The 112,780-nt window shown below is 64.1% G+C and carries 106 protein-coding genes (1 of these 106 cut by a window edge); 37 read left to right on the top strand and 69 right to left on the bottom strand.

Features of this window, described 5'->3' with window-relative positions; all coding sequences use genetic code 11:
* From lpxB to rpsB, 14 genes are all read right to left on the bottom strand, one after another.
* Positions 1 to 383, bottom strand: the 5' end (the start) of a protein-coding gene (gene lpxB, locus P5705_RS00530; RefSeq protein ID WP_277458968.1) for a lipid-A-disaccharide synthase. The gene continues 745 nt to the left of window position 1, outside the view; only the first 383 of its 1,128 coding nucleotides appear in the window; its start codon is at positions 381 to 383; the stop codon falls past the left edge of the window.
* A gap of 1 nt (position 384) precedes the next feature.
* Entirely contained in the window at positions 385 to 1,161 is a 777-nt protein-coding gene (gene lpxA, locus P5705_RS00525) for an acyl-ACP--UDP-N-acetylglucosamine O-acyltransferase (protein WP_240063838.1), read from the bottom strand.
* A complete protein-coding gene (gene fabZ, locus P5705_RS00520; RefSeq protein ID WP_011535269.1) occupies positions 1,158 to 1,598 on the bottom strand; it encodes a 3-hydroxyacyl-ACP dehydratase FabZ in 441 nt (146 codons plus the stop codon). Before fabZ ends, lpxA begins: the two co-directional genes overlap by 4 nt.
* Positions 1,599 to 1,712: 114 nt before the next feature.
* Positions 1,713 to 2,768 (bottom strand): UDP-3-O-(3-hydroxymyristoyl)glucosamine N-acyltransferase, encoded by a 1,056-nt coding sequence (lpxD, locus tag P5705_RS00515; protein ID WP_277458962.1) that lies wholly within the window; start codon positions 2,766 to 2,768, stop codon positions 1,713 to 1,715.
* A gap of 1 nt (position 2,769) precedes the next feature.
* On the bottom strand, positions 2,770 to 3,273 hold the full coding sequence (locus P5705_RS00510) for an OmpH family outer membrane protein (protein WP_011535271.1): 504 nt from the start codon (positions 3,271 to 3,273) through the stop codon (positions 2,770 to 2,772).
* Between the two features lie 44 nt (positions 3,274 to 3,317).
* Positions 3,318 to 5,666 carry an outer membrane protein assembly factor BamA gene (gene bamA / locus P5705_RS00505; RefSeq protein ID WP_277458961.1) on the bottom strand — a complete coding sequence of 783 codons (2,349 nt, stop codon included), beginning with the start codon at positions 5,664 to 5,666 and terminating at the stop codon, positions 3,318 to 3,320.
* 75 nt (positions 5,667 to 5,741) lie between these two features.
* The gene (gene rseP / locus P5705_RS00500; RefSeq protein ID WP_277458960.1) at positions 5,742 to 7,094 is read right to left on the bottom strand and encodes a sigma E protease regulator RseP; all 1,353 of its coding nucleotides are present in this window, start codon (positions 7,092 to 7,094) and stop codon (positions 5,742 to 5,744) included.
* Positions 7,095 to 7,137: 43 nt separating this feature from the next.
* Positions 7,138 to 8,328: a 1-deoxy-D-xylulose-5-phosphate reductoisomerase gene (ispC, locus tag P5705_RS00495; protein ID WP_277458959.1), complete on the bottom strand. Its 1,191-nt coding sequence runs from the start codon at positions 8,326 to 8,328 to the stop codon at positions 7,138 to 7,140.
* Positions 8,325 to 9,140 (bottom strand): phosphatidate cytidylyltransferase, encoded by an 816-nt coding sequence (locus tag P5705_RS00490; RefSeq protein ID WP_011535275.1) that lies wholly within the window; start codon positions 9,138 to 9,140, stop codon positions 8,325 to 8,327. The genes ispC and P5705_RS00490 overlap by 4 nt, the downstream gene beginning before the upstream one ends.
* On the bottom strand, positions 9,140 to 9,895 hold the full coding sequence (gene uppS, locus P5705_RS00485) for a polyprenyl diphosphate synthase (protein ID WP_277458955.1): 756 nt from the start codon (positions 9,893 to 9,895) through the stop codon (positions 9,140 to 9,142). Before uppS ends, P5705_RS00490 begins: the two co-directional genes overlap by 1 nt.
* A gap of 16 nt (positions 9,896 to 9,911) precedes the next feature.
* The gene (gene frr / locus P5705_RS00480; RefSeq protein ID WP_110738398.1) at positions 9,912 to 10,469 is read right to left on the bottom strand and encodes a ribosome recycling factor; all 558 of its coding nucleotides are present in this window, start codon (positions 10,467 to 10,469) and stop codon (positions 9,912 to 9,914) included.
* A complete protein-coding gene (gene pyrH / locus P5705_RS00475; RefSeq protein WP_028690676.1) occupies positions 10,466 to 11,209 on the bottom strand; it encodes a UMP kinase in 744 nt (247 codons plus the stop codon). The genes frr and pyrH overlap by 4 nt, the downstream gene beginning before the upstream one ends.
* Before the next feature lie 177 nt (positions 11,210 to 11,386).
* The gene (gene tsf / locus P5705_RS00470) at positions 11,387 to 12,250 is read right to left on the bottom strand and encodes a translation elongation factor Ts (RefSeq protein WP_277458951.1); all 864 of its coding nucleotides are present in this window, start codon (positions 12,248 to 12,250) and stop codon (positions 11,387 to 11,389) included.
* A gap of 184 nt (positions 12,251 to 12,434) precedes the next feature.
* Entirely contained in the window at positions 12,435 to 13,172 is a 738-nt protein-coding gene (gene rpsB, locus P5705_RS00465; protein WP_060512637.1) for a 30S ribosomal protein S2, read from the bottom strand.
* 347 nt (positions 13,173 to 13,519) lie between these two features.
* On the opposite strand from rpsB, the gene map reads away from it, so the two are divergent.
* From map to P5705_RS00445, 4 genes are all read left to right on the top strand, one after another.
* Positions 13,520 to 14,302, top strand: a complete 783-nt coding sequence (map, locus tag P5705_RS00460) for a type I methionyl aminopeptidase (RefSeq protein WP_277458948.1) — start codon at positions 13,520 to 13,522, stop codon at positions 14,300 to 14,302.
* A 26-nt stretch (positions 14,303 to 14,328) separates the two neighbouring features.
* A complete protein-coding gene (locus P5705_RS00455; protein ID WP_277458947.1) occupies positions 14,329 to 17,031 on the top strand; it encodes a [protein-PII] uridylyltransferase in 2,703 nt (900 codons plus the stop codon).
* A gap of 21 nt (positions 17,032 to 17,052) precedes the next feature.
* Complete coding sequence (gene dapC, locus P5705_RS00450; RefSeq protein ID WP_277458946.1) at positions 17,053 to 18,246, top strand: succinyldiaminopimelate transaminase; 1,194 nt, start codon at positions 17,053 to 17,055, stop codon at positions 18,244 to 18,246.
* A 120-nt stretch (positions 18,247 to 18,366) separates the two neighbouring features.
* On the top strand, positions 18,367 to 19,113 hold the full coding sequence (locus P5705_RS00445) for a peptidase M12 (RefSeq protein WP_277458944.1): 747 nt from the start codon (positions 18,367 to 18,369) through the stop codon (positions 19,111 to 19,113).
* On the opposite strand, the gene P5705_RS00440 is transcribed toward P5705_RS00445, so the two are convergent.
* A complete protein-coding gene (locus P5705_RS00440; protein WP_277458942.1) occupies positions 19,110 to 20,756 on the bottom strand; it encodes a Na+/H+ antiporter in 1,647 nt (548 codons plus the stop codon). The two genes, P5705_RS00445 and P5705_RS00440, sit on opposite strands and share 4 nt — an antisense overlap.
* Positions 20,757 to 21,025: 269 nt before the next feature.
* Here P5705_RS00440 and P5705_RS00435 point away from each other — a divergent pair, with 269 nt between their 5' ends.
* The 4 genes from P5705_RS00435 to P5705_RS00420 all read left to right on the top strand — a co-directional run bounded on the left by P5705_RS00435 (position 21,026) and on the right by P5705_RS00420 (position 24,141).
* A complete protein-coding gene (locus tag P5705_RS00435; RefSeq protein WP_277458940.1) occupies positions 21,026 to 21,373 on the top strand; it encodes an ArsC family reductase in 348 nt (115 codons plus the stop codon).
* 42 nt (positions 21,374 to 21,415) lie between these two features.
* Positions 21,416 to 22,450 carry a 2,3,4,5-tetrahydropyridine-2,6-dicarboxylate N-succinyltransferase gene (gene dapD / locus P5705_RS00430; protein ID WP_277458938.1) on the top strand — a complete coding sequence of 345 codons (1,035 nt, stop codon included), beginning with the start codon at positions 21,416 to 21,418 and terminating at the stop codon, positions 22,448 to 22,450.
* 78 nt (positions 22,451 to 22,528) lie between these two features.
* A complete protein-coding gene (locus tag P5705_RS00425) occupies positions 22,529 to 23,734 on the top strand; it encodes a cysteine desulfurase (protein ID WP_277458937.1) in 1,206 nt (401 codons plus the stop codon).
* Entirely contained in the window at positions 23,731 to 24,141 is a 411-nt protein-coding gene (locus P5705_RS00420) for a SufE family protein (RefSeq protein ID WP_277458935.1), read from the top strand. Before P5705_RS00425 ends, P5705_RS00420 begins: the two co-directional genes overlap by 4 nt.
* 100 nt (positions 24,142 to 24,241) lie before the next feature.
* Here the strand turns inward: P5705_RS00420 and tcdA are convergent, their stop codons facing one another.
* Positions 24,242 to 25,051 carry a tRNA cyclic N6-threonylcarbamoyladenosine(37) synthase TcdA gene (gene tcdA, locus P5705_RS00415; RefSeq protein ID WP_277458932.1) on the bottom strand — a complete coding sequence of 270 codons (810 nt, stop codon included), beginning with the start codon at positions 25,049 to 25,051 and terminating at the stop codon, positions 24,242 to 24,244.
* Between the two features lie 242 nt (positions 25,052 to 25,293).
* Here tcdA and P5705_RS00410 point away from each other — a divergent pair, with 242 nt between their 5' ends.
* From P5705_RS00410 to P5705_RS00395, 4 genes are all read left to right on the top strand, one after another.
* Positions 25,294 to 27,885 carry a glycosyltransferase gene (locus P5705_RS00410; protein ID WP_277458930.1) on the top strand — a complete coding sequence of 864 codons (2,592 nt, stop codon included), beginning with the start codon at positions 25,294 to 25,296 and terminating at the stop codon, positions 27,883 to 27,885.
* Positions 27,886 to 28,067: 182 nt separating this feature from the next.
* Positions 28,068 to 29,219, top strand: a complete 1,152-nt coding sequence (dapE, locus tag P5705_RS00405; protein ID WP_277458927.1) for a succinyl-diaminopimelate desuccinylase — start codon at positions 28,068 to 28,070, stop codon at positions 29,217 to 29,219.
* Positions 29,219 to 30,031, top strand: a complete 813-nt coding sequence (locus tag P5705_RS00400) for a putative RNA methyltransferase (protein ID WP_277458926.1) — start codon at positions 29,219 to 29,221, stop codon at positions 30,029 to 30,031. Before dapE ends, P5705_RS00400 begins: the two co-directional genes overlap by 1 nt.
* A 17-nt stretch (positions 30,032 to 30,048) precedes the next feature.
* A complete protein-coding gene (locus P5705_RS00395; protein ID WP_277458924.1) occupies positions 30,049 to 30,426 on the top strand; it encodes a hypothetical protein in 378 nt (125 codons plus the stop codon).
* 64 nt (positions 30,427 to 30,490) lie between these two features.
* Here P5705_RS00395 and P5705_RS00390 read toward each other — a convergent pair whose 3' ends face one another.
* The gene (locus P5705_RS00390) at positions 30,491 to 30,700 is read right to left on the bottom strand and encodes a cold-shock protein (protein ID WP_011535295.1); all 210 of its coding nucleotides are present in this window, start codon (positions 30,698 to 30,700) and stop codon (positions 30,491 to 30,493) included.
* A gap of 228 nt (positions 30,701 to 30,928) precedes the next feature.
* Between P5705_RS00390 and plsB the strand changes: the two genes are divergently transcribed.
* From plsB to P5705_RS00375, 3 genes are all read left to right on the top strand, one after another.
* Positions 30,929 to 33,418 (top strand): glycerol-3-phosphate 1-O-acyltransferase PlsB, encoded by a 2,490-nt coding sequence (gene plsB / locus P5705_RS00385; RefSeq protein ID WP_277458917.1) that lies wholly within the window; start codon positions 30,929 to 30,931, stop codon positions 33,416 to 33,418.
* Between the two features lie 122 nt (positions 33,419 to 33,540).
* On the top strand, positions 33,541 to 33,939 hold the full coding sequence (locus P5705_RS00380) for a YbaY family lipoprotein (RefSeq protein WP_277458915.1): 399 nt from the start codon (positions 33,541 to 33,543) through the stop codon (positions 33,937 to 33,939).
* A gap of 32 nt (positions 33,940 to 33,971) precedes the next feature.
* On the top strand, positions 33,972 to 34,658 hold the full coding sequence (locus P5705_RS00375) for a DUF4197 domain-containing protein (RefSeq protein ID WP_277458914.1): 687 nt from the start codon (positions 33,972 to 33,974) through the stop codon (positions 34,656 to 34,658).
* Between the two features lie 45 nt (positions 34,659 to 34,703).
* Here the strand turns inward: P5705_RS00375 and P5705_RS00370 are convergent, their stop codons facing one another.
* Together P5705_RS00370 and P5705_RS00365 are read right to left on the bottom strand one after the other, a co-directional pair.
* Positions 34,704 to 37,769 carry an efflux RND transporter permease subunit gene (locus tag P5705_RS00370; protein WP_277458913.1) on the bottom strand — a complete coding sequence of 1,022 codons (3,066 nt, stop codon included), beginning with the start codon at positions 37,767 to 37,769 and terminating at the stop codon, positions 34,704 to 34,706.
* A 6-nt stretch (positions 37,770 to 37,775) separates the two neighbouring features.
* Entirely contained in the window at positions 37,776 to 38,873 is a 1,098-nt protein-coding gene (locus tag P5705_RS00365; RefSeq protein WP_277458911.1) for an efflux RND transporter periplasmic adaptor subunit, read from the bottom strand.
* A gap of 170 nt (positions 38,874 to 39,043) precedes the next feature.
* Between P5705_RS00365 and P5705_RS00360 the strand changes: the two genes are divergently transcribed.
* The gene (locus tag P5705_RS00360; RefSeq protein WP_277458909.1) at positions 39,044 to 39,685 is read left to right on the top strand and encodes a TetR/AcrR family transcriptional regulator; all 642 of its coding nucleotides are present in this window, start codon (positions 39,044 to 39,046) and stop codon (positions 39,683 to 39,685) included.
* 855 nt (positions 39,686 to 40,540) lie between these two features.
* Here P5705_RS00360 and recJ read toward each other — a convergent pair.
* Together recJ and P5705_RS00350 are read right to left on the bottom strand one after the other, a co-directional pair.
* Positions 40,541 to 42,250 carry a single-stranded-DNA-specific exonuclease RecJ gene (recJ, locus tag P5705_RS00355; RefSeq protein ID WP_277458908.1) on the bottom strand — a complete coding sequence of 570 codons (1,710 nt, stop codon included), beginning with the start codon at positions 42,248 to 42,250 and terminating at the stop codon, positions 40,541 to 40,543.
* 30 nt (positions 42,251 to 42,280) lie between these two features.
* Positions 42,281 to 42,823: a YaeQ family protein gene (locus P5705_RS00350; RefSeq protein WP_277458907.1), complete on the bottom strand. Its 543-nt coding sequence runs from the start codon at positions 42,821 to 42,823 to the stop codon at positions 42,281 to 42,283.
* A 326-nt stretch (positions 42,824 to 43,149) separates the two neighbouring features.
* Between P5705_RS00350 and P5705_RS00345 the strand changes: the two genes are divergently transcribed.
* Together P5705_RS00345 and P5705_RS00340 are read left to right on the top strand one after the other, a co-directional pair.
* Positions 43,150 to 44,349: a CaiB/BaiF CoA transferase family protein gene (locus tag P5705_RS00345; protein ID WP_277458906.1), complete on the top strand. Its 1,200-nt coding sequence runs from the start codon at positions 43,150 to 43,152 to the stop codon at positions 44,347 to 44,349.
* Positions 44,350 to 44,361: 12 nt separating this feature from the next.
* Entirely contained in the window at positions 44,362 to 45,234 is an 873-nt protein-coding gene (locus P5705_RS00340; protein ID WP_277458905.1) for a TIGR02285 family protein, read from the top strand.
* Between the two features lie 135 nt (positions 45,235 to 45,369).
* Here the strand turns inward: P5705_RS00340 and P5705_RS00335 are convergent, their stop codons facing one another.
* The 6 genes from P5705_RS00335 to xerD all read right to left on the bottom strand — a co-directional run bounded on the left by P5705_RS00335 (position 45,370) and on the right by xerD (position 50,984).
* Positions 45,370 to 45,651: a DUF3509 domain-containing protein gene (locus P5705_RS00335; RefSeq protein WP_277459193.1), complete on the bottom strand. Its 282-nt coding sequence runs from the start codon at positions 45,649 to 45,651 to the stop codon at positions 45,370 to 45,372.
* 108 nt (positions 45,652 to 45,759) lie between these two features.
* Positions 45,760 to 46,170: a histidine kinase gene (locus P5705_RS00330; protein WP_277458903.1), complete on the bottom strand. Its 411-nt coding sequence runs from the start codon at positions 46,168 to 46,170 to the stop codon at positions 45,760 to 45,762.
* A gap of 154 nt (positions 46,171 to 46,324) precedes the next feature.
* On the bottom strand, positions 46,325 to 47,734 hold the full coding sequence (gene thrC, locus P5705_RS00325; protein WP_277458901.1) for a threonine synthase: 1,410 nt from the start codon (positions 47,732 to 47,734) through the stop codon (positions 46,325 to 46,327).
* Positions 47,735 to 47,785: 51 nt separating this feature from the next.
* The gene (locus P5705_RS00320) at positions 47,786 to 49,090 is read right to left on the bottom strand and encodes a homoserine dehydrogenase (protein ID WP_248917108.1); all 1,305 of its coding nucleotides are present in this window, start codon (positions 49,088 to 49,090) and stop codon (positions 47,786 to 47,788) included.
* An 82-nt stretch (positions 49,091 to 49,172) separates the two neighbouring features.
* Positions 49,173 to 49,934, bottom strand: coding sequence for a DsbC family protein (locus P5705_RS00315; RefSeq protein ID WP_277458900.1), 762 nt, complete (start codon positions 49,932 to 49,934; stop codon positions 49,173 to 49,175).
* Positions 49,935 to 50,087: 153 nt separating this feature from the next.
* On the bottom strand, positions 50,088 to 50,984 hold the full coding sequence (xerD, locus tag P5705_RS00310) for a site-specific tyrosine recombinase XerD (protein ID WP_277458898.1): 897 nt from the start codon (positions 50,982 to 50,984) through the stop codon (positions 50,088 to 50,090).
* A 68-nt stretch (positions 50,985 to 51,052) separates the two neighbouring features.
* Between xerD and P5705_RS00305 the strand changes: the two genes are divergently transcribed.
* The gene (locus tag P5705_RS00305; protein ID WP_277458897.1) at positions 51,053 to 52,858 is read left to right on the top strand and encodes a cation:proton antiporter; all 1,806 of its coding nucleotides are present in this window, start codon (positions 51,053 to 51,055) and stop codon (positions 52,856 to 52,858) included.
* A gap of 90 nt (positions 52,859 to 52,948) precedes the next feature.
* Here P5705_RS00305 and P5705_RS00300 read toward each other — a convergent pair whose 3' ends face one another.
* From P5705_RS00300 to ffh, 6 genes are all read right to left on the bottom strand, one after another.
* A complete protein-coding gene (locus P5705_RS00300; RefSeq protein WP_277458896.1) occupies positions 52,949 to 53,359 on the bottom strand; it encodes an acyl-CoA thioesterase in 411 nt (136 codons plus the stop codon).
* A 153-nt stretch (positions 53,360 to 53,512) separates the two neighbouring features.
* Entirely contained in the window at positions 53,513 to 53,863 is a 351-nt protein-coding gene (gene rplS, locus P5705_RS00295; RefSeq protein ID WP_011535315.1) for a 50S ribosomal protein L19, read from the bottom strand.
* Positions 53,864 to 53,905: 42 nt separating this feature from the next.
* On the bottom strand, positions 53,906 to 54,658 hold the full coding sequence (gene trmD / locus P5705_RS00290) for a tRNA (guanosine(37)-N1)-methyltransferase TrmD (protein WP_248917112.1): 753 nt from the start codon (positions 54,656 to 54,658) through the stop codon (positions 53,906 to 53,908).
* A 3-nt stretch (positions 54,659 to 54,661) separates the two neighbouring features.
* Complete coding sequence (rimM, locus tag P5705_RS00285; protein ID WP_011535317.1) at positions 54,662 to 55,198, bottom strand: ribosome maturation factor RimM; 537 nt, start codon at positions 55,196 to 55,198, stop codon at positions 54,662 to 54,664.
* 5 nt (positions 55,199 to 55,203) lie between these two features.
* Positions 55,204 to 55,455 (bottom strand): 30S ribosomal protein S16, encoded by a 252-nt coding sequence (rpsP, locus tag P5705_RS00280; RefSeq protein ID WP_011535318.1) that lies wholly within the window; start codon positions 55,453 to 55,455, stop codon positions 55,204 to 55,206.
* A 242-nt stretch (positions 55,456 to 55,697) separates the two neighbouring features.
* Positions 55,698 to 57,074 carry a signal recognition particle protein gene (gene ffh / locus P5705_RS00275; protein ID WP_011535319.1) on the bottom strand — a complete coding sequence of 459 codons (1,377 nt, stop codon included), beginning with the start codon at positions 57,072 to 57,074 and terminating at the stop codon, positions 55,698 to 55,700.
* A 321-nt stretch (positions 57,075 to 57,395) separates the two neighbouring features.
* Between ffh and P5705_RS00270 the strand changes: the two genes are divergently transcribed.
* From P5705_RS00270 to P5705_RS00260, 3 genes are all read left to right on the top strand, one after another.
* On the top strand, positions 57,396 to 58,205 hold the full coding sequence (locus P5705_RS00270; protein ID WP_213658040.1) for a cytochrome C assembly family protein: 810 nt from the start codon (positions 57,396 to 57,398) through the stop codon (positions 58,203 to 58,205).
* A 9-nt stretch (positions 58,206 to 58,214) separates the two neighbouring features.
* Positions 58,215 to 59,390: a transporter associated domain-containing protein gene (locus P5705_RS00265; RefSeq protein WP_277458881.1), complete on the top strand. Its 1,176-nt coding sequence runs from the start codon at positions 58,215 to 58,217 to the stop codon at positions 59,388 to 59,390.
* Between the two features lie 244 nt (positions 59,391 to 59,634).
* Positions 59,635 to 60,939, top strand: coding sequence for an MFS transporter (locus P5705_RS00260; RefSeq protein ID WP_277458877.1), 1,305 nt, complete (start codon positions 59,635 to 59,637; stop codon positions 60,937 to 60,939).
* A gap of 122 nt (positions 60,940 to 61,061) precedes the next feature.
* Here P5705_RS00260 and purT read toward each other — a convergent pair whose 3' ends face one another.
* The 5 genes from purT to P5705_RS00235 form a co-directional block, all read right to left on the bottom strand.
* Positions 61,062 to 62,243 carry a formate-dependent phosphoribosylglycinamide formyltransferase gene (purT, locus tag P5705_RS00255; protein ID WP_232885139.1) on the bottom strand — a complete coding sequence of 394 codons (1,182 nt, stop codon included), beginning with the start codon at positions 62,241 to 62,243 and terminating at the stop codon, positions 61,062 to 61,064.
* A 74-nt stretch (positions 62,244 to 62,317) separates the two neighbouring features.
* Positions 62,318 to 62,785 carry a VUT family protein gene (locus tag P5705_RS00250; protein ID WP_011535324.1) on the bottom strand — a complete coding sequence of 156 codons (468 nt, stop codon included), beginning with the start codon at positions 62,783 to 62,785 and terminating at the stop codon, positions 62,318 to 62,320.
* Between the two features lie 145 nt (positions 62,786 to 62,930).
* Positions 62,931 to 63,125, bottom strand: a complete 195-nt coding sequence (locus P5705_RS00245) for a DUF1289 domain-containing protein (RefSeq protein WP_277458875.1) — start codon at positions 63,123 to 63,125, stop codon at positions 62,931 to 62,933.
* On the bottom strand, positions 63,118 to 63,642 hold the full coding sequence (locus tag P5705_RS00240; RefSeq protein ID WP_277458874.1) for a gamma carbonic anhydrase family protein: 525 nt from the start codon (positions 63,640 to 63,642) through the stop codon (positions 63,118 to 63,120). Before P5705_RS00240 ends, P5705_RS00245 begins: the two co-directional genes overlap by 8 nt.
* A 45-nt stretch (positions 63,643 to 63,687) precedes the next feature.
* Positions 63,688 to 64,287 carry a CoA pyrophosphatase gene (locus P5705_RS00235; RefSeq protein WP_011535327.1) on the bottom strand — a complete coding sequence of 200 codons (600 nt, stop codon included), beginning with the start codon at positions 64,285 to 64,287 and terminating at the stop codon, positions 63,688 to 63,690.
* A gap of 133 nt (positions 64,288 to 64,420) precedes the next feature.
* On the opposite strand from P5705_RS00235, the gene P5705_RS00230 reads away from it, so the two are divergent.
* Together P5705_RS00230 and P5705_RS00225 are read left to right on the top strand one after the other, a co-directional pair.
* The gene (locus P5705_RS00230) at positions 64,421 to 64,975 is read left to right on the top strand and encodes an NUDIX hydrolase (RefSeq protein WP_277458873.1); all 555 of its coding nucleotides are present in this window, start codon (positions 64,421 to 64,423) and stop codon (positions 64,973 to 64,975) included.
* Between the two features lie 18 nt (positions 64,976 to 64,993).
* Positions 64,994 to 65,542, top strand: a complete 549-nt coding sequence (locus P5705_RS00225; RefSeq protein ID WP_277458871.1) for a L,D-transpeptidase family protein — start codon at positions 64,994 to 64,996, stop codon at positions 65,540 to 65,542.
* Positions 65,543 to 65,675: 133 nt separating this feature from the next.
* Here P5705_RS00225 and P5705_RS00220 read toward each other — a convergent pair whose 3' ends face one another.
* Genes P5705_RS00220 through P5705_RS00165 form a run of 12 tightly spaced genes read right to left on the bottom strand, consistent with a single transcriptional unit; the run spans position 65,676 to position 76,297 of the window.
* Positions 65,676 to 66,335 (bottom strand): general secretion pathway protein GspN, encoded by a 660-nt coding sequence (locus P5705_RS00220; protein WP_277458870.1) that lies wholly within the window; start codon positions 66,333 to 66,335, stop codon positions 65,676 to 65,678.
* Positions 66,332 to 66,718 (bottom strand): type II secretion system protein GspM, encoded by a 387-nt coding sequence (gene gspM, locus P5705_RS00215; protein WP_277458869.1) that lies wholly within the window; start codon positions 66,716 to 66,718, stop codon positions 66,332 to 66,334. The genes P5705_RS00220 and gspM overlap by 4 nt, the downstream gene beginning before the upstream one ends.
* Positions 66,715 to 67,791, bottom strand: a complete 1,077-nt coding sequence (locus P5705_RS00210) for a GspL/Epsl periplasmic domain-containing protein (protein ID WP_277458867.1) — start codon at positions 67,789 to 67,791, stop codon at positions 66,715 to 66,717. Before P5705_RS00210 ends, gspM begins: the two co-directional genes overlap by 4 nt.
* A complete protein-coding gene (locus tag P5705_RS00205; RefSeq protein ID WP_277458866.1) occupies positions 67,788 to 68,378 on the bottom strand; it encodes a prepilin-type N-terminal cleavage/methylation domain-containing protein in 591 nt (196 codons plus the stop codon). Before P5705_RS00205 ends, P5705_RS00210 begins: the two co-directional genes overlap by 4 nt.
* The gene (locus P5705_RS00200; protein ID WP_277458863.1) at positions 68,375 to 68,743 is read right to left on the bottom strand and encodes a type II secretion system protein GspI; all 369 of its coding nucleotides are present in this window, start codon (positions 68,741 to 68,743) and stop codon (positions 68,375 to 68,377) included. Before P5705_RS00200 ends, P5705_RS00205 begins: the two co-directional genes overlap by 4 nt.
* Entirely contained in the window at positions 68,740 to 69,177 is a 438-nt protein-coding gene (gspH, locus tag P5705_RS00195) for a type II secretion system minor pseudopilin GspH (RefSeq protein WP_277458861.1), read from the bottom strand. Before gspH ends, P5705_RS00200 begins: the two co-directional genes overlap by 4 nt.
* Position 69,178: 1 nt before the next feature.
* On the bottom strand, positions 69,179 to 69,613 hold the full coding sequence (gspG, locus tag P5705_RS00190) for a type II secretion system major pseudopilin GspG (protein ID WP_044488392.1): 435 nt from the start codon (positions 69,611 to 69,613) through the stop codon (positions 69,179 to 69,181).
* Positions 69,614 to 69,627: 14 nt separating this feature from the next.
* Positions 69,628 to 70,830: a type II secretion system inner membrane protein GspF gene (gene gspF, locus P5705_RS00185; RefSeq protein WP_277458860.1), complete on the bottom strand. Its 1,203-nt coding sequence runs from the start codon at positions 70,828 to 70,830 to the stop codon at positions 69,628 to 69,630.
* A 3-nt stretch (positions 70,831 to 70,833) separates the two neighbouring features.
* The gene (locus tag P5705_RS00180; RefSeq protein WP_277458859.1) at positions 70,834 to 72,273 is read right to left on the bottom strand and encodes a GspE/PulE family protein; all 1,440 of its coding nucleotides are present in this window, start codon (positions 72,271 to 72,273) and stop codon (positions 70,834 to 70,836) included.
* The gene (gene gspD / locus P5705_RS00175; protein WP_277458858.1) at positions 72,273 to 74,228 is read right to left on the bottom strand and encodes a type II secretion system secretin GspD; all 1,956 of its coding nucleotides are present in this window, start codon (positions 74,226 to 74,228) and stop codon (positions 72,273 to 72,275) included. Before gspD ends, P5705_RS00180 begins: the two co-directional genes overlap by 1 nt.
* 3 nt (positions 74,229 to 74,231) lie before the next feature.
* Positions 74,232 to 74,657, bottom strand: coding sequence for a pilus assembly protein PilZ (locus P5705_RS00170; RefSeq protein WP_277458857.1), 426 nt, complete (start codon positions 74,655 to 74,657; stop codon positions 74,232 to 74,234).
* A complete protein-coding gene (locus P5705_RS00165; RefSeq protein WP_277458856.1) occupies positions 74,654 to 76,297 on the bottom strand; it encodes a lipoprotein UxpA in 1,644 nt (547 codons plus the stop codon). Before P5705_RS00165 ends, P5705_RS00170 begins: the two co-directional genes overlap by 4 nt.
* Positions 76,298 to 76,520: 223 nt before the next feature.
* On the opposite strand from P5705_RS00165, the gene P5705_RS00160 reads away from it, so the two are divergent.
* The 3 genes from P5705_RS00160 (at position 76,521) to P5705_RS00150 (ending at position 80,821) form a co-directional block, all read left to right on the top strand.
* The gene (locus tag P5705_RS00160; RefSeq protein WP_277458855.1) at positions 76,521 to 78,596 is read left to right on the top strand and encodes a PhoX family protein; all 2,076 of its coding nucleotides are present in this window, start codon (positions 76,521 to 76,523) and stop codon (positions 78,594 to 78,596) included.
* A gap of 168 nt (positions 78,597 to 78,764) precedes the next feature.
* Positions 78,765 to 79,439 (top strand): heavy metal response regulator transcription factor, encoded by a 675-nt coding sequence (locus P5705_RS00155; RefSeq protein WP_011535343.1) that lies wholly within the window; start codon positions 78,765 to 78,767, stop codon positions 79,437 to 79,439.
* On the top strand, positions 79,436 to 80,821 hold the full coding sequence (locus P5705_RS00150; protein WP_277458853.1) for a heavy metal sensor histidine kinase: 1,386 nt from the start codon (positions 79,436 to 79,438) through the stop codon (positions 80,819 to 80,821). Before P5705_RS00155 ends, P5705_RS00150 begins: the two co-directional genes overlap by 4 nt.
* Positions 80,822 to 80,943: 122 nt before the next feature.
* Here the strand turns inward: P5705_RS00150 and pdxJ are convergent, their stop codons facing one another.
* From pdxJ to rpoE, 10 genes are all read right to left on the bottom strand, one after another.
* On the bottom strand, positions 80,944 to 81,666 hold the full coding sequence (pdxJ, locus tag P5705_RS00145; RefSeq protein ID WP_431196908.1) for a pyridoxine 5'-phosphate synthase: 723 nt from the start codon (positions 81,664 to 81,666) through the stop codon (positions 80,944 to 80,946).
* Between the two features lie 62 nt (positions 81,667 to 81,728).
* Complete coding sequence (gene recO / locus P5705_RS00140; RefSeq protein ID WP_277458849.1) at positions 81,729 to 82,412, bottom strand: DNA repair protein RecO; 684 nt, start codon at positions 82,410 to 82,412, stop codon at positions 81,729 to 81,731.
* 162 nt (positions 82,413 to 82,574) lie between these two features.
* A complete protein-coding gene (era, locus tag P5705_RS00135; RefSeq protein WP_011535347.1) occupies positions 82,575 to 83,477 on the bottom strand; it encodes a GTPase Era in 903 nt (300 codons plus the stop codon).
* A complete protein-coding gene (rnc, locus tag P5705_RS00130; protein WP_011535348.1) occupies positions 83,470 to 84,159 on the bottom strand; it encodes a ribonuclease III in 690 nt (229 codons plus the stop codon). The genes era and rnc overlap by 8 nt, the downstream gene beginning before the upstream one ends.
* A 161-nt stretch (positions 84,160 to 84,320) precedes the next feature.
* Positions 84,321 to 85,175, bottom strand: coding sequence for a signal peptidase I (gene lepB, locus P5705_RS00125; RefSeq protein ID WP_277458847.1), 855 nt, complete (start codon positions 85,173 to 85,175; stop codon positions 84,321 to 84,323).
* A gap of 5 nt (positions 85,176 to 85,180) precedes the next feature.
* Positions 85,181 to 86,980, bottom strand: coding sequence for a translation elongation factor 4 (gene lepA / locus P5705_RS00120; protein ID WP_277458846.1), 1,800 nt, complete (start codon positions 86,978 to 86,980; stop codon positions 85,181 to 85,183).
* Between the two features lie 286 nt (positions 86,981 to 87,266).
* Positions 87,267 to 88,673: a DegQ family serine endoprotease gene (locus P5705_RS00115; protein WP_431196907.1), complete on the bottom strand. Its 1,407-nt coding sequence runs from the start codon at positions 88,671 to 88,673 to the stop codon at positions 87,267 to 87,269.
* A 200-nt stretch (positions 88,674 to 88,873) separates the two neighbouring features.
* Positions 88,874 to 89,839 carry a MucB/RseB C-terminal domain-containing protein gene (locus P5705_RS00110; RefSeq protein ID WP_240065081.1) on the bottom strand — a complete coding sequence of 322 codons (966 nt, stop codon included), beginning with the start codon at positions 89,837 to 89,839 and terminating at the stop codon, positions 88,874 to 88,876.
* 12 nt (positions 89,840 to 89,851) lie between these two features.
* Positions 89,852 to 90,442 carry a sigma-E factor negative regulatory protein gene (locus P5705_RS00105; protein WP_277458842.1) on the bottom strand — a complete coding sequence of 197 codons (591 nt, stop codon included), beginning with the start codon at positions 90,440 to 90,442 and terminating at the stop codon, positions 89,852 to 89,854.
* 31 nt (positions 90,443 to 90,473) lie between these two features.
* A complete protein-coding gene (gene rpoE / locus P5705_RS00100) occupies positions 90,474 to 91,055 on the bottom strand; it encodes an RNA polymerase sigma factor RpoE (protein WP_011535354.1) in 582 nt (193 codons plus the stop codon).
* 438 nt (positions 91,056 to 91,493) lie between these two features.
* On the opposite strand from rpoE, the gene nadB reads away from it, so the two are divergent.
* Positions 91,494 to 93,095, top strand: coding sequence for an L-aspartate oxidase (nadB, locus tag P5705_RS00095; RefSeq protein ID WP_277458834.1), 1,602 nt, complete (start codon positions 91,494 to 91,496; stop codon positions 93,093 to 93,095).
* 56 nt (positions 93,096 to 93,151) lie between these two features.
* On the opposite strand, the gene P5705_RS00090 is transcribed toward nadB, so the two are convergent.
* The gene (locus P5705_RS00090; RefSeq protein ID WP_277458833.1) at positions 93,152 to 93,643 is read right to left on the bottom strand and encodes a protein YgfX; all 492 of its coding nucleotides are present in this window, start codon (positions 93,641 to 93,643) and stop codon (positions 93,152 to 93,154) included.
* Positions 93,627 to 93,881: a succinate dehydrogenase assembly factor 2 gene (locus tag P5705_RS00085; protein ID WP_213658068.1), complete on the bottom strand. Its 255-nt coding sequence runs from the start codon at positions 93,879 to 93,881 to the stop codon at positions 93,627 to 93,629. The genes P5705_RS00090 and P5705_RS00085 overlap by 17 nt, the downstream gene beginning before the upstream one ends.
* Positions 93,882 to 94,013: 132 nt before the next feature.
* Here P5705_RS00085 and P5705_RS00080 point away from each other — a divergent pair, with 132 nt between their 5' ends.
* Together P5705_RS00080 and P5705_RS00075 are read left to right on the top strand one after the other, a co-directional pair.
* Entirely contained in the window at positions 94,014 to 94,955 is a 942-nt protein-coding gene (locus P5705_RS00080) for a YgfZ/GcvT domain-containing protein (protein WP_277458828.1), read from the top strand.
* A gap of 55 nt (positions 94,956 to 95,010) precedes the next feature.
* A complete protein-coding gene (locus tag P5705_RS00075) occupies positions 95,011 to 95,817 on the top strand; it encodes an HDOD domain-containing protein (protein WP_277458827.1) in 807 nt (268 codons plus the stop codon).
* 108 nt (positions 95,818 to 95,925) lie between these two features.
* Here P5705_RS00075 and P5705_RS00070 read toward each other — a convergent pair whose 3' ends face one another.
* Positions 95,926 to 97,305 (bottom strand): sensor histidine kinase, encoded by a 1,380-nt coding sequence (locus P5705_RS00070; RefSeq protein WP_277458825.1) that lies wholly within the window; start codon positions 97,303 to 97,305, stop codon positions 95,926 to 95,928.
* Positions 97,298 to 97,969 (bottom strand): response regulator, encoded by a 672-nt coding sequence (locus tag P5705_RS00065; protein ID WP_240065075.1) that lies wholly within the window; start codon positions 97,967 to 97,969, stop codon positions 97,298 to 97,300. Before P5705_RS00065 ends, P5705_RS00070 begins: the two co-directional genes overlap by 8 nt.
* Before the next feature lie 201 nt (positions 97,970 to 98,170).
* Here P5705_RS00065 and P5705_RS00060 point away from each other — a divergent pair, with 201 nt between their 5' ends.
* The 6 genes from P5705_RS00060 (at position 98,171) to P5705_RS00035 (ending at position 104,117) form a co-directional block, all read left to right on the top strand.
* Positions 98,171 to 99,460, top strand: coding sequence for an OprD family porin (locus P5705_RS00060; protein ID WP_277458823.1), 1,290 nt, complete (start codon positions 98,171 to 98,173; stop codon positions 99,458 to 99,460).
* 45 nt (positions 99,461 to 99,505) lie between these two features.
* Positions 99,506 to 100,486, top strand: coding sequence for a Bug family tripartite tricarboxylate transporter substrate binding protein (locus P5705_RS00055; RefSeq protein WP_277458822.1), 981 nt, complete (start codon positions 99,506 to 99,508; stop codon positions 100,484 to 100,486).
* A 156-nt stretch (positions 100,487 to 100,642) separates the two neighbouring features.
* The gene (locus P5705_RS00050) at positions 100,643 to 101,101 is read left to right on the top strand and encodes a tripartite tricarboxylate transporter TctB family protein (RefSeq protein WP_277458820.1); all 459 of its coding nucleotides are present in this window, start codon (positions 100,643 to 100,645) and stop codon (positions 101,099 to 101,101) included.
* Positions 101,102 to 101,104: 3 nt separating this feature from the next.
* Positions 101,105 to 102,619, top strand: a complete 1,515-nt coding sequence (locus P5705_RS00045) for a tripartite tricarboxylate transporter permease (RefSeq protein WP_277458819.1) — start codon at positions 101,105 to 101,107, stop codon at positions 102,617 to 102,619.
* Complete coding sequence (locus P5705_RS00040; RefSeq protein WP_277458818.1) at positions 102,612 to 103,643, top strand: AbrB family transcriptional regulator; 1,032 nt, start codon at positions 102,612 to 102,614, stop codon at positions 103,641 to 103,643. The genes P5705_RS00045 and P5705_RS00040 overlap by 8 nt, the downstream gene beginning before the upstream one ends.
* A 90-nt stretch (positions 103,644 to 103,733) precedes the next feature.
* Positions 103,734 to 104,117, top strand: coding sequence for a thioredoxin family protein (locus P5705_RS00035; RefSeq protein ID WP_277458817.1), 384 nt, complete (start codon positions 103,734 to 103,736; stop codon positions 104,115 to 104,117).
* On the opposite strand, the gene P5705_RS00030 is transcribed toward P5705_RS00035, so the two are convergent.
* The 4 genes from P5705_RS00030 to ung form a co-directional block, all read right to left on the bottom strand.
* Complete coding sequence (locus P5705_RS00030) at positions 104,105 to 106,357, bottom strand: autotransporter outer membrane beta-barrel domain-containing protein (RefSeq protein ID WP_277458816.1); 2,253 nt, start codon at positions 106,355 to 106,357, stop codon at positions 104,105 to 104,107. The genes P5705_RS00035 and P5705_RS00030 overlap by 13 nt on opposite strands.
* A 352-nt stretch (positions 106,358 to 106,709) precedes the next feature.
* Positions 106,710 to 108,749 (bottom strand): hypothetical protein, encoded by a 2,040-nt coding sequence (locus P5705_RS00025; RefSeq protein ID WP_277458815.1) that lies wholly within the window; start codon positions 108,747 to 108,749, stop codon positions 106,710 to 106,712.
* 117 nt (positions 108,750 to 108,866) lie between these two features.
* Entirely contained in the window at positions 108,867 to 110,492 is a 1,626-nt protein-coding gene (locus tag P5705_RS00020; protein ID WP_277458814.1) for a hypothetical protein, read from the bottom strand.
* A gap of 100 nt (positions 110,493 to 110,592) precedes the next feature.
* Positions 110,593 to 111,285, bottom strand: coding sequence for a uracil-DNA glycosylase (ung, locus tag P5705_RS00015; protein WP_277458813.1), 693 nt, complete (start codon positions 111,283 to 111,285; stop codon positions 110,593 to 110,595).
* 128 nt (positions 111,286 to 111,413) lie between these two features.
* Between ung and P5705_RS00010 the strand changes: the two genes are divergently transcribed.
* Positions 111,414 to 112,520, top strand: a complete 1,107-nt coding sequence (locus P5705_RS00010) for an enoyl-CoA hydratase/isomerase family protein (RefSeq protein ID WP_277458811.1) — start codon at positions 111,414 to 111,416, stop codon at positions 112,518 to 112,520.
* Between the two features lie 34 nt (positions 112,521 to 112,554).
* On the opposite strand, the gene P5705_RS00005 is transcribed toward P5705_RS00010, so the two are convergent.
* A partial coding sequence (locus tag P5705_RS00005) for a hypothetical protein (protein WP_277458810.1) occupies positions 112,555 to 112,780 on the bottom strand: 226 nt, incomplete at its 5' end.

Raw genomic sequence — 112,780 nt, 5'->3', positions numbered from 1 at the left:
TTCTGCCGCCAGGCCCAGACCGACGGGCTGACGTAGTGCACAGTCTTGATACCGGCCTGGCGCAGCTTGAGTTCGATGTTGAGAGTGAAGTCGGGGGCGTCGATGCCGATGAACACGTCGGGCTTTTCGTCGATCAGCGTCCGGATCAGTTCCTTGCGCCGCTTGAGCAGCTCGCGCAGGCGCCCGAGCACCTCGACCAGCCCCATGACCGCCAGGCGTTCCATGGGGAAATAGGAGGTCATGCCCTCGGCCTCCATCAATGGGCCGCCGACACCGATGAACCGCACGTCCGGGTGGCGCGCCTTGATGGCGCGCATCAGACCGGAACCGAGGATGTCGCCGCTGGCCTCGCCAGCGACCAGCGCAACACAGAGTTGAGCCATGTCAGCGGGTAATGCCACGGGCGGAATTGGCGATCGACTGGCGGAACAATTCGACTTCGGGGAACTGAGTGACCAGTTCGTCCAGTTCCTTCATCGCCTCTTCGACAGTGAGGCCCTGACGGTAGACGATCTTGTAGGCCCGGCGCAGCGCGTGCAGCACTTCATCGCTGAAACCACGACGACGCAGGCCTTCGAAGTTCATGCTGCGCGCTTCGGCGGGGCTGCCGAAGACCGTGACATAGGCCGGTACATCCTTGCCGATCGCCGTGCCCATGCCAGAGAACGCATGAGCGCCGATGTGGCAGTACTGGTGCACCAGCGTGTAACCCGACAGGATCGCCCAATCGCCCACATGCACGTGGCCGGCCAGCGCCGTGTTGTTGACCAGGATGCAGTGATTGCCGATCACGCTGTCATGGCCGATGTGGGCATAGGCCATGATCAGGTTGTGGTCGCCCAGTGTCGTTTCCGAACGGTCCTGGATGGTCCCACGGTGGATGGTGACGCCCTCGCGGATCACGTTGTGATCGCCCATCACCAGGCGCGTTGGCTCACCCTTGTACTTCATGTCGGGGGTGTCTTCGCCAATCGACGAGAACTGGTAGATGCGGTTGTGCTTGCCGATACGGGTCGGCCCCTTGAGCACCACATGCGGACCAATGATGGTGCCCTCCCCGATTTCCACATCGGGGCCTACGATCGACCAGGGGCCGACCTCGACCCCTTCGGCCAGCTTGGCCGAAGGGTCGATGATCGCCCGAGGATCAATCGAACTCATAGGGAGCGTTCCGCGCAGGTGATTTCAGCCGAGCAGACCGGCTTGCCGTCGACCAGGGCGCGGCACTCGAACTTCCAGATCATGCTTTTACGGCTGAGGAACTTGGCTTCCAGCACCAGTTGGTCGCCTGGCAGCACCGGCTGGCGGAAGCGCAGCTTGTCGGAGCCGACGAAGTAGTAGAGGGTGCCGTCGGCCGGCTTGGCGTCGAGCATCTTGAACCCGAGAATACCGGCCGCCTGGGCCATCGCCTCGATGATCAGCACGCCGGGCATGATCGGATGCGCCGGGAAATGGCCATTGAAGAACGGCTCGTTGATGCTGACATTCTTGTAGGCACGAATGCTTTGGGCCTCGAAGTCCAGCTCCGTCACACGGTCCACCAGCAGGAACGGGTAACGGTGAGGCAGGTATTCGCGAATCTCGTTGATGTCCATCATTTCGGGGGGAAGCCTGTAATAAGAATAGGGAGCGCAGGTACCGACCACACGCTCCTTTTGCAGATCCAAAGAGGAGCCAGCCAGCGACTGTGAACGCTCGCTCAGGAAAGGGTATCAGCCTTCTGATGTCGGCTGGCCACCTGAGGTCACGGTGTCAACTCGTTTTTCCAGCTGCTGGAGACGCTTGGACATCTCGTCCAGCTGGCGAATGCGCGCGGCGCTCTTGCGCCATTCGGCCAAAGGCTGCATGGCCGTACCGGAAGAATAGCCGCCCGGTTCGGTGATGGAGCGGGTCACCATGGTCATGCCGGACACGAATACGTTGTCGCAGACATCGATATGGCCAACCATGCCGACACCACCGGCAATCATGCAGTGCTTGCCGATACGGGTACTGCCGGAAATCCCGACGCAAGCCGCCATCGCAGTGTGATCACCGACCTGCACGTTGTGGGCGATCTGGATCTGGTTGTCGAGCTTGACCCCGTCACCGATACGCGTGTCGGACAGCGCGCCACGGTCCACGGCGGTGTTCACACCGATTTCCACGTCGTCGCCCAACGTCACACCGCCAATCTGGGCGATCTTGCGCCAGATACCCTTCTCGTTGGCAAAGCCGAAGCCCTCGCCGCCGATCACTGCACCGGACTGGATCACCACACGCTTGCCGATGGTGACATCGTGATAGAGCGTGACGCGCGGCGCGAGCCAGCCACCTTCACCGATCACGCAACGGGCACCGATGAAGCAATGGGCACCGACGGTCACATCGGCACCGATGCGGGCACCGCTTTCGATCACCGCGAACGGACCGATGCTGGCGCTGGCGTCGACCTGCGCATCTTCAGCCACCACGGCGCTGGGATGAATTCCCGCTACAGCCTTGGGCTTGGGATCGAACAGGTGCGAAATGCGCGCATAGGCAAGATAAGGGTCGGCCACGATCAGCGCGTTGCCAGCATAGCCTTCGGCGTCCTCTGCCTTGAGCAGTACCGCGCCAGCCTGGGAGTCGTCCAGGAATTTGCGGTACTGCTTGTTGGCGAGGAAGCTCAACTGCCCGGAACCGGCCTCCTGCAAGGTGGCCAGCCCGGTGATCTGCAGCGCCTCGGGGCCTTTCAGCGTGGCCCCAAGGGCCTCGGCCAGTTGGCCGAGTGTCATGGTCACGGTCATATCAACGCGCTTGGTTCATGCGCTCGATGACTTGGCGGGTGATGTCGTACTGAGGTTTGACATCGATGACCGCGCCGCGCTCGAGCACCAGGTCGAAGCCACCCTTCTTGATCACTTCCTCGACAGCGCCGTCAAGCTTGGGCTTGAGCTGCTTGAGCATGTCGCGGTCGGCAACGGCCTTGGCTTCGTTCAGCTCCTTGGATTGGAACTGGAAGTCACGGGCTTTCTGCTTGAACTCGAGCTCCAGGCGCTCACGCTCTGGCTGGGGCATCTTGTCGCCGCCCTTGATCAGGCGGTCCTGGATGCCTTTTGCGCTGCTTTCCAGGCCCTTGAGCTTGGTCAGTTGCGGGCCGAATTTTTTCTCGGCGTCGACGGCGTACTTCTTGGCCGCGTCGGATTCGAGCAGGGCCATCTGATAGTTCAGCACGGCTACCTTCATTTCGGCGAAAGCCGGGGTGGCGACCAGCGCCGCGGCCAGGATGGCCAGTTGGGTCAACTTACGCACGATGAACTCCTGGATAAACCGTTGTCGTTAAACCGGGGCCGACCTCAGAAGGTCTGGCCCAGAGAGAATTGGAATACTTGGGTGTCGGCGTCGTCCGGCTTCTTGATCGGCATTGCCAGGCTGAAGCTCAGCGGGCCCAGCGCGGTAATCCAGGTCACGCCCAGACCGACGGAGCTGGCCATGTCCGAGAAACCGACCTTCGCGCAATCAGGCTTGCTGCCGCAGTTGGTGTCGAACACGTTACCCACGTCCCAGAACACGGAAGTGCGCAGCGAGCGCTGGTCCTTGACGAACGGCAGCGGGAACAGCAACTCGACACCGCCCTGCACCAGCACGTTGCCACCAAACGGCAGCGGATCCTGGTCCGGGTCGGCGATGGTGCCTGGCTTGGTACCTTTGCTCGGCGTACTGCGTGGGCCCAGGCTGCTGTCCTTGAAGCCGCGCACGGAGTTGAAGCCGCCCGCGTAGTAGTTTTCGTAGAACGGCAGGCCCGAAGTGCCACCGAAACCATCACCATAGCCCAGCTCGGTGTGCAGGCGCAGGGTGTAGTCGTTGTTGATCGGCTTGAACAGCTGGCCGCGGTAGTCGAGCTTGTAGAACGACAGGTCGCTGCCCGGCACGGTGGTTTCCAGGGTCAGGCTTTGCGAGTGACCACGGGTTGCCAGCACGCCTTTGTTCAGGGTCGATTCGGACCAGCCGATCGAGGCCTTGAAGTTCAGGAAGTTGTCGCCTTCCTTGTCGACGAAATCGAAGATCTCGTCGACGGTGTACTTGCCGGTCTTGAGTTTGTCCTGCTGCACGGTCAGGCCATAGGTCAGGCGCGAGGTCTCGCTGATCGGGTAGCCGAGGCTGACGCCGGCACCCAGGCTGTCGACCGCATAGCTGGCCACGTCGACGTCAAGGTCGTCGTAGTTGGTGCTGCGGTAGAAGGCGTTGTAGCCCAGGCTGACACCGTCGGCGGTGAAGTAGGGGTCGACGAAGCCGAAGTTGTAGCGGGTCTGGTATTCGGAACGGGTCAGGCCGATGGAGACCTTGTTACCGGTACCGAGGAAGTTGGTCTGGCTGATCGAACCACCGAGAATCAGGCCCGCGCTCTGGGCGAAACCGACGCTGGCGGTGATCGAGCCGGAAGCCTGCTCTTCGACGCTGTAGTTGACGTCGACCTGGTCGTCGGTGCCTGGCACCGGCGGGGTTTCGACGTTGACTTCCTTGAAGAAGCCCAGGCGCTCGAGGCGGGTCTTCGACTGGTCGATCAGGTAGGTCGAGGCCCAGCCGCCTTCCATCTGGCGCATCTCGCGACGCAGCACTTCGTCTTCGGTCTTGGTGTTGCCGCGATAGTTGATGCGGTTGACGTAGGCACGTTTGCCCGGGTCGACGACGAACATGATGTCGACGGTGTGATCCTGGTCGTTCGGCTGTGGCACGCCGTTGACGTTGGCGAAGGTGTAGCCTTCGTTGCCCAGGCGACGGGTGATCAGGTCGGACGTGGTGGTCATCACCTTGCGCGAGAACACCTGGCCTGGCTGCACCAGCAGCAGCGACTTGACCTGGTCTTCCGGCACCTTGAGGTCACCGGACAGCTTCACGTCGCGAACGGTGTACTTCTCGCCTTCGTTGATGTTGACGGTGATGTAGACGTGCTTCTTGTCCGGGGTGATCGACACCTGGGTCGAGGCGATGTCCATGTTGATGTAGCCGCGGTCCAGGTAGTAGGAACGCAGGCGTTCCAGGTCACCGGACAGTTTTTCGCGGGCGTACTTGTCGTCGTTCTTGAAGAACGACAGCCAGTTGGTGGTCTTGAGCTCGAACAGCTGCCCCAACGTTTCGTCGTCGAATACCGTGTTGCCCACCACGTTGATGTGCTGGATCGCGGCCACGGTGCCTTCGTTGATCTTGATCTTCAGGCCGACGCGGTTGCGCGGCTGGGGGACGACTTCGGCGTCGACTTCGGCGGAGTAGCGCCCTTGGGCGACGTACTGGCGCTGCAGTTCGTTACGCACGCCTTCGAGCGTGGCACGCTGGAAGATCTCGCCTTCGGCCAGGCCCGACTGCTTCAGGCCTTTCATCAGGTCTTCGGTGCTGATCGCCTTGTTGCCTTCGATCTCGATGCTCGACACCGACGGGCGCTCGACCACGTTGATGATCAGGACATTGCCGTCGCGGTTCAGCTGGATGTCCTGGAAGAAGCCGGTCTTGAACAGCGAGCGGGTGGAGTCGACCAGACGGCGATCATCGACCTGGTCGCCGACGTTCAGCGGCAACGCGCCGAACACGCTGCCGGCGGAGACCCGCTGCAAGCCGTTGACACGAATATCGGAGATGGTGAAGGACTCGGCGTGAACTTCAGCGATCATCAGTGCGGAGAGCACCGCAGTTAGCAGCAGACGTTTCATGAAGTCCTTTTATTCCAACTGGCAATAAACAACCCGCCGCGATAAGGCGGCAGGTTTCGCGATTGAGCGAAGCTTTTATAGTCGACCCAGATCATTGATCAGGGCGAGCAACATCACCCCGACGACCAAACTGATACCGATCTGGACCCCCCAACCTTGCACCCGATCCGAGAGCGGACGACCGCGCGCCCACTCGATCAGGTAGAACAGCAAATGCCCCCCATCCAGTACCGGGATGGGCAGCAGGTTCAGAACCCCCAGGCTTATGCTCAGATAGGCCAGGAAATTCAGGAAATCCCCAACGCCCGACTGGGCTGAAGCGCCCGCCACTTTAGCAATGGTTATCGGTCCGCTCAAGTTTTTTACCGAGAGCTCTCCGAACAGCATTTTCTTCAGCGATTCGAGGGTCAGGACGCTCATGCTCCAGGTACGCGAAAGCCCCTCCCCCACGGCCTCCAACGGCCCGTAGCTGACCTCGCGAAGCATCTGCGCCGGCCATTGCGCCGCCTTGACGCCAGCACCCAGGTAACCACCGGAAGCTTGCCCTTCACCCTTGCGCGCCAGGGTGACCGGCACCTCCAGCTGCGCGCCATCACGCTCGATGCGCAGGCTTACCTTGCTTTCAGGGCGGGCACGCACCGCGTCGACCACCTGCTGCCAGTCGCCCAGCACGGCGCCATCGAGGGCAAGCAGCTTGTCACCCGTCTTGAGCCCCGCCGCGGCGGCCGGGCCTTTCGGGTCGATCTCGGCCAGTACCGGCTCGACCGCCGGGCGCCAGGGGCGCAGCCCCAGGGACTGGATAGGATCGGGCTCATCGACACCCTTGAGCCAGTGATTCAGTTGAATAGCGTGCTGACGCTCGACCGTGGCGCCCTCGTCGAGCACGCCGACCCGCAAGGTGCCACTCTCACCGAGGCGGCGAACCAATTGCAGGTTGACCGCCGACCAGCCATTGGTCGGCTTGCCATCGACGGAAACGATTTCCTGCCCGACGCCCAGACCAGCGGTCGCCGCCAGGCTGCCCGTCTCGACCGCGCCGATGACCGGGCGCACCTGTTGCGTGCCCAGCATGGCGATGAACCAGAAGAACAGGATGGCCAACAGGAAGTTGGCAATGGGGCCAGCAGCAACGATGGCGATGCGCTGGCGCACCGACTTGCGGTTGAACGATTGCTCGACCAGCGCAGGCGGGACTTCCCCCTCACGCTCGTCGAGCATCTTGACGTAGCCGCCCAGCGGGATCGCCGCGACCACGAATTCGGTGCCGTGCCGGTCATGCCAGCGCAGCAGCGGCGTACCGAAGCCCACCGAGAAGCGCAGCACCTTGACCCCACAGCGACGCGCCACCCAGAAGTGACCGAATTCATGGAAGGTGACCAGCACACCCAAAGCCACCAGGGTGCCGATAATCATGTAGAGCGCAGTCATGTCCTATCTCCGGATGACGTTCGGCGGGGCGGGCCACCGCCGATCAGCGGCCGTGGCGCCTCAACCATTCCCGGGACAGTTCCCGGGCGCGCTGGTCGGCGGCGAACACCGCATCCAGCGTGGTGAGCGGTACCACAGGCTCCTGGCCGAGCACCTGTTCGATCATACCCGCGATCTCCGGGAAGCGGATACGCCGCTGGAGGAACGCATCCACCGCCACTTCGTTGGCGGCATTGAGCACGGCGGGCGCGCTGTTACCGGCCTCGGCAGCCTGACGTGCCAGGCGCAGGCAAGGGAAGCGCTGTTCGTCGGGCGCCTGGAAATCCAGACGAGCGATGGCGAACAGGTCCAACGGCGCCACGCCGGAGTCGATGCGCTCGGGCCAGGCCAGGGCGTTGGTGATCGGCGTGCGCATGTCCGGGTTGCCCAACTGGGCGAGCACCGAACCGTCAACGTAATCCACCAGCGAGTGGATGACGCTCTGCGGGTGCACCACCACCTCGACCTGGGCTGGTTTGGCGTCGAACAGCCAACAAGCTTCGATCAGTTCCAACCCTTTGTTCAACATGCTTGCCGAATCGACCGAGATCTTGCGCCCCATCGACCAGTTGGGGTGGGCGCACGCCTGCTCCGGCGTGACATCCTGCAAGGCCGCCACGGGCGTTTCGCGGAACGGGCCACCCGAGGCGGTCAGCAGGATGCGCCGCACACCGACATTGCCCAAGCCACGGGCGAAGTCGGTGGGCATGCATTGGAAAATCGCATTGTGCTCGCTGTCGATCGGCAACAGCACCGCACCACTGCGCCGCACCGCATCCATGAACAAGGCGCCGGACATCACCAGCGCTTCCTTGTTGGCCAGCAGGACCTTCTTGCCGGCCTCGACCGCCGCCAGTGTCGGACGCAGCCCGGCAGCACCGACAATGGCGGCCATCACGGTATCCACTTCAGACGCCGCCGCCACCTGGCAGAGCCCGGCTTCACCCTCGAGAGCTTCGGTGGCGCAACCTGCGCGCGCCAACCCCTCGCGCAAACGCGCGGCGGCGTCCGCGGAAGGAACTACTGCGTAGGCAGGCCGATGGCGCTCGCACAAGGCCAGCAACTCGTCGAGACGGGAGTAGCCGCTCAGGGCGAACACCTGGTAGCGATCAGGGTGCCGGGCAATGACATCGAGGGTGCTCAAGCCAATGGAACCCGTGGCACCCAGCACGGTTATGCGTTGAAGACGGCTCACATCACACCCCACTCTGCAGCCCATAGCAGTACAGCGAACATCGGGATGGCCGCGGTCAGGCTGTCGATGCGATCGAGCACGCCACCATGACCGGGCAGCAGGTTGCTGCTGTCCTTGATACCTTCACGGCGCTTGAACATGCTCTCGGTCAGGTCACCCACCACCGAGGACATCACCACCACGACCGCCCCCAGCAGCCCCAGCAGCAGTTGGCCGACACTCCAGTCCCGTGCCAGGCCGACACCCAGGGTGATCAACAGGCTGACCACCAGGCCGCCGTACACCCCTTCCCAGCTTTTGCCGGGGCTGACCTGCGGCGCCAGCTTGCGCTTGCCGAAGGCCCGCCCGGAGAAGTAGGCGCCGATATCCGCGGCCCACACCAGCACCATGACCGCCAGAATCAGCCAGTTACCCAGCGGCCAGTGCTTGAGCAGCACCAGCCCTTGCCAGGCCGGCAGCAGCACCAGCAGGCCGATGAGCAGGCGACAGGCAGCGCTGCTCCACAAATCGTTGCTGCGCGGATAGGTGAGCACCAGCCAGGTGGCCAGGGCCCACCAGATCACCGAAGCGCCCAGCACCCAAGGCGCGAGGTCCGGCATCAGGTAGAGCAGCATCAGCGCCCCGGCGACCACCGCGGCGTATGCGATACGCACGGATTGGGCCACCAGGCCGGCCAGACGGGCCCACTCCCAGGCGCCCAGGGTGACCACGAAGCCGATGAACAGCGCGAAATCGCCGCCATTGAGCAGGAAGAACCCACCCAACGCGACCGGCAGCAGGATCAGCGCAGTAATGATGCGTTGTTTAAGCATTAAGCACGGGCTCCAGCCTCGACCTGCTCGCTGGTCTTACCGAAGCGGCGCTGGCGCGAAGCGAAATCGGCCAGCGCGGTGCGCATGGCCTCGTGTTTGAAGTCCGGCCAGAACAGGTCGGAGAAGTACAATTCGGCGTAGGCCAGCTGCCACAACAGGAAGTTGCTGATGCGACGCTCACCACCGGTACGAATGCACAGATCGGGCAACGGCAGGTCACCGGTAGCCAGGCACGTCTGCAACAGGTCAGGCGTGATGTCATCCGGACGCAGGTGGCCGGCCTGAACCTCACGCGCCAGGCGCTGCGCGGCCTGTGCGATATCCCACTGACCGCCGTAGTTGGCGGCGATCTGCAGGATGAAGCGGTTGTTGCCGACGGTCGCGGCCTCGGCCTCACGCATGGCAGCCTGGAGCTCCGGATGGAAGCGTGAGCGGTCACCGATGATGCGCAGGCTGATGTTGTTGTCGTTCAGGCGCTTGGCCTCGCGGCGCAACGCCTTGAAGAACAGGTCCATGAGGGCACTGACTTCGTCCGCCGGTCGCTGCCAGTTCTCACTGGAGAACGCAAAAAGCGTGAGCACCTCGACCTTCGCCTCGGCGCACACTTCGATCACGGCGCGCACCGCATCGACACCCGCTTTATGCCCGGCAACGCCGGGCATGAAGCGCTTCTTCGCCCAGCGATTATTCCCATCCATGATGATCGCCACGTGACGCGGCACCACGGAGGGCACAGTCTGCTTGGTCTTTTCCATGAAGGCGTCCTGACCCTTAGATGGCCATCAGGTCCTTTTCTTTTGCCTCGGTAGCCTTGGCGATCTGCGCCTCGATATCCTTGATCAGCTTGTCGATGTCGGCACTGGCGCGACGTTCTTCGTCTTCACTGATTTCCTTGTCCTTGGACAGCTTCTTCAGGTCACCCATGGCGTCACGACGAATGTTGCGCACAGCAACGCGCGCATCTTCGGCCGCGGCGCGAGCCTGCTTGGTGAAGCCCTTGCGGGTTTCTTCGGTCAGCGGGGGCATATTGACCAGCAGCAACTCGCCCAGGTTGGTCGGGTTGAGGTTCAAGCCGGCGCTGCCGATGGCCTTGTCGATGGCGCCCAGCATGTTGCGCTCGAAAGGCACCACTTGCAGGGTCTGGTTGTCCTTGACGGTCACGTTGGCCACGCTGGTCAGCGGGGTGTCGGTGCCATAGTAAGGCACCATCACGCTGCCCAGGACGCTCGGATGCGCCTTGCCGGTGCGGATCTGGCCAAATGCGTGGATCAGCGACTCCAGCGACTTCTGCATGCGCGCCTGGGCGTCTTTCTTGATTTCGTTGATCATTTTTGAACTTCCTCGATCAGAGTTCCTTCAGCGCCGCCATGCACGATGTTCAGCAGGGCGCCGGGCTTGTTCATGTTGAAGACGCGCAGCGGCATCTTGTGATCGCGGCAAAGGCAGATTGCCGTCAGGTCCATTACGCCCAGCTTGCGATCCAGCACTTCATCGTAGGACAGATGATCGAACTTCTCGGCATGCGGGTCCTTGAATGGATCTGCAGTGTATACACCATCGACCTTGGTTGCCTTCAATACCACGTCGGCATCGATTTCGATGGCGCGCAGGCAAGCGGCGGAGTCGGTGGTGAAGAACGGGTTGCCGGTACCGGCAGCGAAGATCACGACTTCCTTGGAATTCAGGTGTCGCATGGCTTTGCGGCGATCGTAGTGATCGGTCACGCCCACCATGGAGATGGCCGACATGACGATGGCGGTGATGTTCGCCCGCTCCAGCGCGTCGCGCATGGCCAGGCCGTTCATTACCGTGGCCAGCATGCCCATATGGTCGCCGGTGACGCGGTCCATGCCGGCTGCACTGAGCGCCGCGCCACGGAACAGGTTGCCACCACCGATCACCAAGCCGACCTGAACGCCGATGCCGACCAGCTGGCCGACTTCCAGCGCCATGCGATCCAGGACCTTGGGGTCGATCCCGAACTCTTCCGAGCCCATCAGGGCCTCGCCGCTAAGTTTGAGTAGAATGCGTTTATAGCGAGCCTGATGACCACTGCCCTGCTGAGCCATTGCGAATCTCTCCTGCGGCGTTTGTAAAAATCTGGCGGGCTGTTTCAGCCTGCGCGTAACTCTAGCGTGACGCACTTCATGCGTCAGCGAGCAACGGTCTCGTGAACCGCTCCCGCTTTGACAAAGAGGCTGCGCGCGTAAGCGGGCAGCCTCTTCGGGGCGACAGACGAGTCTGTCTTACTGCTTGGCGGCAGCTACCTGGGCGGCAACTTCGGCAGCGAAGTCGTCGACTGGCTTCTCGATGCCTTCGCCGACCTTGAAGTAGGTGAAGGAAACGATTTCAGCACCGGCTTTCTTGGCCAGCGCGCCAACTTTGACTTCCGGGTCCATCACGAAAGCTTGCTCTTTCAGCGAGGCTTCGGCTTTGAACTTGGAGATACGACCGTTGATCATGTTCTCAACGATGTTTTCCGGCTTGCCGGCGATCTTGTCGGCGTTCAGTTGCAGGAAGACGTTCTTCTCGCGCTCGATGGCCTCGGCGGAGATTTCCGACGCGTCCAGGAACTCTGGGTTCGACGCCGCAACGTGCATGGCGATGTTCTTGGCCAGCTCGACGTCGCCGCCTTTCAGGACAACGACAGCACCGATCTTGTTGCCGTGCAGGTAGGCGCCGACAACGTCGCCTTCTACGCGCACCAGGCGACGGATGTTGACGTTCTCGCCGCACTTGGCAACCAGGGCTTCACGAGCGGATTCGCGCGAGGCGATCAGCGGAGCGGCGTCGGTCAGCTTCTGGGCGAAGGCTTCTTCGATGCTTTCGGCAACGAAGTTCTTGAAGTCATCTTGCAGGGCCAGGAAGTCGGTCTGCGAGTTCACTTCCAGCAGGACAGCGGCTTTGCCGTCGGTCTTGACGGCGATTGCGCCTTCAGCGGCAACGTTGCCAGCTTTTTTGGCGGCCTTGATGGCGCCCGAGGCACGCATGTCGTCAATGGCTTTCTCGATGTCGCCACCGGCCTTTTCCAGGGCCTTCTTGCAATCCATCATGCCTTCGCCGGTACGCTCGCGCAGTTCTTTGACCAGCGCCGCAGTAATTGCTGCCATTTCAAAATCCTCTTGGAAAGTTTTTCAACCATTCCACCCGCTCGGCGCGGGCGTTAAATTCTGCAAATCGCTGCCTTTATATCAGCTCGCCCATCATGCGGGGCCGTTGCTGACAGCAGGATTTCAAGGTGGCAAAAAGGGGGCAGAGCCCCCTTTTTGCGTGCCAAGTAGACGCTAGCGCCTATTACTCAGCAGCAGGTGCAGCCGCTTCTTCAGCGTAGACTTCGGTGCCGCCAGCAACGTTGTTGCGGCCGCGGATGATGGCGTCAGCCATCGAAGTCATGTACAGCTCGATGGCGCGGATGGCGTCGTCGTTACCTGGAATGACGTAGTCAACGCCTTCTGGGCTGCTGTTGGTATCGACAACGCCGATAACCGGGATGCCCAGCTTGTTGGCTTCGGTGATAGCAATGCGCTCGTGGTCAACGTCGATCACGAACAGGGCATCAGGCAGGCCGCCCATGTCCTTGATACCACCCAGGCTGCGGTCCAGCTTTTCCAGATCGCGCGAACGCATCAGGGCTTCTTTCTTGGTCAGCTTGGCGAAGGTGCCATCTTCGGCCTGGGTTTCCAGGTCGCGCAGACGCTTGATCGAAGCACGGATGGTCTTGTAGTTGGTCAGCATGCCGCCCAACCAGCGGTGATCAACGTATGGCGAACCCGCGCGAGCAGCTTGCTCGGCGACGATCTTGCCGGCGGAACGCTTGGTGCCGACGAACATGATCTTGTTCTTGCCCTGGGCCAGACGCTCTACGAAAGCCAGAGCTTCGTTGAACATTGGCAGGGTTTTTTCCAGGTTGATGATGTGGATCTTGTTACGCGCGCCGAAAATGTACTTGCCCATTTTCGGGTTCCAGTAACGGGTCTGGTGGCCGAAGTGCACACCGGCCTTCAGCATATCGCGCATGTTGACTTGGGACATGATAGTTCCTTGATAAGTCGGGTTGGGCCTCCACGCATCCCAATGACCAACCCGCATCTCCGAGGAGACCGGGCACCCAGGCCATCGTGTCGACACGTGTGTGGGTTTGAGCTTACGGAGGTCATCCCCCGAAAGCGGCGCATTTTATACCACAGACCACGCACGAACGAAACCCGAATAATGATTCGCCCGTCTGCGGCTTTTGCAGCACCCGGGCTTTAGGGCCAGAATGCCTTCAGTAGACCACCGGATCCTCGGGATTATCCCGCCAGATCGCCGCCATGCTCTGGTAGAATCCGGCCTTTCCCGTTCGTTCGCGCCGCACGCGGCGCCGTAGAGAGCCTGTAATGACCGTCACCATCAAGACCGCAGAAGACATCGAGAAGATGCGCGTCGCCGGCCGCCTGGCCGCCGATGTCCTCGAAATGATCGAGGAACACGTCAAGCCCGGCATCACCACCGAAGAGCTCGACCGTATCTGCCACGACTACATCGTCAACGTCCAGCAGGCCATTCCGGCACCGCTCAACTACAAGGGCTACCCGAAGTCGATCTGCACCTCGATCAACCACGTGGTGTGCCACGGCATCCCCAACGACAAGCCGTTGAAGAAGGGCGACACGCTCAATATCGACATCACCGTGATCAAGGACGGCTATCACGGCGATACCAGCCGCATGTTCCATGTCGGCGAGGTCCCGGAGTGGGCCGCGCGCCTGTCGAAGGTGACGCAGGAGTGCATGTACAAGGCCATCGAGCTGGTCAAGCCGGGCTGCCGCCTGGGTGACATCGGCGAAGTGATCCAGAAGCACGCTGAAAAGAACGGTTTCTCGGTGGTGCGCGAGTTCTGCGGCCACGGCATCGGCAAGGTGTTCCACGAAGAACCGCAGATCCTGCACTACGGCAGGGCCGGCACCGGCATGGAGCTCAAGGAAGGCATGACCTTCACCATCGAGCCGATGATCAACCAGGGCAAGGCCGACACCAAGGTGCTCGGTGACGGCTGGACCGCCATCACCAAGGACCGCAAGCTCTCCGCCCAGTGGGAGCACACGCTGGTGGTGACCGCCACCGGCTACGAGATCTTCACCCTGCGCAAGGACGACACCATCCCGCGCACCTCGGCCTGACCTTCACATCACAGGAACGCGACTCGATGCCCCAGGTGGATCCCGAGCTGTTCGACCGCGGCCAGTTCCAGGCGGAACTGGCCCTCAAGGCAAGCCCCATCGCCGCCTTCAAGAAAGCCATCCGCATGGCCGGCGAAGTGCTCGACAAGCGTTTCCGTGAAGGCCGCGAAATCCGCCGGCTGATCGAGGACCGCGCCTGGTTCGTCGACAACATCCTGCAACAGGCCTGGAACCAGTTCGACTGGGGCAACCCGGACGGCATCGCCCTGGTGGCGGTGGGCGGCTACGGCCGGGGCGAGCTGCACCCCTACTCCGACATCGACCTGCTGATCCTGCTCGATGCCGCCGAGCACGAGCAGTACCGCGACGCCATCGAACGCTTCCTCACGCTGTTGTGGGATATCGGCCTGGAAGTCGGCCAGAGCGTGCGCACCGTCGATGAATGCGCCGAGCAGGCCCGCGCCGACCTGACGGTCATCACCAACCTGATGGAAAGCCGCACCATCGCCGGCCCGGAGCCACTGCGCCTGCGCATGCTCGATGCCACCAGCACCGCGCACATGTGGCCGAGCAAGGAGTTCTTCCTCGCCAAGCGCGCCGAACTCAAGGCCCGCCACCACAAGTACAACGATACCGAGTACAACCTCGAACCCAACGTCAAGGGTGGCCCGGGCGGCCTACGCGACATCCAGACGGTGCTATGGGTGGCGCGTCGCCAATACGGCACGCTGAACCTGCACGCCCTGGCTGGCGAGGACTTCCTGCTGGAGAGCGAGAACGAACTGCTGGCCTCCTCCCAAGCCTTCCTCTGGCGCGTACGCTACGCCCTGCACATGCTCGCCGGGCGCGCCGAGGATCGCCTGCTGTTCGACCACCAGCGCAGCATCGCAACGCTGTTGGGCTTCAACGACGAGAACCCCAAGCGCGCCATCGAACAGTTCATGCAGCAGTACTACCGGGTGGTGATGAGCATCAGCCAGCTGTGCGACCTGATCATCCAGCACTTCGAGGAAGTGATCCTCGCCGATGACGACAGCGGTACCACGCAACCGCTCAATGCCCGCTTCCGCCTGCATGACGGCTATATAGAAGCGGTCAGTCCGAACGTGTTCAAGCGCACGCCGTTCGCCATGCTGGAAATCTTCGTGCTGATGGCCCAGCACCCCGAGATCAAGGGGGTGCGCGCCGACACCGTGCGCCTGTTGCGCGAACACCGCCACCTGATCGATGACAAGTTCCGCAACGATATCCGCAACACCAGCCTGTTCATCGAGCTGTTCAAGTGCGAGATCGGCATCCACCGCAACCTGCGGCGGATGAACCGCTACGGCATTCTCGGTCGCTACCTGCCGGAGTTCGGCCTGATCGTCGGGCAGATGCAGCACGACCTGTTCCACATCTATACAGTCGATGCCCATACCCTCAACCTGATCAAGCACCTGCGCAAGCTGCAGTACACCCCGGTTTCGGAGAAATTCCCGCTGGCCAGCAAGCTCATGGGCCGCCTGCCCAAGCCCGAACTGATCTACCTGGCCGGCCTGTACCACGACATCGGCAAAGGTCGCCAGGGCGATCACTCCGAACTCGGCGCGGTGGATGCCCAGGCGTTCTGTGCCCGCCACCAGTTGCCCGCCTGGGACAGCCGCCTGATCGTCTGGCTGGTGCAGAACCACCTGGTGATGTCCACCACCGCCCAGCGCAAGGACCTGTCCGACCCGCAGGTAATCAACGATTTCGCCCTGCACGTGGGCGACGAGACACGTCTGGACTACCTCTACGTGCTGACCGTGGCCGATATCAACGCCACCAACCCCAACCTGTGGAACTCCTGGCGGGCGAGCCTGTTGCGCCAGCTCTATACCGAAACCAAGCGCGCCCTGCGCCGGGGCCTGGAAAACCCGCTGGACCGCGAGGAACAGATCCGCCAGACCCAGAGCGCCGCGCTGGACATCCTGGTGCGCGAGGGCACCGACCCGGACGACGTCGAACAGCTCTGGTCGCAACTGGGTGATGACTACTTCCTCAAGCACAATGCCGCCGACGTGGCCTGGCACAGTGACGCCATCCTCCAGCAGCCCGCCGACAGCGGCCCGCTGGTACTGATCAAGGAAACCACCCAGCGCGAGTTCGAAGGCGGCACGCAGATTTTCATCTACGCCCCGGACCAGCACGACTTCTTCGCCGTGACCGTGGCCGCCATGGCGCAGCTCAACCTGAACATCCATGACGCCCGCATCATCACCTCCAGCAGCCAGTTCACCCTTGACACCTACATCGTGCTCGACAACGACGGCGGCTCGATCGGCGACAACCCGCAGCGGGTCAAGCAGATCCGCGATGGCCTGACCGAAGCGTTGCGCACCCCCGAGGACTACCCGGCGATCATCCAGCGCCGAGTGCCGCGCCAGCTCAAGCACTTCGACTTCCCGCCCCAGGTGACCATCCTCAACGATGCCCAACGCCCGGTGACCATCCTCGAAATCACCGCCCCCGACCGCCCCGGTTTGCTGGCACGGATCGGGCGGATCTTCCTGGAGTTCGACCTGTCGCTGCAGAACGCCAAGATCGCCACCCTCGGCGAACGGGTGGAAGACGTGTTCTTCATCACCGACGCCGACAACCAGCCGCTGTCCGACCCGCAGCTGTGCAGCCGCCTGCAGGAAGCCATCGTCCAGCAGTTGCAGGCCGGCCAGGCCAGCGAAGCCAGCCCTTCCCGCATGACCTTTTGACGATTACGAGACCTTGCGCCGATGAACCATGCCTTGACCCAGCTTCAGCCCTACCCGTTCGAGAAACTGCGCGCCCTGCTTGGTAGCGTGAAGCCTGCGGCGGACAAACGCGCTATCGCCCTGTCGATCGGCGAGCCGAAGCACGAATCGCCGGCGTTCGTCGCCAAGGCGCTGGCCGATAACCTCGACAAGCTGGCGGTCTACCCGAGCACCCTCGGCCTGCCCGCCCTGCGCCAGGCAATCGCCCAGTGGTGCGAGCGTCGCTTCAAGGTGCCGGCCGGCTGGCTGGATGCCGACCGCCATATCCTGCCGGTGAACGGCACCCGCGAGGCGCTGTTCGCTTTCACCCAGGCCGTGATCAACCGCGCGGACGACGGCCTGGTGGTCAGCCCCAATCCGTTCTACCAGATCTACGAAGGCGCGGCCCTGCTGGCCGGCGCCACCCCGCACTACCTGCCCTGCCTGGAAAACAACGGCTTCAACCCGGACTTCGATGCCGTGCCGGCCGAGGTCTGGAAGCGCTGCCAGATCCTGTTCCTGTGCTCCCCGGGCAACCCCACCGGCGCCCTGGTGCCCATGGAAACACTGAAGAAGCTGATCGCCCTGGCCGACGAGCACGACTTCGTCATCGCCTCCGATGAGTGCTACAGCGAACTCTACTTCGACGAGGATGCCCCACCACCGGGCCTGCTTACCGCCTGCGCCGAACTCGGTCGCAGCGACTTCAAGCGCTGCATGGTGTTCCACAGCCTGTCCAAGCGCTCCAACTTGCCGGGCCTGCGCTCGGGCTTCGTCGCCGGTGACGCCGAGATCATCAAGCCGTTCCTGCTGTACCGCACCTACCATGGCTGTGCCATGCCGGTGCAAACCCAACTGGCCAGCATTGCTGCCTGGCAGGACGAAGCCCATGTCCGCGACAACCGTGACCAATACCGCGCCAAGTACGATGCGGTACTCGACATCCTGCAGCCGGTACTGGATGTGCAACGCCCCGATGGCAGCTTCTACCTGTGGGCCAAGGTGCCTGGCAGCGACGCCGATTTCACCCGTGACCTGTTCGAGGCCGAGCATGTGACCGTGGTGCCGGGTTCGTACCTTTCCCGCGAGGTGGACGGGGCCAACCCGGGCGCCGGGCGCGTGCGCATGGCGCTGGTCGCGCCGCTGGCCGAGTGCATCGAGGCGGCGGAGCGAATTCGCGCGTTCCTGGGCCGCTGATGGCAGACGCGCCCCCTCACAGGGGGCGCCATCTGAATCAAGGCAAGCATTAAGTACCGCCAGCGCAGAATGCTGGTGGCCGATAGTTGGCACCTCTCAACCCCCTGAAGGTGCACAACGATGTCCGATGTACTTATGGCAAGCGCAACCTACCGCCTGCGCCAGAAATTGCTGTTGCCGCAATCGGCGAAGCCGCGCAGGAAACGCTCGGTGGCCGATCATTCCGTATTCTGGCGCCCAGGCCAGACACTCAGGATCTCGTTCATCGGCACGCCCTGCCCATGGCTTGAGAAGGCGATTTTCGACACCGCGTGCCAATGGCTGAAATACGCCAACCTGACATTCGAACGCCTCGGCAACGATGCCGACGAAGCCGAGATCCGCATCCAGACCGATGTGCAGGAAGATGTGAATTACAGCTTCCTGGGAAACCAGGCCCTGGACGTGGAGGGCGCCACCATGGTCTTGGGGGTCAAGCTTTCCGACCCGTTATTCGAGCCGGTGGTACTGCATGAATTCGGCCACGCATTGGGCATGGAGCACGAGCACCAACACCCACAGGCCAACATTCCCTGGGATCTGGACAGGGTGCGCCAGTTGTTGGCCACGACCCTGGCCGACGAGGCCAACAACCCGGATCACCTCGACGACCTGATCGAAGAGGACCTCGCGACCCAGTTCCTGCCACTGCCCGACAACGACGACCTGCTCATCCTGCCCTATGACAGGCAGTCGATCATGCATTACCGCATCAGGCAGAAGCTCACGCACCACGACTTCAAAACCAGCCAGAACCTGAAAATCAGCAAGAAGGACAAGCGCTTCATGCGCCTGGTCTATCCAGCTTCATGTAAACAGCACGGCTAGCGGACCTGCCCGAGGTTGGCCTCGCTCAGGTCCAGCTCACCCAGCACCTGGCGCACCACTTCATCCCCCACCTGATGCTGGCGATGCAGGTTGTACAGCTCCAGGCGCTGGGCCCGCAGCGCACGCAGGCGCAAGCGGCGTTCCAACAGGTCCATCTGCTCGGCCAGTGCACGGGCCTCCGCAGTATCGTTGTAGCTGTCCAGCTCATCGCGGTACTCGGCCATCAATCGGGCCTTGAGCTCGATGGCCAAGGTGGCCTGCGCGGCGTCCTGTGGTGCGCCGGCATCACTCACCTCCTCCGCCTCGAGGGCATGGATGGCTGCCTCGGCTGTACGCCGCCAGGCCTCCTGAACCTCCTGGCGCAGGCGTTCGTCCGGACTCTTGGTTACCCCACGCAACAAGATCGGCAGGGCAATGACGGCACTGACCAGCGACAGCAGGATCACCCCGGCGGCGATGAAGATCAGCAGATCACGCTCGGGAAACGCCTTGCCCGCGCCCATCAGCAAAGGCACCGACATCACGCCCGCCAGGGTTACCGCACCACGCACGCCACCCAGGGTCAGCAACCAGCAGGACCGGGCAGTCGGCATCAGCACCAGCTCGGGCTTGCCGCGCCAGCGCCGCACCACGCCGATCGCCCGCCAGATGCTCTGCACCCAGATGAAACGCAACAGCACCAGCGCGGCGAAGATCGCCACAACGTCCAGGCAGCGCCAGGCCAGGGTCGGCCAGACCGCAGCCTCGTCGCTGACCACCGCCTTGACGATGTCCGGCAGTTGCAGGCCGAGCAACAGGAAGATCAAACCGTTGAAGGCGAACTCCAGCAGCGACCAGACGCTGCGGTTGAGCAGGCGAGTGCTGGTCTGGCGCGGCAGCAAGTCGAGCCAGCTCTGCATCATGCCGGCAGCCACCGCCGAGAGAATGCCCGACACACCCAGCCGTTCGGCCAGTACATAGGCGGCGAACGGCAACAACAGCATGAACACCACGTGGGTCGCCGGGTCGTCCCAGCCACGGGCGATCATCCACATCCGCAGGCGCCCGACCAACCAACTAAGCGCCACGCCCACCGCAAGGCCGCCAAGGGCGACGAGCACGAAAGTGAGGCTCGCTTCGGTCAACGAGAACACGCCGGTAATCGCCGCCACCAAGGCAAACTTGAATGTCACCAGGCCCGAAGCGTCATTCATCAATGCTTCGCCCTGCAGCATGTGCATCAACGGGGTGGGCAGACGGTCCTGGGTAATGGCCGACACGGCCACGGCATCGGTGGGCGAGAGCACCGCGGCCAGCGCAAAGGCCACCGGCAATGGAATGGCTGGCAGCAGCCAATGAATGAAGTAACCGGCCCCAACCACGGTAAACAGCACCAACCCCACCGCCAATGCCACTACGGGTCCGCGAATGCGCCACAGTTCACGCTTGGGCATGCGCCAGCCATCAGCGAACAGCAGTGGCGGCAGGAACAGGAACAAGAACAGCTCCGGGTCCAGCGCCACATGCAGCCCCAGGGTCGGCCAGGCAAGCAAGGCGCCGGCGCCGATCTGCACCAGCGGCAGTGGCAGCGGCACCACGCGCCCCACCAGTTTCGAAACGCTCACCAGCATCAGCAGGATAAGGACGGTATAGGCTGACTGCATCGGCGAGTTTCCTGTTTGAACGGAGAATCGACAGCGGGGCGCAACAGCGCCATTGAAACAATATGTTAGCGGGGAGCGTCTATCATGGGCCGCTGCACGATAGTCGCAGCTCGCCCCTGAATATGTAACACAATGATTCATGAGAAGCTGTGATACACATCGCCCCTGCCTTCGAGCCCGTGGCCGTGGCGCCAACCCCATCGATACCGCATAATCGGCCCCACCCTATCTTCACGGAGTATCGGGCTGCCCAGCGGCCCTGGCATTCAATGGCTTACACTCTCTACGGCATCAAAGCCTGCGACACCATGAAAAAAGCCCGCACCTGGCTTGAAGAAAAGGCCATCGGCTACGAATTCCACGACTACAAGACCCAAGGCATCGACCGCGACAGCCTGAACCGCTGGTGCACCGAGCACGGCTGGGAAGTCGTGCTGAACCGCGCCGGTACCACCTTCCGCAAGCTCGACGATGCCAGCAAGGCCGATCTCGACCAATCGAAGGCCGTAGAACTGATGCTCGCCCAGCCGTCGATGATCAAGCGCCCGGTACTGGACCTCGGCAACCGCACGCTGGTCGGCTTCAAGCCCGACCTGTACGCCGCGGCACTGGCCTGATCCCCGCATTACGCTCCAACCCCTTTCGCACGAGGTAATCGCATGTCTCAATCCCTGTTCAGCCTGGCCTTCGGTGTCGGCACCCAGAACCGCCAGGGTGCCTGGCTGGAAGTGTTCTACGCACAGCCGGTGCTCAAGCCATCCGCCGAGCTGGTCGCCGCCATTGCGCCGATCCTCGGGTACGAAGCTGGCAACCAGGCCATCGCCTTCACCACCGCCCAGGCCGCACAGCTTGCCGACGCGCTCAAGGGTGTCGATAGCGCTCAAGCCGCCCTGCTGACCCGCCTGGCCGAAAGCCACAAGCCGCTGGTCGCCACCCTGCTGGCTGAAGACGGCGCCCTGGCCTCCACCCCCGAGGCCTACCTCAAGCTGCACCTGCTGTCGCACCGTTTGGTCAAGCCGCACGGCGTCTCGCTGGCCGGCATCTTCCCACTGCTGCCCAACGTCGCCTGGACCAACCAGGGCGCGGTCGACCTCACAGAATTGGCCGAGCTGCAACTGGAAGCACGCCTGAAGGGCGAGCTGCTGGAAGTGTTCTCGGTGGACAAATTCCCGAAGATGACCGACTACGTCGTGCCAGCCGGCGTGCGTATCGCCGACACCGCCCGCGTGCGCCTGGGCGCCTACATCGGCGAAGGCACCACCATCATGCACGAAGGCTTCGTCAACTTTAACGCCGGCACCGAAGGTCCAGGCATGATCGAAGGCCGCGTCTCCGCAGGCGTATTCGTCGGCAAAGGCTCGGACCTGGGCGGCGGCTGCTCGACCATGGGCACCCTGTCCGGTGGCGGCAACATCGTCATCAAGGTCGGCGAAGGCTGCCTGATCGGCGCCAATGCCGGTATCGGCATCCCGCTGGGCGACCGCAACACCGTGGAAGCCGGCCTGTACATCACCGCCGGCACCAAGGTGAACCTGCTGGACGAGAACAACCAGCTGGTCAAGGTGGTCAAGGCCCGCGACCTGGCCGGCCAGACCGACCTGCTGTTCCGCCGCAACTCGCTCAACGGCGCGGTGGAGTGCAAGACCCACAAGTCGGCCATCGAGCTGAACGAGGCGCTGCACGCCCACAACTGAGAACCTGCCGGTTCGAAGTGATAAGATCGGGTCTGCTCCTACGGGCAGACCCGATTTTTCTTTCCAGGCCCCGCGAACATGTTCCAGCCCTCCCCCTGGCGTGCCGACTTCCCCGCCATCACCGCCCTGCAACGGCAGCACCAGACCTACCTGGACAGCGCCGCCACCACGCAAAAGCCCCAAGCCCTGCTCGATGCCCTGAGCCATTACTACGGTCATGGCGCTGCCAACGTGCATCGCGCACAGCACCTGCCAGGCGCCCTGGCCACCCAGGCGTTCGAAGGCACTCGCGAGAAGGTTGCCGCCTGGCTCAATGCAGCGGACACACGGCAGATCATCTTCACCCACGGCGCCACCTCGGCCTTGAACATGCTGGCTTATGGCCTGGAGCATCGTTTCGAGGCGGGTGACGAGATTGCCGTCAGTGCGCTGGAACACCACGCCAACCTGCTGCCCTGGCAACAACTGGCGCATCGGCGCAACCTGCGCCTGGTTATTCTGCCGGTGAACGACCAGGGGGGTGTCGACCTGGAGCAAGCCCTGCAACTGATCGGTCCACGCACCCGTCTGCTTGCGATCAGCCAGCTGTCCAACGTATTGGGCACCTGGCAACCACTGGCACCGCTTCTGGCACATGCCCGCGCCCAAGGCGCGTTGAGCGTTGTCGATGGCGCCCAGGGTGTGGTCCATGGTCGCCATGATATGCAGCAGCTGGAGTGCGATTTCTACGTGTTCTCCAGCCACAAGCTCTATGGCCCGGACGGTGTCGGCGTGCTGTACGGCCGCCAACAGGCGCTGGAGCTGCTGCGCCACTGGCAGTTCGGCGGGGAGATGGTCCAGTTGGCCGACTACCAGGGTGCCAGCTTCCGCCCGGCACCGTTGGGCTTCGAGGCGGGTACACCGCCAATTGCCGGCGTCATCGGCTTGGGCGCCACCCTGGATTACCTGGCCAGTCTCGACGCCCATGCGGTTGCCGCCCATGAAGCCAGCCTGCACCAGCATCTGTTGCGCGGGCTGGCCGACCGTGACGGTATCCAGGTGCTTGGCGCCCCCCAGGCAGCACTGGCCAGCTTTGTCGTCGAGGGCGTGCACAACTCCGACATCGCCCACTTGCTGACCGAACAAGGGATCGCCGTGCGCGCCGGGCATCACTGCGCCATGCCATTGCTCAGAAGCCTGGGGCTGGACGGGGCGATTCGTGTGTCCCTCGGGCTGTACAGCGACAGCGACGATCTGCAGCGCTTCTTCGAGGCGCTCGACCAGGGCCTGGAGCTGCTGCGATGAGTCTTTCGGGTGAGGCCAGCCAGGCGCTGGAGAGCTTCGAGCAGGCTCGGGGCTGGGAGCAGCGAGCGCGGCTGCTGATGCAGTGGGGGGATCGGTTGGAGCCGCTGGACGAGGCAGAGAAAAGTGAAGACAACCGCGTGCACGGTTGTGAAAGCCTGGTGTGGCTGGTGGCCACGCTGGAAAACGACCATTGGCACTTCAAGGCGTCCAGTGATGCTCGTCTGCTGCGAGGTTTGCTGGCGCTGCTGCTGGTACGGGCACAAGGGCTGCGCAGCGCGGAACTGGCTGCTCTGGACTTGAGTGGCTGGTTCGCTCAGCTGGGGCTGGAGCGCCAGTTGTCACCCTCACGCAGCAATGGGCTACATGCGGTGTTGCTCAGGATGGCCGAGTTGGCATCGGCAGGCTGAGCCCACACGAACCAGCGCCACACCGCACACTTGTAGGAGCCAGCCTTGCTGGCGAACACCGGCAAAGCCGGTGCCAAATACCACGTGGGGTTCAACGCCGCTACTGAGCCTTGACCCGCTCCAAAGGCCGCCGCGCCCCTGCCACCAGCTTCTCCACCGCCTTGCTCGCCGCGACCATGCCAAAGGTCGCCGTCACCATCATCACCGCGCCGAATCCGCCCGCGCAGTCCAGCCGCACCCCCTCGCCCACGAAACTCTTCTGCAGGCACACGCTGCCATCCCCCTTGGGATAACGCAGCTGCTCGCTGGAAAACACGCACGGCACGCCATAGTTACGGCTGGTATTGCGCGAGAAGTTGTAGTCGCGACGCAGGGTCGAGCGCACCCGCGAGGCCAGCGGGTCGTTGAAGGTCTTGTTGAGGTCGCCGACCTGGATCTGGGTCGGGTCGATCTGCCCACCCGCTCCTCCGGTGGTGACAATGGCGATCTTGCGTCGGCGGCACCAGGCGATCAGCGCGGCCTTGGCCATCACGCTGTCGATGCAGTCGATCACGCAGTCGAGGTTTTCGGTGATGTACTCGACCATGGTGTCGCGGGTGACGAAATCGGCCACCGCGTGCACCGTACACGCCGGGTTGATCGCCCTCAGCCGCTCGGCCATGGCGTCGACCTTGGGCCGGCCGACCTGCCCTTCCAGGGCATGGGCCTGGCGGTTGGTGTTGCTGACGCACACGTCATCGAGGTCGAACAGGGTGATTTCGCCCACGCCACTGCGGGCCAGGGCTTCGGCCGCCCACGAACCGACCCCGCCAATGCCGACGATGGCCACGTGGGCCTGGCGCAGGCGTTGCAAGCCTTCATCACCGTACAACCGGGCGACGCCGGCAAAGCGTGGATCTTCTGTGCTCATGGCTCAACCTCGGAAAAAACGGCGCGCATTATATGCCAAGCGGCCCGATCTGGGGTTGCCGTTGGCAAGAGTCCCGCCAAGCCTGCTTTAATGTTCCATCAAGTAAAAAGATATGGACGACAACCCGGCGGGCTCAGAACTTCATCCTCTTTGACAAATCCAACACAGTGCCCGCTTCGGCAATGTAGGACTTGCGCCCTGACGGCCCCGCCCCGCGCCACTCTTCGGAACCTCTAACACCTATGTCATCACGCAAATTCGGTCTCAACCTGGTGGTGGTCCTGGCCATCGCCGCGCTGTTCACCGGGTTCTGGGCGCTCATCAACCGCCCGGTGTCCGCCCCTGCCTGGCCGGAGCAGATCTCCGGTTTCTCCTACTCGCCGTTCCGCCTGGGCCAGAGCCCGCAAAAAGGCCAGTACCCCAGTGAGGATGAGATACGCCAGGACCTCGAGCAACTCAACAAGCTGACCGACAACATCCGCATCTATACCGTCGAAGGTACCCAGGCCGAGGTGCCACGCCTGGCCGAAGAGCTTGGCCTGCGCGTCACCCTGGGGATCTGGATCAGCAACGACCAGGAACGCAACGAACGCGAGATCGAAAAAGCCATCGGCCTGGCCAATACCTCCCGCAGCGTGGTGCGGGTAGTGGTGGGTAACGAGGCGTTGTTCCGTGAAGAAGTCACCGCCGAACAGCTTATCGGCTACCTGGACCGCGTCCGCGCGGCAGTCAAGGTGCCCGTGACCACCAGCGAACAGTGGCACATCTGGAAGGAGCACCCGGAACTGGCCAAGCACGTCGATCTGGTCGCCGCGCACATCCTGCCGTACTGGGAGTTCGTGCCGATGAAGGATTCGGTGCAGTTCGTCCTCGACCGCGCCCGCGACCTGCGCAAGCAGTTCCCACGCAAACCGCTGCTGCTGTCCGAAGTCGGCTGGCCCAGCAACGGCCGCATGCGCGGTGGCGCCGACGCCACCCAGGCCGACCAGGCCATCTACCTGCGCACCCTGGTCAACACGCTGAACCGCCGGGGTTACAACTACTTCGTCATCGAAGCCTACGACCAGCCCTGGAAAGCCAGCGACGAAGGCTCGGTGGGCGCCTATTGGGGCGTTTTCAACGCCGCGCGCCAACAGAAGTTCAACTTCGAGGGCCCGATCGTGGCGATCCCGCAGTGGCGGGCCCTGGCGGTGGCCTCAGTGGTGCTGGCGATGCTCGCCCTGACCGTGCTGCTGATCGATGGCTCGGCCTTGCGCCAGCGCGGCCGCACGTTCCTGACCTTCATCACCTTCCTGTGCGGTTCGGTGCTGGTCTGGATCGCCTACGACTACAGCCAGCAGTACAGCACCTGGTTCAGCCTGACGGTCGGGGTGTTGCTGGCGCTGGGTGCCCTCGGGGTGTTCATCGTGCTCCTGACCGAGGCCCATGAGCTGGCCGAAGCGGTGTGGACACACAAGCGACGAAGGGAATTCCTGCCAGTGCAGGGCGACAGTGCCTATCGCCCCAAAGTCTCGGTGCATGTGCCGTGCTACAACGAACCACCGGAAATGGTGAAACAGACCCTGGACGCGCTTGCCGCGCTTGATTACCCGGACTACGAAGTGCTGGTGATCGACAACAATACCAAGGACCCGGCCGTGTGGGAGCCGCTCAAGGCCCACTGCGAGAAGCTCGGCGAGCGCTTCAAGTTCTTCCATGTCGCGCCCCTGGCCGGTTTCAAGGGCGGCGCGCTGAACTACCTGATCCCGCACACCGCCAAGGACGCCGAAGTGATCGCGGTGATCGACTCGGACTACTGCGTGGATCGCAATTGGCTCAAGCACATGGTGCCGCACTTCGCCGACCCGAAGATCGCCGTGGTGCAATCGCCGCAGGATTACCGCGACCAGCACGAAAGCGCCTTCAAGAAGCTGTGCTACAGCGAGTACAAAGGCTTCTTCCATATCGGCATGGTCACCCGCAACGACCGTGACGCGATCATCCAGCACGGCACCATGACCATGACCCGGCGTACCGTGCTCGAAGAGCTGGGCTGGGCCGAGTGGTGCATCTGCGAGGACGCCGAACTGGGCCTGCGGGTGTTCGAGAAGGGCCTGTCGGCCGCCTACGCCCACAACAGCTATGGCAAGGGCCTGATGCCCGACACCTTCATCGACTTCAAGAAGCAGCGCTTCCGCTGGGCCTATGGCGCCATCCAGATCATCAAGCACCACGCCGGCGCCCTGCTGCGCGGCAAGGGCAGCGAGCTGACCCGCGGCCAGCGCTACCACTTCCTGGCGGGTTGGCTGCCGTGGATCGCCGACGGCATGAACATTTTCTTCACCGTCGGCGCGCTGCTGTGGTCGGCGGCGATGATCATCGTGCCGCACCGGGTCGACCCACCGCTGATGATGTTCGCCATCCCACCGCTGGCGCTGTTCTTCTTCAAGGTCGGCAAGATCCTGTTCCTCTATCGTCGCGCGGTGGGGGTGGACCTGAAGGATGCCTTCGCCGCGGCGCTGGCGGGGCTGGCGCTGTCGCACACCATCGCCAAGGCAGTGTTGTATGGGTTCTTCACCAGCAGCATGCCGTTCTTCCGCACCCCGAAGAATGCCGACAGCCATGGTGTGCTGGTGGCGATCGCCGAGGCGCGCGAGGAGCTGTTCATCATGTTGATGCTGTGGGGCGCGGCGCTGGGGATCTACCTGGTGCAGGGACTGCCGAGCGCGGACATGCGCTTCTGGGTGGCGATGCTGCTGGTGCAGTCGTTGCCGTACCTGGCAGCGTTGGTCATGGCACTGTTGTCGTCGTTGCCAAAGCCTGCGGAAAAGGCCGCCGAACCGCAGCAGGCTTGAGATCGCCGGGGGCGCGTTGCGCCCCTTTCGCGGCACAAGGCCGCTCCTACACAGGTGCCGCAGCCTCTGCAGACGCGGCCTTGTGCCGCGAAAGGGCCGCGACGCGGCCCCACATCCCCCTGGTTTGATATAAGATAACGCCCCTCAGTTTTCCTCGCCTTGCCTTGCCCCGGAGTCCTGCAATGACGGCCCCAGCCGAGCTCTCGCCTACCCTGCAACTGGCCTGCGACCTGATCCGTCGCCCCTCGGTCACCCCGGTCGACGCCGACTGCCAGACCCAGATGATGAACCGCCTGGGCGCCGTCGGCTTCCAGCTCGAACCCATGCGTTTCGAGGACGTCGACAACTTCTGGGCCACCCATGGCACCCAGGACGGCCCGGTGCTGTGCTTCGCCGGCCACACCGACGTGGTACCGACCGGCCCGGTGCAGCAATGGCAGCATGAACCGTTCGAGGCGCTGATCGATAAAGACGGCATGCTCTGCGGCCGTGGCGCCGCCGACATGAAGGGCAGCCTGGCCTCGATGGTGGTGGCCAGCGAGCGCTTCGTGCAGGACTACCCCAACCATCGCGGCAAGGTCGCCTTCCTCATCACCAGCGACGAGGAAGGCCCGGCACACCATGGCACCAAGGCCGTGGTCGAATTGCTCAAGGCGCGCAACGAGCGCCTGGACTGGTGCATCGTCGGCGAACCCTCCAGCACCACGCTGCTGGGTGACGTGGTCAAGAACGGCCGTCGCGGCTCGCTCGGCGCCAAGCTGACCGTGCGTGGCAAGCAGGGCCACGTGGCCTATCCGCACCTGGCGCGCAACCCGATCCACCTGGCCGCCCCGGCCCTGGCCGAACTGGCCGCCGAGCACTGGGACGAAGGCAACGCGTTCTTCCCGCCGACCAGCTTCCAGATCTCCAACCTCAACTCCGGCACCGGCGCCACCAACGTGGTGCCGGGCGAGCTGACGGCGCTGTTCAACTTCCGCTTCTCCACCGAATCGACAGTCGAAGGGCTGCAGCAACGTGTCGCGGCGATCCTCGACAAGCACCAGCTGGAGTGGTCGATCGATTGGGCACTGTCCGGCCTGCCGTTCCTCACCGAGCCGGGCGACCTGCTCGATGCGGTGTCGTCGAGCATCAAGGCGGTCACCGGCCGCGAGACCCAGGCATCGACCAGCGGTGGCACCTCCGATGGCCGCTTCATTGCGACCATGGGCACCCAGGTCGTCGAGCTCGGCCCGGTCAACGCCACCATCCACCAGGTGGACGAACGCATCCTGGCCAGCGACCTCGACCTGCTGACCGAGATCTACTACCAGACCCTGGTGCGGTTGCTCGCCTGATGCTCGCCTGCCCCCTCTGCCAGGCGCCCCTGGCGCAGCTCGACAACGGCGTTGCCTGCCCTGCTGGCCACCGCTTCGACCGCGCCCGCCAGGGCTACCTGAACCTGCTGCCCGTGCAGCACAAGAACAGCCGCGACCCGGGCGACAACCAAGCCATGGTCGAGGCTCGCCGTGGCTTCCTCGACGCCGGCCATTACGCGCCCGTCGCCCGTCGCCTCGCCGAGCTGGCCGCCGAGCGCGCCCCGCAGGCCTGGCTGGACATCGGCTGCGGCGAAGGCTACTACACCGCGCAGATCGCCCAGGCGCTGCCGGCTGCCGACGGCTATGCCCTGGATATTTCCCGCGAGGCGGTCAAGCGCGCCTGCCGCCGCGCCCCGCAGGTGACCTGGATGGTCGCGAGCATGGCCCGTGTCCCCTTGAGCGACGCCAGCTGCGGCTTCATCGCCAGCGTGTTCAGCCCCCTGGACTGGCAGGAGGCCAAGCGTTTGCTGGCCCCAGGCGGTGGCCTGATGCGCGTCGGCCCGACCAGCGGCCACCTGATGGAGCTGCGCGAGGTGCTCTACGATGAAGTACGCCCCTATGCCGACGACAAGCATCTGGCCCTGATCCCTGACGGTATGACTCACGCCCACAGCGAAACCCTCGAGTTCCGCTTGAGCCTGGTTGAAGCCAAGGCTCGCGCCGACCTGCTGGCCATGACCCCTCATGGCTGGCGCGCCAGTGCCGAAAAGCGTGCGCTGGTGATCGACCAGCCCGAACCGTTCGAGGTCACCGTTTCCATGCGTTATGACTATTTCGTGCGCCAAGACTGAGCACACCGGAGCCCCTGATGCGCCAACCCGATATCGAGATCTACCTCAAGGACGCCGACGTCGATCACAAGCAGATCGCCGACTGGCTGACCCAAGCCCTGGGTCCGTGCAGCGAATGGAAGCAGAAAGGCCAGACCTTCAAGTGCACGGCCGGTAACATTCCGGTCACCTGGTTACCGAAGGCTGTGGGGAAATGGAACAGCCTGTACCTGGAAAGCGACCAGACCCCATGGGCCGACGACATCGCCTGCGCCCGCGCGGCCTATGCCGCACTGAACGTCGAAGTACGTTGCGCGCCCGGTAGCTGGGCAGAGGAAGATGGGGAAGAAGATGCCGATCGCTGGATCCGCATCAGCGCCGACGGTGAAGAGGAAATCACCTGGCGTACCAGCTGAACGCTGATCGCATCAGGCTGCAAGTTCCACGGTCAACTTGCAGCTTGAGCGTGCAGCCTAAGGCTCAGAGCCCTACCACGTCCTCGGCTTGCAAGCCTTTCTGGCCTTGCACCAGGGCGTACTCAACCTGCTGTCCCTCGACCAGGGTGCGATGCCCCTCACCACGGATAGCCCGATAGTGGACGAACACGTCCGCGCCACCTTCGCGCTGAATGAAGCCATAACCCTTGGCATCGTTGAACCACTTCACATTCCCAGTCTCACGAGACGACATCTGAACTACTCCGGTTTTTTATTTTGAAGATCGCCTTGCCGGCCTGGGGTCAGCACCCAGGGCCTTCGCAGCTTGCCCGAATATCCTGCAAGCGGCAGGCCGAGTATATGACACGAAACAAAAAAAATTCATGACGGCACTGATTTTTGCCGATTTTTGCTGAACTTACGCAGATACGGCAGACTATCGGCCTGGAAAACACCGAAACTCTCACCCAGGGCCCACCCCATGACCCGTTCCCCCCTGCGCCGCCTCATCTTCGGCGCCTTGCGTCGCGTTCTCTACCTGTGGGTGCGCTCCGAAACCATCAACCAGTCCTCGTTGACGCTCAAGCTCGACCGCAGCCGTCCGGTGTTCTACGCCCTTTCCTCGCCGTCGCTCACCGACCTGGCCGTGGTGGACCACGAGTGCACCAAGGCGGGGCTGCCGCGCCCGGTGCTGCCGGTGGCAGTCGGCCCGCTGCAGGAGCCCGCCGGGTTCTTCTACCTGACCCCCGATCCCGACTGGCTGGGCCGGCAGGACAAGCGCGGCGCCCCACCCACCCTCGAGCGCCTGGTTGCGACCATCAGCCAGCACGCCGAAGAAGATGCGCAGATCATCCCGGTCAGCGTGTTCTGGGGCCAGACCCCGGCCAGCGAGTCGAGCCCCTGGAAACTGCTGTTCGCCGACAGCTGGGCGGTCACCGGGCGCCTGCGCCGCCTGCTGAGCGTGCTGATCCTCGGGCGCAAGACACGTGTGCAGTTCTCCGCCCCCATTCATCTGCGCGAGCTGGTCGACCACAACAAGGGCCATGAACGCACCGTGCGCATGGCCCAGCGGGTGATGCGCGTGCATTTCCGCAACCTGAAGACCGCGGTGATCGGCCCGGACATCTCGCACCGACGCAACCTGGTCAAGGGCCTGGTGCACGACCCGCTGGTGCGCCAGGCCATCAGCGATGAAGCCGAGCGCGAGAAGATCCCTTACGCCAAGGCCGAAGCCAAGGCGCTGCACTACGGCAACGAGATCGCCTCGGACTACACCTACACAGCGATCCGCTTCCTCGAAGTGGTGCTCAGCTGGTTCTGGAACAAGATCTACGACGGCGTCAAGGTCAACCATATCGAGCAGGTGCAGGGCATCGCCCCGGGCCATGAAGTGATCTACGTGCCCTGCCACCGCAGCCACATCGACTACCTGCTGCTGTCCTACCTGCTGTTCCGCAACGGCCTGACGCCGCCGCACATCGCGGCCGGGATCAACCTCAACATGCCGGTGATCGGCGGGTTGCTGCGCCGGGGCGGCGCGTTCTTCATGCGCCGCACCTTCAAGGGCAATCCGCTGTACACGGCGGTATTCAACGAGTACCTGCATACCCTGTTCACCAAGGGCTTCCCGGTGGAGTACTTCGTCGAGGGCGGACGCTCGCGCACCGGGCGCATGCTGCAACCACGCACCGGCATGCTGGCGATCACCCTGCGCAGCTTCCTGCGCTCTTCGCGTACACCGATCGTCTTCGTCCCGGTGTACATCGGCTATGAGCGAGTGCTCGAAGGCCGTACCTACCTGGGTGAACTCCGCGGTGCAAGCAAGAAGAAAGAGTCGATCTTCGACATATTCAAGGTGATTGGCGCACTCAAGCAGCGCTTCGGCCAGGTCTACGTCAACTTTGGCGAGCCGATCCGCCTGGCAGGCTTCCTCGACGAGCAGCAACCCGGTTGGCGTGAGCAGGAACTCGGCCCGCAATTCCGCCCGACCTGGCTCAACGACACCACCACCCGCCTGGGCGAGACCGTCGCCCGCCACCTGAACGAAGCGGCGGCGATCAACCCGGTCAACCTGGTGGCCCTGGCCCTGCTGTCGACCAGCCGCCTGGCCCTGGACGAGCGCGCCCTGACCCGTGTGCTCGACCTGTACCTGGCCTTGCTGCGCCAAGTGCCCTATTCGCCGCACACCACACTGCCCGACGGTGATGGCCAGGCCCTGATCAAGCATGTACTGGGCATGGACCTGCTGGCCGAACAGAAGGACGCGATGGGTCGCATCCTCTACCTGGACGAAGCCAACGCGGTGCTGATGACCTATTACCGCAACAACGTCCTGCATATCTTCGCCCTGCCGGGGCTGCTGGCAAGCTTCTTCCTCAGCAGCTCGCGCATGAGCCGCGATCTGCTGGGCCAGTATGTGCGCGCGCTGTACCCCTACCTGCAGGCCGAACTGTTCCTGCGCTGGACGCCCGAACAGCTGGACGAGGTGATCGACCAGTGGCTGGCCGCATTGGTAGAGCAGGGCCTGCTGCGCCAGGAGAACGACATCTACATGCGCCCGGCTCCCAGCTCGCGGCAGTTCGTCCTGCTGACCCTGCTGGCCCGCACCATCACCCAGACCCTGCAGCGCTTCTACATGGCCACCTCGCTGCTGCTCAACAGCGGCCAGCACACGCTGAACGCCGAGGAACTGGAAGAGTTGTGCGTGATGATGGCCCAGCGCCTGTCGATCCTGCATGGCCTGAACGCGCCGGAGTTCTTCGACAAGACGCTGTTCCGCCACTTCATCCAGACCCTGGTGCGCGAGGGTGTGCTGCAACCCGATGGCGATGGCAAGCTCGGTTACCACGACAAGCTCGCTGAGCTCGCAGAGGGCGTGGCCAAGCGCGTGTTGTCGGCAGAGTTGCGCCTGTCCATCCGGCAGGTGGCGCTGCACCGCGAGGAAACGCCGGAGCCTGCGCCCGTGGAATAAAGGCCATTGGGGCTGCTCTGCAGCCCTTCGCGGGTTAGCCGGCGTAGCCCACACCTAGACCTGAAATCCGCTAAAGTCCTAGAGGCTGGCCACAAGCCAGCCCCAGAATCAACGGAGATTCCATGAAAAAGCTCCTCACACTCTGCGGCTCTGTTCTGCTCGCAGCCTGCTCCAACCACGCCCCTTCCAACCAGGCCAGCCTGGACGGCGAAGTCTTCTACTTGCAGCGCATCGCCCTGCCGCCGGCCGCCACCCTGAGCGTCGCCCTGCAGGATGTATCGCTGATGGACGCCCCGGCAGTGACCCTGGCCCGCCAGGCCGGCCCGGTCAAAGGCAACGTGCCGCTGCCCTTTCACCTGAAGTACGACCCCGCCCAGGTCAAGCCCGGCCACCGTTATGCGCTCAGCGCGCGTATCGAGCTGGATGGCAAGCTGCTGTTCATCAACACCGAACACCATGGTGTGCGGCTTGACGGCAGCGACACACAACCGGTACGCATCAAGGTCGACCCGGTCCGCTGAACCCGCTCCATTCTGTCTATAAGGAAAGCCCCATGATTCGCACTTCCCTGCGCTTCACCACCCTGTGCGCCGGCCTGTTGCTGTCGGTCAACGCCCTCGCCCTGTCACTCGGCGACCTGTCCCAGAGCGACGCCTCCGGCGGCCTGAAGGACGCGCTCACCCAAGGCGCGCAGATCGCCGTGAAGCAGTTGAGTTCGCCAGGCGGCTTCAGCAACAACCCCGACGTGCGCATCGAGCTGCCGGGCAATCTCGGCAAGGCTGCCAAAGCGATGAAGATGTTCGGCAAGGGTGACCAGGTCGAAGCCCTGGAGACCAGCATGAACAAAGCCGCCGAAGCCGCCGTGCCGCAAGCCCAGGCAATCCTGGTAGACGCCGTGAAGAAGATGACCGTGACCGATGCCAAGGGCATCCTCAGCGGCGGTCAGGACTCGGCCACCCAGTACCTGAACAAGAGCAGCCGCGAGCAGATTCGCGCCAAGTTCCTGCCGATCGTCAAGCAGGCCACCGACAAGGTCGGCCTGGCCCAGCAGTACAACAGCTTTGCCGGGCAAGCCAAGGGCCTGGGGCTGATCAAGGATGACGCCAACATCGAGAACTACGTGACCGAGAAGGCCCTGGACGGCCTGTTCGAGATGATCGCCAAGCAGGAAGAAAGCATTCGCCAGAACCCGGCCCAGGCGGCGACCAGCCTGGCCAAGAAAGTGTTCGGCGCGCTCTGAGCCTGAACGCTCCCACAGGATGGCGGCTCGCCGGCGAACCGATCCTCACCCCTTCTTCACCCTGAACCACGCCGCATACAACGCCGGCAGGAACAGCAGCGTCAACACCGTGGCCACGATCAACCCGCCCATGATCGCCACCGCCATCGGCCCGTAGAACACACTGCGCGACAACGGAATCATCGCCAGCACCGCCGCCAGCGCGGTCAGCACGATAGGGCGGAAACGCCGCACCGTGGCCTCGATGATCGCCTGCCAGCGGTCCAGCCCCGCCGCGATATCCTGTTCGATCTGGTCGACCAGGATCACCGAGTTGCGCATGATCATCCCCGCCAGGGCGATGGTTCCGAGCATGGCGACGAAACCGAACGGTTGACGGAACACCAGCAGGAACAGGGTGACACCGATCAACCCCAGGGGCGCGGTGAGGAAGACCATGAACATCCGCGAGAAACTGCGCAGCTGGATCATCAGCAAACTCAGCACCACCACGATGAACAGCGGCATGCCGGCATTCACCGAGCGCTGGCCGCGTTCGGAGTCCTCCACGGTACCACCGACTTCCAGCAGGTAACCGTCAGGCAGCTCGTCCTTGACTTGCTGCAAGGTCGGCAGGATCTGCTTCACCAGGGTGGCCGGCTGCTCCTTGTCGTAGATGTCGGCGCGCACGGTGACGGTCGGCAGGCGGTTGCGATGCCAGATGATGCCTTCCTCGAAGCCGTACTCCAGCGTGGCCACCTGCGAAAGCGCCACGCTCTGGCCTTTGTCGGTGGGCAGGGCCAGGCTTCCGAGGTTGCCCAGCTCGCGACGCTCCTGCGGGGTGCCGCGCAGCAGAATCTCGATCAGCTCGTTGTCTTCGCGATACTGGCTGACGTTGCTGCCCGTCAGCGAGCTTTGCAGGAAACTCGACAACTGCGCGGTGCTCACCCCCAGGGCGCGGGCGCGATCCTGGTCGATGTCCAGGTAGACCGCCTTGCTCGGTTCCTCCCAATCCAGGTGCACGTTGACCACGTGCGGGTTCTCGCGCACCTTGGCCGCCACTTCACGAGCCAACGCCCGGACCTTCTCGATATGCTCGCCGGTCACACGGAACTGCACCGGGTATCCCACGGGCGGGCCGTTCTCCAGGCGTGTGACGCGCGAGCGCAGGTCGGGGAACTGCTCGTCCAGTGTTGTGATCAGCCAGGCACGCAGGCGCTCACGGTCTTCCAACGACTTGGCCAGCACCACGAACTGGGCGAAGCTCGCTGCGGGCAACTGCTGGTCCAGAGGCAGATAGAAACGTGGCGAGCCGGTACCGACATAGGCGACATAGTTGTCGATACCGTCCTGTTGCTTAAGCAGCGCCTCCAGTTGCTTGACGCGTTCGGCGGTGTTGTTGAGCGAGGCGCCTTCGGCCAGCTTCAGGTCGACCATCAGCTCCGGACGCCCGGAAGCCGGGAAGAACTGCTGGGGCACGAAACGGAACAGCAGGATGCTGCCGACGAAGGCCGCGACGGTCAGCAGGATCACCGTCTTGCGCCGCCGCACGCACCACTCCACCACGCGCCGTACACGCTGGTAGAAGGGCGTGGCATAGGGGTCCGGCGCATGCCCATCGCTGCCGTGGCGCGCCGCGTGCAGCTTGGCCAGGTCGGGCAGCAGGCGTTCGCCCAGATACGGGACGAAGACCACCGCCGCCACCCATGAAGTCAGCAGAGCGATGGTCACCACCTGGAAGATCGACCGGGTGTATTCGCCGGTGCTCGAGGCCGCCGTGGCGATCGGCAGGAAGCCGGCCGCGGTGATCAAGGTGCCGGTCAGCATCGGGAACGCCGTGCTCGACCAGGCGTAGCTGGCCGCCTTGAGCCGGTCGTAGCCCTGCTCCATCTTGATCGCCATCATCTCCACCGCGATGATCGCGTCGTCCACCAGCAAACCCAGCGCCAGCACCAGCGCCCCCAGCGAGATCTTGTGCAGGCCGATGCCGAAGTAATGCATGCTGGCGAAAGTCATCGCCAGCACCAGCGGAATCGCCAAGGCGACCACCAGGCCGGTGCGCAGGCCCAGGGAGAAGAAACTCACCAGCAGGACGATGGCCAAGGCCTCGACCAGCACCTGGACGAACTCACCGACACCGGCCTTGACCGCCGCGGGCTGGTCGGAAACCTTGCGCAACTCCATGCCCGCAGGCAAGCCCTGGGCCAGGCGGGCAAATTCGCCTTCAAGGGCTTTACCCAGCACCAGGATGTCGCCGCCCTCTTTCATCGAGACCGCCAACCCAATGGCGTCCTCGCCCATGAAGCGCATGCGAGGCGCGGGTGGGTCGTTGAAGCCGCGCTGCACCTCAGCGACATCGCCGATGCGGAAGGTTCGATCACCGACACGGATGGGGAATTGGCGGATCTGCTCGACGCTGTCGAAACGCCCGCTGACACGCAGTTGCAAACGCTCGCTCGAAGTTTCGAAGAAGCCTGCGGTACTGACCGCATTCTGTTCACGCAACGCCTGCTGCACCGCCGCGAGCGGAACGCCCAGGGTGGCGAGCTTGACGTTGGACAGCTCGATCCAGATTTTCTCGTCCTGCAGGCCGATCAACTCGACCTTGCCCACGTCCTTGACGCGCTGCAGCTGGATCTGGATACGGTCGGCGTAATCCTTGAGCACGGCATAGTCGAAGCCGGAGCCGGTCAGGGCGTAGATGTTGCCGAAGGTGGTGCCGAATTCGTCATTGAAGAACGGCCCCTGGACCTCCGGCGGTAGTGTATGGCGGATATCCGCGACCTTCTTGCGGATCTGGTACCAGAGCTCGGGGATGTCCTTGGAATGCAGCGAATCGCGAGCCATGAAGGTGACCTGGGACTCGCCGGGGCGGGAGAACGAGACGATCTTCTCGTACTCGCCGGTCTCCATCAGCTTCTTCTCAATGCGTTCGGTGACCTGGCGCGAGACCTCCTCGGCGGTCGCGCCCGGCCACAAGGTGCGGATGACCATGGCCTTGAAGGTGAACGGCGGATCTTCGCTCTGCCCAAGCTTGGTGTAGGACATGGCCCCGATCGCGGCCAGCAGGATCATCAGGAACAGCACGATCTGGCGGTTGCGCAGCGCCCAGGCGGAAAGGTTGAAACCCATCGGGACTTACTCCTTGGTCGCCAGGTTCACTTCACGGTTGCTGCGGTCCACCGGGCGCACTTGCTGCCCCTCCCGCAACACATGGCCACCCGCGGCCACCACCCAGTCGCTGGCTTGCAGGCCTTCGAGCACCGGCACACTGTCGGCCCCATAGGCACCAAGGCGGACCGCCGCACGCTCCAGGCGATTATCCTTGCCGACCCGCCACACATAGGCCTGCCCGGCCTCAGCAGTGACCGCCGACAGCGGTACGGCAAGCGGCGCCTGCTCGGCGTGGGCGATGAACACGCGTGCACTTTGACCCAGTTCGGCGGGGTTGCTGGTGGAGGTGAAGGCGATGCGTGCGGCGAAGGTGCGCGAGCGCGGATCGGCCGCTGGCGACAGTTCACGGATACGCCCTTCGAAACGCTGGTTGGGGTGCGACCACAGTTCCACGCTCACCACCTGCCCGACGCCAAATCGGGCGAATTGCTGCTCTGGCAAGCCGATCGCCACTTCGCGCTCACCATCGGCGGCCAGGGTGAACACGGTCTGACCTGCGGCGACCACCTGCCCTACTTCGACCTGACGCTTGGCGATAACGCCGGCCTGAGGCGCACGCAACACCGCGTAATCAGCCTGGTTGCCAGCGACCTCGAATTCGGCCTTGGCTTGTTTCAAGCGGGCAAGCCCCGCGCGATACAGGTTTTCGGCGTTGTCGAACTGCGAGCGGCTGACCATCTGCCGCTCCAGCAGTTTCTGGTAACGGTCGCGCTCGGCACGCACCAGCGCCAGATTGGCTTCGGCGGCGGCCAGTTGGGCGCGGTTGGCTTCCAGCTGAAGACGCACGTCCTGTGGATCAAGCTCGGCCAGGGCCTGTTCGGCCTTGACCCGCTGCCCCTCTTCCACCAGGCGCTTGTTCACCTTGCCGCCGATGCGGAAGGCCAGCTCGGGCTCGAAACGCGCCCGCACTTCGCCAGGGTAGCTGTCGGCAGACGCGCTAGCGGGTTGAGGCTGCACCACCAGCGCCGGACGCGGGGCCGAGGGCGGCGCGGCCTGCTGGCCACAGGCGGTGAGCAGCACGAGGGCTGCGGGCAGGGCAAGGGACAACGCACGACGCAACATGATGGAGGACCTTTGGCAGAGGGCGCATCGAATATTTATACTGGCGGGTATATTAAGTCAGGGAATCGGGTCGGGGAAGCAGGCTGCCAACAGAAAAAGTGGAATAGCGCGGCGACGCGCGTTGCAGCCGGATGGCTCTCGACCCGGTAAGATGGTCGGTTTCAGAACAGATGCGGATCCCCATGTCCAACGACGCACCCATCGGCCCAGGCCGGCCCAAGGACCTGGCCAAGCGCGAGGCCATCCTCGAAGCCGCCAAGTCGCTGTTTCTCAGCCTTGGCTATGCCAACACCAGCATGGATGCGGTCGCTGCGGCGGCAGGTGTTTCAAAACTCACGGTCTACAGCCACTTCACCGACAAGCAGACCTTGTTCGGCGCGGCGGTCATGGCGACCTGCCAGACCCAACTGCCCGACTTGATCTTCGAGTACCCCGACGGGGTGGCGCTGGAGGACGTGCTGTTGAATATCGCGCGGGGGTTCCAGGCGCTGATCAGTTCGGATGAGTCGGTCAAGCTCAGCCGGTTGATTTTTGCCTTGGGGAGCCAGGACCCGGGGTTCGGGCGGTACTTCTACGAGGCGGGGCCAAAGCGGGTGCTGGCCGGGATGGAGGCGCTGCTGAGTTGTGTCGACCAGCGGGGGCTGCTGCGCATCGACAACCCGTTGCGAGCGGCGGAGCATTTCTTCTGCCTGGTCAAGGGGGCGCCGGATTATCGGTTGTTGCTGGGGTGTGCGCCGGCGTTGACGGGGGATGAGGTGGAGGTGCATGTGCGGGAGGTGGTGGGGTTGTTCATGCGGGCTTATGGGGGGTAGGCGCTCAGCGCTCAGCGTGATGGTCTTCAGTTTTTTGAGCATATCCATTGGCGATGGTGACGCTGATTCACCTTTCCGCCCTTACGGCGGCCTACTTTTTTCTTGGAAAAAGTAGGCAAAACCGCCTGCTCCATCATCCGGCCCCTGCGCTTCGCTCCGGGGTTCCCTCGCTCCGTTCTTGCTCCCGTGGGTACCGCGCTGAACGCCCCATCCTGGGGCGCAGCGCTCGACGGCCATCCATGGCCGTCGCCCCACTACGCAAGAACTCCGCTCGGCCTCCTGAAGTCGCAATGGGCGGCGCCTGAACTATCGCGCACCAAGATCAAAAGCCGCGCTCGCAAAGAGCAAAGAGCAAAGAGCGGAAAGTTTGATAGCGATGTAGTGCAGTGATGGTTATGGTGTTTGTACCAATGGTTCGCCGGCAAAGCCGGCTCCTACAATGGTGCGGCGTACACCGTCCGGTAGGAGCCGGCCTTGCCGGCGAATGCGTACTGAAGGCCATGAATAATCAACGAGCGACAGCTGCGCCAGCCCAGGCGCCGCCCGTAACTTCGCGACTTCAGGAGGCTGAGCGCAGGCGTCTGGAGGGCCAGGTGCGCAGCACCCTTCGGCGTAGCCGAAGGCGCGAGATGTAGACTTGCGCAGCAAGTCGTAGGCCGCGCGGGCCCGGAAGGCGCCGGAGCGAAGGGACCCCGAAGCGTAGCGTAGGGGCCGTATGATGGAGCGAGCGGCTTTGCCTACTTTGGCCAAGACCAAAGTAGGCCGCCGTAAGGGCGGAAAGGTGAATCAGCGTCTGCATAGCAAACGGATATGCCCACACAACTCAGAACCAACCAACTAACCAACTAAAAAAAATCACCGCGCTTCCATATGCGCAATCATCAACTGCACACTCTCATTCCCCCGAAACTCATTCACATCCAGCTTGTAGGCCAACTCCACCCACCGCACTGCAGGATTCGGCCAAACCTCCCGGTCCACCCCAAAGGCAATCCCATCCAGCGTCACCGCCCCACATTCGCTCTTGAGCACAACCTTGAGATGCCGCTCCCCCACGACCCGCTGCGAGACCAACTGAAACACCCCATGGAACAACGGTTCAGGAAAGTGCTGCCCCCAAGGCCCGGCATTGCGCAAGGCCCGCGCCAACTCCAGGTGAAACTCCTCGACCGCCAGCGAACCATCCGACAGCAGCCGCCCCGTCAGGTCCTCTTCACGCAACTGCCGCCGGACCTCCGCATCGAAGGCCTCGGCAAACGCCGGGAAGTTGTCGGCAGGCAGCGACAACCCAGCCGCCATGGCATGCCCGCCAAACTTGCTGATCAACGACGGGTATCGCGCCGCCACCGCATCCAGCGCATCACGAATGTGGAACCCGGCCACCGACCGCGCCGAGCCCTTGAGCATCCCCTCCCCCGCATCGGCAAAGGCGATGGTCGGGCGGTGGTAACGCTCCTTCAGGCGCGACGCCAGAATCCCGATCACCCCTTGGTGCCAGTCAGCATCGAACAGGCAAAGCCCATAGGGCATGGACTCCACCGGCAAATCCTTGAGCTGGGCCAGCGCCTCACGCTGCATGCCCTGCTCGATGGACTTGCGATCCTGGTTCAGGCCATCCAGCTCCTGGGCCATGTCCAACGCCAGCGCGGCGTCATCGCATAGCAGGCACTCGATACCCAGGCTCATGTCGTCCAACCGGCCGGCGGCGTTGAGCCGGGGGCCAAGAATGAAGCCCAGGTCGGTGGAGGTGATACGCCGATGGTCACGCCGGGCCACTTCAAGAATGGCCTTGAGCCCCGGCCGCGCACGGCCGGCGCGGATACGCTCGAGCCCCTGGTGCACCAGGATGCGGTTGTTGGCATCCAGCGGCACCACGTCGGCGACACTGCCCAGCGCAACCAGATCGAGCAGTTCGCCGATATTCGGCTGCGCCTGCGTTTCGTAGCGCCCGAGGCTGCGCAGGCGTGCGCGCAGGGCCATCAGCACATAGAAGATCACCCCGACGCCTGCCAGCGACTTGCTCGGGAACTCGCAACCGGGCTGGTTCGGATTGACGATGGCATCGGCATCCGGCAATTGCTCGCCAGGCAAGTGGTGGTCGGTGACCAGCACCTTCAACCCCGCAGCCTTGGCGGCGGCCACACCGTCAACACTGGAAATGCCGTTGTCCACAGTGATCAATAGCTGCGGCTGACGCTCCAGCGCGACCTGGACGATCTCGGGCGTCAGGCCGTAGCCATACTCGAAACGGTTGGGCACCAGGTAGTCGACATGGGCGGCGCCCAGCAGACGCAGGCCAAGCACCCCCACCGTGCTGGCGGTGGCGCCGTCGGCATCGAAGTCACCGACGATGAGAATCCGCTGGCGCAGGTCAAGGGCCTCGACCAGCAGGTCCACCGCCGCCTCGATGCCCTTGAGCCGCTGGAACGGCAACAACCGCGCCAGGCTCTTGTCCAGCTCGGCCTCGGACTCCACGCCACGGGCGGCGTACAGGCGGGTCAGCAACGGCGGCAGGTTACCCAGGAACGGCAGGGTCGACGGCAGGGGACGGGGTTCGATACGCATGGGGCCTTCGGCAATCAGATAAAGGGCAGGTCAACCACGCTCGCCGAGCAGCCATTCGAGCTGCACTTCGTGCTGGCCACGGTCGTCGGTGACGAACACCGTGCCTTCACTGATCATCACATCCCACTTGATGGTCCGCGGCATGTCGGCGGCCAGGGTTTCCAGTACCTCCTGCGGTACTGCGGCGATATTCAGGTTCTTCAGGCCCTTGACCGCATCCACCACCTTGTTCTGCCACACCCGCAGGCTGCCGTAGGCCAGCAGGCTGGTGCGCTCGGTACGGCGCGAGCACCAGGTCAGGCGCTCGGCGTCGGGCTGGCCGACCTCGATCCAGTGCAGGATGCGATCATCCAGGCTCTTTTCCCACAATGCCGCTTCGTCGACGTCCGACAGGCCACGGCCGAACGCCAGCTGCTCGTTGTACCACAGGGCGTAGGCCAGCAAGCGCACGGCCATGCGCTCCTCGGTCTCCGAGGGATGGCGGGCGATGGTCTGGCGAACGCTCTCGTACACGCCGCGGTCGAGGTCGGTCAGATTCAGTTCGAACTTGTAGGTGGTGGACGGCTGGGCCATGGGCGATGGGCTTCTTGCGGGGAGAAAAGTCGCACAGTCTAACTGATCCCGGGCGGCAGCGGGGCGAGTGACGCTCCTGGCCCGGCTTTGCCGGGCATCGCCAGCAAGGCTGGCTCCTGCAAATGTGCGCAGGCGCATGGCACCTGCAGGAGCCAGCTTTGCTGGCGAATGGGCCGGCACAGGCAACACAGAGCCATCGCCCAAGCCTTCCCCTTGCGGCCATCAAACACCGATGGCACAGACGCATTTCTTGTACCCCGCGACAGTACCTGCCGCAGCCGAGCTGTGATACAACCTGCCCTCACGCCCATTCGTCAGGATGCCCCATGCCCACGCCCAGCAAACCCCTCGCCGGCCTGAAAGTCATCGAGCTCGGCACCCTGATCGCCGGCCCCTTCGCTTCGCGCATCTGTGCCGAGTTCGGCGCCGAAGTGATCAAGGTGGAGTCGCCGGACGGCGGCGACCCGCTGCGCAAGTGGCGCAAGCTCTACGAGGGCACGTCGCTGTGGTGGTTCGTGCAGGCGCGCAACAAACAGTCGCTCACCCTCAACCTCAAGCACCCCGAAGGCCTCGAGGTGCTCAAACGCCTGCTGGCCGAGGCTGACATCCTGATCGAGAACTTCCGCCCCGGCGTGCTGGAGAAACTCGGCCTGGGCTGGGAGACCCTGCATGCGCTCAACCCGCGCCTGGTGATGGTGCGCCTGTCGGGCTTCGGCCAGACCGGCCCGATGAAAGACCAGCCAGGCTTCGGCGCAGTGGGCGAATCCATGGGCGGGCTGCGCTACATCACCGGTTTCGAGGACCGCCCGCCGGTGCGTACCGGGATCTCCATCGGTGATTCGATCGCCGCCCTGTGGGGCGTGATCGGCGCACTGATGGCCCTGCGTCATCGCGAAGTCAATGGTGGCCAGGGCCAGGTGGTGGACGTGGCTTTATACGAAGCGATCTTCGCCATGATGGAAAGCATGGTCCCGGAGTTCGACGTGTTCGGTTTCATCCGCGAACGCACCGGCAACATCATGCCGGGCATCACCCCCTCCTCCATCCACACCACCCTGGACGGCCGCCACGTGCAGATCGGCGCCAACGGTGACGCGATCTTCAAGCGCTTCATGCAGGCCATCGGCCGCGATGACCTGGCCTGCGACGCCACGCTGGCCACCAACGATGGCCGCGATGCGCGCCGGGACGAGCTGTACGGGGTGATCGACCGTTGGGCCAACAGCCTGCCGCTGGCCGAGGTAATGCAGACGCTCAACGCGGCCGAGGTACCGGCCAGCCGCATCTATTCGGCCGAGGACATGTTCAGCGATCCGCAGTACCTGGCCCGCGAAATGTTCCTCCAGGCCCGGCTGCCGGATGGCAAGCCCTTCAAGATGCCCGGCATCGTGCCCAAACTCTCCGAAACGCCCGGCTCCGCCGAGTGGGTCGGCCCGACCCTCGGCGAACACACCGCCACGGTACTCAGCAGCCTGGGCTACGACGCGGCGGCCATCGCCCGCCTGCGTGAAGCCGGCGCGGTCTGACCTGCCAGTTGCATGCGCCTCGGTCGCCTGTCCACGCTGTGCTGCCTGATACTGTTCCTGCTTGCAGGACCCTCAGTCCAGGCCAAGGAGCGCCTGCTCTGGCTGGTGCGCGACCTGCCGCCATTCACTATCTTCGAAGGGGCCGCCAAGGGCCAAGGCGTGATCGATCAGTTACTGCCAATGCTGATTGCACAGATGCCCGAGTACGACCACAGCATTGTCCGGGTCAACCGCGCCCGGGGCCTGCAGATGCTCCAGGAACCCAGTTTCACCTGCGACCCGACCCTGCTCTGGACTCCGGAGCGTGAGAAGTACGTACATTTCTCCCTGGCCTCGCTGGGTGTGCTGAGCAGCGGGCTGGTGGTACGCAAGCAGGACGAGGCGCTGCTTGCCCCCTTCCTGGACGAGCAACAGGTCGACCTCAAACGCTTGCTGAACCAGACCCAGCTCAAGCTGGGCATCGTCGCCGAGCGCAGCTACAGCACCCAGGTGGACGAGATCCTCCGCCAATTGCCTGACAGCGCCTTCAGCCGCCACTACGGCAACGACGCCACCGCCAGCCTGCTGCAGATGCAGCAACTGGGGCGCCTGCAACTGGTACTCGGCTATTGGCCCGAAATGCGCTACCTGATCCAGCAGCAGGGTGGCTCGCTGGACGACTACCGCTTTCACCCGATCCAGGGCGTGAACCGCTACCAGTTCCTCCATGTGGGCTGCTCGGACACCCCCCTGGGGCGTGAGGCCATCGCCCATGTCGACCAGTTGCTGCCCGAATTGCGCCGCGACACGCTGCCGGGCCTCTACGCACGCTGGCTGGACCCTGAGCTGCAGACGGACTACCTCGAGCAGGCCCGGCACTTTTTCGACGATCAGGCACCGCGCTAGCCAGGCAAAAAGAAACCCCGGCCGCTGGGGAGGACGACCGGGGTCAAGCGAAAGTCCTCAGGGACTTGCGGCGGTAGCCTGGCAATACCGGAGCAAAGCACCACCAGACCACCCTTGATCATTCTGACGGGACACTCAGGCAAAGGTTCCCTGGCGTTCCTGACGATGTTGCAAGGCAGCGACCACACAAGGCTGCAGGCGGCCCTCGGCGATCTGCAGGTCGCGGTGCAGGCCATCGACCAGATCGACCAGCAGCTGTTGTTCGACCAACTCCCGCGCGCACACCTGGCGCCGCAACGTCTCGGCACCCTGTTCGTCATAGAGGGTCAGTTGGCGATTACCGCTGGCGTCGAGGGCGCCAAGCGAGGCGTGGTAAGGGGTCAGAGCGTCGTTGAGCAGCCTGCAGATTCTTTCCATCCGGATCACTCGCTGGGTGGTGGACATGGAGGAACTGACCTTCGGACCTGTTGGAAAGTTCTCCACTCCAGGCCCTTCCCGACGAGCATGCGCGGTGAATATGACAGTTCAGCCAGCCCGCCCCACCCCATCGTCGGGAGAGCCTTTCAGGCGTTTGAGCGCAGCGTCCAGCACGCTGGTCGACAGAGGCCAAGGCAGCTCAGCAATAACCTTCAGCCCCCTCTTGCGAGCCTCCCTGGCCAGATCCGGGCCCTGTTCGTCGGCTTGCCCGACGAACAGCAAGGCACGCGGCTCCGACACCCGCTCAAGATGATCGATCAACGCCTGCCCGGTGCGCCTGGGCATGCCATGGTCAAGTACCAGCACATCCAAGGGACTTGCCTGAGCCAGGCTGGCCTTGAGGGACGACAGTTGATCGTGCAGGCGCACGTTGAACACGCCAAGGGCATTGAATGCCTGGTGCAGGAGGATCTGATGGGAGGGACGGACCTGATGAATGAGGACATGAAGCCTGCGCATGCGCTTCTCCTGTTCGTGGCTGCCAGCTCGGATGGGCGCTCACTCTAGGTAGGCTCCAGGCGCTTAGATATAGGAAAAAGCCGAATGGCGCGCAGGATTGGTCCGCAAAGAAAAAACCGCCCATTGGGCGGTTTCTTCGCAGGCCGAAAGACGCTTACAGCGGCTTGCCGCGATTGCCGTGCTGGCTGACGAAGGCCTGTACGGTCTTCAGGTCATTGGCCAGCACCGTGCAGCGCTCTTCACGGCTGAACAGGTCGCTGAGGTGCGCGGGCAGCTCGAGGGCCTTGCCAACGCCGGCCTTCTCCACCGCTTCGGGGAACTTGACCGGGTGCGCAGTACCCAGCACCACCATCGGTGTGTCGAGGCTGCGACGGCACTCGCGGGCAGCCTTGACGCCGATCGCGGTGTGCGGGTCGAGCACTTCGCCAGTGCTCTTGAACACGTCGGCGATGGTTTCGCAGGTCTGCTCGTCGGTGACGGCCAGCGAGTCGAACAGCTTGCGGGCTTCGGTCCAGCGATCGGCCTCGACGCTGAAGCCGCCACCTTGCTTGAAGGTGTCCATCAACGCGGCCACGGCGGCGCCGTTGCGGCCGTGCAGGTCGAACAGCAAACGCTCGAAGTTCGACGAAACCATGATGTCCATCGATGGCGACAGTGTCGGGTGCAGGGCGTCCTTGACGTACTGGTTGCCGCTCATGAAGCGGTGCAGGATGTCGTTGCGGTTGGTCGCCACCACCAGCTGGCTGATCGGCAGGCCCATGTTGCGTGCCAGGTAACCGGCGAAGATGTCGCCGAAGTTGCCGGTCGGCACCGAGAACGCCACCGAACGGGCCGGGCCACCCAGCTGCAGGGCTGCATGGAAGTAGTAGACAATCTGGGCCATGATCCGCGCCCAGTTGATCGAGTTGACCGCCACCAGGCGAGTGCCTTTGAGGAACGACTGGTCGGCGAAGCTGGCCTTGACCATCTCCTGGCAGTCGTCGAAGTTGCCCTCGATGGCGATGTTGTGGATGTTGTCGCCCAGGATGGTGGTCATCTGCCGGCGCTGCACTTCCGACACGCGCTGGTGCGGGTGCAGGATGAAGATGTCGACGTTGTCGCAACGGCGGCAACCTTCGATGGCGGCGGAGCCGGTATCACCGCTGGTGGCGCCGACGATCACCACGCGCTCGCCGCGCTTGACCAGCACGTGGTCGAGCAGGCGGCCGAGCAGTTGCAGGGCGAAATCCTTGAACGCCAGGGTCGGGCCGTGGAACAGCTCCATGACCCACTCGTTGCCATTGAGCTGGCGCAGCGGCGCCACGGCGGCATGGGCAAAGTTGCCGTAGGTTTCTTCGAGAATCTTCTTGAAGTCGGCGTCGGCGATGCAGCCGTCGACGAACGGGCGCATCACCCGGAAGGCCAGCTCGTGGTACGGCAGGCCGGCCCAGGAGGCGATCTCTTCCTGGGTGAAGCGTGGCAGGTTCTCGGGAACGTACAGGCCGCCATCACTGGCCAGGCCAGCCAGCAGGACGTCTTCGAAGTTCAGGGCCGGAGCCTGGCCGCGGGTACTGATATAGCGCATATGCAAACCTTCGGTGCTGGGTGCAGGCCGCCGTGACGGCCCGCCACTGAATTAATTGAGCTGTTCGACGCGGATGCGCACGACCTTGCCGACCACGTCCTGAAGCGCTTCCAGGGCGACGATGGCGTCGTCGATGCGTTGCTCGACCACACGATGCGTGAGCAGGATCATTGGGACCAGGCCATCCTGCTCTTCCGCTTCCTTCTGCATGATCGACTCGATGTTGATACCGCGCTCCGAGAGGATGCTGGCGACCTGGGCGAGCACGCCCGGATGGTCCTTGGCCTGGATGCGCAGGTAGTAGGCGCTTTCGCAGGCATCGATCGGCAGGATCGGGTGGGCCGACAAGGCATCGGGCTGGAAGGCCAGGTGCGGCACGCGGTTTTCCGGGTCGGAGGTCATGGCGCGGACCACATCGACCAGGTCGGCGACCACCGACGAGGCGGTCGGCTCCATGCCGGCACCCGCGCCGTAGTAGAGCGTGGAACCTGCGGCATCGCCGTTGACCATCACCGCGTTCATCACGCCATTGACGTTGGCGATCAGGCGATCGTTGGGGATCAGCGTCGGGTGCACGCGCAGTTCGATGCCGGCGCTGGTGCGACGGGCCACGCCCAGGTGCTTGATGCGATAGCCCAGGGCTTCGGCATAATTGACGTCGGCGGTGGTCAGCTGGGTGATGCCTTCGGTGTAGGCCTTGTCGAACTGCAGCGGGATACCAAAGGCGATGGACGCCAGGATAGTCAGCTTGTGCGCGGCGTCGATGCCCTCGACGTCGAAGGTCGGGTCGGCTTCGGCGTAACCCAGCGCCTGGGCTTCGGCCAGCACGTCGGGGAACGCACGGCCCTTGTCGCGCATCTCGGTGAGGATGAAGTTGCCGGTGCCGTTGATGATCCCGGCCAGCCAGTTGATGCGGTTGGCCGACAGGCCTTCGCGGATCGCCTTGATCACCGGGATGCCACCGGCCACGGCGGCTTCGAAGGCGACAATGACGCCCTTCTCGCGGGCCTTGGCGAAGATCTCGTTGCCATGCACGGCGATCAGCGCCTTGTTGGCGGTGACCACGTGCTTGCCGTTCTCGATGGCCTTGAGCACCAGGTCGCGGGCAATGGTGTAGCCACCGATCAGCTCGATGACGATATCGATCTCGGGGTTGCTCGCCACTTCGAATACGTCAGCGGTAATGGGGGTACCGGTAATCTGGCAATTCGGGTTCTGCGAGCGCATGGCAATCTGTGCCACTTCAATACCGCGCCCGGCACGGCGGGCGATCTCCTCGGCGTTGCGCTGAAGTACATTGAAGGTACCGCCACCGACGGTCCCCAACCCACAGATGCCTACTTTGACCGGTTTCACTGTGAACTCCCCATTGAACGGCCGGCACCTGCGCCGACCGTGAAACATGCCGTCACCCCATGACGACGGCGTACTGAATGATTTACTTGGTTGCTTGCTGCTGGCCGGCCAGGGCCAGCTTGGCCACCTGCGGCGCCGGTTGGTAGCCCGGGATCACCTGGCCGCTCTCGAGCACGATGGCCGGCGTGCCGTTGACACCGATCGACTGGCCCAGGGCGAATTGCTTGCCCACCGGGTTGGCGCACTTGGCGGCCTTGATCTCTTTGCCGTCGACCATCTTGTCCAGCGCCGCGCGGCGGTCGCTCGAACACCAGACCGCCTGCAGTTGCTCGTCACCCGGCGAACCCAGGCCCTGGCGCGGGAAGGCGACGTAGCGCACTTCGATACCGCGACGGTTGAGCTCGGGCACTTCGGCGTGCAGCTTGTGGCAGTACGGGCAGGTGGTGTCGGTGAACACGGTGATGTGCGACTTGGTCTCGCCCTTGGCCGGGTAGACGATCATCTCGCCGGCCGGAATGCCGTTGATGAGCTTGGCGATACCTTGGCGCTCGGTCTTCTCGGTGAGGTTGACCGGCTTGCCGTCCTGGATCTGGAACAGGTAGCCCTGCATCACGAACTGGCCGTCGGCGCTGGCGTACAGCACGCGGCCGCCCTGCAGCTTGACTTCGTACAGGCCACTGAGCGGGCTGCTGGCGACGCTCTCGACCGGCACTTCCAGTTCGAGGTTCTGCAACGACTTGCGGATCGCCTGCTCGGCACCGGCAGCCGTCTCGGTGGCCGCGGCGGCGGCAAAGGTGCTGGCCAGCGCCAGGGCGGCGGCGGCGAAAATCTGGGTCACGCGCATGGGAACTCCTGAAGGCGGACGGGGCCGGAGGGGCATCGCTCGCGTCTTGAACGCGGCGAACGGTCGGCCCTTGCAACAAACCGTCCAAGCCTACCACAACAGACCGGCGCAGTAGGGGTACTCAGGCACCGGTCGGCGGAACATGAATATCATTCATCCACGCGGGTGGTGCTGGGCGTGCAACTGCTGCAGCCGCGCCTTGGCCACGTGGGTGTAGATCTGCGTGGTGGAGAGGTCGCTGTGCCCCAGCAGCATCTGCACCACGCGCAGGTCGGCGCCGTGGTTGAGCAGGTGGGTGGCGAACGCATGGCGCAGGGTGTGCGGCGACAGCGGCTTGTCGATACCCGCCAGCCGCGCGTGGTGCTTGATCCGGTGCCAGAAGGTCTGCCGGGTCATCTGCTCGCCGCGCAGGCTGGGGAACAGCACATCGCTGGGCCGGCCGTTGAGCAGGTCGGCTCGGCCATCACGCAGGTAGCGTTCGAGCCACAGCACGGCCTCCTCGCCCATCGGCACCAGGCGCTCCTTGCTGCCCTTGCCCATCACCCGCAACACGCCCTGGCGCAGGTTGACCTGGTCCAGTGTCAGGCTGACCAGTTCGGTCACCCGCAACCCGCAGGCGTAGAGCACTTCGAGCATGGCCCGGTCGCGCTGGCCGATGGCCTCGCCCAGGTCGGGGGCCTTGAGCAACGCTTCGACATCGGCTTCCGACAAGGATTTGGGCAACGGACGACCGAGTTGCGGCATGTCGACCTGCAACGTCGGGTCGACGGCAATCATCCGCTCACGCAGCAAATAGCGGTAGAAACCACGCAAGCCGGAGAGGAACCGCGCCGTCGACCGGGGCTTGTAGGCCTGGTCGAAACGCCAGGCCAGGTGGTCGAGGATCAACTCGCGACCGGCGTCGGGCAGCGCCACGCCGTGCTCCTGGAGCCAGCCATTGAACAGCGCCAGGTCGCTTCGATAAGAGGTGCGGGTATTGTCGGACAGGCCCTTCTCCAGCCAGAGGGCATCGAGGAACTGGTCGATCAGGGGGTGGTCTAGGGCTGGCATGCAGACTCGGTGGCAAACGGCGAAATGGCGCTTAGTCTTTCACAACAAGGCATGCAGAGGGAGCCCGCATGAACGAACAACAGATTCTTTTGAGTGTCGGCGGCATTGGCGCGGCCGCGCTGCTCTGCCAATGGCTGGCCTGGCGCCTCAAGCTGCCGGCGATTCTGTTCCTGCTGCTGTGCGGCATTCTCGCCGGGCCCGTGCTGGGTTGGCTGCAGCCCCAGGCGTTGTTCGGCCCACTGTTGATGCCGCTGGTGTCGCTGGCCGTGGCGCTGATCCTGTTCGAAGGCAGTCTCACCCTGCACCTGTCGCAATGGCGCGAGATCGGCAGTGTGGTTCACCGCCTGGTCACGGTCGGTGCGCTGAGCACCTGGCTGGTGATCGCCCTGGCCACTCACTGGCTGCTCGGTTTCGACTGGCCCCTGGCGATCCTGTTCGGCACCCTGACCCTGGTCACCGGCCCCACGGTGATCGTGCCCATGCTGCGCGTGGTGCGGCCCAAGGCGGCGATCGCCAATATCCTGCGCTGGGAAGGCATCGTCATCGACCCGATCGGCGCGCTGCTGGCGGTGGTGGTCTACAGCTTCATCATCGCCAGCGCCGCCGGTGACGGCGTGAGCCAGAGTCTGGTGACCTTCGCCGGGGTGATTGTCTGCGGCAGCGCCCTGGGCGTTGCCGGTGGATGGCTGCTTGGGCAGGTCATGCGTGAGCAGTGGCTGCCGGAATACCTGCACAACCTGGCTTCGCTGGCGGCGGTGCTGGGCATCTTCATCGCTGCCAACCAGATCGTCCATGAATCGGGGTTGCTGGCGGTCACGGTGATGGGCATGTGGCTGGCCAACATGCCTGGCGTGGATGTGCGGCAGATCCTGCACTTCAAGGAGAATCTCAGCGTGCTGCTGATCTCCGGGCTGTTCATTCTCCTGGCCGCGCGCCTCGACTTGCATGCATTGCTGGGCCTGGGCCCGGCGGTGTTGGCGCTGCTGCTGGTGATCCAGTTGCTGGCGCGGCCGCTGAACGTGTGGCTGTCGACCCTGGGCTCGCCATTGAACTGGCGGGAGCGCGCGCTACTGGCATGGATTGCCCCACGGGGCATCGTCGCTGCGGCGGTATCGGCCATCTTCGCCATCCGCCTGGATGAGGCCGGCCACGAGGACGCGCTGCTGCTGGTGCCGCTGACCTTCGCCGTGATCATCGGCACCGTGGTGCTGCAGAGCGCCACGGCCAGGCCACTGGCGCGCCTGCTCAAGGTGGCCGAGCCAGCACCGAGCGGGTTCCTCGTCGTGGGTGCCAACCCACCCGCGCGGGCCATCGCCAAGGCCCTGCAACAACTCGGTTGCCGGGTGCTGCTGACCGACTCGAGCTGGGAGAACATCCGTGCCGCGCGCATGGAGAACCTGCCCACCTATTTCGGCAACCCGGCCTCCCAGCATGCGGACGCCCACCTTGACCTGGTCGGCCTGGGCCACCTGCTGGGGTTGTCGCCGGCAGGGGAGCTCAATGCGTTGGCCTGCGCGCGCTTTCGCCATGATTTCGGCCATGGCCGGCTGTTCGTGCTGGCTAGCGGGCTTGAGAAACAACGTAGCGACAAGCACCGGGCCAGCGAGGAGCACCGTGGGCAACTGCTTGGGTCGAGCCCGTTGACCTATGCACAGCTGGCAAAGCTGCTGCACCAGGGCGCCGAGTTGTACAGCACCACCTTGACCGAGGCATTTACCTGGGCGGACTACCAGCAACTGCACGGTGAGCGCGCGACATTGCTGTTCGCCCGCGACAGCAACGGTTGGGTGCATGTGGCCAGCCCGGAAAGCCTGCTTCAGCCGCAACCAGGCTGGACCTTGGTGGCGTTGATCGAGCCCGTATCCAACCTGTAGGAGCCAGCCTTGCTGGCGAACGCTCGCACCACGATAGAACGGTGGCGCCTGCGTTCGCCAGCAAGGCGGGCTCCTACAACAGCGGGAACGTCAGGAGGCTGGCAGCACGGGCACCGGGCGTTTGTCCTCGTCGATGGCGACGAAGCTGAATACGCCATGAATGGCGCGCTCGCGGCCATCGAGGTACATGTTCTCGACGAACACATCCACCTGCACCTGCAGGCTGGTGTTGCCGACCTTGACCACGCTGCCCACCAGCTCGACGATCGAACCCGCCGGAATCGGGTGCTTGAAGTCGATGCGGTCGGTGGACACGGTCACCAGCGGCAGGCGGCAGAAACGGGTGGCGGCGATGAACGACACTTCGTCCATCCACGCCAGGGCGGTGCCGCCGAACAGGGTGTTGTGGTGGTTGGTGGTGTTGGGGAACACCGCCTTGGTCACGCGGGTTACCGACAGTTCGGTGCGGCGCTGGATTTCCTGGTCTCGGGGCGTAGTCATGAAGTGCTTACATCGCTAGGGCTTTTGAAAGGTGTCGCGGCCTTCGCCGGCAAGCCGGCGAAGAGGCCGATGTGTGACCGCAAAACGCAAAAAAGCAGCCCGAAGGCTGCTTTTTTTCTCGCAAGATGGCCTGGGCCACCGGTCAAACTGTACTCAGGACAGTTTTTCCTTGATGCGAGCGGCTTTGCCGGACAGGTCGCGCAGGTAGTACAGCTTGGCTTTACGCACGTCACCACGACGTTTCACGGCCAGGCTGTCGATCTGCGGGCTGTAGGTCTGGAAGGTACGCTCTACGCCAACGCCGCTGGAGATCTTGCGCACGGTGAAGGCGCTGTTCAGACCGCGGTTACGCTTGGCGATGACGACGCCTTCGAACGCCTGCAGACGCGAGCGGTCGCCTTCCTTCACTTTAACCTGGACGACAACGGTGTCGCCGGGTGCAAAGGTCGGGATCTCTTTGCTCATCTGCTCGGCTTCGAGCTGCTGGATGATCTTGTTGGTCATGCTGTGCTCCTAAGATGGATAACTTGATCCACCATCGATACGTTAACTATCGTCCCGCTCGCGGAGGTATTCCTCGAGCAGCTTCTTCTCTTCTCCAGAAAGCGAGCGACTTTCCAGAAGATCGGCGCGTCGTTCGAAGGTCCTACCAAGGGACTGCTTCATCCGCCAACGCCGGATATGTGCATGGTTGCCACTTAGCAACACGTCGGGAACACGCTGATCCGCATACACCTCAGGTCGGGTGTAGTGCGGGCAATCCAGCAGACCGTCGGTGAAAGAGTCTTCCTCCGCCGAGTCCACATGCCCTAAAGCTCCGGGCAGCAGCCGTGTAACCGCATCGATCAGTACCATGGCCGGCAGCTCGCCACCGGAAAGCACATAGTCGCCAATCGACCACTCCTCATCGACATGAGCCTCGATAAAGCGCTCGTCGATGCCTTCATAACGACCGGCGATCAGGATCAACGACTCCTGTTCGGCCAGGCCTTTGACCGCCTGCTGGGTCAGCTTGCGGCCTTGTGGCGAGAGGTAGATCACCTTCGCCGATGCTCCGGTCGCCTGCCTGGCACTGGCCAGGGCGTCTTCCAGAGGCTTGATCTTCATCACCATGCCCGGACCACCGCCAAACGGCCGATCGTCCACCGTGTGGTGACGATCTGTGGTGTAGTCCCGCGGGTTCCAGCAGGTCACTTGCAGCAACCCCTGTTTCACCGCGCGGCTGGTAATGCCGTACTCCGTGATGGCCGAGAACATCTCGGGGAACAACGTGACGACTTCTACGCGAAGGGTATCCATCGTTTAGAAATCCGCGTCCCATTCAACGCGCATCACACCGGCTTCCAGGTCGACTGCCAGCACGCATTGCCCGGTATAGGGCAACAGACGCTCGCGATCATCCAGGCTGCCTGCGCAAGGCTTGACCACCAGTACATCGTTCGCGCCGGTCTCCAACAGGTGATCGATCTTGCCGAACAGGTGTTCGTCCTGATTGATGACCTTCAGGCCTACCAACTGGTACCAGTAGTACTCGTCGGTTGCCAGGTTGGGCAAAAGGCTTCGCGAAATGCAGATTTCATGACCACTCAGAAGACGGGCTTCATCACGATCATCGAGGCCTTTGAGCTTCACGACCAGGCCCTTCTGGGAGCCACGACCGCTGACCAGCTCGACCTGTTTTACCTTGCCTTCGTGCCGAAGCGTCCAGCGTGGATAATCCAACAGGTTTTCAATCGGATCGGTAAAGGAATACACCTTCACCTCGCCGCGAACGCCGTGAACCGAAAAAATCTTGCCAACGACGATGAGGTCGTCAGCCTTTTCTGGCGTCGCGTTCATACTGCTCAGGCTGCAGCCTTGGCAGCTTCCTTCAGCAGCTGAGCAACGCGCTCAGACGGCTGTGCGCCCTGGCTCAGCCAGTAGGTGACGCGCTCTTGGTTGACCGACAGCTTGACTTCGGCGCCCGATGCGATCGGGTTGAAGAAGCCAACGCGCTCAACGAAACGGCCGTCACGGGCGTTACGCGAGTTGGTCACGGTCAGGTGGTAGAATGGGCGCTTTTTCGAGCCGCCACGGGCCAGACGAATGGTTACCATGTGAACATCGTTCCTATAGTCGGTGCTGCAAAACTGAATGCCCAATGGGCACACGGGTGCCCAAAAGGCCGCATATTCTCGGGGAATACACGGACATTTGCAAATGCCTTTTTCGGCGAGCACATGCCCGACCGCTCAGTTCTGCCGGTTTAGCCGCTGTGTTGCGGCCGTTATCCCGCCGAAGCGGGGTCTGGAGGGCTGCCGCGCTTCTTATATAAAGCAGGGCAGCCCTCCGGATTCGATTACATTTTTGGCATGCCGCCACCTGGCAGCATCCCGCCAAGTCCACGCATCATCTTGGCCATGCCGCCCTTGGCGGAGAATTTCTTCATCATCTTCTGCATCTGCTTGTGCTGCTTGATCAAGCGGCCGATGTCCTGCACCTGCGTACCGGAACCGAGGGCGATACGGCGCTTGCGCGAACCGCTGATCAGGTCGGGGTCGCGACGCTCGGCCGGGGTCATGGAGTTGATGATCGCCTCCATCTGCTTGAACTGCTTCTCGGCCGCGCCCTGGGCGTTGCCCATCTGCGAAAGGTTCATGCCGCCGATGCTGGGCAGCTTGTCCATCAGGCCACCGAGACCGCCCATGTTCTTCATCTGTTGCAGTTGGTCGCGGAAGTCTTCGAGGTCGAAGCCCTTGCCCTTCTTCAGCTTCTTGGCGAGCTTGTCGGCCTTGGCCTTGTCGATGTTCTGCTCGGCCTGCTCGATCAGGCTGAGCACGTCGCCCATGCCGAGGATGCGCGAGGCGATACGGTCGGGGTGGAACGGCTCGAGGGCTTCGGTCTTCTCGCCCATGCCGATGAACTTGATCGGCTTGCCAGTGATGGCGCGCACCGACAGGGCGGCACCGCCACGGGCGTCACCGTCGACCTTGGTCAGCACCACGCCGGTCAGCGGCAGGGCATCGCCGAAAGCCTTGGCGGTGTTGGCGGCATCCTGGCCGGTCATGGCGTCGACCACGAACAGCGTTTCGATCGGCTTGACCGCGGCATGCAGGGCCTTGATCTCGTCCATCATGTCGGCGTCGACATGCAGGCGGCCGGCGGTGTCGACGATGACCACGTCGATGAACTTGAGCTTGGCTTCGCGGATTGCCGCCTCGGCAATGGCCACCGGTTTCTGGCTGATGTCGGACGGGAAGAAGGTCACGCCGATGTCGTTGGCCAGGGTTTCGAGCTGCTTGATCGCCGCCGGACGGTAGACGTCGGCCGACACCACCATCACGCTCTTCTTCTTGCGCTCTTTCAGGTGGCGCGCCAGCTTGCCGGCGGTGGTGGTCTTACCGGCACCCTGCAGGCCGGCCATCAGCACCACGGCGGGTGGCGCGGCGTTGAGCGTCAGCTCTTCGTTGGCCGCGCCCATCAGGCTTTCCAGCTCGGCCTGGACGATCTTGACGAACGCCTGGCCCGGCGTGAGGCTGCGCGACACTTCGGTGCCGACCGCGCGCTCCTTGATGCTGTTGACGAAATCCTTGACCACCGGCAGGGCGACGTCGGCCTCGAGCAGGGCCATGCGCACTTCGCGCAGCGTGTCCTTGATGTTGTCTTCGGTCAGCTTGGCCTTGCCGGTGACATGGCGCAGCGTCTGTGACAGGCGGTCGGTCAGGTTTTCGAACATGGTGATCCTTTCAGGCCCAGTAAAGCCGAGGTTTTTCAGGCGCCCAGGTGAACAGGTACATGCGCTGGGCACAACAAGGCGGCGATTATAGCGAAGAGCGACGGCGGCGCACACCTTGACGCCAGTCGGCTAGATATTCGGTGACATCAGCAGGTAAAGAGATCGTGCGCGCCGCACCTGCAGGAGCCGGCTTTGCCGGCGAATGGGCCGGCATATACGGTACAAGTCGCTCGCCAGGCACAGGGGCAGGCTTTCCGGTCTTCCTTGCCTACTGCGTTCTATGCCAAACTCCGTCCCTTTAGGGCTTGCCTGCCAGGACTTATGCTCTCTTCACCCAGCCTCATCCCCAATCTGCTCGCCGCCTTCCTTTATGTGGCCGCGACCGTCTTCCAGGCCACCGGCCTGGCCCGTGGCGCCCGTGCCGACAAACGGCTGCTCGGCCTGCTCGGTACATTGGCAGTGCTTGCCCAGGGCGGCGCGCTGTTCTTCCAGCTGATCACGCCACTGGGCCTGAGCCTCGACTTCTTCAGTGCCGCCAGTCTGATCGCCGTGGCGGTGATCGCCCTGACGCTGGTCGCCTGCCTGAGCATTCCGGTGGAAAACCTGCTGGTCCTGCTGTTCCCGCTCGGCGCGGTGACCGCCCTGCTGGCCCAGTTCGCCCCGCCCGGCACGGTACCGCTGATCAACGAGGAGCCAGGCATCCTGGCGCACATCCTGCTGTCGATCCTGGCTTACGGCCTGTTCACCATCGCCGTGTTCCAGGCCCTGCTGCTGTTGCTGCAGGACCACCAATTGAAGAACAAGCACCCATCCGGCCTGATCCGCAACTTCCCGCCGCTGCAAACCATGGAGAGCCTGCTGTTCGGCTTCCTGTGGGCCGGCTGGGGCCTGCTGTCGCTGTCGCTGATCTCTGGCTGGCTGTTCCTCGACAACCTGTTCGCCCAGCACCTGGTGCACAAGACACTGTTGGCGTGCGTGGCCTGGATCGTCTTCAGTGTGCTGCTGTGGGGCCGCACCCGCCTGGGCTGGCGTGGCCACAAGGCGATCCGCTGGACCCTCGCCGGTTTCTGCCTGCTGATGCTGGCCTATTTCGGCAGCAAGCTGGTCCGCGAATTCATCCTGCATATCTGACGGCCGCCCATGGACACCCTGCCGTACGCCCCGCTGCTCGGCACACTCGCACTGGCACTGCTGTGGTCGGCGCTGTTCACTGCCGTGGACGCCGCCCGCCAGCAACTCAACGGCCAGGCTGAACCCACGCTACCGGCCCAAGCCCTGGTGCTCGGCGCCAGCCTCGGCAAACTGCTGGTGCTGGGCCTGGCCTGCCTGGTCGGCCAGCGCCACAATGGTGAGCATGGCTTCTGGCTCGCCGGCCTGGGCGCCACGCTCATGCTGCTGGTGTTGGCCGAATACCTGCCGCGGCGCCTGGCCCGGCGCAATCCGCACGCCTTTCTCAGCCTCGGGGCCAGCCTGCTCAAGCTGCCGCTGGCCACCCTGCAACCCTTGGGCTGCCTGCTCGATGGCGGCGCCAAGCTGATCCTGCGCCCGTTTCGCATCCAGCCCACCGCCGTGGCGCTGCACCCCCAGGAGCACGACGACTTCGATGAAGACCCGGCCCGCAATGGGCTGCTCGAAGGCTTGCAGGCGCTGGACAAGGTCACCGTCAACGACATCCTGGTGCCACGCAACGAAGTGGATGGCATCAACCTCGACGACCCCATCGAGCACATCATCGAGCAACTGATCGTCAGCCGACATACCCGCCTGCCGGTCTACCACAACGACATCAACCAGGTCGAAGCGGTGCTCAACACCAAGTTGATCAGCCACTTGCTGCCCCGTGCCGAGCTCACTTTCGAGAAGCTCCAGGCTGCCTGCTACGAGCCCTACTTCGTCCCCGAAAGCACTCCGCTGCAGATGCAACTGCTGAACTTCCACAAGCAGCAACGGCGCATGGGCGTGGTGGTGGACGAGTACGGCGAAGTGCTGGGCATCGTCACCCTGGAAGACATTCTTGAAGAGATCGTCGGCGAGTTCGAGGACGAACACAGCCTCGACAACCCCCATGTGCACCCGCAACCCGATGGCACCTTCATCATCGAAGGCACGGCGTCGCTGCGTGAAATCAACCGCACCCTGGGCTGGCACCTGCCCTCCGACGGCGGGCCGAAGACCCTCAACGGCCTGGTCACCGAAGCGCTGGAAAGCATCCCGGAAAGCGCGGTGTGCCTGAAGATCGGCCGTTATCGCCTGGAAATCCTCGAAACCGAGGACAATTGCGCCAGCAAGGTACTGGTCTGGACCGTGACCCGATAGCTATACTCCGGTCACGCTTACCCAGCCCTGCCGTCCCGCCTGCTACCCGCACCCGGCGCTCTACGGCCAGTCCGCACCACTGACACGCCCCGCGGTCCTGCTTCAGCACCCCGAACAGCGCCCGCTCCCCGCCTCTATCCCCTGGGCTATCGTCAGTCGGGCGACCAACAACAATACGCTCCGGCTCCCGTGTGCCCGCCACATGGGCCGTGCCCCATGGAGCATGACTGTCAGGGACCTTCGCATGACTACCAGCAACACCTACGCCGAACCTGCCGCGGCGACTCCGGTCAATTCCCCGGCCAGGGTGGCCACCGCCAGCTTCATCGGCACCGCCATCGAGTTCTACGATTTCTACGTCTACGCCACCGCCGCCGCCCTGGTGATCGGGCCGGTGTTCTTCCCGTCCGGCTCTGGCACCGCACAGATGCTCGCGGCGTTTCTCACCTTCGGCATCGCCTTCCTCGCCCGCCCACTGGGGTCGGCGCTGTTCGGCCACTTCGGCGACCGCATCGGGCGCAAGTCGACACTGGTCGCGTCGCTGTTGCTGATGGGCGTGTCCACCACGCTGATCGGCGTGCTGCCGGGCTATGACAGCATTGGCGTGTGGGCACCGATCCTTCTCTGCCTGCTGCGCTTCGGCCAGGGCCTGGGGCTGGGCGGCGAATGGGGTGGCGCGGCGCTGCTGGCCACCGAGAACGCCCCGGAGGGCAAGCGTGCGTGGTTCGGCATGTTCCCGCAGCTCGGCCCTTCGATCGGCTTCCTGGCGGCCAACGGCCTGTTCCTCACCCTGGCCCTGGCGCTCAGCGACGAACAGTTCCGCGAGTGGGGCTGGCGCATTCCGTTCCTGCTCAGCGCCGCCCTGGTGCTGGTGGGCCTGTACGTGCGCCTGAAGCTGGAAGAAAGCCCGGTGTTCGCCAAGGCGGTCGCCCGCCACGAACGGGTGAAAATGCCGGTGGTCGACCTGTTCGCCCGCTATTGGCTACCCACCCTGCTGGGGGCCGCGGCGATGGTGGTGTGCTACGCGCTGTTCTACATCTCCACGGTGTTCTCGCTCAGCTATGGCGTGACCACGCTGGGCTACAGCCGGGAGACGTTCCTGGGGCTGCTGTGCTTCGCCGTGGTGTTCATGGCCCTGGCCACGCCGCTGTCGGCCTGGCTCAGCGACCGTTTCGGGCGCAAGCCGGTGCTGATCGTCGGGGGCGTGCTGGCCATTGCCTCGGGCTTCACCATGGAGCCGCTGCTGACCTCGGGGTCGACCACGGGCGTGGCGCTGTTCCTGGCCATGGAGCTGTTCCTGATGGGGGTGACCTTCGCGCCGATGGGCGCGCTGCTGCCAGAGCTGTTCCCGACCCATGTGCGCTACACCGGTGCTTCGGCGGCGTACAACCTGGGCGGCATCGTCGGCGCCTCGGCGGCACCGTTCTTTGCCCAGAAGCTGGTGAGCATGGGGGGATTGAGCTGGGTGGGGGGGTATGTGTCGGTGGCGGCGGTGATCAGCCTGATTGCCGTTTTGTGCCTGAAAGAGACACGCGATACCGCGCTTTGAACCCTTGGGGCTGCCTTGCAGCCCTTTCGCGGCACAAGGCCGCTCCTACAGGGATCGCATACCTCCTGTAGGAGCGGCCTTGTGCCGCGAAAGGGGCGCAAAGCGCCCCCAGCAATCTCAGATCAGAACTCGACCTTGACCGCCTGCGAGGCGCGGGTGGCCTTGGCACGCGCGGCCTCGACCGACTCGTCGCGCGCCAGGCACACGCCCATGCGGCGGGTGCCATTGATCTCTGGCTTGCCAAACAGGCGAATGGCGGTATCCGGCTCGCTCAAGGCCGCACCGAGGTTGGCGAAGCTGGTCTGCTGCGACTGCCCTTCAGGCAGGATCACCGCTGAAGCCGAAGGACCGAACTGGCGCACCACCGGGATCGGCAGGCCGAGAATCGCCCGGGCATGCAGGGCGAACTGCGACAGGTCCTGGGAAATCAGGGTCACCAGGCCCGTGTCGTGCGGGCGCGGCGAGACCTCGCTGAACCACACCTGGTCGCCCTTGACGAACAACTCCACGCCGAACAGGCCACGGCCGCCCAGTGCATCGGTGACCGCCTGGGCCACGCGCTGCGACTCGGCCAAGGCTTTCGGGCTCATGGCCTGGGGCTGCCAGGACTCTTGATAGTCGCCCTTCTCCTGACGGTGACCGACAGGCTCGAGGAAGGTGGTGCCGCCGACATGGCGCACGGTCAGCAGGGTGATCTCGTACTCGAAGTCGATGAAGCCCTCGATGATCACTCGGCCCTTGCCCGCACGGCCGCCTTCCTGGGCATAGTCCCAGGCCTTCTGCAGGTCGTCGGCGCTGCGCAGCAGGCTCTGGCCCTTGCCTGATGAGCTCATCACCGGTTTGACCACGCAGGGGTAGCCCAGGTCGGCGACCGCCTTGCTGTAGTCCTCGAAGGTATCGGCGAAGTGGTACGGCGAGGTCGGCAGGTCCAGCTCCTCGGCGGCCAGGCGGCGGATGCCTTCGCGGTTCATGGTCAGCTGGGTGGCGCGGGCGGTGGGGACGACGTTGAAGCCCTCGTTCTCCAGCTCCACCAGGGTGGCGGTGGCGATGGCTTCGATCTCGGGGACGATGTAGTGCGGTTTCTCGGCCTCGATCACTGCGCGCAGGGCCACGCCATCGAGCATGTTGATCACGTGGCTGCGGTGCGCGACCTGCATGGCCGGGGCATTGGCGTAGCGGTCAACGGCGATCACCTCGACCCCCAGGCGCTGCAACTCGATCACCACTTCCTTGCCCAGCTCGCCGCAGCCGCACAGCAGTACACGGGTCGCGGTCGGCGACAATGGGGTTCCGATACGGGTCATTTCAGGTCCTCGAAGGCGTCCGGGGCCGCGCCACGCTGGCTGCCGCCCGCTGAAAAATGGACCGGTATTCTACATCAGGATGCAGCGATCGCGCGCCGTGCCCGCCAGGCCATGATCAGCCATACCGCCGTGACCCCGGCGAACTTCGAGGCCAGCGCCGTGCCGATCACCGCCGGTGTCAGCGCACCGATCATGCCGAAGAAGATGAAGGTGTCCACCGGAATACTCAGGGCCGAGCTCAGCCACAGGCGATCACGCAGAGGGCGGCGGGTGACGCTGAACACCAGCCAGTCGATCAGTTCGGAGACGAAGAACGCGGTGGCGCTGGCCAGGGCGATGGCCGGCTCCGACGTGGCGTAGGACAGCACCAGCGCCACCAGCATCGCCAGCAGCGCGCCGTGGCCGTAGCGGGTCTGCACCATGTCGCGCAGGATGAACACCAGGCCACCCCAGGCGGACCAGATCACGTCCAGGTGCGGCGCGCTGGAGAAGGCGTAGTTGATCAGCACCACGCTGCTGATGTAGGCGATGAGATAGAACATGGTCTGGGTATTCAGGTGGGCAAGCCGCTCAGAGTAGCGTCGGGCCAGCCACTGGACAAGCCCGCGATCCCTTGCAGGAGCCAGCTTTGCTGGCGAATGTGACGCTGGCAAGGCTATGCCTTGCTTTCGCCAGCAAGGCTGGCTCCTACAGGCCGATGATCAAGCCTGCGGCGACCGCCCGCTCATGGCACAGTTTGAGTACCGCGCGGCGTTCCGTGTTGTCCATCCGCCCCCAGCGGGTAATCTCGGCCACCGTGCGCTGGCACCCCGTGCAGATGTCCTGCTCGTCCAGCGCGCAGATGCTGACGCAGGGCGAAGCGACCGGCTTTTCATCACTCATCGTCAACTACCAGGTCGCGGGCATAACGCTGGGCGTTGTGCACGTAATGGGCGGCGCTGGCCTCGAGCATGCGTTTCTGCTGCTCGGTCAGCTCGCGCACCACCTTGCCCGGTGAGCCCATCACCAGCGAACCGTCGGGGATTTCCTTGCCTTCCGGGATCAACGCGTTGGCGCCGATGATGCAATGCTTGCCGATACGCGCACCGTTGAGAATCACCGCATTGATGCCGATCAGGCTGAAATCGCCCACCGTGCACCCATGCAGCATGGCGTTATGGCCAATGGTCACGCCCTTGCCGATGTTCAGCGGCGAGCCCATGTCGGTATGCATCACCGTGCCATCCTGGACGTTGCTGTCCTCGCCGATGTCGATCAACTCGTTGTCGCCACGCAACACCGCGCCAAACCACACACTGGCACGGGCTTGCAGGCGCACCTTGCCGATCAGGGTGGCGTTGGGCGCGGCCCAGCTGCTGGGATGGGCCTCGACCCGCAGGTCGCCCAGGCGGTATTTCATGTCTCGCTCCTCACGGTTGGACGCAGGTGACGGGGTGGGCCCCATTCAGTTCTGGATGAAACGCTCCGGTGGCTGGTGCAGGCTGATGCCGGCATCGAACAGCACATTGACCAACTCGACGATCATGATCGCCGACAGCCCCCAGATCTTGTAGTCGCCGTAACGGTAACTGGGCACGTACCAGCTGCGGCCCTGGTAGTCGATACGGTGGGTGTGCTCGCGCGGGTCCTGGCGGAAGAATGCCAGCGGCACGCTGAACACGGCGGCGATTTCCGCATCGTTGGCGCGGTACTCGACGTAATCGGGGATCAGGCCGACGAACGGTGTCACCTTCAGGCCATGCAGGGAGATCAGCGGGCTGAGCGGGCCGAGCACCTCGACGAGGCCGGGGGGCAGGCCGATTTCCTCCTCGGCTTCGCGCAGGGCGGTGAACACCAGGTCCGGGTCCTCCGGGTCGCGTCGGCCTCCGGGGAAGGCGACCTCGCCACCGTGGGTGGAAAGCCCCTTGGCACGGAGCGTCAGCACCAGCTCCGGCTCTTCGCCACGGGTGATGGGCAGCAGCACCGCCGCTTCGGGGAAACGGCGGTCCGTCTCCAGTGACGCGGGGGTATGGTTGCTCATTCGGCGAAGAAGCTCGTCCAGCATTACGCACTCTCGATTCCAAGGCCTGCCCTGCATGATGCACCAAAGCCGCGAGGCACCCAAGCCCCGCCCGCGGTCCGCTTGCGGTGGGCGGGTCGGGCGCGCCAAGATAGCCCGACCACACAGGAATGAAAGCATGAAATTCTGCAGCGCGTGCGGCCAACCGGTCACCCAGCGAATCCCCGAAGGCGACAGCCGCCCGCGGTATGTCTGCGACCATTGCCAGACCATCCACTACCAGAACCCCAACATCGTCGCCGGGGTGCTGCCCACCTGGGGCAGCCAGGTGCTGCTGTGCCGTCGCGCCATCGAACCGCGCCGAGGCTACTGGACCCTGCCCGCCGGCTTCATGGAGAACGGCGAGACCCTCGACCAGGCCGCCCGTCGTGAAACCGTCGAGGAGGCCTGCGCCCGGGTGGGCGAGGCGCACCTTTACCAGTTGTTCGACCTGCCGCACATCAACCAGGTACACGTGTTCTTCCGCGCCGAGCTTGCCGACCTGGACTTCGCCGTGGGCGTCGAGAGCCTGGAGGTGCGATTGTTCGAGGAACATGAGATCCCGTGGAGCGAGCTGGCTTTCCGGACCGTCACACGCACACTAGAATGCTACTATCGCGACCGCATCGGGCAGCACTACCCCATAGGCCATGAATACCTGCCGCCGATGAACGTCTCGTCGTCCACCACCTAGCCTCAGGGATACGGTTTCATGCGCTGGTTGCTTGCCCTCTTCTGCCTCAGTGTCGCCTCGGTGTCGCAGGCTGCCTTCACCGAAACCATCATTCGCAAGCCGCCGTCGGCCTTGCAAGCTGCCACGACCGTCCCCCAGGACCCCATGATCGACAAGGTGCTGGTGCTCAAGTCCGAGCGCCGTTTGCAACTGATCAGCCGCGGCGAGCCGCTCAAGACCTACCGTATCTCCCTGGGCAAGCAGCCCAGGGGCGCCAAGGAGCGCGAAGGCGACAAGAAGACCCCCGAAGGCCTGTACTGGCTGGACTGGCGCAAGGTCAGCGACCGCTACAACCTGGCCATGCACATCTCCTACCCGAACATCACCGACGCCGCCAAGGCCCGGCGTGATGGGGTGGCGGCCGGCAGCATGATCATGATCCACGGCACGCCGATCAACGAGGAATACCCGGAGTGGTACTTCCACACCCTCGACTGGACCGAAGGCTGCATCGCCATGCGCAACGACGACATGCGCGAGGTGTGGAGCATGGTCAAGGACGGCACCATGATCGAGATCCGGCCCTGAGCCATCGGGGCATGCCTATCCTGTAGGAGCCGGCCTTGCCGGCGAATGCGGTAGTGATCCCACCGACGCAATCGCGGGTAAACCCGCTCCTACAGGTGTTGCGCCCGTCTCAAGATCAGCTGCGACTCTGTCCCTACCACCTGATCTCCCGCTGCCCGTGCAGCGCTTCGGCACCCAACCACTGCACACCGCGCAGCACGGGTGTCAGCGCCGCGTCGGGCTGCACCTCGACACTCACCTGAGCCCGCCGCGCCAGCAGATCGCCGCTCACCACCAGACGATGCTGTCCGTCCAGGCTCAACTGCCCTGATGCCCGCCAGCCATCCACGCAGTTCATCTCGATGCCACCCCGGCCCAGCCCCAGCGACCACGGCTCGGCCAGCGCCAGGTCATTCACCTCGATCCGTCCCTGTGCCTCACGGCATTGCCCGCCACTTCCTTGCAGATGGAGCGCGCCTTGCCACTGTCCGGCAAAGCGATAGGCCTGGGCGACACTGGGTTGGGCCCCCAGGGCTTCGACCTCGGCCTGCCACTGCCAAGGCCAGCCACTGGCATGCAACCTCCACCCCTGCCCCAGGAACCCCATCCATACCTGCGCGTCCCGATGCCACGGTCGCAGTTCCCAGCGCAAGGGGCCAACCGCCCCCAGGCGCATCGCTTGCCCTTGCCACAGGCTGCCCACCACGCCCTCCGCCGGCAGCCCGCTCAACGACGCCAGCCAGACCGCAGGCAGCTCGACCAGCAAGCTCAGGCAGAACACCAGCCCCAGCCAGGCACCCGCGCGCCGACTCAAGGTTGCACCTGCACATCGAAGCGCAACCGATCGCCTTCGCGCTCAATTCCCCACTGCGCCATGCGCGCGCCCTCCAGGCGAAGGGCCTGCAACCAGTCCTGCAGGGCCTGGGCATCAGCAACCTTGCCCCGCGCTTGCCAGCCTTGCTCCTGTACCTGCACCTCGGCAAGTTCGATATGCCGGGCCTGGGCCGACTGGCGCAGGCGTTCAAGCGTCAGCGCGGGTCCGCTGCGCATCCCGGCCGCCGACTCGGCCAAGGCTCGCCATTGCGCCTGCTCCCGCCAATAGCCGAGCCCTTCGCGCAGCACCAGGACAAGCACCAGCAGCGCAATCAGCAGCCAGGCCAGCAGCATTCGCCGCCGTTGCAACCACTCGCGGTTCATGAGGCCTCCTCCAGATCGAACATCACGTGCCGGGCTCCCTCCTCGATCCGCACCTGTACCCCTGCGGCCGCCGCCATCTCCTGCCAAGGCGGAGTCGCTCCATCCCCCTCCAGCGCCAACCGCCATTGCCGACCGTCGAAACGCACGGCCTGCAATCGCCAGCCCGGGTTCGCGTCCAGCCAGGCCTGAAGTTGCGTCTGCAACCCTTCCAACTGGCGCAGGCGCAGTTGCGTTTCGCCGTGGCTGTCACGCAAGCGCTTGAGCACCTGGGCCGCCTGGCGTGGCGTGGCCTGCGGGCCGGTCACGGCCAGCACCTGCTCACGATAGGCCTGTGTCTGGCGCCACTGCTGGGCCAGCCAGAGGCCACCCCAGGTGACAGCCAATGCCATGCAGGCAAGTGCGAACCGTCGCTGTACCGGCGCCAGCCGGGGGAACGGGCGTGGGCTTCGCGCCTCGGACAAACCAGGCAGGCCCTCCAATGGCGCCAGCGCCTTGGGCCAGTCACCTTCGACGAACGCCTGCGCACCTGCCTGCCAAACCATCGCGGGCACCTGGCCGAGTGAATCGGGCCAGGCCAGCCAATGGACACGTCCTTCGGCCCCCTTGCCAAGCTGCAACAGCCTTTCGCCTCGCCGCCATTGCCAGCACTCCCCCGCTTCAGGTTCAGGCAGCAACTGCAACTCCCCCCAACAACGCTCGACAGGCAACGCCCATTCGACGCACTGCGCACGCCATTCAACCAACCGCTGCCGGGCCACCACCAGAAGCCGCAGTTGCCCCGTGGGCCGGCCGATGCAGGCACAATCCACTTCATCCGCCCCCTGCAACAGCCGATCCTCCAGCAACAGCGGCCACTCTTCGCGCTTGAGCCCAGGCGGCGCGGCCAGCTGGAAGTGACTGCAATGTTCACCCGGAACAATCAAGGCGACCCGCGCCGACAGGCCCGCAGGCGGCATGCCGTGCCCCTGACGCGTGGCCACGCCCTGCTCCACCAGCACCCAGTCCCACACCGGACCTGGACGCAGCAACAGCCATGGCCGCAGCGGCGTACGGCGCCGCCACTCACGTTTCACGAGCGCCCCCAAGGCAGCACGAAGGTACAGGTATAAGGTGCTCCATCACGCACGAACTCCAGGCGCACACCCCATCCGGGATGCGTCGGTTGATCGGAAGGCCAGGCCAGCCATTGGCCAGACTGGTGGTAAAGCAGGCTCATCGCGCCGACCCGCTCCAGCCGTTCGCGCAACACCCAGTGCGGGGCTGCGGCGGCATAGAGGTCGGCGGAGGTTTCTACCAGCAACTGCTGTTCACGCGGTTCGAAACGCAGGCGCTGACGCTGCAGGCGCGAACCACCTTCGGCCTGCGGCCACGCCGCGGCGGCCACCCAGAGCAGTTGCTGGCGGTCGGGCTGCCAATCGAGCCAGCGCACCGGCAAGGGCAGGCGTTGTTCATACACACGGCGCAGCACAGGGCTGTCGAAGCGCCGCTCAAGCGCCAGGCAGAAGTCCACCACCTGGGTTTCCCGTTGTGGCTGATCAAGCCGCTCACGCACCCTCAGCCAGCCATTGACCAACGCCGCCAGCAGCAAGCCCAGCAATGCGGTCAAGGCCAGGGCAACCATCAGTTCGACCAGGGTCATGCCCGCCTGCCTTCGCTTCATGGGCGCTCCAGGAACACGGTGTACTGCCCAAGTGGCAGGCGCTGATCGCGGTCGGTATACAACCGCAGTTCGCCGCGGCGCAGGTCACGCACACCCGTGCGCCGCAACTGCAAGTGCCAATGGCAAACCTGCCCGCCCTGGGTCAGCTCGCCAGCGTCTTCATTGGTCGCTGGCCAGTACTGCTCGACCACGAACCGCGCCTGCAACTCACGGGCGCAGAGCACGCCGAGTCGGTGCTGTTGCACGGTGTCCTGTACTGCCAGGCGCTGACGCAAGACCTGGCTGGTGATCACCGCCAACACAGCGGCGATCGCCAGCGCGACGCTCACTTCAAGCAGCGTGAAACCCTCTTGCCTGCGCGTCATTGGACACGGCTCACCTGCAAGCGGCCATCACGGCCCCAGTGCCAGCCCTGGCTGCCATCGGCCCAATGCCAACGCACACTGCCAGGCCGGGCCCAACCGTCGGGGGTGAACACCAGCACCGGCGCCGGGCTGCTCGGCCAGTCTGGGCGCAGGCCCTTGGGCCACTCGCCCAGGGCGACCGGCTCGACCACCCAGCGTCCACGCTCCTGGCGCACGAACTGCGGGCGCTGGCCGTTCCAGCGCAGGCCACGCAACTGCCCGGCATGACGCGCCAGTTCGCCCTGGGCCTCGGTCGCAGTCGCCAAACGCTCCAGCGCCTGATCGACGCCGGCATTGGCACTGTCGAGCCAAGCCACGGCCAGGCTGGTCATCAACCCGGCGATGGCCAGCACCACCAGCAACTCGAGCAGACTGAAACCACCCTGCCGACGCATGTCACAGCGCCCAGTTGCCCAGGTCGGCATCCAGCCCTTCGCCACCCGGCACGCCATCGGCGCCGAGCGAATACACATCGACCCGGCCATGTTCACCCGGCATGCGGTACTGGTACGGCGTGCCCCACGGATCTTCCGGCAGGCGGCGGATATAGCCATCGCTGCGCCAACTGCGCGGCAGCGGCTCCTGGGTGGGCTTCTTCGCCAGCGCGGCCAGGCCCTGCTCGTTGCTGGGGAAGCGCAGGTTGTCCAGGCGGTACATGTCCAGCGCCTGCTCCAGGGTGGCCAGGTCGGCCATCACCTTCTGCTTCATCGCCTTGTCCTGGTTGCCCAGCACACTGGGCGCGACCACGGCGATCAGCAGGCCGATGATGAAGATCACCACCATGATCTCCATCAGGGTGAAACCACCCTGGCGCTTGTGTCGTTGCTGCATCGAAGTTCTCCTTGTCACAGTTGCAATCCTTGATTGAGCTGCATGATCGGCAGCAGCACCGCCAGCACGATGAACAGCACCACGCCGCCCATCACCAGGATCATCAGCGGCTCGAACAGCGCCATCGCGGTGTCCACCTGGCGGGCGAAGCCGCGCTCCTGGTCATCGGCCACCCGTTCGAGCATGTCGGCCAGGGTGCCGCTGGCTTCGCCGCTGCCGACCATGTTCACCAGCAACGGCGGAAACTGGCCGGCGCCGTCCAGCGCCCGGTGCAGGCTGGTGCCGCCCTGCACCTGCAGGCGCACCTGCTCCATCGCCGCGCGGATACGCCGGTTGCCGACCGTCTCGGTGGCCACCTGCAAGGCTTCGAGCAGGGCCACGCCGCTGCCGCAGAGGATCGCCAGGCTGCGCGCCAGCCGCGCGCTCTCCAGCACCTGCAGGACCTGGCCGATGCGTGGCAGGCGCAGCAGCAGGTCGTCGCGGCGCAGGCACCAGTGGGGCTTGCGCAGCAGCACGCCTGCGAACAGCGTCAGCATGAGCGCCAGCACCAACAGGTAGGGCCCCACTTGAACCAGCCCCTGGCTGAGGCCGATCAGCAACGACGTGATGAAGGGCAGGCTCTGCCCGGAATGGGCGAATTGTTCGGTGAGCTTGGGCACCACGAAGGTCATCAGGCCGACCACCACCGCCAGCGACACGCCCATCAGCACCGCCGGGTAGATCAGCGCGGTGCGCGCCTTGTGGCGCTGGCGTTGCACTTGTTCCAGGTGATCGGCCAGGCGCGCCAGCACCTGCCCCAAACGCCCCGAGCGCTCGCCGGCCTCGACCAGCGCGCAGTACAAGCCAGTGAAGGGCACCCCCTGGCGCGCCAGGCTACGGGCCAGCCCCAGTCCTTCAGCGAGGGCGCCGCGCAACGCCACCAGCACGGCGTGCAGGGCCGGCTGGCGCAGTTGCCGTTCAAGGGTGGCCAAGGCATCAACCAACGGGATGCCGGCACCGACCAGCGTCGCCAGCTGGCGGGTCAGCTCGCACAGCTGGGCACGGCTCAAACGCTGGCGACGTGGCTGGGCCTGGCCGGCCTCATGGCGCTGCAAGTGCCGGGCAAACAGCCCCTGCTCACGCAACAACTGGCGCGCATGGCGCTCGCTGTCGGCTTGCACGCTGGCCTTGTGCGCCTTGCCGGCGAGGTCCACGGCCTGGTAGCGATACGTCGGCATCGGTCAGCCCTGCACCACACGCAACACTTCGGCGAGGCTGGTCTGGCCCTGCGCCAGGCAGTCGGCGGCCATCGCCACCAGGCTCTGCCGGCGACCCTCCAGGTACGCCTGCATGGCCAGTTCGCTCTGGCCGTCGTAGAGCAACGCCACCAGCCCGTCGTCCAGTTCAATGAATTCGTACAACCCCAGGCGCCCGACATAGCCGCTGCCCTGGCAATGCTCGCAGCCCACCGGATGATAGGTTTCGACCAGTTGCGGCCACATCTCGCGCTCCGCGCTGTGCAGCGGCCGCGCCATCGCGCAGGCGCACAGCCGCCGCACCAGGCGCTGGGCCAGCACCCCGCGCAGGCACGAGGCGATCAGGAACGGCTCGACCCCCATGTCGCGCAGGCGGGTCACCGCCCCCACGGCGCTGTTGGTGTGCAGCGTCGACAGCACCAGGTGCCCGGTGAGGCTGGCCTGCACGGCGATCTGCGCGGTTTCCTGGTCGCGGATCTCACCCAGCATGATCACGTCCGGGTCCTGACGCAGGATGGCCCGCAGGCCGCTGGCGAAGGTCAAGCCGGCCCGTGGGTTGATAGCGGTCTGGCCGATACCGGCGATGGCGTATTCCACCGGGTCCTCGACGGTGAGGATGTTACGGCTGCCGTCGTTGAGACTGTTGAGGCTGGCGTACAGGGTGGTGGTCTTGCCCGAGCCGGTGGGGCCGGTGGACAGCACGATGCCGTTGGGCCGCGCCAGGCAGCCGCGCAGGCCGCGCAACACAGTGGCGGGCATGCCCAGGTTGTCCAGCGCCAGCAGGCTGGCCTGCTTGTCGAGCACGCGCATCACCACCCGCTCACCGTGGATGCCGGGCAGGGTCGAGACGCGCACGTCCACCTCGCGCCCGGCGGCGCGCAGGGTGATACGGCCGTCCTGGGGCTGGCGCTTCTCGGCGATGTCCAAACGGGCCATCACCTTGATCCGCGACACCAGCATCGCCGACAGTGCCCGCGGCGGGCGCAGCACTTCGCGCAGGTGACCGTCGACCCGCAGGCGTACCACCAGGCTCTGCTCGAAGGTCTCGATATGGATATCCGAGGCACGCAGGCGCAGGGCCTGGCCGAACAGGCCGTTGATCAGGCGGATCACCGGCGCTTCGTCGTCGCTTTCCAGCAGGTCCTCGATGCGCGGCATCTCGCTCATCAGGCTGTCGAGGTCGACCTGTTCGCCAATGCCCTCGATCAAGGCTTCGGTCGCCGCCTCGCCGGCCTGGTAGAGCTGGCCGAGGCGCTCGTCGAACTGGGCATGGTCGAGGTGTTCCAAAGCATGTGGCTGGCCATGAACGCGCAACAGCTCCTGAAGCTGGTCACTGTCGGCGTCACCGCGAAGCCACAACTGCCATCCGCCCTCGCAGGGGGACATGGCCAGGCCGCTCTGGCGCGCCAGACGATAAGGCAGCATCACCAGTCACCGCCTTCGAGCCGCGCCCGGCTGGCCGGGAACGCCTGCAACAGCGGCATGCCTTCGGCCAGCGCCGGCAGTTTGAGCGGGGTGTCCTGGCGCAGGCTCTGGTATTTCTGCTGGCTGAGCCCGGCCAGGCTCTCGCCGTCGCGCAGGATGCGCGGGCGGATGAACACCATCAGGTTCTGCTTGGTGTTCTTGCTGGCGTCAGAGCGGAACAGCCGGCCCAGGCCGGGGATGTCACCGAGCAACGGCACACGCTGGTTGCTGGTGCTCAGCTCGTCGCTGATCAGGCCGCCGAGAATCACCAGGCCGTTATCCTCGACCATGACCTTGGTCTTGATCTCGCGCTTGTTGGTGATCACATCGCTGGCCGCGCGGGAATCGGCGATCGACGATACCTCCTGGACGATGTCCAGGCGCACGCTGTTGTCGACATTGACCTGCGGCTTGATGCGCAGCTTCACCCCCACTTCCTTGCGCTCGATGGTCTGGTAGGGGTTGGCGTTGTTCTGGGTGACGGAGCCTGTGACGAACGGCACCTCCTGGCCCACCAGGATCGACGCCTCGGCGTTGTCGAGGGTCAGCAGGGTCGGGGTGGACAGCAGGTTGAAGCCGCTCTTGCCCTTGAGCGCGTTGACCAGCATGGCGAAGTTGAAACCACCGCCGAAATGGCCGAAGCCGACGGTGGCGCCCGTGGTCGCCGACAGCAGCTTGCCGAGCTTTTCGTTGTCGCCGCTGCTGGCCGCGCCGGCGATATTGGCGATGTTCACCCCGTTGCTGCCGAAGTTGACGATGCCCGCGCCGAACTTCTCGTCGGCGAACAGCCATTGCACGCCCAGCTCCTGGGCGCTGCTGTCGGACACTTCGGCGATGATCGCTTCGACCACCACCTGCGCCCGGCGGATATCCAGCTGCTCGACGATACTGCGGTAGGCGGCCAGCTCGCTGTCGGGGCCGACCATGACCACGGCGTTGGTGCCCTCTTCATATTCGAGGCGGATGCCGGAATCGCTGGCCGCCTGCAACGGCTTGTCCTTGCCCTCTCCCTCGCCGCCATCGCTCGGCACCGCGCCGCTCTGGCCCAACCCGCGCAACACCTTGACCACCTCGGCGGCATTGGCATGGCGCAGATACATCACCTGGGTGTTGCTGCTGTGCCGGTTCTCGCTTGGCCGGTCCAGTTGGGCAAGCAAGGCGCGCACCCGCTCGCGGCTGTCGGCACTGCCGCGCACCAGCAGGGCGTTGCTGCGCGGGTCGGCGACCACCTGGGCGCTGTCGGCGCCTTGCTCGCGGCCCAGCAAGCGGGTCACCAGCCCCGCCGTGTCGGCGGCGCTGGCGTGCTTGAGCGGCATCACCTGCAGCGGTTCGTCGCTGACCTGGTCGAGCTGGCGCAGCAGGCTGTCGATGCGTTCGAGGTTGCTGCGCCAGTCGGTGACCACCAGCAGGTTGGCGGCCGGGTAAGGCGTGATCACCCCGACCCGCGGGTCGATCAGCGGCTTGAGGATGTTGAGCATCTGCTCGCTGGCGGCATTGCGCACGTTGAAAACGCGGGTGGCCACGCCATCGCTGCCTTCGGACTTCTTGCCGGGCCGCTCCACCGGCACCGGCTCCAGGCGCGCGGCCTGGTCGGGGACGATCTTCACGCTGCCGTTGGGCAGGTCCACCGTGGCGAAGCCCTGGGCACGCAGTTGAGCGAGGAAGATATCGTAGATGGCGTCGGCGTCATGGCGATCGACCGTGCGCACGGTGACCTTGCCCTGCACTCGCGGGTCGACGATGAAGGTGGTGCCGGTGATGCGCGACACGCTGTCGATGAACTCGCCCAGCTCGGTGTCGACGAAGTTCACCTCATACAGCGGCGTGCCATCGTCGGCGAACACTTCCGGCTCCTCGGCCCAGGCCAGGGACAGGCCCAGGGTGAGCACCCCGGCCAGACAGTACCGTGCGATCATCATTCATCCTTGGCGCTTGAAGCCGGTCACGGCGGGGCGTGGCGGCCAGGGCAGGCGCTCGCGCCGCCCGTGGTTGTCGAAAATCAGGCCTTGTGCGTCGATATCCTGCAGCACGATGCCCGGCGCCAGGCGCTGGCCACGGCCCAGGGTGCGCACCTGCTCGCCGTGGCGCAAAACCACCACGCTGGCCGACAGAGGTTGGGCCTTGAGCCCGCCCAGGTAATGCAGAGGCAAGCGAGTCAGCGGTATCACGCCATCGTCCACCGGTGCCTGCCAGTGCCCCACCAGCAAGCCTGGCAGCGGCACCTCGATCTGCTGCACGGCCTGGGCCGGTTGCGGTTGCTGGCTGAACAGCAGCACGCATTGCGCCGCCAGCCAGCCAGCGAGGGTCAGCAACAGGCCGGTGGCGATGCGCCGTGTACCGATCACACCGCCTCCTGACGCGGGTGCCAGCCGGGGTGCCCCTGCACGTAGCGCACGTCGGGCAGCTGCAAGGGTGCCAGTCGCCAGCCCGGCGCCTGCCGCACCAGCCAAGCCTCGACGGTTTGCCACAACGGCACGCCGGCCTGGGCATCGACATGCAGGCCGAAGGTCCGGCACAGCCCCTGCACGGGTTCGAACCCGGCGACTCGCTTGCCGGTCGGGCTGTAGTTCACTTGCCAGGCGTGGTTCTGCCAGCGCGGCAGGTCCTGGCTGTTGTCCAGCAGCAGCGGGTCGCCGAACAGCTGCTCGGCGGCGTTTTCCAGAACCTGCTCGACAGATTGCGCTGGCACTTCGAGCACCGGTGCGGGGTAACCACCGGTCAGGCTGATCAGGTGTTCACGGGTGATGGACTCACCGGCTTGCACAGGAAAGTCGTAGCGCAGGCCGGGCAGCAGCACCGGCATGCTCGAGCCGTCGGCCAGGGCCTGGTGCAACAGGTTGTCCCAACTACCGCCACGGGTATCGCGCCGCCACAGCGCTTGCGGCGCTCGGGCCAAGGGTTGGTCGAGCCAGGCCGCATGGCCGCTGCGCTGTCTGTGCAGCACGCCACGTAGCTGGCCGGCTCGGGCCAGCGCGCCGGGTTGAAGGTGCTGCTCGAATGCGGGGAAGAACCGGGCGTCGAACTGCCATTGCCCGCCTGTCTGCCGACAACGCAGACGAAACGCGCCACTGGCCCGGCAACCGGCGAACAGCACCGGCACTCGCCGCCCACTGGCCTGGGTGGCCTGCACCGGCGCAGGCCACAGATCCTGGCCCCGGGCGCACAGCAGCACGTCGATTTCCGGGATTCGCTCGGCCAGCCACAGGCCCGGCCCGCTGCCGACATCGGCCAGGGCCACCACCAGGTCGCCCTCGCGGCGGGCCTGCTGGAAGCTGGGCAACAACGACTGGTACCACTGCTTGAGGGAGGCCTTCTGGTCCTGGGCATAGGGGTCGGTAACGCCGACCACCGCCACGCGCACACCGCCGCGCTGGAACACCTGCACACCTGAGATACCCAGCGCCTTGGCCTGCTCGCTGGCCAGGCCCGCCCCCAGGGTAATAGAAGAAGACTGCCGGTAGAGCGCTGTGCCGCGCTGTGGCCAGAGCACCCGCTCGTCGCTGCTGACCCGCGCCTCGCTGCCCAGCAGTTGGCTGCCCTGCACGCCACTCTCGCCTTGGGTGAGGTAGGCCAGGCCACTGCCGTTCCAGCACTGGCCGTTCTCCAAGGTCAGGCAGCGTTCGGCTCCGGCTTCGCCACGCAGCTGCTCGAGCAGGGCCGCCAGCACCGCGTAGCCACCCAACCGAGCCTGTGCGGCCTGCCCGGCATCGAGCAACGGTGCCAGCTCCGGCTGTGCGTCGCGGGCATTCGAACCGCTCATCCACGGCGCACGGCCCAGGTGGCTCACCGGGCCCAGGCGGGTCGCCGGAACCACGGCCTGGCCAGGCAGGCGGGCGTCGAGGGTATCGGCCACGTATAGCAGGTCCACCGACCGCTCACCGCCAGCACCGGGCAGTGGCAGCGCGGAACAGGCGCCGAGCAGCGGTGCCAGCGCACCGATGCCCATCCAGCCGATCACGTCACGCCTGCCCATGTTGCTTGCCATCGACCCCGCCATCCTTATCCGAGTACACGTTGGGTCCCGGATAGTGCGGCGTTCTCGTGACAGTTTAATGGCAGAAAGGCGCTGTTAATTCCAAAGCATTATTTATTCAGCTCCATTAAGAACCGTGCGTTTTAACAGTGCGTCACATTTCTGCAAATCAATCATCATACTTACGCCCTAAAGTCGCTGTTTCCTCCCACTCAGCCAACATAAGGACACCCTGATGAGTCGAGAATCCGGCGATAACCTGGACCGCAACCCGAGCGACAACCTGCCGATGGCCAGCGTCATGGACGCCTACCTGAGCCGTCGGAGCGTGGTGCGCGGCAGCCTCGGCGCGGCCATCGCGATGATCGCCGGCGCCGGGCTGAGCGGCTGTTTCGACAGCGGCGGTGGCTCCAACCATGACGATCCGGTCAGCGAGCCACCGGTGACCACCCCGGATCCGAAGCCGGAAAAACCCAAGCTCAAGCTGGGCTTCAACTCCATCGCAGGCTCGCGCACCGACGCCTGCGTGGTCGCCGCCGGCTACAGTGCCTACGTGCTCGCCCCCTGGGGCACGCCGCTCAACAGCAACGGCAACCCCTGGAAGTCCGACGGCAGCAACACCTCCACCGACCAGGCCAACGCCATGGGCATGCACCATGACGGCATGCACTTCTTCCCCATCAACGGCAGTTCCGACGACGGCCTGCTGGCGATCAACTTCGAATACATCGACACCGCGGCCCTGCACCCGGCCGGCCCGACCACCGACGCCAGCGGCAAGCGCCCGGCCGAGGAAGTGCGCAAGGAGATCAACGCCCACGGCGCCGGCGTAGTGCGCCTGACCAAGGTCAATGGCCGCTGGCAGGTGATCCAGAACGACCCGCTCAACCGCCGCTTCACCACCGCTTCGCTGATGAACATCGCCGGCCCCCTGCGCGGCACCGACCACGTCAAGACCAAGTTCTCGCCCAGCGGCACCCAGTGCCGCGGCACCAACAACAACTGCGGCAACGGCTACACCCCGTGGGGCACCTACCTGACCTGCGAGGAGAACTGGCCCGGCATCTTCGTCAACAAGGGCACCCGCCCGGCCAACCAGACCCGCATCGGCGTGGGCAGCTCAAGCGGCCAGTACAAATGGGAAAGCGCGGCCGGCGACGCCAGCGAAGTGGCCGATGAGTTCGCCCGCTTCAACATCACCCCGACCGGCGCCGGCGCCACCAGCGACTACCGCAACGAGGCCAGCACCTACGGCTACATCGTCGAGATCGACCCCTACAACAGCGCCACCCTGGCGGTGAAGCGCACCGCCCTCGGCCGCTTCCGCCACGAAGGCTGCTGCCCGGGCCTGCCGGTGGCGGGCAAGCCACTGGTCTGGTACACCGGCGACGACTCCAACAACGAATACCTCTACAAGTTCGTCTCCGACGCGGTCTGGGACCCGGCCGACGCCAGCCCCGCCGACCGCCTGGCCACCGGCGCCAAGTACATGGACAAAGGCAAGCTTTACGTGGCGCGTTTCAACGCCGACGGCAAGGGCGTGTGGCTGCTGCTCGACGTCGCCACCGCGACCACCAACGGCAGCACGCTCGGCGCGCTGTTCGGCGACCTGCCGGGGATCATCCTCAACACCCGTGGCGCCGCCGACGCCGTGGGCGCGACGCCCATGGACCGCCCGGAGTGGACCGCCGTCAACCCGCTCAACGGCGACGTCTACCTCACCCTCACCAACAACAGCGCGCGCACCGCCGCCAAGGTCGATGCGGCCAACCCGCGCGGCCCGAACCGTCATGGCCATATCATCCGCTGGCACGACAGCGACGATCACAAGAGCTTCACCTGGGACATCTTCGTGTTCGGCGCCAACGCCGCCGGCGCCCCGGACATCAACCGCTCCGGCCTGACCGAGCTGAACCAGTTCGCCAGCCCCGACGGCATGAGCTTCGATAGCCGTGGCGTGCTGTGGTTCGAGACCGACAACGGCGAAACCACCCTGACCAACTACACCAACGACCAGCTGCTGGCGGTGATCCCCACCGACCTGGTCGACGCCACGGGCAAGCAGGTCCCGGTCAACGCCACCAACCAGGCCGACCTGCGGCGCTTCTTCGTCGGCCCCAACGGCTGCGAAGTAACCGGCATCACCTTCACCCCGGACAACAAGACACTGTTCATCAACATCCAGCACCCGGACAACTGGCCCTACACCGACAAGGCCACCGACACCACCCCGGCCGGCAGCTCGGTACGCCCACGCGCCGCGACCGTGGTGATCCAGCGCAACGACGGCGGCGAGATCGGCACCGCCTGATCGCATTGATCGAGGGGCGCCCCGCGCCCCTTTCAGCCACATGACCCGCCCATTACAGATCGGTTATCTGCGCGGATTCGCTCGCCACATGTCGTAACATCGCAGCCCTTGACCCTGATACAGCTACAGGGTTGAGAATCGCCGCCATTCTTCCGACCGAGCCCGACCATGCGCCTACTGATCATCGAGGACGAACCCCGTACCGCCGACTACCTGCAGCAAGGGCTGCGCGAGAACGGCTACGTGGTCGACTGCGCCCACACCGGCACCGACGGCCTGCACCTGGCCCGCCAGCAGCCCTACGACCTGGTGATCCTCGACGTCAACCTGCCCGAACTGGACGGCTGGGGCGTGCTGCAGCGCCTGCGCGCCGAATCGTCCACACGGATCATGATGCTCACCGCCCACGGTCGCCTGGCCGACCGGGTCAAGGGCCTTGACCTGGGCGCCGACGACTACCTGCTCAAGCCTTTCGAGTTCCCCGAACTGCTGGCGCGCATCCGCAGCCTGCTGCGGCGCAACGACCAGCACCTGCAGCCCAGCACCCTGAAAGTCGCCGACCTGGAGCTCGACCCCGGCCGCCATCGCGCCTGGCGCGGTGGCCAGCGCATCGACCTGACCGCCAAGGAGTTCGCCCTGCTGCACCTGCTGATGCGCCAGAGCGGCGAGGTGCTGTCGCGCACCCAGATCATCTCGCTGGTGTGGGACATGAACTTCGACTGCGACACCAACGTGGTCGAGGTGTCGATCCGCCGCCTGCGGGCGAAGATCGACGACCCCTTCGAGGACAAGCTGATCCACACCCTGCGCGGCGTCGGCTATGTGCTCGAGGCCCGGCCTTGAAACGCGCCAGCCTGTCCCTGCGCCTGGGCCTGACCGTCACCCTGCTGGGCGCGGCGCTGGTCCTGCTGCTGGCCTGCCTGGCGGTGTTCGCCCTCGACCACGAACTGGACAGCCGCGCACGCAAGGACCTGGCGCGCAAGATGCTGCAGGTCGAGCACAACCTGCGGGTCGACCTGCGCAGCGACGACCTGGGCACCCGCGCCCACCCGCTGCTCGACCTGGTCATGGGGCACGACAACCTCAGCCTCAGCGTGATGGCCGTCGATGCGCGCCACCCGGCCCTGATCAGCCTCGGCCCGGCCTTGGAGTCACAGCATCTTCTGACGCTGGACGCCGACGCCCGGCTGACCTTCCATGAATGGCGAGATGCCGACGGCAACCAGATCCTTACCGCCAGCAGCCTGATGCGCCTGCGCGACGACACCCCGGTCAAGGTGCTGATGTCGCTCAACCGCGACGACGACAATGCGCTGCTGCAGGCGTACCTCAACTCCACCCTGCTGGCCCTGCCATTGCTGCTGCTGTTGATCGGCATCGCCGCCTGGAAACTGGTGCAGCGCGGCCTGCGTCCCCTGCGCCACTTCCGTCGCATCGCCGGCCAGGTATCGGCTCAAGACCTGGGCCATCGCCTGCCCGACAGCGACCTGCCTGTGGAACTGGCCGACTTGGCGCGGGCCATCAACGTCATGCTCGATCGACTCGACCAAGGGGTGAGCCAGTTGTCGCAGTTTTCAGACGACCTGGCCCACGAACTGCGCACCCCGATCGGCAACCTGATGGGCAAAGCCCAGGTGACACTGGCCCGCGAGCGCGATGGCGAGCGCTACCGCGAGGCGCTGGAAGACAGCGTCGAGGAGCTCACCCGGCTCAACCGCATCATCAACGACATGCTGTTCCTCGCCCAGGTCAGCCAGCCGCAGACGCAGGTGGCGCTGTTGCCCGTGGCGCTGGCTGACGAAGTCGTGCGGGTGAGCGAGTTGTTTGCGTTCAGTGCCGAGCTCAAGGACATCACCCTGGAGCTCCAGGGTTGGGGCACGGCCTTGGTCGACCGGCTGATGTTCCAGCGGGCACTGTCAAACCTGCTGAGCAATGCCCTGCGCCACAGCCCGGAAGGTCAGGCGGTGGTCGTGGGTATCGAGCGGCGGGGGAATGAGGTCGCGGTCTGGGTGGAGAACCAGGGGCCGGGGATCGCCGAGGCGCATCAGCCGCATCTGTTTGAACGGTTCTACCGGGTGGGGGCCGGTCGTTCGCGGCTGGAAGGCGGGACCGGGTTGGGGCTGGCGATCGTGAAGTCGATCATGCAGTTGCATGGCGGGCGGGTCGAGGTGTGCAGCCAGGCCGAAGGACCGACCCGGTTCACATTGGTATTCAGAAGCGAATGATGTCAGGGGCTGCTCTGCAGCCCTTTCGCGACACAAGGCCGCTCCCACAGGTTGGCGCTATCCCTGTGGGAGCGGCCTTGTGTCGCGAAAGGGGCGCAAAGCGCCCCCCGCAATCCCATACCTCAGCGCGAAGCCGCGACGATCAGCGCCTTCATCTCTGCCACCGCCGCCTTGAAACCAACGAACAAGGCATGGGCCACCAACGCATGGCCGATGTTCAGCTCGTTGATGCCCTTGATCGCAGCCACGGCCTCGACGTTGTGGTAATGCAGGCCATGCCCGGCATTGACGATCAAGCCCTGCCCCACGCCAAACGCAACGCCATCGACAATACGCTGAAGCTCTTCGGCCACCTCGGTCGGGGTTTCGGCATCGGCATAACGCCCGGTATGCAACTCGACGGCCGGGGCACCGACACGGCGCGAGGCCTCGATTTGCCGCTCGTCGGCATCGATGAACAGCGACACCTCGGCACCCGTGCGCGACAGGCGCTCCACCGCCGCCTTGATCCGTGCCTCCTGGCCGGCCACGTCCAGGCCACCTTCGGTGGTCAATTCCTGGCGGGTTTCCGGCACCAGGCAGATATGCGCCGGGCGAATCCGCTCGGCAAACGCCATCATCTCCTCGGTGACGCCCATCTCGAAGTTCATGCGGGTCTGCAGCACGTCCTTGAGCAGCAGTACGTCGCGCTCCTGGATGTGTCGACGGTCTTCGCGCAGGTGCACGGTGATGCCGTCGGCACCCGCTTCCTCGGCATCCAGCGCGGCTTTGACCGGGTCCGGATAGCGGGTGCCCCGGGCCTGGCGCAGGGTCGCCACGTGGTCGATGTTGACACCGAGAAGCATGCGGTTGCTGTGAGTCACGAAAGGGCTCTCCTGAAGATTGAGGCCCACAGCATACGTCGTGCTCAGCGCTTGCGAAACAGTTCGCGGCTGACCAGCGGCTTTGTGCCCAGGTGCACCGCCAACGCCTGGCGCATCAGGCGCTTGGCCGCCAGCAAGGCACCCGGCGCGTCCCAGTCGGCCTCGGCCAGCGCCAGCAGCTCGCTGCCCTTGAACAATCCGGGCTGGAACAGCTCGACCCGTTCCAGCCCGGCGTCGACTCGCAGGCGGTAGAGGCCGTCGGCGACCACCTCTGCGTCATTGACGTCCCGGCTCAGGGAGAAGGCGTACCCCAGTTCATCCAGCAGGCGCCATTCGAACGAGCGCAGCAACGGCTCCAAGGGTCGCCCGGCAGCCAGGGCTTGCAAGGTCAGGGTGTAGTGTTCGAACAACGCGGGATACGGCGCCTCCGCCGGCAGCAGGCGCATCAGCAGCTCGTTGAGGTACAGGCCGCTGAACAGCGCGTCGCCATGCAGCCAGGCCGCGATGCCGGCGCTGTCGAGGCGCCCGACGTTCTTCAGCTCGCCACGCCCGCGCAGTTCCACTTCCAGAGGCACGAACGGCCTGACCAGGCTGCCGCCCTTGCCCCGCGCCCGGCGCAGCACCGCCCGCACCCGGCCTTGCGGGGTGAAGAAGTCCACCAGCGCGCTGGTTTCCTTGTAGGCGCGGCTGTGCAGTACGAAGGCGGGTTGTGGGGTGGGTTGGTCCATGATGAATCTCTAAACCCAGATTTGACGCACCCTTGTAGGAGCGGCCTTGTGCCGCGAAAGGGTCGCGCAGCGGCCCCAGGATTTCGACTGTTGCAAAGATTGTGGGGCTGCGATGCAGCCCTTTCGCGGCACAAGGCCGCTCCTACAGAGGGAGTCCGGGGCTTACAGGTCGCCGTAACCCAGCGAACGCAGGGCACGTTCGTCGTCGGACCAGCCGCCTTTGACCTTGACCCAGAGGTTGAGCATGACCTTGGAGTCGAACAGCACTTCCATGTCCTTGCGCGCCTCGGAACCGATGCGCTTGATGCGCTCGCCCTTGTCGCCAATGATGATCTTCTTCTGGCCGTCGCGTTCGACGAGGATCAACGCATGGATGTGCAACACATGGCCCTGCTGCTTGAACTCTTCGATTTCCACGGTGATCTGGTACGGCAGCTCCGCCCCCAGCTGGCGCATGATCTTTTCGCGTACCAGCTCCGCCGCAAGGAAGCGGCTGCTGCGGTCGGTGATCTGGTCTTCCGGGAAGAAGTGATCGTTTTCCGGCAGGTGCTTGGCGATCTGCGCTTCCAGCGCATCGAGGTTGTGCCCCTGCTGCGCGGAAATCGGCATCACTTCAGCATTCGGCAGTTGTTCCTGCAGCCACTGAAGGTGCGGGATCAGCTCGGCTTTCTCTTCCATGCGGTCGGTCTTGTTGACCGCGATGATCAGCGGGCCGGTCACGTACTGCACGCGCTCGAGCACCAACTGGTCCTCGTCGGTCCAGCGGGTGCGGTCAACCACGAAAATCACCACGTCGACGTCTTTCAAGGCCGCCGAGGCGTTGCGGTTCATGTAGCGGTTGAGCGCCTTGTCATTCGCTTTGTGCATGCCGGGGGTGTCGACGTAGATCGCCTGCACGTCACCCTCGGTCTTGATACCGAGCATGTTGTGGCGGGTGGTCTGCGGCTTGCGCGAAGTGATCGCCAGCTTCTGCCCAAGGATGTGGTTGAGCAGCGTCGACTTGCCGACGTTGGGGCGGCCGACAATGGCGACGTAGCCGCAACGGGTCGAAGTGTTCTCAGTCATTGCCATTCTCCACGCCCAGGGCGATCAGTGCGGCAGCGGCGGCGACTTGCTCGGCGATACGCCGGCTCACGCCCTGCCCACGGCTTTTCTTGTTCAGCAGGACCACTTCGCATTCGACGAAGAAGGTCCTGCAGTGCGGTTCGCCCTGGATGTCCACCACTTCGTAACGCGGCAGCTCGCAGGCACGCGACTGCAGGAACTCCTGCAGGCGGGTCTTGGGGTCTTTGTTGGTGTCGACCAGGGTGAGCCCGTCGAACTCGTCGGTCAACCAGGCCAGGATGCGCTCGCGCGCAGTCTGCATGTCGGCGTCCTGGTAGATCGCGCCGATCAGGGCTTCCAGGGCATCGGCCAAGATGGACTCACGGCGGAAACCGCCACTCTTGAGCTCCCCCGAACCCAGGCGCAGGTAGTCGCCCAGGTCGAAGCCGCGGGCCAGGCGTGCCAGCGTCTCGCCTTTGACCAGGCGCGCGCGCAGGCGCGACAGCTGGCCCTCGCGGGCCTGGGGGAAGCGCTCGAACAGCGCTTCGCCGACCACGAAGTTGAGGATGGCATCGCCGAGGAATTCCAGGCGCTCGTTGTTGCGCCCGGCATAGCTGCGATGGGTCAGGGCCAGCAGCATCTGGTCCTGATTCTTGAAGGTATAGCCGAGCTTGCGCTCCAGGCGGTCAAGGGAAGCACTCATGGGGCCACCCCTACAATGTTCAACGCGTTGTTCAAATCAACATCCTGAAAGACGGTGTGGCTGTGATCTGACGCCGGAAACGGCGAAATCTCTCGCTCCCTGAGAACACAGCCTATGTCAGAAATGCAATCGGCGCTGTCCGTGGACAGCGCCGTCGATGCTCAATGGATCAGGCCGACCCGCGACAGGTTCGGGAGGTGGCTCAGTTTGGGCTCCGGCCAGCTCATCCAGACCGCGAACGCCTTACCGACGATGTTCCGGTCCGGAACCATGCCATGCAGTTCCTTGGGAATGTTCGGATCATCCCAGAAACGGCTGTCGTTGGAGTTGTCGCGGTTGTCACCCATCATGAAGTAGTGACCGGCCGGCACGGTCCACTGCTGGTCCGGCGGCATGCGGTAGCGGGTCATTTCCTTGCGGATCAGGTGCTCGGCTTCGCCGAGTTTCTCCTTGTACAGCTCAGCGCTGCCCAGGGTGCCCGGCTCGCTGCCGACCAGTTGCTCGGCAATCGGCTGGCCATTGACGAACAGGCGCTTGTCGCTGGTGTAGCGCACCTGGTCGCCTGGCAGGCCGACCACACGCTTGATGTAGTTGACGTTCGGGTCGCTTGGGTAGCGGAACACCATCACATCCCCGCGCTGCGGATCCCCCACCTCGATGACCTTCTTGTCGATCACCGGCAGGCGAATGCCGTAGGAGAACTTGTTCACCAGGATGAAGTCGCCCACTTCCAGCGTCGGTTTCATCGAACCCGACGGGATCTGGAACGGCTCGACCAGGAACGAGCGCAGCACCAGCACGATGAACAGCACCGGGAAGAACGACTTGCCGTATTCAACCAGCAAGGGCTCCTTGTTCAGGCGTTCGACCACGGCCAGCTCGGGCTGGCTGACGCTGCCCTGGTAGTTGGTGATCGCCGCCCGCCGGCGCGGGGCCAGGAACAGCAGGTCGAGCAGCCCCAACAGGCCACAGACAGCGACGGCGATGACTAGCAACAGCGGGAAATTTAGCGACATAGGACCTAGCTATCCAACCTGAGCACGGCGAGGAAGGCTTCCTGTGGAATCTCCACGTTACCCACCTGTTTCATGCGTTTCTTACCGGCCTTCTGCTTCTCCAGCAGCTTCTTCTTACGGCTGACGTCGCCACCGTAGCACTTGGCCAGTACGTTCTTTCTGAGCGCCTTGACGGTTGTCCGCGCGATGATCTGGCCGCCAATGGCTGCCTGGATCGCCACGTCGAACATCTGCCGAGGGATCAGTTCCTTCATCTTTTCGGTCAACGCACGGCCTTTGTAGGCGGCGTTGTCGCGGTGCACGATCAGGGCCAGGGCATCGACCTTGTCACCGTTGATCAGCACGTCCAGCTTGACCAGGTTGGCCGACTGGTAGCGATCGAAATGATAGTCCAGCGAGGCGTAGCCGCGGCTGGTCGATTTCAGGCGGTCGAAGAAGTCCAGGACCACTTCGTTCATTGGCAGGTCGTAGCGCACCTGCACCTGGCTGCCGAGGAACTGCATGTCGCGCTGCACGCCACGTTTCTCGATGCACAGGGTGATGACGTTGCCCAGGTGCTCCTGGGGTACCAGGATGGTCGCGGTGACGATCGGTTCGCGGAAATCGTTGACCGCCGAGACGTCCGGCAGCCTCGACGGGTTGTCGACGGTAATGGTCTCGCCGGTCTTGAGCTCGAGCTCGTAGATCACGCTCGGGGCGGTGGTGATCAGGTCCAGGTCGTATTCGCGCTCCAGGCGCTCCTGGATGATCTCCATGTGCAGCATGCCGAGGAAGCCGCAGCGGAAGCCGAAGCCCAGGGCGTCGGAGCTTTCCGGCATGTATTGCAGCGACGAGTCGTTCAGCGTCAGCTTCTGCAGCGCGTCGCGGAAGTCTTCGAAGTCGTCGGAGCTGACCGGGAACAAGCCGGCGTAGACCTGCGGCTGGATCTTCTTGAAGCCTGGCAGCACTTCGACTTCAGGGGTGTTCGACAGCGTCAGGGTGTCACCCACCGGCGCGCCGTGAATGTCCTTGATGCTGGCGATGATGAAGCCTACTTCACCGGCTTTCAGATCAGCGGTTTGCGTATGTTTCGGGGTGAACACACCGACGCTGTCGACCAGGTGCACCTTGCCGGTGGACTTGACCAGGATCTTGTCGCCCTTCTTGACGCGGCCCTGGCGCACGCGCACCAGCGAGACCACGCCCAGGTAGTTGTCGAACCAGGAGTCGATGATCAGCGCCTGCAATGGCGCATCGATTTCGCCTTCCGGCGCGGGAATGGTCTGTACCAGGCGCTCGAGCACCTCGTCGACGCCCATGCCGCTCTTGGCGCTGCAGGCCACGGCGTCGGTGGCGTCGATGCCGATGATCTTCTCGATCTCGTCCTTGACGCGGTCCGGGTCAGCCTGGGGCAGGTCCATCTTGTTCAGCACGGGCATGACTTCCAGGCCCTGCTCGATGGCGGTGTAGCAGTTGGCAACCGACTGCGCCTCGACGCCCTGGCCGGCGTCGACCACCAGCAGCGCACCCTCGCACGCCGCCAGCGAGCGCGAGACTTCGTAGGTGAAGTCGACGTGGCCGGGGGTGTCGATGAAGTTCAGTTGGTAAGTCTTACCATCCTGCGCCTTGTAGTGCAGCGTGACGCTGTGGGCCTTGATGGTGATCCCGCGCTCGCGCTCCAGGTCCATGGAGTCGAGGACCTGGGCTTCCATTTCGCGCGCCGTCAGGCCACCGCACATCTGGATGAAACGGTCAGCCAGCGTCGACTTGCCATGGTCGATGTGGGCGATGATGGAGAAATTGCGGATATGACTCAAATCACTCACGGGTCAACACTCGAAAAGGCTGCGAGCCGGACGCCCGCCGAAAAATAGCCGGGAATTGTACCTCAAGCTGCGGGGATATGGGAGATTCCTCTATCAGTTGCGCCCGTGTTCGTCGGCAAGGCCGGCGCCTACAGCATTTGCAGCCTGCCCGGTCCCGTAGGAGCCAGCCTTGCTGGCGAAGCAGGCAACGCGATGGATGGATGACGCCCACCTGGAACAGGGGCTGATTGTTTGCTTTACGAAAAAAGGGCAGCCGAAGCTGCCCTTTTCCTACTTCAAAACCCGCTTATTCAGCCAATTTGAAGGTAATGAAGCTCGCACGCCCCTGGCGCAGCACGCGCATGGACACCGAACGGTTCTTCGGCAGCTCCTTGGCGATCTCGGTGAACTGCTTCGCCGAGGCGATGGCCTGGTTGTTCAGGTGGCTGATGACATCGCCCGGACGCAGGCCGATCACTGCGGCGGGGCCGTCCTGGACTTCCTTGATGACCACGCCGCCCTTGAGTTCCAGCGACTTCTTCTGCTCGGCGCTCAGGTCGGCCACGGACACACCCAGACGGTTGCTGCTGCGCTCGGCGCTGCCGTCGGCACCCAGGCCAGCGCCGATGTCGGCGTCATCTTCCGGCAACGCGCCGATGGTGATGTCGAGGTTCTGGCGCTTGCCGTTGCGGATGATCTCAAGCTTGGCCTTCTCGCCATCCTTGAGGCTACCGACCAGGTGCGGCAGGTCGGCGGACATGACGATCGGCTGGCCGTTCATGCTCAGGATCACGTCACCCACCTGCAGGCCGCCCTTGGCTGCCGGGCCGTTTTCCAGGACCTGGGCCACCAGGGCGCCGGCTGGCTTGTCCAGGCCGAACGATTCGGCGAGGTCCTTGTTGACCTCCTGGATCACCACGCCCAGCCAGCCGCGGCTGACCTTGCCGTCTTTTTTCAGTTGGTTCGACACGTCGATCGCCACGTCGATCGGGATGGCGAACGACAGGCCCATGAAGCCACCGGAACGGGTGAAGATCTGCGAGTTGATGCCCACCACCTCGCCCTTCATGTTGAACAGCGGACCACCGGAGTTGCCTGGGTTGATGGCCACGTCGGTCTGGATAAACGGGACATAGGTGTCATTGGGCAGCGTGCGGCCCTTGGCGCTGACGATACCCTTGGTCACCGAGTGGTCGAAGCCGAACGGCGAGCCGATGGCCAGTACCCACTCACCGACTTTCAACTTCTCGGAGTCCCCCAGCTTTACGGTCGGCAGGTTCTTGCCCTCGACCTTGAGCAGGGCCACGTCGGTGCGCGGGTCGGTGCCGACCAGCTTGGCCTGCAGCTCGCTGCGGTCGGAGAGACGGACGATGATCTCGTCGGCGTCGGCCACCACGTGGTTGTTGGTCAGCACGTAGCCGTCGTCGGAGATGATGAAGCCAGAACCCAGCGACTGCGCCTCACGCTGGCGGTCGCCACGGGGCGAGCGCGGTTGCTGCGGCATGTTGCGTTCGAAGAACTCGCGGAACATCGGCGGCAGCCCTTCGAGGTCGGGCATCTGCCCGGCGGCGACGCGGCGGTCCGGCAGCTTCTGCTTGGTACTGATGTTGACCACCGCCGGCGAGGCCTGTTCGACCAGGGTGGTGAAGTCCGGCAAGGACTCCTCGGCCTGGGCGCTGAGCACCTGGCCGAGCATGAGCACGGCGGCGAACATCGAGAGATAGGTTTTCAAGCGTGGTATTGACATACGGCTCCCGTCACAACGAGCGTAGTTAGCAGTAAGGTCCCTGCAGAAGCAGGAAAGGCCAGACTCCGAGAAGCCTGACCTATAGAAAATTTGCGGCAGGATTGCAAATGACAATGCCTTAATTTCATGTCAGCTCTGTGTAACAAGAGCTGTCAGGAGGCACGCCGTCATTGGCGCGCCTGGGCATCCTGGGCCCGCATCGACAGGGCGACCCGCTCGGCAGTGCCCAGGGGGATCTCGCCGACCACGGTGACCATCACCTTGCCTTTGGGGGTGGTGAGCCGGCGCGAGACCGCCACGGTCGGGCCGAGCTGCGTGCGGATATCGTTGCCGCCGCTGTCACTGATCGGTTCGAGGAAGACCGAGAAGCGTGCCAGGCCATCGTCGTACATCAGGCTGCTGACCGTGCTCTTGCGCTCCGGGTCGCGACGCACGGCACTGCTGATCAATTCAAAACCAGGTGGCAGCCAGTCGGAACGCCAGCCAGCGACCGCTTCGGACGAGGTGGTCGCGACATGCTCAACAGGCTTGCACGCCGCGCTGGCACTGAGGTCGGCATCGGTCGGCAAGTCGTCGGTATCCAGGCGGGTCATCTGGAAGCGCTCGAGCAACTGGCCCTTGTCGTTGAGCATCAACGAACGCAGGGGCAGGCCGGTGCGACGGTCCAGATGCAGTTCGAAAGCATATCGGTGCTGGTCACGCGGGGTGAGCGTCACGATTACCGCGTCGCGGTCGGCGACGCGGGACTTGCCGGCCACGCTCAAGTCATACCAGCCCATCAATTTCAGAGGATCGAGTACACGCGGCGCAGAGTCGGGTGGTGAACCCACTCCGCTGGCCAAAGCGCCGCTGACACACTGCACCTTGCCATCGACCCGAACGATTTCCTGGGCTGCGCCATCGAGCTGCAACAACCGCTCGCTGACCTTGCCGTCGCGGACGCGATGCCAGATATCGTGGGTGGAGAAGCTGCCATTGCGTTCGTAGACGAAGGCGCCCTGGTAACTCTGCTCTTGTTCAGCTCGTGCCAGCCTGTTCAGCCACTCGCTCGCCTCAGGCGAGGAATTGGCCGCCAGGGCCTGCACCGTCAGGCTGCTGCCAAGCAGCAGCGACAGGAGAGGTAGCGCGCGCATGATCCTCCTTAATTAGCGGTTTTCCAGGCTGGCGGCGCGGGCGTAAGGGAGTGCGGTCTCGTTACCCTTGAGTGCCGATTCCTGGGCATGCTGGCGCAGATAGCCCGGCAGGCGCTGATCCCAGCCGGCCTGGTTCTGCAGGACACCGTTGGCCATCGGGCCAGTCGGTTGTTCGCTGCTTTCACTATAGCCTGCCAAAACAGCCGGGCCCTGGGTCTGAGGCATGCTCAGGCCTTGTTGCACAGGCTGCTGGGCAGCCAGTTCGGCACCGGTGATCTCGTCCTGGTTGTAGAAGCGCACGCCTGCCAGCACGGCAACGGTCACCGAAGCGGCCACGGCCAGGCGGCCGATGCTGCGCCACGGCCCCTGCTTGACCTTTACTGGCACGGCCTCGTCGGCCAGCGCCGCGGACACCGCCGAGGCGATATCCAGCTTGGGCAGCAGCAGTTCCTGGTGCATCGCCGCGCGAGCGACCTGGTAACGCGACCAGGTGGCACGGGTTTCGGCATCGTCCGCGGCGTTCAGCACGCGACGCAGTTCAAGCTCGTCCGCTTCGTTATCCATCACCGCGGACAGCGATTCCTGCAAAGCTTCACGACTCATGGCGGTTCCTCTCTTGGCTGTCGCCGCTGTCTCAGGATTCCTGCAACAAGGGTTGCAGGGCTTTATCTATGGCCTCCCGAGCGCGAAAAATTCGAGAGCGCACGGTACCCACCGGACATTGCATGACACTGGCAATGTCTTCGTAACTCAGACCATCGAACTCGCGCAGGGTCAGTGCCGTGCGCAAATCTTCCGGCAGTTGCTGGATGGTGCGATGGACGGTGCCTTCGATTTCATCCCGCAACAACGAGCGCTCTGGGGACTCGAGATCCTTGAGACCATGATCGCCGTCGTAAAACTCCGCATCCTCGGAGCTCACATCGCTGTCAGGTGGCCGTCTTCCACGGGACACCAGATAGTTCTTCGCCGTGTTGATGGCGATGCGGTACAGCCAGGTGTAGAACGCACTGTCACCGCGAAAATTGCCGAGCGCCCGGTATGCCTTGATAAAGGCTTCCTGCGCCACGTCTTGCGCTTCATGGGTGTCGTGGACGAAACGCACGATCAACCCGAGAATCTTGTGCTGGTACTTCAACACCAACAGATCGAACGCTCGCCTGTCGCCGCGCTGCACGCGCTCGACAAGCTGCTGATCCTCTTCCTGGGTTAGCATGAACACTCCTCAATGAACTCGAAGGAGCGTTGCGACAGCCATCGTTCAGGCTTGCAAACATAGACTCGGGCTTTGCGCAAAAGTTCTCCCCTCCAAGCAAGTTTCCTGCGGCCCTCGGTCGGCTCGCACGAAAGACGCGGCGCGGTCACGGCCGGCAGCGTCGATAATCTGGTTTCATACACGCAGGTGTCAGCCCGGGATAGAGCTGCCGCCGTGCGTCGCCGCGACAAAATGTGGCGTGCGGGCAGCCTTCATAGGATTTGCGGCACCGCCGGAAAGTTCCCCTGAACGTCGCCATTGCTCCGCAAGCGCCATTGGAAATCAGGCACCCGGGGCTGCTATAAAGGCATCCCCGGCCAGGTTTCACGATAGTTTCACAATGCCATCTGCGCTCGACTATTGTGCCGTGCCCCCTCCAAAGATTACTAGTGTCCCGACATGAGCAGACAATTCCAACATGATGTCCTGGTGATCGGTAGTGGTGCCGCCGGTCTCAGCCTGGCACTGAACCTCCCTGGCCACCTGCGCATCGCCGTGCTGAGCAAGGGCGACCTGGCCAATGGTTCGACCTTCTGGGCCCAGGGCGGTGTCGCTGCGGTGCTCGACGACACCGACACCGTGCAATCCCATGTCGAAGATACCCTCAACGCCGGAGGCGGCCTGTGCCACGAGGACGCGGTGCGCTTCACCGTCGAGCACAGCCGCGAAGCCATTCAATGGTTGATCGAGCAAGGCGTGCCGTTCACCCGCGACGAACACTACAGCGTCGACGACGGGGGTTTCGAGTTCCACCTGACCCGCGAGGGCGGCCACAGTCATCGGCGCATCATCCATGCCGCCGACGCCACCGGCGCGGCCATTTTCACCACCCTGCTGGAGCAGGCGCGCCAGCGCTCGAATATCGATCTGCTCGAACAGCGGGTGGCGGTCGACTTGATCACCGAGCGTCGCCTGGGCCTGGAAGGCGAACGTTGCCTGGGCGCCTATGTACTGGATCGCAACACGGGCGAAGTCGACACCTTCGGTGCGCGCTTCACCGTGCTGGCCACAGGCGGCGCGGCCAAGGTGTACCTCTATACCAGCAACCCCGACGGCGCTTGCGGCGATGGCATCGCCATGGCCTGGCGCGCTGGCTGCCGGGTGGCGAACCTGGAGTTCAACCAGTTCCACCCGACCTGCCTCTACCACCCGCAGGCCAAGAGTTTCCTGATCACCGAAGCCCTGCGCGGCGAGGGCGCGCTGCTGCGCCTGCCCAATGGCGAGCGCTTCATGCCGCGCTTCGATCCCCGTGAAGAGCTCGCGCCACGCGATATCGTCGCCCGTGCCATCGACCACGAGATGAAGCGCCTGGGCGTGGACTGCGTGTACCTGGACATCAGCCACAAGCCGGCGGATTTCATCAAGGGCCACTTCCCCACTGTCTACGAGCGCTGCCTCACTTTTGGTATCGACATCACCCGCCAGCCAATCCCGGTGGTGCCTGCGGCGCACTACACCTGCGGCGGGGTCATGGTCGATGACCGTGGTCATACGGATGTACCGGGGCTGTACGCGATCGGCGAGACCAGCTTCACCGGCCTGCATGGTGCCAACCGCATGGCCAGCAACTCGCTGCTCGAGTGTTTCGTCTACGGCCGCGCCGCCGCCACCGACATCGTGGCTCACCTGGAGCAGGTCGCCATGCCCCGCGCACTGCCCTGCTGGGATGCCAGCCAGGTGACTGACTCGGATGAAGACGTGATCATCGCGCACAACTGGGACGAGCTGCGGCGTTTCATGTGGGACTATGTGGGGATCGTGCGCACCAGCAAGCGCCTGCAACGCGCCGAGCACCGGGTACGCATGCTGCTGGACGAGATCGACGAGTTCTACAGCAACTACAAGGTCAGCCGCGACCTGATCGAGCTGCGCAACCTGGCGCAGGTGGCCGAACTGATGATCCGTTCGGCAATGCAGCGCAAGGAGAGCCGGGGGCTGCATTACACGCTGGATTACCCGGGAATGTTGCCCGAGGCCAAGGACACGATTCTCAGCCCGTGATGAACGCGATCGATGTAGGAGCCAGCCTTGCTGGCGAACCGGGGTCAACGCAGGCCTCAGGTCCGGAGGTGGCGCCGTTCGCCAGCAAGGCTGGCTCCTACAGGTTGAGACCACCTGCGTCGGCTGAACTTCAGCCGCACTCGCAGGCGGCGATGTTCGTCAGGGGCAAGCGCGTCCTTGGCAACACACTGGCTCTGCCCCAACCATCGCCCCTGAGGCACGAAACGCAATACCACCAGCCCCGGCAACGCCACGCTGTCCCGACACAGCCGCACAGGCTGCCAGCCTTCGGCCTGACAATATAGCCGCCAGCCCCGCGCGTCACGGCGCAGGCCCGTAATGGCTCTGGGATGGGTCAGCAGGATACGACGGGGAATGACCCAGCAGGCGTGGGCAAGGCAGGCGACCAGCAGCAGGCCACGAAGCCAGGCAGGAGCCACAACAACGGCCAATGTGGCAATCGCCAGCGCCAGGCTGGCGAGGTAGGCCGTCAGCAGGCGACCAGAGCCCTGCCAACGGCACTCGAAGCGGTCACTTGGGCTGGACACGGTCCAGGATGATGCGGACCATGCGCTGCAGCTCCGGGTCTTCCGATTCGCTGCGCTCCATGAACCAGCCGAACATGTCCTGGTCTTCGCAGGTCAGCAGCCGACGGTACAGTGCCCGGTCATCTTCGCTCAGGCTTGAGTAGACTTCCTGGGTGAAGGGGACCAGCAGCACGTCCAGTTCCAGCATGCCGCGGCGGCTGTGCCAGAAAAGCCGGTTGAGTTCAGTTTGTTCGACCATGGGGCCCTCCTCGAATGGTCGCGCAGTATACCGCGCAGTGGACGAAGCGACACAGGGCGTTGGTCTAGTCACCTACCTATTTTGTTACTGGCGTTCTATGATGGCCGCCAGTCTTTAGCTACCGCGATGACCATGGCCGATTCCGTTTTCTTCTGTACGCTCCCACATGAAAGCATCCTCGCAGTCCGCGGCTCCGACGCCGGCAAGTTCCTGCAAGGCCAGCTGACCTGCAACCTCAACTACCTCAGCGATGACCACGCGAGCCTCGGTGCGCGGTGCATGGTCAAGGGCCGCATGCAGTCGAGCTTCCGCATTCTTCCCGAAGGTAATGGCTACCTGCTGGCCATGGCCAGCGAACTGCTCGAGATGCAACTGGCCGACCTGAAGAAGTACGCGGTGTTCTCCAAGGCCACCCTGGCCGACGAAAGCGCAGCCTGGGTGCGCTTTGGCTTGCAGCAGGGCGACAACGCGCTTCAGGCGCTGGGCCTGAAGGTACCGGGCGAAACCGGCGCGACGGTTCGCCATGAAGGCCTGATCGCCGTGACCGCCTCCACCGATCGTGTGGAACTGTGGGTACCCGCCGCCCAAGCCGCCGACGTTCGTGAGAAACTTGCGGCACTATTGCCCGAGGGCACCCTCAACGACTGGCTGCTGGGCCAGGTGCGCGCCGGTATCGGCCAGGTCATGGGCGCCACCCGCGAACTGTTCATCCCACAGATGATCAACCTGCAAGCGGTCGATGGCGTGAGCTTCAAGAAAGGTTGCTACACCGGCCAGGAAATCGTTGCGCGCATGCAGTACCTGGGCAAGCTCAAGCGTCGCCAGTACCGCCTTGCGCTCGACGAGACAGCGGTACCCGCACCAGGCGCCGAGATCTTCTCGCCCACCCACGGCTCGTCGGTCGGCGAGGTGGTGATCGGTGCCAGCACCGGCAATGCCGTCGAACTGCTGGCCGTGCTCAGCGCCGACGCGGTGGCCGATGACAACCTGCACCTGGGCAGCCTGGAAGGCCCGCGCCTGATGCTGCTTGACCTGCCTTACGAACTGGACCGCGACCGGGAAATCCAGCGCTGACCAGCCCGCCCCGTCGATTTGGCGGGGCCGCACCACCTTTGCGGTAGAGAAGTCCATGAACAAGCTGGCCGAGATGGTCCAAGCGCAATTGCTCGCAGCCATCGATAACGACGACCTGGTCCTGCCGACGCTTCCGGAAGTCGCCCTGAGCATCCGCGAAGCCGCCGAAGACAGCGAGATCAGCGTGTCCGCCCTGAGCAAGGTGATCGGCCGCGACGCCGCGCTGTCGGCGCGCCTGATCAAGGTGGTCAACAGCCCGCTGCTGCGCGCAGCCGTCGAAGTCACCGACCTGCACACCGCCATCACCCGCCTGGGTATCAACTACAGCTGCAACCTGGCCATCGGCCTGGTAATCGAGCAGATCTTCCATGCCCGTTCGCCGGCGGTCGAGCAGAAGCTGCGGGATATCTGGGCCAACAGCCTGGAAGTGGCGGGCATCAGCTATGAACTGTGCAGGCGATACACGCAACTGAAACCCGACCAGGCCACCCTCGGCGGCCTGGTGCACCAGATCGGCGCGCTGCCCGTGCTGATCTATGCCGAAGAGCACAACGAACTGATTTCCGACCCGGTGTGCCTGCACTATGTGATCGAACAGATCCAGCCGGTGCTGGGCGACAAGATCCTCAGCGCCTGGGAGTTCCCCGAGCAACTGGTCAAGCTGCCCAGCGAAATCCAGGACCTGGACCGGCGCACCGACTCCCTGGACTACATCGACGTGGTGCAGATCGCCCGCTGCATCAGCCAGCGCGGGCGCAGCCGGCCGCTGGCCGCCCTGCCCGCCTATCGGCACCTGGGGCTGCCGTTCGGTACCGAACTGGATATGGAAGAGTTGCTGGATGCGCGCAGCATGTTGCGTTGACCCGGTTCGCCTGTAGGAGCGGCTTCAGCCGCGATGCTCGCGCCGCGGTGCCTGGCACCCGCTTTGCGGGTGATCGCGGCTGAAGCCGCTCCTACCGAGATCGCAGCGTCAATCGGCGATGAAACTTACCCGCACTTTCAAACCGCCCCGTTCCCCGTCATGCAGGCTGATCTGCGCCAGGTGCGCCCGGCAGATCTCGCCGACGATGGCCAGCCCCAGGCCACTGCCCTGGGCACTGCGCCGATAGAAGCGCTCGAACACCCGCTCACGCTCCCCCTCGGGAATCCCCGGCCCATCGTCCTCGACTTCGAGCACGGCCGGCGCCAGCACCCGCAGGACCACGTCACCGCCCGGCGGCGTGTGGGCCAGGGCGTTGTCCACCAGGTTGCTGAGCAGCTCGTTGAGCAAGGTCGGCTCGCCTTTGAGCCACACCGGCGCCTCGGCCTCAAGCGCCAGGGACACGCCACGGGCATGGGCCAATGGCGCCATGGCCATGCCCAGCTCCCGGGCCAGCTGGCTCAGGTCCAGACGCTGGGCGCCACCCTCGGCGATCGCCCGCGCGCCGTTTTCAACCCGCGCCAGTGACAGCAACTGGTTGGCCAGGTGGGTCAGGCGATCGGTACCCTGGGCGGCGGCTTCCAGCGTCTTGCGCCATTCGTCGGGTTGTTTCGAGCGCAGGCCCAGCTCGACCCGGGCCTTGAGTGCCGCCAACGGCGTGCGCAGCTCATGGGCGGCGTCGGCGATGAACTGCGCTTGGCGCTCGAACTGCCCACGCAGGCGCTCGGTGAAATGGTTGAGCGCGCGCACCAGTGGACCCAGTTCGCGCTGCACCTGCACCACCGGCAGCGCACGCAGATCATCCGGCTGGCGCTCCTCCACCGCCCCCCGCAGCCGCTCCAGCGGGCGTAACGCCGCGCTGACCGCGAACCACACCATCACCAGCGCGCCCAACGCCAGCATTCCCAGGCGCAGCAAGGTGTCGGCCATCAGGCCACGGGCCATGCGCACCCTTGCCTCTTCGGTCTCGGCCACGCGGATCTCGGCCATGCCGTTCATGTTCGGCTCGCTCACCGGCTTGAGCAGGCTCACCACGCGCACGTCCTGGCCGAGGTAGGTGGCGTTGTAGAAGCGCGCCAGGGCCGGGTAGTCGTCGGTGCGCGGCGTGCCCGGGGGCGGTGCGGGCAGGTTCTCGTAGCCGGAGATCAGCTTCTGGTGGATATCCAGCACCTGGTAGTAGATGCGCCCGGCGCTGTCATAGGCGAAGGTGTCCAGGGCCACGTAGGGCACGTCGGCACTGAGGGTGCCGTCGCGTTGCGACAGGCCGGCGGCAATAGTTCGCGCCGAGGCCAGCAAGGTGCGGTCATAGGCGGTGTCGGCAGCCTCGCGACCGTTCCAGTAGGCGCTCAGGCCGCTGGCCAGCATCAGCACCACCAGCAGCAGCGCCAGGTTGCCCAGCAGGCGCCCGCGCAGGCTGACGTTGTCACGCATCGCGATGCTCGAGCAGGTAGCCCAGGCCGCGGAAGGTGACGATGGCCACCGGGTGGCCGTCGAGCTTCTTGCGCAGGCGGTGGATGTAGATCTCGATGGCGTCGGGGCTGGCCTCCTCGTCCAGGCCGAACACCTGGGCGGCGAGTTGCTCCTTGCTCATCACCCGCCCGGGGCGGGCGATCAACGCCTCGAGCACGCTCTGTTCGCGTTGAGTCAAGGTCAGCGGCTCATCGACCAGGGTGAAACGGCGCGTGTCGAGGTCGTATACCAACGGCCCGCAGCGCTGCTGGCGCTCGCCGCCGAGCACGCTGCGGCGCAGCAGCGCCTTGACCCGTGCCTCCAGCTCGGTCAGCTCGAAGGGCTTGGCCAGGTAGTCGTCGGCGCCCAGGTTCAGGCCATGGACCCGGTCCTTCACATCGCTGCGCGCGGTGAGCATCAGTACCGGCAGGGTCTTGCCGCGCCCGCGCAGGCGCGCCAGCACCTCGAAACCGTCCAGCCGCGGCAGGCCGACATCGAGCACGGCCACGGCGTAGTCCTCGCTGGCCAAGGCCAGGTCGGCGGCCACGCCGTCATGCAGCACATCCACGGTCAGGCCTTGGCTCTTCAGAGCCTGGGCCACGCTTTCAGCCAGTTGCAGGTGGTCTTCGACCAGCAGCACACGCATCGGATTCTCCCAGCTCGGGTGGGTCGGTTGGCGCGGAGTGTACCGCCGTGAGGGGGCCTGTGAAGCCCTCACAAGAAACCTTTCACGCTGAAAGGTTAGCGAAAGGTTGGTTACCTAGCATCGCACCACGGTCGCCCCGCGCGCCGCATAAAGCACCAGCAAGGTGCAATACATAAGAACAATAAAGTGGAGTCACCGACGATGCTGTCCATGCAGCCGCAGGCGTTCGCGCCTACCCGTTCGTTCGCCGCCCGCCCGTCCGCCCTCGCCAGCGCCTTCGCCCTGGCCGGTGTCGCGCCCCTGAGCCAGGCCGCCTTCTTCGAAGACAGCACGGCCACCTTCGAAACCCGCAACATGTACTTCAACCGCGACTTCCGCGACGGCACCAGCGCGCAGCAATCCAAGCGCGACGAATGGGCCCAGGGCTTCATGCTCAACTTCGAGTCCGGCTACACCGAAGGCACGGTGGGCTTCGGCCTGGACGCCCTGGGCATGGTCGGGGTCAAGCTCGACTCCAGCAAGGACCGCACAGGCACCGGCCTGCTGCCCACCCATGACGACGGCAAGGCGGCCGACGAGTATTCCAAGCTCGGCCTGACCGGCAAGGTCAAGGTGTCGAAGACCGAACTGAAGATCGGCACCCTGATCCCCGAGCTGCCCACGCTACAGCCCAACGACGGGCGCATCCTGCCGCAGACCTTCGAAGGCGGCCTGCTCACCTCGAACGAGATCAAGGGCCTGACCTTCACCGGCGGGCGCGTGGACAAGGCCAAGGACCGCGACGACACCAACTGGGAAGACCTGGCCCTCAACAACAAGAACGGCCGCTTCGGTGGCAGCTTCAGCGCCGACAACCTCGACCTGGGCGGCGTCGACTACAAGTTCACCGACCGCATCACCGGCAGCTACCACTTCGCCCAGCTCGAAGACATCTACCGCCAGCACTTCATCGGCATGGTCGCCACCCAGCCCTGGGGCCCGGGCACCCTCGGCGCCGACCTGCGCCTGGCGGTGAGTGACGACGCAGGCTCCGCCAAGGCCGGGCGCATCGACAACACCACCTTCAACGGCATGCTCAGCTACGGCCTGGGCGGGCACAAAGTCAGCGCCGCCTGGCAGCAACTGTCCGGCGACAGCGCCTTCCCCTATGTCGATGGCGCCGACCCGTACCTGGTCAACTTCGTCCAGATCAACGACTTCGCAGGCGCAGACGAGCGTTCCTGGCAAGTGCGCTACGACTACAACTTCGCCGCCCTCGGCATCCCCGGGCTGACCTTCATGACCCGCTACATCAACGGCGACAACGTCAGCCGCGCCGATGGCAGCGAGGGCAAGGAGTGGGAGCGCAACACCGAGTTCAAGTACGTGGTACAAAGCGGCCCGTTGAAAAACGTCGCCGTGCGCCTGCGCAACGCCACCTTCCGCTCCAACTTCACCCGCGATGCGGACGAAGTGCGGCTGCTGGTGAGCTACAGCGTGGCGCTGTGGTAAGCCAATTGCGGTAACCCATAACAACAATGCTCATGGAGTTAGACGATGACTTTTTCACTGCGCCGCCTCGTCCTCGCCACTGGTTGCCTGCTGCTCGCCGGCAACGCCCTGGCAGGTGAACCGAAACGCCCCGAATGCATCGCCCCGGCCTCGCCCGGCGGTGGTTTCGACCTGACCTGCAAGCTGGTGCAAAGCGCCCTGGTCAACGAGAAGATCCTCAGCAAGCCCATGCGCGTGACCTACATGCCCGGCGGTGTCGGCGCGGTGGCCTACAACGCCGTGGTCGCCCAGCGCCCGGCCGACGCCGGCACGCTGGTGGCCTGGTCCAGCGGCTCGCTGCTCAACCTGGCCCAGGGCAAGTTCGGCCGCTTCGACGAGAACGCGGTGAAATGGCTGGCGGCAGTGGGTACCAGCTATGGCGCCATCGCGGTGAAGAGCGACTCGCCCTACAAGACCCTCGACGACCTGGTCGCGGCCCTGAAGAAGGACCCGAGCAAGGTGGTGATCGGCTCCGGCGGCACCGTGGGCAGCCAGGACTGGATGCAGACCGCGCTGATCGCCAAGGCCGCCGGCATCAACCCGCGCGACCTGCGCTACGTGGCCCTGGAAGGCGGCGGCGAGATCGCCACCGCGCTGCTGGGCGGGCATATACAGGTGGGCTCCACCGACATCTCCGACTCCATGCCGCATATCCAGAGCGGCAACATGCGCATTCTCGCGGTGTTCGCCGAAAAGCGCCTGGACGAGCCGGAGATGAAAGACATCCCCACCGCCAAGGAGCAGGGCTACGACATCGTCTGGCCGGTGGTGCGCGGTTTCTACCTGGGGCCGAAGGTCAGCGACGAGGACTACGCCTGGTGGAAGGCCTCGTTCGACAAGCTGCTGGCCTCGGAAGACTTCGCCAAGCTGCGTGACCAGCGCGAGCTGTTCCCGTTCGCCATGACCGGTGAAGAGCTGGACGGCTATGTGAAGAAGCAGGTGGCGGACTACAAGGCGCTGGCCCGTGAATTCGGGCTGATCCAGTAAGCCCGCCACGGTCCGTGTAGGAGCGGCCTTGCGCCGCGAAAGGGCCGCAAAGCGGCCCCAGGTTCTGAGATCGCCGGGGCTGCTGCGCAGCCCTTTCGCGGCACAAGGCCGCTCCTACATGGACCGCGTCAGCCCATTACCACCGAGGATTCTTCCATGATCCTGCAACGCATTTTCGCCCTGGCCCTGCTGGCGCTGTGCGCCGTGCTGACCGTGATGGCCTGGCCCTACCAGGCGGCCTTCTCCTACGAACCGGTGGGCCCGCGCGCCTACCCGCTGCTGATGCTCGGGCTGATGAGCCTGGGCCTGGTGTACCTGGCCATCCGCCCCACGCCCATCGTGCGCAAGGACGACGAGCCCGAGCTGGACCGCGAGACGCTGATCAAGATCAGCGCCTGCGTCGGCCTGCTGGTCGTCTTCGCCAGCACCTTCGAAGCGCTGGGCTTCATCCTCAGCGCCATCCTCGTCGGCGTGCCCATGGCCCGCCTGTACGGCGGCCGCTGGCTGCACAGCGCCCTCGTCGTCGTCGGCATGAGCCTGTTCCTCTACTGGCTGTTCGACCGCGTGATGGACGTGCCCCTGCCCCTCGGCCTGCTCGACGTACTGGAGAACTGACACATGGATACCTTGAGCTACCTGGGCCAGGGCTTCGGCGTCGCCCTGAGCCCGTACAACCTGGTCACTGCCCTGACCGGCACGCTGATCGGCACCGTGGTCGGCCTGCTACCGGGCCTGGGCCCGATCAACGGCGTGGCGCTGCTGATCCCCATCGCCTTCGCCCTCGGTTTGCCGCCGGAGTCGGCGCTGATCCTGCTGGCCGCCGTGTACCTGGGCTGCGAGTACGGCGGGCGCATCAGTTCGATCCTGCTGAACATCCCCGGCGAAGCCTCCACCGTGATGACCACCCTCGACGGCTACCCCATGGCCCGCCAGGGCCTGGCCGGCGTGGCCCTGTCGCTGTCGGCCTGGAGTTCGTTCATCGGCGCCTTCATCGCCACCTGCGGCATGGTGCTGTTCGCCCCGCTGCTGGCGAAATGGGCGATCGCCTTCGGCCCGGCGGAGTACTTCGTGCTGATGGTGTTCGCCATCGTCGCCCTGGGCGGCATGGCCGGCGACAAGCCGCTAAAGACTTTCATCGCCGCGCTGATCGGCCTGTTCCTGTCGGCGGTGGGCATCGACGCCAACAGCGGCGTGTACCGCTTCACCGGCGACAGCGTGCACCTGGCCGATGGCATCCAGTTCGTCGTGCTGGTGCTGGGCCTGTTCTCCATCAGCGAAATCCTGTTGCTGCTGGAGAAGACCCATCACGGTCACATCGCGGTCAAGGCCACCGGGCGCATGCTGTTCAACTTCAAGGAAGCGGCGTCGGTGTTCTTCGTCAACATCCGCTGCGGCCTGCTCGGCTTCTTCATGGGTGTGCTGCCGGGCGCCGGCGCGACCCTGGCCAGCGCCGTGGCCTACATGACCGAAAAACGCCTGGCCGGTGACAAAGGCAAGTTCGGCAAGGGCGACGCCCGTGGCCTGGCCGCGCCGGAAACCGCCATCGGCGCCTCCTGCTGCGGCGCCCTGGTGCCGATGCTGACCTTGGGTGTGCCCGGCTCGGGCACCACCGCGGTGATGATCGGCGCGCTTACCCTGTACAACATCACCCCGGGCCCGCTGCTGTTCGAACAGCAGCCAGACATCGTCTGGGGCCTGATCGCCTCGCTGTTCATCGCCAACCTGATGCTGATCATCCTCAACGTGCCGATGATCCGTGTGTTCACGCGTATCCTCGCCGTGCCGAACTGGGCGCTGGTGCCGGTGATCGCGATCATCACCGCGATTGGTGTGTACGCCGTGCATGCCACCACCTTCGACCTGTTCCTGATGGTTGGCATCGGCATCATGGGCTACATCCTGCGCAAGCTGGACTTCCCGCTGTCGCCGATCCTGCTGGGGTTCATCCTTGGTGGGCTGATGGAGCAGAATCTGCGCCGCGCGCTGTCGATCTCCAACGGCGAGCTGGGCATCCTCTGGTCGAGCCCGATCAGCATGGGCGTGTGGGTGCTGGTGGTCTGCATGCTGAGCCTGCCGCTGCTGCGCATCTGGCGCAAACGTACCCTGCAGCGCCGAGCCATGGCCGATGCCTGACCGGTCGTTGCCGCTGTTCTGGGCCACGGGGCTGGTCGGCCTTGCGGGCGGTTATGCCGCCAGCAAGGTCGGCTGGCCCTTGCCGTGGATGGTCGGCTCGCTGCTGGCGATCATCCTGGTGCGCTGCCTGACACCCTGGCAGCTGAGCGAGATCCCCAACGGCCGCAAGTGCGGCCAGTGGATCATTGGTATCGGTATCGGCCTGCACTTCACCCCGGCGGTGATCGAGCAGGTCGCCGACCACTTCGCGCTGATCTTCTTCGGCGCGCTGTTCACCACGCTGTCCAGCGTGATCAGCGTGTGGCTGCTGCGGCGCACCGGCGAGGACCGCGCCACGGCGTTCTTCGCCAGCATGCCGGGCGGCTCGGGGGAGATGGTCAACCTGGGCGCGCGCAATGGTGCGGTACTCAGCCAGGTGGCCGCGGCGCAGAGCCTGCGGGTGCTGGCGGTGGTGCTGTGCGTGCCGGCGTTGTTCAAGTTCTTGCTGGGCGATGGCGTGCCGTTGAATCATGCCGGTAGTGTCAGCTGGGGCTGGCTGGCCTTGATCGCGCCGCTGGGCGTGGTTGTCGCACTGATCTGGCAACGCCTGCGCCAACCCAATCCTTGGTTGTTCGGGCCGTTGCTGGTGGCCGCCACGGTGAGCCTTGCCGGCAATCTGCAGATCGGTTTGCCCAACGGGGCCAGCCAGATCGGCCAGTGGCTGATCGGCAGCGGCCTGGCCTGCCACTTCAACCGGGCATTCTTCCGCCGCGCGCCGTCGTTCCTCGGGCGCACCTTGCTGGCCACGGGGTTGTGCATGCTGATCGCCGCAGGCGCGGCGTGGGCGTTGAGCCTGCTGACGCACCTGGACCTGCGCTCGTTGACCCTGGGGATGATGCCGGGTGGCATCGCGGAGATGAGCCTGACGGCGGAGACGCTGCAACTGTCGGTGCCGTTGGTGACGGCGTTGCAGGTGATGCGGTTGTTGTTCGTGCTGTTTCTGGCGGAGCCGTTGTTTCGGCGTTGGAATGCGAGCAGCGGCTGAGCAAATTGAACAACTGTTATTTTTGCCAGTTTCACTGATTAGAACCGAGGCGTTGAATGGGAGCTCCTCTGGCGCGTAGGAGTAAACTCAATGGCCATGGTTCCGTTGACCGATCTGGAAGCCCTCATTTCGCTGGTAATACAGAGTTACCAACCCAAGCCGTGCATGGTACTGATCCACTCCGACCAATGCCCACCCTGCATGGCACTTCATCCGAAGCTATCGGGATTGGCCAGTGACATGGAGGAATACGCGTTCTACGCATTCAACGTGGATACTTGCGAAACCCCTTGGATGGACTATGTGCTGACCTTGCTGTTCAAGGAGTGGGACGTGAAGTACCTGCCTACACAGGTACTTCTCGCCACCGGCAGAGCGCGCAAGGTCATCTTCACCACGAATCTGGACACCATCAAGAGCGAGCTTGCCGCTCTCGATGGCACGCGTGCACAGAATCCGCTTCAGAAGTCGTAACGCACGCCCACATTCACACCATAAGGCTGTTCGATGTTCTTGCCGTTGCTGTACTCCACATCGGCATGCACACGGAACTGCCTGGACAGCGCCAGCGACACCCCGGCACCCAGCTCGGCACGCGAACCGGACAGGTCATTGTTGAACACGTTGTTGTTGACCTGTACCTGGTTGCGCTGGGCGAACTCGTGGGCGAAAGCACCTTTCACGTAAGGCTGCACCATGGCCCCGCCATCGAGCGGGATGGTCTTGCCGACGGTGGTACCCACCTTGCCCAGCAACGACTTGGCCATGTCGCCTTCGGCGCGCAGGCCGTTGTCGAAGGTGTAGTCCTTGCCCGCGACGGCGGCGGTAGCCACCTGGACGAAAGGCTCGATGAAGTAACCGTCGTTGAGCTTGATGTGCTTGCCCGCCTCCACCGACGCGCTCACACCGTGGGTGTCGTAGTCACCCTTGCTGCGGGTGTGGTCGCTCATGCCGACCTTGGCGTTGTTCTGGTAGCGGTTGTACTTGACCACGGTGTCGACGTAGAAGCCGGTCTCGCGATCAAGCCAGGTGGCGTAGCCGCCCACGTAGTAGCTGTCGACGGTACCGGAAGTGCCGTAGTCGAGGTTCAGGTCCGAACGGCTGCTACCGGCCAGCACACCCACCAGCCAGTCGCTGTCGGCCAGCTGCATGTCGGCGCCCAGGCTCAGGCCGCGCTGGTTCTGCTGGTAGCCCGCGCCCAGGGAGGCGCCGCTGACGTTGTACTGGTTGCCGTAGGCACGCATCCACACACCGGCGTTGCGCCCTTCGCTGTAACGCAGTTCGCCCATGCGGCTGCGCAGCGAGCTGAGTTCGCCGTAGGCCACGGTGATCGGCGTGTTGAACAGCGCCATGGCGGCCATGGTGATCGGCGCGACGGTGCGGGTTTCGCGGTTCAGCACCCAGTCGTTGCCGTCTTGCGCAAGCTCGTAGGAGTACGCGCCCACGTCGACCCGCTCGCGGTCGTTGAGCAGGTGGAACTGCGCGCCGCCGTCGGCGGTCTGGACCAGACGCAGCGACTCGACGCTCGCCTCCTGGCCGCTGCTGCCTACCAACAGGCCATGGTTGCCAGTGGAGGAGCCAGTAACGACTAATTGATCAGCCTGACCCGTTTCAAAGTCACCGGCCATATGGAAGTTGCCATTGCCGGTGAGGTTGGCCACGGTCAATTCATGGAAGCTGCCATTGTCGCCAAACACTACGGTGCCACCCTGCACATCCAGGTCTTTCACCGTGCTGTTGCCACTGAGTGTCCAGCTGGAGGTGTCGCTGATCGACATCCGCCCCACCTGGGTTGCCGCACCCTGGAAGCTGGAACCACCGGCCAGCGAGAGCGACTGCAGGTTTTCCACATTACCCTTGAGCGCGCTGCCATTCGACAGTGCCGCACGCACGGTGCTGCTGGCATCGGCAGTAATACTGCCTTCGAGCGCTGCCTGATCGAACGTCATATCGAACGTTGCGCCGTCGCTCGCCTGCACAGCGCCTTTCATCGCGCTGCCATTTCGCAACGCCACTTGGGTGCTACTGCCAGAGCCGGCGGTGATGTTGCCTTCCAGCGTCGCTCGGTCGAGCGTCAGGTCGAGCTTCGCGGCGTTACCTACTTGCAGGTTGCCTGCCAGCCCGGAGGTTTCGACCGACATCGTCGTCGTCGCACGGTCCTGAACGTCCAGCAGCGTGCCATTGCCAGCATGCAATGTCGCTCCGTTGCGCAGGATAATGCCGGCGACGGTGTCGTTGCCGACCTGGATGGCCGAACCCGCTTGCCCGGTTACCGACGTGCCATCAAGGGTCAGGTTTGGCGCAGTAGGGGTAGCGGCAGATTCGCGACGCAATTCGACCCCTAGGTTGCCGCCGGTGATCGAACCGCCGGTGACTTGGGCCGAGCCCCCCGAGAGCAGCAGGCCCCTGCCCGCCGAGTGATTCGCCGTAACCACGGTGCCATTCATCGACAACGTGCTGCCGGCAGTAACCCGAACGCCGATGCCGGCGCCCGTGATGCTGCCGCCATTCACGGTGGCACTCGATGCGAGGTTGTTCAACCTGGCCACCGACAAGCCGGTACTGCCTGTCGAGACCAGCGTGGCATTGTTCAGTGTTGCCTGGCTGCCAAAAAGCTGGACCGCCGTCAGGTTGCCTCCGGAAACCGTACCGCCATCGACATTGAGCGTTGAACGATTGGCGGTGATATCAAGGGCACCTGCCCCTGGTGTCATATTGAGTGTGGAGCTGTTTTGCAGAATATACTTTTCAACCACATCGCCGGCCCCCACAGTTCTTGTTTCTCCCACAAGAACGGCCGCATGGGCCTGAATACCAGAGAACAATAAAGTAAAGGCAAATACCTTGGCGGTATTTCTTGAGCTAGCATTACGCAACATTGACTTGTATTGAGTCATGGATAGGTGCCGGTCCTGATTCAAAAAGAACTGAAGTCAAAAGACTGCAGAATTTAGGCTGTGCATCCTATGTGGGAAAACGGATAAAATATGTAGGACTTTTCCTCATCTACTGACTGCCACCGTTAACGGCATGCCTAAAAATAAAGCATGCCGTTAACGCTTTTCTTTATGCAGCGGGCAGGCAGTTGGCACCACCGTTCAAGGTCAACACATAACGCACAGCCGACGGCCGAGAATCCTCTTCCAGGTTTCCAGTAGCCCGTTTGATATTCCACTGCGCAATGATCGAGCCTCGCGTGATATGGCTCCCTGGTGCGGCCGGATCTTCGAAGAAGGCCCGAGGCAGAAGTTCTCTGGAGAGCGTGATCAGCCCTGTGCGTGCCTGAGTTGCGTCGACGGTGACGTTCAACGAATGTGTGTTGGTCGACAGCGGCGTGGTTCCAAAATCATCCCGGCTGAGCGTCAGGGTGACGGTGATATCATCGCGCTCATGCAAGATACCGACAGGCTCCCTGATTTGCAGACTCACACCATTCTGAATGGGTTCGACACCCTGGCAGTTCAAGCGCCCGAGTGCCGCACCCGGCCCAGGTTCCTGAGTGGTGCCCCCCACTCGGCCAGTGAAGTTGGCCAGGGTAGTAATGCCGATGGTGAGGAATGTCACCTCCACCGAACCATTAGGTGCGTCTTGGAAGTTACCCGTGGTTGCCGACTCACGAACCCGGTAACCAATGGCAACCGTGCCGTTGCTTCCATTTTCAAGGAAAGCCTGCGGAATAGGAACTTCAATAGTTGGCCCCGGCTCGTTACCTGCAATCGTGTAGGTAAAGGTATTCGTCGGGTTTCCATACCAAAGTTCATAGACATGCCCAGCAGCAGTTAAATCAATCGGTGTGAGTATCCAGAATGCATTGTCCCCAGGCCGAATAAAGCCGGTTACGCCGGAAGGCCGGCCAACGGCGGCCGGTGGTGTCAACGTGGTGGGGTCGACAACCAGTTGACTCAGGTCCACCACCACGACTGTGGGGTTATTCGGCTTCACCGGTACGGTTCCCTCACGCTGCACCTCGTAGTCCAAAGTAGCGTTAGTCAGAGGGCTGCCAATGGCGCCAAAATCGGCCCCGGAAAATGTCGCCCGATCAAGCGGCCAGCTGAACTGGCGACGGGCTACCACCCCATTCAGATCAAGGGTCATCTTGATGACATCGCCATTGCGCAAGGTCGCATTCGCTGGAACGATCCCCTCCACGCCCCGATCGCGATCCGGAATAAACACGGGCGAAGCCATCACCGGTGCCAACAGGTTTTCAGGTGCCTGCACCAGGCTGATCGTCACGTCGACTTCGATCGACGAGTCCGTGCGATTTCCGGCTCGGTCCGTAAATCGAACGACCAGCTTGCCTGTGTACCCTTCAGGCAGGCCGCTGCGAATTGTGGCCATGTCGATCCTGACCAGGAAGGGATCGCCTGCGTCTCCCGGAGGTACATTCCCAGCGAGCAGAGGCGTGGCATGGCCAACTACATAAATCTGAAAAGTATCGCCTGGGAAATAATCGACGGGGCGAATAGCATTGACCTCGAACCCATCATTGTCTTCCAGATAACGCAGGTCGAACACACCGTTTTTAGCGGCATCGACAAATTCCAGAGCATCAGGGTTAGCACCTTCCGCGGGATCGATGAGGTCGAGCGTCACGATCTGCTTCGGTGAAGAGTTGCTGTTACCGGTGTCGGTATTGACAACAGTATAGTGAATGACTTTCAGCCCATCTCCCCCCACCCGCAGGCTGGTATAGGGAATGATGAAAGCGCCAGGAATATCGGAATCCTGGGTAGGGTAATTGAACCGATAGGTATAGGGGAATGATTCGCCGTTAACGACCTCAGTGCCATTGATTACAGGCACGTCATTTACATAGGCTACGAAGATATCAAACGTTCCTGCCTTGCCCTCCGTATCTCCCCAAGCGTTTGCCAACGTCAGCAAAAGCCCATCGACACGCGCAGAAAGCGGGAAAAGGTTCTCCTTACCATCCGCTGCAGGCGGCAGCACATTGGGCAGCCCAAAATCATTCAACGTATCATCCGCTTGAATGCCAATACCTGAGGGCCGAAGATTCTTATTATAGCTATCTACTTCAGCGCGAACTTTTGCCAACATTTCCGAATACCGCACCTTCTTGCTGATTTTCTCGAAACTTGTCATCGTCTTGCTCCAGAATATAAACTGTAGACAACAGATCGCCGTCCGCCGCACCCAGGCACGTCGCTCAGCATTTAAACGTTAAAAGACTTCTTTTCTGACTAACCGCCTCGATATCTCTTAATCACCCCTGAACATCCCTCCACCCGGTCGTTGAAGATCAATTTTTACAGCTGCGCTGGTTGATGCCCTGCCGACCTGGCCAGCCATCATGTAGTTCACAATTGCTCGACACATGAATTCCTTTCCGTCCTCCAGCCCTGCGCTTTCCAAAGGCGTTGCCAACCAAGGCTCGAACAGGTTTGCCGGCAGTTCCGTCTCGAAACCATCGAGGTCTTCGTTGCGCAACAAGAACGTTGTAAGGAGACGCTTGTCGACCAGAACCGGATCCTTTGCAGGATCACCCTTTGATTGGTCGGTAGGATTTCGACGGACTTCGAAGAATACTTCCACTGATTCACCCGCGAACCACAGCCCACGGTTTCCAGGTACCTTGATCTTGATCCCGTTCCACGGGCGTTGGAGACTGCCGATCCAACCCCACAGGTTTTCTGCTGGAAATTTCACCGGTCGCAGCGCAGCTTGTGCCTGGCGCAAGTCGACAGTGAAGTCTGTTGGACCCGAACGCTGTGACCGTCCACCTTGCACGACGAGGTAATCCACGGTGCAAGGAAAAACGCGGCCATCGCCGTCCTTGAAGATCTCCTCTTGGGATACCGGGATACTGACGGGCCATGTCGTAGTTTGATCAATGGTGACAACGGGCAGCGGCCGACCGTTCCAGAAGGCATGCAACTGAACGAAGGGCTGCAGTTCCGGAATGCGCCGTATCTCCACCGTGACATGATTGCTCGTGGCTTCAGTCCGATTGATCACCCCATCCGAAGCCAATGGCACCACAGGAAGCGGAAGATTGAAGGACGCACCCAGTTGCAAGTTGATTTCCAGTGCGTACGAAAACCACCCACGGTTGCCTGCGCGGTCGATTAGCGAGTAGTAAAGGAATTCCCGGCCATTGGCTCGGCGGCGCAAGGCCGCAGCCGGGATCGAAATCTCCAGGAAATCGTTAAAAGTTTCGCGCACCGTCACAACCGGTACGATCGGCTCCACCGGTTGCGCAGCAGTCGGTTCCATGCACAACTCAGCCTGGTCCTCCAGGTGAAAACCGTTCCATCGTGGAACTTTAACGACCAATTCATTGTTATGGCTCGCCAGGTACTGCTCATCAATAACAGCCGCTGGGTTTTTCAGCTCCGGCTTTTTCCCGGATTGACCTCCATGTGGCGCCGTCTTGTCCAGAAAGACTTCAACCGACTCAGACTTCGAAACGTTTCCGTCCTGGGTTACCCACACCTTGTAAAAGAGTCTGAATACCCCTTCAGTTCGCAAGAAGCGCTCAGGGATCGCAAACTCACGCTCAAATAAAAGTGGGAAAAGCTGCGTGGGGTCTTCCGGCATTGCCACTGTGCGATCTGGGACAACCTGATTCTGTACCTCGATCCCCAACCCTGAAATCATCCAGATCTGGAACGTCAAGGTTGCCCCAGGAAAGTAATTGTCCCTGTAGTGATCCCACGCATGCGGAATTACGACGTTCAAGGCTTGGGATTGAAACTTGCGAGGTATCGTGAAGATACCTTCTTCGTCCGCCATCAACGGAAGCGCGTCCACAACCGTGAGTGCTGGCTTTATGGGGGGGAGATCGTTCTCAGGCAACGGCGCTTTCGAGGGTACGGACACTGTCATTTGAGAGGCCTCTGCGTAGATTCAACCAAACGATAATTTGGCTTGAATCTACGCCAGCGGCACTCAGGGCAAAACTAGCAGAATTAACAGGTCCGGTTTCTTACAGCACTGGCAACGACCAATCGATCGGCGCCATCCCATGCTGCTGCAGGAAGCCATTGGCACGGCTGAAATGCCCACAGCCGAAGAACCCGCGATACGCCGACAACGGCGACGGATGCACCGACTTGAGCACCAGGTGGCGGGTGCCATCGATCAACTTCTGCTTGCTCTGGGCATGGGCGCCCCAGAGCAGGAACACCACGTTCGGGCACTGCTCGCTGACCACCTGGATGATCCGGTCGGTGAAGAACTCCCAGCCCTTTTTCGCGTGGGACGCGGCGTTGGCGCGCTGCACGGTCATGGTGGTGTTGAGCAGCAGCACGCCCTGCTCGGCCCAGCTCTGCAGGTAGCCGTGGTTGGGAATGGGCAGGTTCAGGTCGCGCTGCAGCTCCTTGTAGATGTTCACCAACGACGGTGGCGCGGGCACCCCGGGCTGCACCGAGAAGCACAGGCCGTGGGCCTGGCCCGGCCCGTGGTACGGGTCCTGGCCGAGGATGACCACCTTAACCTGGTCCAGCGGCGTGGAGTTCAGGGCGTTGAAGATCAGCGGCCCGGGTGGGTAGATCTCCTTGCCGGCGGCATATTCCTGGCGCAGGAACTCGCGCAGCTGGTGCATGTAGGGCTGCTCGAACTCGGCGCGCAGCGCGGCCTTCCAGCTGGGTTCGAGCTTGATGCGATCGTCGTCGGTCATGGGGGCATCCAATAGCAAAGTGGCGCGACACTAGGAAAGCCTCGCCGGCTTGTCAATCGATCCGACCGGCGACCGGCAGCCACGGCGCGACGGGCCATACTGAGGGGATGACTTGCGCGAGGTTGCCCATGGCCATTCACTGCGAGGTACTCATCGGCGCCGAAGGCGCCCGCATCGGCATTGCCACGCTCGATGCGCCCAAGGCGCTCAATGCCCTGACCCTGCCCATGATCGAGGTGCTCGACGAGCACCTGCAGGCCTGGGCGCAGGACCCGGGTATCGTTTGCGTAATACTGCGCGGCAATGGGCCCAAGGCCTTCTGCGCCGGTGGCGATGTGCGCGCGCTGGTCCAGGCCTGCCGTGAACACCCTGGCAGCGTGCCGCCGCTGGCCGCCACCTTCTTCGCCCATGAATACCGCCTGGATCATCGCCTGCACACCTACCCCAAGCCGCTGCTGTGCTGGGGCCATGGCCATGTGCTGGGCGGCGGCATGGGGCTGTTGCAGGGGGCCGGCGTGCGCATCGTCACCCCCAGCAGCCGCCTGGCCATGCCGGAAATCAGCATCGGGCTGTATCCGGATGTCGGCGCCAGCTGGTTCCTTGCCAGGCTGCCGGGCAAGCTGGGGTTGTTCCTGGGGCTGACCGGTGCGCCGATCAATGCCCGCGATGCCCTGGACCTGGGGCTGGCCGACCGTTTCCTTGGCGAGTTTCAGCAGGAGGCGCTGATCGAAGAGCTGCTGCAATTGAACTGGCAGGAACAGACGGCGTTGCAATTGAACAGCCTGCTCAAGGCCGAACAGCACCGCGCGGGCGCCGAGTTGCCCGAGGGGCAGTGGCTGGCGCGGCGGGCGGTGATCGATGAAGTACTCGATGTGGCCGACCCGGTGGCCGCCTGGCGTGCGCTAAGTGGCCTGGCCCGGCATGCCGACCCGTTGCTGGCGACGGCGGGCCAGCGCTTGCACGAAGGTTGCCCGCTGACCGCGCACCTGGTGTGGGAGCAGATCCGCCGTGCGCGCTACCTGTCGTTGGCCCAGGTGTTCCAGATGGAGTACACCATGAGCCTGAACTGCTGCCGCCACCCGGAGTTCAGCGAAGGGGTGCGGGCGCGGTTGCTGGACAAGGACAACACGCCGCACTGGCACTGGCCGGATGTGGCGCAGGTGCCGGCGGCGGTGGTCGAGGCGCATTTCACCAAGGTTTGGGAGGGGCGCCATCCGCTGGCGGACCTGGGGTGAACGGTACCGGCCCCATGACAAGGTAGGAGCGGCTTCAGCCGCGATCACCCGCGCAGCGGGTGCCGAACACCACGTTGCCTGCATCGCGGCTAAAGCCGCTCCTACAGCGATCACCCGCGCAGCGGGTGCCGGGCACCACGTTGCCTGCATCGCGGCTAAAGCCGCTCCTACAGAGGACCCAACGCCCAGCACCGGACTCAACATCACCGCTGCCAGTTGCGATCCCCTCCCCGCCCGCCATGATCCCCGCGCCCATTGGA

The sequence above is a fragment of the Pseudomonas entomophila genome (genome assembly GCF_029478665.1).
GTDB classification, from domain to species: Bacteria; Pseudomonadota; Gammaproteobacteria; order Pseudomonadales; family Pseudomonadaceae; genus Aquipseudomonas; species Aquipseudomonas entomophila_F.
This window is presented reverse-complemented; position numbering and strand designations above follow the sequence as displayed.

What these genes read in the sequence shown, in the direction of transcription:
- lpxA (WP_240063838.1), bottom strand. Translation starts at nt 1,161, where the DNA reads ATGAGTTCGATTGATCCTCGGGCGATCATCGACCCTTCGGCCAAGCTG.
- fabZ (WP_011535269.1), bottom strand. Translation starts at nt 1,598, where the DNA reads ATGATGGACATCAACGAGATTCGCGAATACCTGCCTCACCGTTACCCG.
- lpxD (WP_277458962.1), bottom strand. Translation starts at nt 2,768, where the DNA reads ATGACCGTGACCATGACACTCGGCCAACTGGCCGAGGCCCTTGGGGCC.
- bamA (WP_277458961.1), bottom strand. Translation starts at nt 5,666, where the DNA reads ATGAAACGTCTGCTGCTAACTGCGGTGCTCTCCGCACTGATGATCGCT.
- rseP (WP_277458960.1), bottom strand. Translation starts at nt 7,094, where the DNA reads ATGACTGCGCTCTACATGATTATCGGCACCCTGGTGGCTTTGGGTGTG.
- P5705_RS00490 (WP_011535275.1), bottom strand. Translation starts at nt 9,140, where the DNA reads ATGCTTAAACAACGCATCATTACTGCGCTGATCCTGCTGCCGGTCGCG.
- uppS (WP_277458955.1), bottom strand. Translation starts at nt 9,895, where the DNA reads ATGGAAAAGACCAAGCAGACTGTGCCCTCCGTGGTGCCGCGTCACGTG.
- frr (WP_110738398.1), bottom strand. Translation starts at nt 10,469, where the DNA reads ATGATCAACGAAATCAAGAAAGACGCCCAGGCGCGCATGCAGAAGTCG.
- pyrH (WP_028690676.1), bottom strand. Translation starts at nt 11,209, where the DNA reads ATGGCTCAGCAGGGCAGTGGTCATCAGGCTCGCTATAAACGCATTCTA.
- tsf (WP_277458951.1), bottom strand. Translation starts at nt 12,250, where the DNA reads ATGGCAGCAATTACTGCGGCGCTGGTCAAAGAACTGCGCGAGCGTACC.
- rpsB (WP_060512637.1), bottom strand. Translation starts at nt 13,172, where the DNA reads ATGTCCCAAGTCAACATGCGCGATATGCTGAAGGCCGGTGTGCACTTC.
- map (WP_277458948.1), top strand. Translation starts at nt 13,520, where the DNA reads ATGACCGTCACCATCAAGACCGCAGAAGACATCGAGAAGATGCGCGTC.
- P5705_RS00455 (WP_277458947.1), top strand. Translation starts at nt 14,329, where the DNA reads ATGCCCCAGGTGGATCCCGAGCTGTTCGACCGCGGCCAGTTCCAGGCG.
- dapC (WP_277458946.1), top strand. Translation starts at nt 17,053, where the DNA reads ATGAACCATGCCTTGACCCAGCTTCAGCCCTACCCGTTCGAGAAACTG.
- P5705_RS00445 (WP_277458944.1), top strand. Translation starts at nt 18,367, where the DNA reads ATGTCCGATGTACTTATGGCAAGCGCAACCTACCGCCTGCGCCAGAAA.
- P5705_RS00440 (WP_277458942.1), bottom strand. Translation starts at nt 20,756, where the DNA reads ATGCAGTCAGCCTATACCGTCCTTATCCTGCTGATGCTGGTGAGCGTT.
- P5705_RS00435 (WP_277458940.1), top strand. Translation starts at nt 21,026, where the DNA reads ATGGCTTACACTCTCTACGGCATCAAAGCCTGCGACACCATGAAAAAA.
- dapD (WP_277458938.1), top strand. Translation starts at nt 21,416, where the DNA reads ATGTCTCAATCCCTGTTCAGCCTGGCCTTCGGTGTCGGCACCCAGAAC.
- P5705_RS00425 (WP_277458937.1), top strand. Translation starts at nt 22,529, where the DNA reads ATGTTCCAGCCCTCCCCCTGGCGTGCCGACTTCCCCGCCATCACCGCC.
- P5705_RS00420 (WP_277458935.1), top strand. Translation starts at nt 23,731, where the DNA reads ATGAGTCTTTCGGGTGAGGCCAGCCAGGCGCTGGAGAGCTTCGAGCAG.
- tcdA (WP_277458932.1), bottom strand. Translation starts at nt 25,051, where the DNA reads ATGAGCACAGAAGATCCACGCTTTGCCGGCGTCGCCCGGTTGTACGGT.
- P5705_RS00410 (WP_277458930.1), top strand. Translation starts at nt 25,294, where the DNA reads ATGTCATCACGCAAATTCGGTCTCAACCTGGTGGTGGTCCTGGCCATC.
- dapE (WP_277458927.1), top strand. Translation starts at nt 28,068, where the DNA reads ATGACGGCCCCAGCCGAGCTCTCGCCTACCCTGCAACTGGCCTGCGAC.
- P5705_RS00400 (WP_277458926.1), top strand. Translation starts at nt 29,219, where the DNA reads ATGCTCGCCTGCCCCCTCTGCCAGGCGCCCCTGGCGCAGCTCGACAAC.
- P5705_RS00395 (WP_277458924.1), top strand. Translation starts at nt 30,049, where the DNA reads ATGCGCCAACCCGATATCGAGATCTACCTCAAGGACGCCGACGTCGAT.
- P5705_RS00390 (WP_011535295.1), bottom strand. Translation starts at nt 30,700, where the DNA reads ATGTCGTCTCGTGAGACTGGGAATGTGAAGTGGTTCAACGATGCCAAG.
- plsB (WP_277458917.1), top strand. Translation starts at nt 30,929, where the DNA reads ATGACCCGTTCCCCCCTGCGCCGCCTCATCTTCGGCGCCTTGCGTCGC.
- P5705_RS00380 (WP_277458915.1), top strand. Translation starts at nt 33,541, where the DNA reads ATGAAAAAGCTCCTCACACTCTGCGGCTCTGTTCTGCTCGCAGCCTGC.
- P5705_RS00375 (WP_277458914.1), top strand. Translation starts at nt 33,972, where the DNA reads ATGATTCGCACTTCCCTGCGCTTCACCACCCTGTGCGCCGGCCTGTTG.
- P5705_RS00370 (WP_277458913.1), bottom strand. Translation starts at nt 37,769, where the DNA reads ATGGGTTTCAACCTTTCCGCCTGGGCGCTGCGCAACCGCCAGATCGTG.
- P5705_RS00365 (WP_277458911.1), bottom strand. Translation starts at nt 38,873, where the DNA reads ATGTTGCGTCGTGCGTTGTCCCTTGCCCTGCCCGCAGCCCTCGTGCTG.
- P5705_RS00360 (WP_277458909.1), top strand. Translation starts at nt 39,044, where the DNA reads ATGCGGATCCCCATGTCCAACGACGCACCCATCGGCCCAGGCCGGCCC.
- recJ (WP_277458908.1), bottom strand. Translation starts at nt 42,250, where the DNA reads ATGCGTATCGAACCCCGTCCCCTGCCGTCGACCCTGCCGTTCCTGGGT.
- P5705_RS00350 (WP_277458907.1), bottom strand. Translation starts at nt 42,823, where the DNA reads ATGGCCCAGCCGTCCACCACCTACAAGTTCGAACTGAATCTGACCGAC.
- P5705_RS00345 (WP_277458906.1), top strand. Translation starts at nt 43,150, where the DNA reads ATGCCCACGCCCAGCAAACCCCTCGCCGGCCTGAAAGTCATCGAGCTC.
- P5705_RS00340 (WP_277458905.1), top strand. Translation starts at nt 44,362, where the DNA reads ATGCGCCTCGGTCGCCTGTCCACGCTGTGCTGCCTGATACTGTTCCTG.
- P5705_RS00335 (WP_277459193.1), bottom strand. Translation starts at nt 45,651, where the DNA reads ATGGAAAGAATCTGCAGGCTGCTCAACGACGCTCTGACCCCTTACCAC.
- P5705_RS00330 (WP_277458903.1), bottom strand. Translation starts at nt 46,170, where the DNA reads ATGCGCAGGCTTCATGTCCTCATTCATCAGGTCCGTCCCTCCCATCAG.
- thrC (WP_277458901.1), bottom strand. Translation starts at nt 47,734, where the DNA reads ATGCGCTATATCAGTACCCGCGGCCAGGCTCCGGCCCTGAACTTCGAA.
- P5705_RS00315 (WP_277458900.1), bottom strand. Translation starts at nt 49,934, where the DNA reads ATGCGCGTGACCCAGATTTTCGCCGCCGCCGCCCTGGCGCTGGCCAGC.
- xerD (WP_277458898.1), bottom strand. Translation starts at nt 50,984, where the DNA reads ATGCCAGCCCTAGACCACCCCCTGATCGACCAGTTCCTCGATGCCCTC.
- P5705_RS00305 (WP_277458897.1), top strand. Translation starts at nt 51,053, where the DNA reads ATGAACGAACAACAGATTCTTTTGAGTGTCGGCGGCATTGGCGCGGCC.
- P5705_RS00300 (WP_277458896.1), bottom strand. Translation starts at nt 53,359, where the DNA reads ATGACTACGCCCCGAGACCAGGAAATCCAGCGCCGCACCGAACTGTCG.
- rplS (WP_011535315.1), bottom strand. Translation starts at nt 53,863, where the DNA reads ATGACCAACAAGATCATCCAGCAGCTCGAAGCCGAGCAGATGAGCAAA.
- trmD (WP_248917112.1), bottom strand. Translation starts at nt 54,658, where the DNA reads ATGGATACCCTTCGCGTAGAAGTCGTCACGTTGTTCCCCGAGATGTTC.
- rimM (WP_011535317.1), bottom strand. Translation starts at nt 55,198, where the DNA reads ATGAACGCGACGCCAGAAAAGGCTGACGACCTCATCGTCGTTGGCAAG.
- rpsP (WP_011535318.1), bottom strand. Translation starts at nt 55,455, where the DNA reads ATGGTAACCATTCGTCTGGCCCGTGGCGGCTCGAAAAAGCGCCCATTC.
- ffh (WP_011535319.1), bottom strand. Translation starts at nt 57,074, where the DNA reads ATGTTCGAAAACCTGACCGACCGCCTGTCACAGACGCTGCGCCATGTC.
- P5705_RS00270 (WP_213658040.1), top strand. Translation starts at nt 57,396, where the DNA reads ATGCTCTCTTCACCCAGCCTCATCCCCAATCTGCTCGCCGCCTTCCTT.
- P5705_RS00265 (WP_277458881.1), top strand. Translation starts at nt 58,215, where the DNA reads ATGGACACCCTGCCGTACGCCCCGCTGCTCGGCACACTCGCACTGGCA.
- P5705_RS00260 (WP_277458877.1), top strand. Translation starts at nt 59,635, where the DNA reads ATGACTACCAGCAACACCTACGCCGAACCTGCCGCGGCGACTCCGGTC.
- purT (WP_232885139.1), bottom strand. Translation starts at nt 62,243, where the DNA reads ATGACCCGTATCGGAACCCCATTGTCGCCGACCGCGACCCGTGTACTG.
- P5705_RS00250 (WP_011535324.1), bottom strand. Translation starts at nt 62,785, where the DNA reads ATGTTCTATCTCATCGCCTACATCAGCAGCGTGGTGCTGATCAACTAC.
- P5705_RS00245 (WP_277458875.1), bottom strand. Translation starts at nt 63,125, where the DNA reads ATGAGTGATGAAAAGCCGGTCGCTTCGCCCTGCGTCAGCATCTGCGCG.
- P5705_RS00240 (WP_277458874.1), bottom strand. Translation starts at nt 63,642, where the DNA reads ATGAAATACCGCCTGGGCGACCTGCGGGTCGAGGCCCATCCCAGCAGC.
- P5705_RS00235 (WP_011535327.1), bottom strand. Translation starts at nt 64,287, where the DNA reads ATGCTGGACGAGCTTCTTCGCCGAATGAGCAACCATACCCCCGCGTCA.
- P5705_RS00230 (WP_277458873.1), top strand. Translation starts at nt 64,421, where the DNA reads ATGAAATTCTGCAGCGCGTGCGGCCAACCGGTCACCCAGCGAATCCCC.
- P5705_RS00225 (WP_277458871.1), top strand. Translation starts at nt 64,994, where the DNA reads ATGCGCTGGTTGCTTGCCCTCTTCTGCCTCAGTGTCGCCTCGGTGTCG.
- gspM (WP_277458869.1), bottom strand. Translation starts at nt 66,718, where the DNA reads ATGAACCGCGAGTGGTTGCAACGGCGGCGAATGCTGCTGGCCTGGCTG.
- P5705_RS00205 (WP_277458866.1), bottom strand. Translation starts at nt 68,378, where the DNA reads ATGAAGCGAAGGCAGGCGGGCATGACCCTGGTCGAACTGATGGTTGCC.
- P5705_RS00200 (WP_277458863.1), bottom strand. Translation starts at nt 68,743, where the DNA reads ATGACGCGCAGGCAAGAGGGTTTCACGCTGCTTGAAGTGAGCGTCGCG.
- gspH (WP_277458861.1), bottom strand. Translation starts at nt 69,177, where the DNA reads ATGCGTCGGCAGGGTGGTTTCAGTCTGCTCGAGTTGCTGGTGGTGCTG.
- gspG (WP_044488392.1), bottom strand. Translation starts at nt 69,613, where the DNA reads ATGCAGCAACGACACAAGCGCCAGGGTGGTTTCACCCTGATGGAGATC.
- gspF (WP_277458860.1), bottom strand. Translation starts at nt 70,830, where the DNA reads ATGCCGACGTATCGCTACCAGGCCGTGGACCTCGCCGGCAAGGCGCAC.
- P5705_RS00180 (WP_277458859.1), bottom strand. Translation starts at nt 72,273, where the DNA reads ATGCTGCCTTATCGTCTGGCGCGCCAGAGCGGCCTGGCCATGTCCCCC.
- gspD (WP_277458858.1), bottom strand. Translation starts at nt 74,228, where the DNA reads ATGATCGCACGGTACTGTCTGGCCGGGGTGCTCACCCTGGGCCTGTCC.
- P5705_RS00165 (WP_277458856.1), bottom strand. Translation starts at nt 76,297, where the DNA reads ATGGCAAGCAACATGGGCAGGCGTGACGTGATCGGCTGGATGGGCATC.
- P5705_RS00160 (WP_277458855.1), top strand. Translation starts at nt 76,521, where the DNA reads ATGAGTCGAGAATCCGGCGATAACCTGGACCGCAACCCGAGCGACAAC.
- P5705_RS00155 (WP_011535343.1), top strand. Translation starts at nt 78,765, where the DNA reads ATGCGCCTACTGATCATCGAGGACGAACCCCGTACCGCCGACTACCTG.
- pdxJ (WP_431196908.1), bottom strand. Translation starts at nt 81,666, where the DNA reads ATGCTTCTCGGTGTCAACATCGACCACGTGGCGACCCTGCGCCAGGCC.
- recO (WP_277458849.1), bottom strand. Translation starts at nt 82,412, where the DNA reads ATGGACCAACCCACCCCACAACCCGCCTTCGTACTGCACAGCCGCGCC.
- era (WP_011535347.1), bottom strand. Translation starts at nt 83,477, where the DNA reads ATGACTGAGAACACTTCGACCCGTTGCGGCTACGTCGCCATTGTCGGC.
- rnc (WP_011535348.1), bottom strand. Translation starts at nt 84,159, where the DNA reads ATGAGTGCTTCCCTTGACCGCCTGGAGCGCAAGCTCGGCTATACCTTC.
- lepB (WP_277458847.1), bottom strand. Translation starts at nt 85,175, where the DNA reads ATGTCGCTAAATTTCCCGCTGTTGCTAGTCATCGCCGTCGCTGTCTGT.
- P5705_RS00115 (WP_431196907.1), bottom strand. Translation starts at nt 88,673, where the DNA reads ATGTTCGCCGCCGTGCTCATGCTCGGCCAGGTGCTCAGCGCCCAGGCC.
- P5705_RS00110 (WP_240065081.1), bottom strand. Translation starts at nt 89,839, where the DNA reads ATGCGCGCGCTACCTCTCCTGTCGCTGCTGCTTGGCAGCAGCCTGACG.
- P5705_RS00105 (WP_277458842.1), bottom strand. Translation starts at nt 90,442, where the DNA reads ATGAGTCGTGAAGCTTTGCAGGAATCGCTGTCCGCGGTGATGGATAAC.
- rpoE (WP_011535354.1), bottom strand. Translation starts at nt 91,055, where the DNA reads ATGCTAACCCAGGAAGAGGATCAGCAGCTTGTCGAGCGCGTGCAGCGC.
- nadB (WP_277458834.1), top strand. Translation starts at nt 91,494, where the DNA reads ATGAGCAGACAATTCCAACATGATGTCCTGGTGATCGGTAGTGGTGCC.
- P5705_RS00085 (WP_213658068.1), bottom strand. Translation starts at nt 93,881, where the DNA reads ATGGTCGAACAAACTGAACTCAACCGGCTTTTCTGGCACAGCCGCCGC.
- P5705_RS00080 (WP_277458828.1), top strand. Translation starts at nt 94,014, where the DNA reads ATGGCCGATTCCGTTTTCTTCTGTACGCTCCCACATGAAAGCATCCTC.
- P5705_RS00075 (WP_277458827.1), top strand. Translation starts at nt 95,011, where the DNA reads ATGAACAAGCTGGCCGAGATGGTCCAAGCGCAATTGCTCGCAGCCATC.
- P5705_RS00070 (WP_277458825.1), bottom strand. Translation starts at nt 97,305, where the DNA reads ATGCGTGACAACGTCAGCCTGCGCGGGCGCCTGCTGGGCAACCTGGCG.
- P5705_RS00065 (WP_240065075.1), bottom strand. Translation starts at nt 97,969, where the DNA reads ATGCGTGTGCTGCTGGTCGAAGACCACCTGCAACTGGCTGAAAGCGTG.
- P5705_RS00060 (WP_277458823.1), top strand. Translation starts at nt 98,171, where the DNA reads ATGCTGTCCATGCAGCCGCAGGCGTTCGCGCCTACCCGTTCGTTCGCC.
- P5705_RS00055 (WP_277458822.1), top strand. Translation starts at nt 99,506, where the DNA reads ATGACTTTTTCACTGCGCCGCCTCGTCCTCGCCACTGGTTGCCTGCTG.
- P5705_RS00050 (WP_277458820.1), top strand. Translation starts at nt 100,643, where the DNA reads ATGATCCTGCAACGCATTTTCGCCCTGGCCCTGCTGGCGCTGTGCGCC.
- P5705_RS00045 (WP_277458819.1), top strand. Translation starts at nt 101,105, where the DNA reads ATGGATACCTTGAGCTACCTGGGCCAGGGCTTCGGCGTCGCCCTGAGC.
- P5705_RS00040 (WP_277458818.1), top strand. Translation starts at nt 102,612, where the DNA reads ATGCCTGACCGGTCGTTGCCGCTGTTCTGGGCCACGGGGCTGGTCGGC.
- P5705_RS00035 (WP_277458817.1), top strand. Translation starts at nt 103,734, where the DNA reads ATGGCCATGGTTCCGTTGACCGATCTGGAAGCCCTCATTTCGCTGGTA.
- P5705_RS00030 (WP_277458816.1), bottom strand. Translation starts at nt 106,357, where the DNA reads ATGACACCAGGGGCAGGTGCCCTTGATATCACCGCCAATCGTTCAACG.
- P5705_RS00025 (WP_277458815.1), bottom strand. Translation starts at nt 108,749, where the DNA reads ATGACAAGTTTCGAGAAAATCAGCAAGAAGGTGCGGTATTCGGAAATG.
- P5705_RS00020 (WP_277458814.1), bottom strand. Translation starts at nt 110,492, where the DNA reads ATGACAGTGTCCGTACCCTCGAAAGCGCCGTTGCCTGAGAACGATCTC.
- ung (WP_277458813.1), bottom strand. Translation starts at nt 111,285, where the DNA reads ATGACCGACGACGATCGCATCAAGCTCGAACCCAGCTGGAAGGCCGCG.
- P5705_RS00010 (WP_277458811.1), top strand. Translation starts at nt 111,414, where the DNA reads ATGGCCATTCACTGCGAGGTACTCATCGGCGCCGAAGGCGCCCGCATC.